Genomic DNA, 113,420 nt, shown 5'->3' with positions numbered 1-113,420 from the left:
ACAGCCTGGTCCCCATGGCGGCACGCGCCGCCGGCATCGATTTCCAGCAACTGGTGCTGGCGATCCTGGCCGACAGCGTAGAGGCTCGAGGGTAAACCCATGAACGGCGCGACGCTTCGTCATCAGCAACCCGTACCCGGCCGCAACAAGCCGGTGCCCCGTGGCGCCAGTCGCATGGTGGCGCAGGAGCCCATGGGGGCGCGGGTGCGCAAGGCCAATTTCAGCTTTCTCAAGAAGCTGTTCTGGCCCGTGCTGCTGGTGGTACTGGGCGTCGGCACTTACGAGGGCTCCATCTACCTGATGCCCTATGCCGATCGGCCGATCACCAAGATCAACGTGCAGGGCGACCTGAGCTACATCAGCCAGCAGGCGGTGCAGCAGCGTATCGCCCCGTACGTGGCGTCGACTTTCTTCACCATCGACCTGACCAGCATGCGCACCGAGCTTGAGCAGATGCCGTGGATCGCCCACGCTGAAGTTCGCCGCGTATGGCCCGACCAGGTGGTGATCCGGCTGGAAGAGCAACTGCCCGTGGCCCGTTGGGGGGACTCGGCGTTGCTCAACAACCAGGGCGAGGCGTTCGCGCCCCGCGAGCTGGCCAACTATGAGCACCTGCCGCAGTTGTTCGGGCCGCAGCGTGCGCAGCAGCAGGTCATGCAGCAGTACCAGGTGCTGAGCCAGATGCTGCGTCCGCTGGGCTTCTCCATTGCCCGGCTGGAATTGCGCGAACGTGGCAGCTGGTTCCTCACCACCGGCGCAGGAAGCGCAGGCCCCGGTATCGAGCTGTTGCTGGGGCGTGACCACCTCGTCGAGAAAATGCGCCGCTTCATTGCCATTTACGACAAAACACTGAAAGACCAGATCACGAATATTGCGCGCATCGACCTGCGCTATGCCAACGGCCTTGCCGTGGGCTGGCGGGAACCGAATGCGCAGCCGGCGGCCCAAGCGGCTGTCGCGAAGAATTAAGAAGAGGCAGGACCATGGCAAACGTGCAAAGCGGGAAAATGATCGTCGGTCTGGACATCGGTACCTCCAAGGTGGTGGCGCTGGTGTGCGAAGTCGCGGATGACGGTTCGCTGGATATCGTCGGGATCGGTACCCACCCCTCGCGTGGCCTGAAGAAGGGCGTGGTGGTGAACATCGAGTCGACCGTGCAGTCGATCCAGCGCGCGGTGGAAGAGGCGCAGCTGATGGCTGGGTGCCGTATCCACTCGGCGTTCGTCGGCATTGCTGGCAACCACATCCGCAGCCTCAACTCCCATGGCATCGTCGCCATCCGCGACCGCGAGGTCAGCAGCGCTGACCTGGAGCGCGTGCTGGACGCCGCGCAGGCCGTGGCCATTCCGGCTGACCAGCGGGTCTTGCACACCCTGCCGCAGGACTACTCCATCGACAACCAGGAGGGCGTGCGCGAGCCGCTGGGCATGTCGGGCGTGCGCCTGGAAGCCAAGGTCCATGTGGTCACCTGTGCGGTCAATGCTGCGCAGAACATCGAAAAATGCGTGCGCCGCTGCGGCCTGGAGATCGACGACATCATCCTCGAGCAACTGGCCTCGGCCTACTCGGTGCTGACTGACGACGAGAAAGAGCTGGGCGTGTGCCTGGTGGACATCGGTGGCGGTACCACTGACATCGCCATCTTCACCGAAGGCGCCATCCGCCACACTGCGGTGATCCCGATCGCTGGCGACCAGGTCACCAACGACATCGCCATGGCGCTGCGTACCCCGACCCAGTACGCCGAAGAGATCAAGATCCGCTACGCCTGCGCCCTGGCCAAGCTGGCCGGTGCCGGTGAGACCATCAAGGTCCCGAGCGTGGGTGATCGCCCACCGCGCGAGCTGTCGCGCCAGGCCCTGGCCGAAGTGGTCGAGCCGCGCTACGACGAGCTGTTCACCCTGATCCAGGCCGAACTGCGCCGCAGCGGCTACGAGGACCTGATCCCCGGTGGCATCGTGCTGACCGGCGGTACCTCGAAGATGGAAGGCGCGGTGGAACTGGCCGAAGAGATTTTCCACATGCCGGTACGCCTGGGCGTGCCGCATTCGGTACGCGGGCTGGCCGACGTGGTTCGCAACCCTATTTATTCCACCGGCGTGGGCTTGCTGATGTACGGGCTGCAAAAGCAGAACGATGGCACCACCCTGACCGGCCTCGGAAACAACAGCAGCAGCTATGGCGATGAACCCAAGGCACCTGTGCTGGAACGCTTCAAACGTTGGGTTCAAGGCAACTTCTAGGTTTCAGGTTTCAAAGGCAGTAGTAGGCGCTAAAACTAGAGAAATGAAAGGAGAGGGCACATGTTCGAACTTGTAGACAACATCCCGCAAAGCCCGGTAATCAAAGTTATCGGTGTCGGTGGCGGCGGCGGCAACGCTGTCAATCACATGGTCAAGAGCAACATCGAAGGCGTCGAGTTCATCTGCGCCAACACCGATGCTCAAGCCCTGAAGAACATTGGTGCGCGCACCATTCTGCAATTGGGCACCGGCGTGACCAAGGGCCTGGGCGCTGGCGCCAACCCTGAAGTGGGCCGCCAGGCAGCCCTGGAAGACCGCGAGCGTATCGCCGAAGTACTGGTCGGTACCAACATGGTCTTCATCACCACCGGCATGGGTGGCGGTACCGGTACCGGTGCGGCGCCGATCATTGCCGAAGTGGCCAAGGAGATGGGCATCCTGACCGTCGCGGTCGTGACCCGTCCGTTCCCGTTCGAAGGTCGCAAGCGCATGCAGATCGCCGATGAAGGCATCCGCGCGCTGTCGGAAAGCGTCGACTCGTTGATCACCATTCCCAACGAGAAGCTGCTGACCATCCTGGGCAAGGACGCCAGCCTGCTGTCGGCGTTCGCCAAGGCAGACGATGTACTGGCCGGTGCCGTTCGCGGTATCTCCGACATCATCAAGCGCCCGGGCATGATCAACGTCGACTTCGCCGACGTTCGCACTGTCATGAGCGAGATGGGCATGGCGATGATGGGCACCGGCTGCGCCAGTGGTCCGAACCGTGCGCGTGAAGCGACCGAGGCGGCCATCCGCAACCCGCTGCTCGAAGACGTCAACCTGCAGGGCGCCCGTGGCATCCTGGTGAACATCACCGCCGGCCCTGACCTGTCCCTGGGTGAGTACTCCGACGTGGGTAGCATCATCGAGGCGTTCGCGTCGGACCACGCCATGGTCAAGGTCGGTACCGTCATCGACCCGGACATGCGCGACGAGCTGCACGTGACCGTGGTCGCCACTGGCCTGGGTGCGAAGATCGAGAAACCCGTGAAGATCATCGACAACACCCTGCAGACAGCTGCCCAGCAGGCGCCGGCCCAGGCCCCCGCCCGTCAGGAACAGCCGTCGGTGAACTACCGCGACCTGGACCGTCCGACCGTCATGCGCAACCAGGCTCACGCCGGCGCTGCACAGGCGGCCAAGCTCAACCCGCAAGACGATCTGGACTACCTGGACATTCCAGCTTTCCTGCGTCGTCAGGCTGATTGATGGAATTTATCAGGGCTATGAAGGTGATTGGTGTTCAGCAAAGGCCGGGTCTGCTATTATCGCCAGCCTTTGTTGATACCAGTTCGCAATTTGCGCTGAAGCGGCCAATGCCATGATTAAACAACGCACCCTGAAGAATATTATCCGTGCCACCGGCGTCGGCCTGCACTCTGGGGAGAAGGTATACCTGACCCTCAAGCCGGCACCTGTGGATACAGGCATCGTTTTCTGTCGTGCCGACCTGGATCCAATGGTGCAGATTCCTGCGCGAGCGGAAAATGTCGGCGAGACCACGATGTCGACCACTCTGGTCAACGGCGATACCAAGGTAGACACGGTTGAGCACTTGCTCTCGGCCATGGCTGGCCTGGGCATCGATAACGCCTACGTCGAGCTCTCCGCGTCCGAAGTCCCGATCATGGATGGTAGTGCAGGACCCTTCGTATTCCTGATTCAATCTGCCGGCCTGGAAGAACAGGACGCAGCCAAGAAATTCATCCGCATCCTGCGCGAAGTGACAGTGGAAGACGGCGACAAGCGCGCCACTTTCGTGCCATTCGACGGGTTCAAGGTGAGCTTCGAGATCGATTTCGATCACCCGGTGTTCCGCAACCGCACCCAGAGCGCCAGCGTCGACTTTTCCAGCACGTCCTTCGTGAAGGAAGTCAGCCGCGCCCGCACTTTCGGGTTCATGAGCGATATCGAGTACCTGCGCAAGCACAACCTCGCGCTCGGCGGTAGCGTTGAAAACGCTATCGTGGTGGACAAGGATGGCGTGTTGAACGAAGACGGCCTTCGCTACGAAGACGAATTCGTCAAGCACAAGATCCTCGACGCCATCGGTGACCTCTACCTGCTGGGCAACAGCCTGATTGGTGAGTTCCGTGGTTTCAAGTCCGGCCACGCGCTGAACAACCAGCTCCTTCGCAAGCTCATCGAGCAGAAGGATGCCTGGGAAGTGGTGACCTTCGAAGATGCCAGTACGGCACCGATCTCTTACATGCGTCCCGTGGCGGCAGTGTAAGATCGAACACTCTCTTCTCTAGATGTCATTGAGGCCACCTTCGGGTGGCCTTTTTTATGTTCATGGGTGGCGGCCTTTTCCGAGCTTCGCCACTGAACTCAGGTTTTGGATCTGCCTGCGTGCGCCGCCAGGCGCTCCAGCGCCGCGCGCAGGTTCGGGTCGGTGATGCCTTCGGCCGTGGACTGCAAGGTCTCCGCCGCGCTGCTGGGCAGATCGACGTTGCGCTCCGCCGTGCGGTTCTGCACGGTGGGGGGCTGCACCTTGAACAGGATCCGCGTCAGGTTGTCGAATTCCGGCAAGGCCTGCAGGTCACGCTGCAGGCGCTTCTGCTGATAGCGCAAACGTGTAGCCCAATGGCCATCAGTGACAATCAGCAGCAGGCAGCCCTCGCGCCATGATGCCACGTAGCAATGTTCCCGCGCAGCCGGCTGCAACTGGCTTTCCAGCAGGCGTTGCAGGTGCGAAAGCCGCTGGGCGTGGCTGAACAGGGCCTTGAGGGGGCGGGCCTCGCGCAGCAGGACGGCGGGCGCCCGGGCCGGGAGGGGGCGGTAGGCCATAGTGGGAAACCTGAAGTTACAGAGCGCCCATGGTAGCAGAAACGCCTGATTTCCAGCCGGGCCCACCCGTTTGGTTACATAACTTCTTCACCTGATGGGTTGAAGTTGCGAAAAAAGCCCTTATTGTGAAAAGGCCCCGTCAAAGCGCCGTGCCAGCATCGTGGATACAACGCCACTTTCCTCCTCATCGTTTCCGGGTAGAATGCTCGTTCGCATGCGGCCATGAGGGCTGCACGGGCGACTCACGGGGCCGCCCTCCATCCCTATGTGTGGAAGAACCTGCCGATATGTTTGCGCCTTTGTTAAAGAAACTTTTTGGAAGCAAGAACGAGCGTGAAGTCAAACGCATGCTCAAGACGGTACAGATCGTCAATGCCTTCGAAGAGCAAATGGTGGCCCTCTCGGACGAGCAGCTGCGCGCCAAGACCGAAGAGTTCAAGGCCCGCCTGGCAAAAGGCGAGACCCTCGACAAGCTTCTGCCTGAGGCCTTCGCGGTATGCCGTGAAGCGGGCAAGCGTGTCATGGGCATGCGCCACTTCGACGTCCAGCTCATTGGTGGCATGACCCTGCATGAAGGCATGATCGCCGAAATGCGCACCGGTGAAGGCAAGACCCTGGTGGCCACCCTGGCCGTGTACCTCAACGCGTTGTCCGGCAAGGGCGTGCACGTGGTCACGGTCAACGACTACCTGGCTCGTCGAGATGCCAACTGGATGCGTCCGCTGTACGAATTCCTCGGCCTGACCGTGGGCGTCGTCACGCCTTTCGCGCCGCCAGAGGAAAAACGCGCCGCCTACGCCGCCGATATCACCTACGGTACCAACAACGAGTTCGGTTTCGACTACCTGCGCGACAACATGGCGTTCAGCCTGGATGAGAAATTCCAGCGCGAGCTGAATTTCGCCGTGATCGACGAAGTCGACTCCATCCTCATCGACGAAGCCCGTACCCCGCTGATCATCTCCGGCCAGGCCGAAGACAGCTCCAAGCTGTACACCGAGATCAACCGCCTGATCCCGCGCCTGGAGCAGCACATCGAAGAAGTGGAAGGCCAGGTCACCAAGGCCGGTCACTTCACCATCGACGAGAAGACTCGCCAGGTGGAGATGAACGAAGCCGGCCACCAGTTCGTCGAAGAAGTGCTGGCACAGGTAGGCCTGCTGGCCGAAGGCGAAAGCCTGTACTCGGCCCACAACCTGGGCCTGCTGACTCACGTGTACGCTGCCCTGCGTGCCCACAAGCTGTTCCACCGCAACGTGGAATACATCGTCCAGGACGGCCAGATCCTGCTGGTCGACGAGCACACCGGCCGCACCATGCCGGGCCGCCGCCTGTCCGAAGGCCTGCACCAGGCCATCGAGGCCAAGGAAAACCTGAACATCCAGGCCGAAAGCCAGACCCTGGCCTCGACCACGTTCCAGAACTACTTCCGCCTGTACAACAAGCTGTCCGGCATGACCGGTACCGCGGACACCGAGGCGTTCGAGTTCCACCAGATCTACAACCTGCAGGTCATGGTGATTCCGCCGAACAAGCCGCTGGCGCGCAAGGACTTCAACGACCTGGTCTACCTGACCGCGGACGAGAAGTACGCCGCCATCGTCGCCGACATCAAGGAAAGCATGGCCCAGGGCCGTCCGGTGCTGGTGGGTACCGCCACCATCGAGACCTCCGAGCACATGTCCAACCTGCTGCGCCAGGAAGGCATCGAGCACAAGGTGCTGAACGCCAAGTTCCACGAGAAGGAAGCGGAAATCATCGCCCAGGCCGGTCGCCCGGGTGCGCTGACCATCGCCACCAACATGGCGGGCCGTGGTACCGACATCCTGCTGGGCGGCAACTGGGAAGTGGAAGTCGCTTCCCTGGAAAACCCGACCCCCGAGCAGATCGCCCAGATCAAGGCCGACTGGCAGAAGCGCCACCAGCAAGTGCTGGAGTCCGGTGGCCTGCACGTGATCGCTTCCGAGCGTCACGAGTCGCGTCGTATCGACAACCAGCTGCGTGGCCGTGCCGGCCGTCAGGGTGACAACGGTTCCAGCCGTTTCTACCTGTCGCTGGAAGACAGCCTGATGCGTATTTTCGCCTCTGACCGGGTGAAGAACTTCATGAAGGCCCTGGGCATGCAGGCCGGCGAGGCCATCGAGCACCGCATGGTCACCAATGCCATCGAGAAGGCCCAGCGCAAGGTCGAAGGCCGCAACTTCGATATCCGCAAGCAATTGCTGGAGTTCGACGACGTTGCCAACGAACAGCGTAAAGTCATCTACCACATGCGTAACAGCCTGCTGGCCGCGCAGAACATTGGCGACACCATCGCCGAATTCCGCCAGGAAGTGCTGGACAGCACCGTCAGCGCCCACATCCCGCCACAGTCGCTGCCTGAGCAGTGGGACGTGGCCGGCCTGGAAGCTGCGCTGCTGAACGACTTCGGCGTGAAGCTGCCGATTCAGGCATGGTTGGACGAAGACGATCACCTGTACGAAGAAACCCTGCGTGAGAAGCTGCTGGCCGAGTTGCTGGCTGCCTACAACGACAAGGAAGAACAGGCCAGCGCGGATGCCCTGCGTACTTTCGAGAAGCAGATTCTGCTGCGCGTGCTCGACGACCTGTGGAAAGATCACCTGCAGACCATGGACCACCTGCGTCACGGTATCCACCTGCGTGGCTACGCCCAGAAGAACCCGAAGCAGGAATACAAGCGCGAGTCGTTCACCCTGTTCCAGGAACTGCTGGACTCGATCAAGCGCGATACCATCCGCGTGCTGTCGCACGTTCAGGTACGCCGCGAAGACCCGGCCGAGGAAGAAGCACGCCTGCGTCAGGAAGCCGAAGACCTGGCCGCGCGCATGCAGTTCGAACACGCTGAAGCCCCTGGCCTGGACGCACCGCAAGTGCTGCTGGAGGAGGGCGAGGATGTCGCCGTCGCCGCAGCCCCTGTGCGCAATGACCAGAAGCTGGGCCGCAACGAACTGTGCTGGTGTGGTTCGGGCAAGAAGTTCAAGCACTGTCACGGCCAGATCAACTGACGATCGGGCGTTGACCTGAAACATCCGCGCCGCGACCGGCTTCCAGCCGTCGCGGCGTTTTTCCATCGTTAACGCCGTGTGTTGGAATACGGCGTCTGTCTTTCCAGGAGTGTTCTCATGGCTGTTGGTCTGGGCCCTTTGCCGACGCTGCACCCGGTTGCAGGTTTCGAACTTGGCATCGCTTCGGCGGGCATCAAGCGCCCCGGGCGCAAGGATGTCGTTGTCATGCGCTGCGCCGAAGGCTCCAGCGTGGCTGGCGTGTTCACCCTCAACGCGTTCTGCGCCGCCCCGGTGATCATTGCCAAGCAGCGCGTGCAGGGCACCGTGCGTTACCTGCTGACCAACACGGGCAACGCCAACGCCGGTACCGGTGAACCCGGCCTGGCCGCCGCCGAGCGCACATGCGCCAGCCTGGCCAAGCTGGCCGGCGTGGACGCCAGCGCCGTGCTGCCGTTTTCCACCGGTGTGATCGGCGAGCCGCTGCCGGTCGAGAAGATCGAAGGCGCCTTGCAGGCTGCCCTGGACGATCTGTCGGTCGACAACTGGGCCGCTGCCGCCACCGGCATCATGACCACTGACACCCTGCCCAAGGGCGCCAGCCGCCAGTTCGTGATCGATGGCGTGACCGTCACGGTCACCGGCATCAGCAAAGGCGCCGGCATGATCCGCCCGAACATGGCCACCATGCTCGGCTACATCGCCACCGACGCCAAGGTCGCCCCGGCGGTGCTCAAGGACCTGATCCTGGACGGCGCCAACAAGTCGTTCAACCGCATCACCATCGACGGTGACACCTCCACCAACGACTGCTGCATGCTGATCGCCACCGGCCAGGCCAACCTGCCGCAAGTGACCGAAGCCAGCGGCCCACTGTTCGACGCGCTGAAGAAGGCGGTGTTCGAAGTGTGCATGGAAGTGGCCCAGGCCATCGTCCGTGATGGCGAAGGCGCTACCAAGTTCGTCACCGTGCAGGTCAACGGTGGCGGTAACCACCAGGAATGCCTGGACGTCGGTTATGCCGTGGCGCACTCGCCGCTGATCAAGACCGCGCTGTTCGCTTCCGACCCCAACTGGGGCCGTATCCTGGCGGCCGTGGGCCGGGCGGGCGTACCGAACCTGGATGTCAGCAAGATCGACGTGTACCTGGGCGAAGTATGCATCGCCAGCCGTGGCGGCCGCTCGGCCACCTACACCGAAGAGCAGGGCTCGGCGGTGATGGCGCGCGAGGAAATCACCATCCGTATCGAACTGGGACGTGGGGACTGCAGCGAGACCATCTGGACCACTGACTTGTCCCACGAGTATGTGAAGATCAACGCCGAATACCGTACGTAAGGCTTGAGATCCGCAGCGCGGCCTTCCCGAGCTTCGCCCGGTCCCACATGGGCAGCCCATACCCCCTGTGGGACCGGGCGAAGCTCGGGAAGGCCGCACTGCGATATTGGAGGGAATCGTGAAACGTATTCATGTAGCCGCCGCGGTCATCCGTGGTGCTGATAACCGTATTCTCATCGCCCGCCGCGCCGATACCCAGCACCAGGGCGGCCTCTGGGAGTTTCCCGGGGGCAAGGTGGAAGAGGGCGAGGGCGTGCGCGCGGCGCTGGCCCGGGAGCTGGCTGAAGAGCTGGGGATCCAGGTCACGGCCGCCCGGCCGTTGATCAAGGTGCAGCACGACTACCCCGACAAGCAGGTGCTGCTGGACGTCTGGGAGGTCACTGGTTTCACCGGTGAGCCTCACGGCGCCGAGGGCCAGCCACTGGCCTGGGTGACTGCCCGGGACCTGCCCAACTACGAATTCCCTGAGGCCAACCGGCCGATCGTGAAGGCAGCGGGGCTGGCCAGCGAGTACCTGATTACCCCGGACGGCCTGGAAACCCCGCAACTGCTGCGTGGCATTCAGAAGGCCATCGCCAACGGCACGCGTCTGGTGCAATTGCGCGCGCCCAATGGCTATGACCCCAAATACCGCGACCTGGCGGTGGATGCCGTGGGGCTGTGTGCCGGCAAGGCCCAACTGATGCTCAAGGGGCCGCTGGAGTGGCTGGGGGACTTTCCTTCGGCGGGCTGGCACCTGACAGCGGCGCAACTGCGCAAATACGCCAGCAAGGGGCGACCGTTCCCGCGTGAGCGGTTGCTGGCCGCCTCTTGCCACAACGCTGAGGAGCTGGCGCTGGCCCAGCAGATGGGCGCTGACTTCGTCACCCTGTCGCCGGTACAGCCGACCCAGACCCACCCCGACGCGCAGCCGTTGGGCTGGGACCAGGCCGCGCAATTGATCGCCGGGTTCAACTACCCGGTGTTCCTGCTGGGCGGTGTGGGGCCTGAAAACAAGCAGCGCGCCTGGGACATTGGCGCCCAGGGGGTGGCCGGTATCCGCGCCTTCTGGCCAGGTGCCTGACCTGTAGCGGCCGCGTTCAGGGGCGCGGCGCTGCCTGCCAGAGGATCTCGGCGATGCCCTGGCGACGGGCGATGATGCGTGCCGCCACGAACAGCAGGTCCGACAAGCGGTTGATATAGGCCAGCCCCACGCCTTCCAGGGGTTCCACCGCGTTCAGGTGCTGGCAGCGGCGCTCGGCGCTGCGCGCCAGGCTACGGCATACATGGGCCTGGGCAATGAGTGTCGAACCGCCCGGAAGAATGAAATTTTCCAGCGGCCCCAGCTCCTCGTTCCATTCATCGATCACCTGCTCCAACCGCTGCACTTCTGCAGCGTTCAACGCCTGGTAGGCCGGCATCGCCAGTTCGCCTCCCAGGTCGAACAAGCGGTGCTGGCAGGGGGCCAGGGCTTCCACCACTTCACTCAGGCGCCCATCCTCTGCGCAACCGGCCAGCAACAGGCCCAACTGACTGTTGAGGGTGTCAACTTCGCCAATGGCCTCTACCCGCGGGTGGTCCTTGCCCACGCGGCGGCCGTCGCCCAGGCCGGTTTCGCCTTTGTCGCCAGTGCGGGTGTAAATTTTCGACAGGCGAAAGCCCATGGTTCAAGTCTCCGAGGTTGCGCTGATGGCGGGCAAGGGGCTGGTCACCAGCGGCAGGCGCAAGGTGAAGCAGGTGCCCAGGCCAGGCGTGGACTGCACCTCCATCTGCCCTTTGTGGTTGTTGGTGATGATGAAGTAGGAAACCGAGAGCCCCAGGCCTGTGCCCTGGCCGATTTCCTTGGTGGTGAAAAAAGGCTCGAAGGTGCGCTTGCGCACCTGTTCAGGCATGCCGATGCCGTTGTCTTCCACCTGGATCTCGGCCCATGGTGGGTTCAGGCGCGTGCGCAGGGTGATACGCCCGGGCTCGCCCCCTTCGGGGCGCTGGTGAATGGCCTGGGCGGCGTTCTTGAGCAGGTTGAGCAGCACCTGTTCCAGTTCGTTGGCGGTACCGGGTACCGGGCCCAGGTGAGGGTCGAACTGGCGGATGATGTTCTGGCCCTTGAAGTCGAAGCCGATGGCCAGGTCGAAATCGTTGCCGGCGATGTCCACCGCTTGGTCGATCAGTGCCGGCAGGTCGCACGGCGCCAGTTGGCGGTTGCTGCGGCGGCTGAAACTGAGCATATGGGTGACGATCTTGGCGGCGCGGGCACCGGCCTGCTGGATGCCATCGAGCAGTTGCGGGATCTCGCGGGTGTGCAGGTAGCGGTTCACCGTGGCCAGGTCGATACCGGCCTCGCTGGCCGCCTCCAGGTTGCGCGGCAGGTCGGGCGACAGGCGCCGGCGCACATTCTGCACGTTGTGCAGGATGGCCCCCAGCGGGTTGTTGATCTCGTGGGCCATGCCGGCAGCCAGGCCGCCTACCGACAGCATTTTCTCGGACTGCACCATCATCTCTTCCAGGGACAGGCGCTGGCTGATGTCATCGATACGGATCACCACCCCTCGGCCAGCACCGCCCATCAAGGGGTAGAAGGTCAGGGCGTAGTGGTGGGCCACCTCGTCCTTGACCCAGGTGACGCGCTCGATCTTCGCCACGGTGTGCCGCTCCACGGTGTTCTTCAGTTCCGGGAGGAAGGGTTTGAGAGGCTCGAAGGCCAGGAAAATAGGCTGGTTGAGGGCTTCATCCAAGGGCGTGCCGGAAAGGGCACTGGCCTCCTGGTTCCACTGGGTCACATACAGCTGCTCGTCCAGGGCGATCAGTGCCGAGGGCATGGAGTCGATGATGCTGTTGAGGTAATTCTGGAAACCCGTGAGTTTTTTCTCGATCTTGCTGCGTACCTGCACTTCCAGCTCAAGCTTGCGGTTGGTATGGCGGGTTTCTTCAGCCAGGCCCTGGGCCTGGTCGTAAGCGGCCTGGGAATCGTCGCGGGCACGTTTGAGCTGTTGCTCACGTGCCTCGATGCGCGACAGCATGGTGTTGAACGCTTCGGCCAGGCTGCCGATTTCGTCGTGGTTGCCGGGCCCGGCACGCAGCGCGTAGTTCTCCTCGCGGGTCACTTGTCGTGACAGTTCTTCCAACTGATAGATGGGCTGGGTGATCAACCGTTTGATCTGCCGGGCGATGACCAGCCACAACAGCACGCTGAACACCAGGATCCCCAGGCTGGCAGTCAGTGTGCCGGTATAGAACGCCATGGGCAGTTCGCTGGTGGCTACCAGCAGCAGGTGGCCGGGCGGCTTGCCGCTGCGAGGCAGGTTGACCAGCTGGGTACTGCGAAACTCGGTCTGGCGCCATTTCTCCAGGTTGCGGTAGCGCTCGGGCAGTTTCAGTTGCTGGCCATGCTGCAGTTCGGCCAGCAACTTGCCGTCGGTGTCATAGACGGCGGCCGCGCGCAGGGGCGAGTAGCTGTTGAGTTCGTCCAGCAGTGCCTTGGCGCTTTCCGGGGAGTCCAGGGCTTCGATGGCCAGGGCCGGGTTGGTCACCAGTTTGCCGATGGTCTGCAGGGCTTGAGGCGCCATGCTTTCCTGGGAGATCCAGTAGGCAGCACTGATAAAGGTCAGGTTGGCCACCAGCAGTACAGTGGTCAGCAAGACCAGCAGGGCGGCGAGCAGTTTCTGCCCCACCGGCAGGTTTTCGAGGCGCTGGCGCAAAGGCATCGACGGTTCCGTTTTCCTGGAGAGGGCTCTGAGCCTTGAGTGTATCAAAGCGCGCGGCGGCCTCAGGTACTGGGCAGGCCGAGGGCCTGCAGGTGTTGGACCAGTTGGGTGTGCAGTTGTTGCAGGTGCGGCAGGCTGCGCTGGTGGCGCTGAGCCGCAGCGCAGGCGTAGCCCAGCAGGTAACTTATCTCGGTTCGTCGGCCCTGCCTCACGTCCTGGTGCATGGAAGAATAGTTGGCGGCGGTGGCGTGGATGACACGCTGCACTTCATCGTGCAGGTCGACGGCGGCTTCGGGCTGGCCGCAATGTTCCAGCAATTCGCCCAGCTCGGCGCACAAGGTTGCCACTTGGGCCGGGTGCTGCTGGAGGTCGCCGTTGCGGCAATCATGCAGCACGGTCAGGGGATTGATGGCGCAGTTGAGCGCCAGTTTGCGCCACAACCGGGTGAGGATATCCACGCTCCACTGGTGGGGAATGCCGCTGGCGCTCAAGTCGCCCAGCCAATCGGGCTCGGTGGGCCTCGCGGGGTCGCCCAGCCAGGTGAAACCGTGGCCGGCGAAGGTTACCTGCCAGTCGGCAGAGCGAAAGGCCCCTTCGGTGCTGGAGGCAAAGATGCAGCGGGCATGGGGTATTTTCGCGGCGACGGCGTCCTGGCTGCCCAGGCCGTTCTGCAGCAGGATCACCTCGGCGTCCGGCCCCAGGCGGGGTGCGAGGAGGCTCACCACCTGTTCGGCATCGTAGGCCTTGCAAGCCACCAGCAGGCGCTGGATGGGCGCGGTGCCATCGACGGTTTCGGCTGCCAGTGGGTAAAGATGACTGTGCTGCTGTTCCACCAGCGTCAGGCCCCCGACGGCCCGGTACTGGCGAAGCCGCTCGGCGTCGCGAAGCAGCAGCGTCACGGGCAGCCCGGCGCGGGCCAGGCGGCAAGCCCACAGGGTGCCCAGGCTACCGGCGCCCAGTACATGCCAGGCTATCGGGCTCATCAGCCGCGCACCGGCAGACGCTTGGCGCTGACCAGGCCGCTGTCGTAGGACTCGGCCAGCAGCGCTCGAGCCTCTTCGAACAACGCCTGGGGGGAGCCAGGCAGGCTGTGACTGTCGGCGCCGATCAGGCTGATGCCAGCCACGACCTCCACCGAGCCACTGGCGGTGATGAAGGCCTTAAGGTTCAGGCCATCGTGCAGGCGCTTGAAGCTGCTGGGCGCGCACTCCTGCAGGTCTGGCGGCAGGGTCAGCAGCACGAAGTGCTGGTCGTCCAGGCGACCCAGGATATCCAGTGGCCGCACCATTTGTTGCAGGCGGCGGGCCACGCCCTGCAACAGTTCGTCGTAGAAATCGCTGCCGAGTTCGCGCTGCAGGCTGTCAGCGTTTTGCAGGCCGATCAACAGGTAGCACAAGGCGCCGCCGCGGGCTTGCACCTGGCGCAAGCTGTCGGTGAGTTTCTGGCGCAGGTAGCGGGCGTTGCCAAGGCCGGTCAGCGAGTCCACCAGGTTGCGCTGTTCCAGGCTGGCGATGTTCTGGCGCAGCAGGCTGTTTTCCTGGCGCAGGCGCTGCACGGTGTTGTACAGGCGTTCGGCGGCCAGCAGCCGGGCCGGCAACTGATCCGCCAGGGCGTGGGGCGCCAGCACGTCATCGATGCCCAGGTCGGCGTTTTCGTCCAGCAACGCAGCTGCGGGCTGGTCGCTGATCAGCAGGATCCAGGTGTAATGCTCACCCATTTCGTCGAACTGCCGCACCCGCGACGCCAGGGCCAGGCCCTCAGGGCCTTCGAGCAGCAACAGGGCCGCAGGCTGCTTTTCCTGGTGCGCCAGGGCATCGGCGTGGCTGCAGTGGGCCACCTGTTGGCAACCGGCCTGCCGCAGCAGGGCCACCCGTTGTTCGGCCCTGGCGGGATCATCCTGCACCACTGCAACGCTCAGATTCGGGTTCGGCATGTGCGGCTCACTGGGGGAGGGCGACGAGTTGCCCGCTCGTGCGGCAAAGTTGGGGCACGAAGGGGCGCTGTGCAATGCTGGCAACCGTTATAATGATCCGGCATTTTAACCGTCAAGCCAGGCGTGCTCCATCTGTATCGAGCTGCGCCGTTTTTTTTTGGAGAATTTACATGCCCTCGTTCGACGTAGTGTCCGAGCTGGACAAACACGAAGTCACCAACGCCGTTGAGAACGCGGTCAAGGAGCTGGACCGCCGTTACGACCTCAAAGGCAAAGGCACCATCGAGTTCAAGGAACTGACGGTTACCCTGACCGCCGAGGCCGAGTTCCAGCTGGAAGCGATGGTCGAGATCCTGAAGCTGGCCCTGGTCAAGCGCAAGCTCGACGTCAAGTGCCTGGAAGTCAAGGACGCCTATGCCTCGGGCAAGGTGATGAAGCAGGAAGCCACCCTGCGCGAAGGGATCGACAAGGAACTGGCGAAGAAAATCGTCGCCCACATCAAGGACGCCAAGCTCAAGGTCCAGGCCGCCATTCAGGGCGAGCAGGTCCGTGTCACCGGCAAGAAACGCGATGATCTGCAGGAAGCCATCGCCGCCCTGCGTGCCAAGGAATTCGACATGCCGTTGCAGTTCAACAACTTCCGCGACTGATGCGCCCGGGGACGTCGAGGGGAACCTGAAGGGGCTTGCGGCGTCCCACACCCGTGGCGCGGGTGAAACGGTTGCGCCGACCGGCATTAGGAGAGCCTTATGGATGTGAACGCTGAAGTGGACCAACTCGTCCAGAAATCCCAGACCTGGATTCCCATGATCATGCAGTACAGCAGCCGCGTGCTGCTGGCGGTGGTTACCCTGGCCATCGGCTGGTGGTTGATCAACCAACTGACCCTGCGCGTGGGCAAATTGCTGGCCTTGCGCCACGCCGACCTGGCGCTGCAAGGCTTCATCAGCAGCCTGGCCAACATTGCCCTGAAGGTGATGCTGATTGTCAGCGTGGCGTCGATGATCGGCATCGAGACCACCTCATTCGTCGCCGCCATCGGTGCCGCTGGCCTGGCCGTGGGCCTGGCGTTGCAAGGCAGCCTGGCGAACTTCGCCGGCGGGGTCCTGATCCTCCTGTTCCGCCCTTTCCGCATTGGCGACTGGATCGAAGCCCAGGGCGTGCAGGGTACCGTGGACAACATCATGATCTTCCACACCGTGCTGCGTACCGGTGACAACAAGACCGTGATCATGCCCAACGGTCCGCTGTCCAACGGCATCATCACCAACACCAACCGCCAGCCCACCCGCAAGCTCACCTACGACATCGGTGTGGACTACGAGGCCGACCTGCAGAAGGCTCGGGAAATTCTCCTGGACCTGGCCAAGGACCCGCGGGTGCTGGAGTCGCCGGCGCCAGAAGCGGTCGTGTCCAACCTGGGTGACAGCGCGATCACGGTTTCGCTGCGCTTGTGGGTGAATACGTCGGACCTGGGGGGTGTGACCAACCTGATCAATGCCGAGATTCGCGACCGGCTGCGTGCGGCGGGGATCGATATTCCGTTTCCGCAGCGTGTGGTGCGGGTCGTGGCGGAAAACGCCTAGCCAACAAAAAGCCCCGTTCAGGGGCTTTTTTCTGACTATTGGCCGAGCTCTGTGATCGGCGCAACAGCACGATCAAACGCGACGGCCACAGCAGTATCCCAAGCCAACGCCAGGGAGGCGGGGGAGTCCCGCCAGCACCTTCATGGAAGGTATCGGTAAAGATCGACGAAGTAGTGACCTTGTCGGTCATCTTCCTCCCGGATCAAAAGCAGCTTGTTATCGGACTGCAAACGTATATTGATGATGTAAGCGCCTTCGGGGAAAATCAGCTGGCCGTTCTCACCGTAAAATTGCGCCGGCGCACCTTTTCGGGTGTACCTTGCCAGGCCGAACTGTCCAGAGAAGGAGGGCTTGAATAATACCGTCGTCTCCTCGGTAGTGCTGACGACGCAAGTTGCATATCCATCCGCGTTCTTCACGCTGAACCTGATCTTTCCTCCCGCAAACTCTGAAAGCGGAGTGCCATTGCTCTCCAACCCCACCAGCAGGGCTTGCTGAAAACCAGGGGAGCGGTCCCACGACGCGCCAACCCCAAAGGTTCGGTTGATATTGTCATTGGTCAGCCAGTCGATCTGGGCCCCGTAAAGCGCATTGTCCACCACGGTCCAACCGTTGATGCCATAGCTGGGGGAGGGAACGCCCTGTGGGTCGAGCCCACAGACGATCGCATCGCCCTTGATGTCGCCCGGGTCCAGGTCGCCGCCACCGACGATGATCTGTGAAGTGCTGGGGTTGTAGGTGATCGCAGAGAAGTAGGTGGGTCTGCCGTTATGAGCCAGGAAGGTATATCCCTTGGCGTCGAAATCGGTTTTCAAGCGACCAAACTCATTGAGGCAAATAACCAGGCCTGCATGGAAGGCATTGGAGACGTACAGGGTGCTGAAGGTCAGAAGCAGGTCGGTTTCGCGGGTGACGGCCTGAAAGGCCGGGGGCAATCGGAGCGAGCGGCTGGAACCCAGCAGCTTTTGCAGGTGCCTCAACGAGGGTGCGCGCGGGGCTGGATTGCTGGGTGCATGGGGGTTCTTAACAAGTCCGTGGGCACCACTTGAGTCAATCCAGGTTTTGTTTTTTTCAGCCGGGGGTTCGGTATCGGCAACCTCGAAGTGCACGATACCATTTCGGCTCGGGCCGAACTCCGTATCCAGGTCTCCATTCTCTTTCAGGCAGAAGACCACCGGGTTGACGGTGTCTTTCAAAAAGGAAGCGATGTACATCGTGCCGACCACGTAAATTTTCTGGCTATCGCCAGTGATGATCTGCGTGGGTGTGAATACCGAAGCGTTGTTCTCATCAGTGGGCTGCAGATCGACGTCGACCTTGGATTGCCCATTGGCGAAGTCGATGGGTTCGCCCTTGCTGTTGAACAGAGCAAGGCGAACCTTGGTCTGGTCAATGCTGTAGCAGACAACGATGGTCCCCCCTGCATCGATGCGTTGCCCCACCAGCGTCCCGGAGAGGTCTGGAGGAAGATTTACTATGCCGAGATTGCCGAAGTTTGTATCCAGTTGCGAGGAGCGTGAGTCAGTTGACGTGGTCATGGTAGTGCCTCTGCCCGTGGGAATGACATCGCCATCGTTCCCCGTGCGCTCAGAAGCGTCTACTGTCAAGTTTGACAGTAGACGGCTCCCTGTTCGCCTCACACGTTGGGTAATCCCTGCTATATCAGGGAGTTTCGCTCACAGGCTGTTCGTCTGAAGGCTCCATGCGCTTGCCTCGCCCTTCCTGATGCCAGTGCAAGGCAATCAGGAACAGCGTCGGTACGCCCAGCACCGCGGTGATCAGGAAGAAGTTGTGGTAACCGAACTTCTCCACCATTACCCCCGAATACCCGCCGATCAGGCGCGGCAGCAACAGCATGATCGAGCTGAGCAGCGCGTACTGGGTGGCCGAGAACTTCAGGTTGGTCAGGCTCGACAGGTACGCCACGAAGGCCGATGTGGCCATGCCCGAACTGAAGTTGTCCAGCGAGATGGTAACGATCAGCATGTTCAGGTTCGGGCCCATGTCGGCCAGCATCAGGAACAGCAGGTTGGTGGCCGCCGAGGCAACGCCGCCGACGAACAGAATCGGCAGGATGCCGAAGCGCACGATCAGCAGGCCACCGACACCGGCGCCCAGCAGGGTCATGACCAGGCCGAAGATCTTGCTGACGCTGGCGATCTGGTCCTTGGTGAAGCCCTGGTCGATGTAGAACACGTTGGCCATCACGCCCATCACCGTGTCCGACATGCGGTAGGTGGCGATCAGCCCCAGCAGCAGCAGCGCCTGCCAGCGGTAGCGCACCACGAAGTCGCTGACCGGGGTCAGCACCGGTGCCAGGCCACGACGGCCCATGGACGACAGGCACAGGGCGGTCAGGGTGATGTAGAGAATGGCACGCAGGAAGGCGCGGTCAGTCAGCAGCAGGTCCAGCAGGCTTTCGCCGTGGAACAGCACGCTGGCGAAATCGGTGTTGTAGAGCTGAGTGAACATGGCTGGCACGGAGATCAGCAAGATGATCAGCACGAACACCGACATCAGCTGGTGGCCGAATTTGTAGCGCCCGGCAGACAACTGGGTGCGCAGTGGCACGTCGGGCTCGCGCATCACCAGGGTGGTGATCAGCGCCGGTACCATCAGCACGCCGAAGAGCATGTAGGTGCCGGCCCAGGCCTTGTGCATGTAGGCGTAGCCCGTGGAACCGAATGCCTCGGCGAAGAACAACGCGCCCGCCGTGGCCAGCAGCGCGGCAATGCGGTAACCGGCCATGTAGCTGGCGGCCAGGGCGGCCTGGGTGTTGTCTTCGGCGATTTCCAGGCGGTAGGCGTCCACCGCGATGTCCTGGGTGGCCGAAGCAAAGGCGACCATCACCGCGATCGCGATCAGCCATGACAGGTGTTTTTGCGGGTCGCAGAAACTCATGCCGATCAGACCGATGATCACCAGCGACTGTGCCAGCACCAGCCAGGAGCGACGACGCCCCATGCGGGCGAGCACAGGCAGGCGCCATTGGTCCAGCAGCGGCGACCATACCCACTTGAACGCATAGGCCAGGCCGATCAGGCTGGCGTAGCCAATGGTTTCCCGGGCCACGCCGGCTTCACGCAGCCAGACGGAAAGGGTGGAGAACACCAGCATGTACGGCAGGCCGGCGGCGAAACCGAGCAACAACAGCACAAGGGTCGAAGGGCTGGCATAAGCGGCGAGCGCGGCGCGCCAGGTTTTACGGGGCATGGGCTGGAATCTGCCTCAGTTTACGAAAACAAAGCGCGCACTCTAACCGCTAGGGTCCATGGGGCGCCAGCCATGGCGACGTATATCCACGCGATTATTCATGAAAATAATCCCTTCGGCTCTCAAGCGCGCGCGTTGCTCCTCTCCGCCAGGTGTTCCAGAGGCCAGGCTTATCCGACCACCGGCACCTATCACCCGGTGCCATGGCAACTGGCTGCCCTCGGGCAGTTGACTCAAGGTGCGCCCCACCCACCGTGCGGCCCTGCCCAACCCTGCCATGTCGGCGAGTTGACCGTACGTGACGACCTTGCCCTGGGGTATTTGCGCCAGCACGACATACAGGGCCATGCGGCGCTCGGCGGCCGGATCGGCGGGGGAAATGTCACCAAATTGTTGCAATTGATTACTGAACTCATCGGTCATTTGTCGGTCAGTCCTTGCGCGAGGGCTCTCCATCCGGATGATGCCCGATTTCTTCCGAAACCTGAGCCCGAATCTGCTTATGCTGTCCAGAACCCTGATGTGCCTCGCCATCGCCAGTGCCTCAACCACCGCCCTTGCCGACACCGTCTGGATGAAGAACGGCGACCGTCTCACCGGCAAGATCACGGTGTTCGATGGCGGCAAGCTCATGCTCGACACGCCTTACGGCGGCTCCGTGGCCCTTGACTGGAAACAGGTCAAGACCCTGGAGAGTGACCAGGAACTGCTGGTCAAGCAGGACGCCTACACCGGCCAGAAAGCCAAATCGCTGAAGGCGTCTGACGACGGCAAGGTGATCATGCAGAACGGCGAGGCGCCCAAGACCGTGGAGCTGGCCAGCATCCAGCAGATCATCAAGCCCAAGCCCGTGGTGGGTGATCTGGTGTGGAAGGGCAACATCGATGCGGCCGTGGACTTCCAGCGCGCGGACAGCGACACCGACGATTACAACCTGGCCTTCAAGACCTCGGCGCGCAGCGGCCGCTGGCGGCACACGGCCGATGCCGAATACAACCGCGAAACCACTGACGAGGTGGTCGGCACCAACAATTGGAATGCCGAATACGCACTGGACCGTTTCATCACGGACAAGTGGTATTGGCAAGGCCGGGTCAACGTCAAGCGTGACTTCGTCGAAGACCTGTCCAAGCAGCGCACCGTCGGTACCGGCCCGGGTTACCAGTTCTGGGATGACGAACTGGGGGCGTTCTCCCTGGGCTCGCTGCTCAACCACAGCACCTACGAATACGCCGATGGCGATAAATCCGATTTCTACTCGGTGGGCGTGAAGTGGGCGTACAACCGCTTCCTGATCGGCAAGACCGTCGAGTTCTTCACCAACGGCGAAGTGGGCAAACCGCTCAGTGGCGTGGCGGACTACAGCCTGGACTCCGAAGTGGGCCTGCGCTACAAGGTCACCCAGTGGGCTTCGCTGAACCTCAAGTACGAGAAAGACATGGTCACCGGCTCCAGCAACGCCGACCTCAACACCAGCCGCTACACCGCCGGTTTCGGCGTGGCCTGGTAAAAAGCATGGCCACAGGCTGCAAGTGGTCGCGTCCGGCTTGCAGCTTGCGGCTTGCCGTTCAAAGCTTGTAACTTGAAGCTCCTTTAAATAGAAGGAGCTTCAGGTGAGCGCCCAAACCCTGCGTCAGGCCCGTGAACTGCTGCTCAAGGAATACCGCGGCGTTCTGTCCACCCATTCCAGGTCCATGCCCGGTTTCCCGTTCGGCTCGGTAGTGCCCTACTGCCTCGATGCCCAGGGCAACCCGCTGATCCTCATCAGCCGCATTGCGCAGCACACCCACAACCTGCAGAAAGACCCCAAGTGTTCCTTGCTGGTGGGTGAGCGTGAAGCCCAGGACGTGCAAGCCGTGGGGCGTCTGACCGTGCTGGCCGAGGCCCGCAGGCTGGACGACGAGGCGCAGATCGAAGCGGCGGCCCTGCGCTATTACCGTTACTTCCCGGATTCGGCCAACTACCACAGCGCTCACGATTTCGACTTCTGGGTACTGGAGCCAGTGCGCCACCGTTATATCGGGGGGTTCGGCGCCATCCACTGGCTGGATCACGTAACCCTGGCCAACCCGTTTGCCGGCACCGCAGAGACCGGCATGGTCGAGCACATGAATGCCGACCACGCCAAGGCCATCGCCCACTACGTGGCATTGGCAGGCCTGCCTGCTCAGGTACCCGCGCAATTGGTGGGTATCGACGGCGAAGGCATGCACCTGCGCATTGGCCAGGCGATCTACTGGCTGCCCTTTGAAAAACCTTGCAACAATCCTGTGGAAGTCCGCCAGGCACTGGTTTCACTGGCCCACGCCCAAGCCTGGCCGACCGTTGGACAGGTCGAGGCTTGAATTCACGAAATGTCGACGTCATCTAGGGTTTACTGGAAGTCGTTCTTCCGCAGAGGAAACCCTTGATGCGTGCTTTTCTATTTCTGCTCCTGCTCTTCCCGGTGCTCGAGCTCTTTGTCTTTTTCCAGGTCAGCGTGGCGATCGGGTTCTTCCCCGCGCTGGCGCTGATCATCGCCGGCTCCGCCATCGGCGTGCTGGTGGTGCGCGTGGCGGGTCTGGCCACGGCACTCAGTGCCCGGCAGAGCCTGCAACGCGGTGAGTTGCCGGCCGATACAGTCTTTCAAGGCCTGATGCTGGCCATTGGCGGTGGCCTGTTGCTGTTGCCCGGGTTCATCAGTGACGTGCTGGGCCTGCTGTGCCTGCTGCCGTTCACCCGCAAGCTGATTGGCAACAAGCTCAGCGCCAAAGCCCGTGAGCAAGCGTCGCGCCAGCGTTCTTTCGCCGAAGACCTGCAGCGTGGCCAGACCTATGAAGGTCATGCTCGCCCGGCGGCCAACCATGCGGTGGGCCGTGAGCCAACGGTGATCGAAGGCGAATTCGAAAAGCGCGACTCCTGAGCGGGTCGCTGTGGGAGCTGGCTTGCCAGCGAGTTTTTTGGGCCCTCCAAAAGCTCGCTGGCAAGGCAGCTCCCACTTTTTTTGCCCGGGCGAAAGTGAAAATTTTTTTGGCCAGCACTTGTAATCGTTCAACGCGACCTCATGTATGGGTCACCGCAAGGTTTCTGGCTTTGCCAGACAATATTCCGCGTCTCGCGCAGCGAGCCGCGACCGGCCCCGCCGGATGAACCACAACGCCGGTACAGACACCGGCCGCTGAAAACCATAATTAGGAGAGATCGACAATGAAGCTTCGTCCTCTGCATGACCGCGTCGTTATCCGTCGCAGCGAAGAAGAAAAGAAAACCGCTGGCGGTATCGTTCTGCCAGGTTCGGCTGCCGAGAAAGCCAACAATGGTGAAGTCATCGCGGTCGGTACCGGCCGAGTGCTGGACAACGGTGAAGTACGTGCTCTGGCCGTGAAAGTGGGCGACAAGGTCGTGTTCGGCCCTTACTCCGGCAGCAATACCGTGAAGGTTGACGGCGAAGACCTGCTGGTGATGAGCGAGAACGAAATTCTCGCCGTCATCGAAGGCTGATAAAACCGCTGCTCTCCCGTTACTACCCAGTATTCAAGGAAAACGATCATGGCTGCTAAAGAAGTTAAATTCGGCGACTCCGCCCGCAAGAAAATGCTGACTGGCGTTAACGTTCTGGCTGACGCGGTAAAAGCGACCCTGGGCCCGAAAGGCCGTAACGTGATCATCGAGAAGAGCTTCGGCGCTCCGACCATCACCAAGGACGGCGTTTCCGTCGCCAAGGAAATCGAGCTCAAGGACCGCTTCGAAAACATGGGCGCGCAGCTGGTCAAGGACGTTGCGTCCCGTGCCAACGATGACGCTGGCGACGGCACCACCACCGCCACCGTTCTGGCTCAGTCGATCGTCAACGAAGGCCTGAAAGCCGTCGCTGCCGGCATGAACCCGATGGACCTGAAGCGCGGCATCGACAAGGCGACCATCGCCATTGTCAAAGAGCTGAAAGCCATGTCCAAGCCATGCGCTGATTCCAAAGCCATCGCCCAGGTCGGTACCATTTCGGCCAACTCCGACTCCTCGATCGGCGACATCATTGCCGAAGCCATGGAAAAAGTCGGTAAAGAAGGCGTCATCACCGTTGAAGAAGGCTCGGGCCTGGAAAACGAACTGTCGGTTGTTGAAGGCATGCAGTTCGACCGCGGCTACCTGTCCCCTTACTTCGTCAACAAGCCAGACACCATGGTCGCCGAGCTCGACGGCCCGCTGATCCTGCTGGTTGACAAGAAGATCTCCAACATCCGCGAAATGCTGCCAGTGCTGGAAGCCGTTGCCAAAGCCGGCCGCCCACTGCTGATCGTGGCTGAAGACGTTGAAGGCGAAGCGCTGGCGACCCTGGTCGTGAACAACATGCGTGGCATCGTCAAGGTTGCTGCCGTCAAGGCGCCAGGCTTCGGCGACCGTCGCAAGGCCATGCTGCAGGACATCGCTGTTCTGACCGGCGGTACCGTTATCTCCGAAGAGATCGGCCTGAGCCTGGAAAGCACTACCCTGGAGCACCTGGGTAACGCCAAGCGCGTCGTTCTGTCGAAAGAAAACACCACCATCATCGACGGTGCTGGCGTCGAGGTTGACATCCAGGCTCGCGTTACCCAGATCCGTCAGCAAGTGGCCGACACTTCGTCCGACTACGACCGTGAAAAACTGCAAGAGCGCCTGGCCAAGCTGTCCGGCGGCGTTGCAGTGATCAAGGTTGGCGCTGGTTCCGAAGTTGAAATGAAAGAGAAGAAAGCCCGCGTTGAAGACGCCCTGCACGCTACCCGTGCTGCGGTCGAAGAAGGCGTGGTACCTGGCGGTGGCGTGGCCCTGGTTCGTGCACTGCTGGCCATCTCCGCGCTGGAAGGCGACAACGCCGACCAGAACGTAGGTATCGCTCTGCTGCGTCGCGCTGTTGAAGCGCCACTGCGCCAGATCGTCGCCAACTCCGGTGACGAGCCAAGCGTGGTTGTCGACAAGGTCAAGCAAGGCCGTGGCAACTACGGCTACAACGCTGCTAGCGGCGAATACGGCGACATGATCGAAATGGGTATCCTGGACCCAGCCAAAGTGACCCGTTCGGCACTGCAGGCTGCTTCCTCGATCGCCAGCCTGATGATCACCACCGAAGCCATGATCGCCGAGATCAAGGATGATGCTCCTGCGGCTGGCGGCATGCCAGACATGGGCGGCATGGGTGGCATGGGCGGCATGATGTAAGCCAGCCTTACCCATCGCTTCACAAGAAACCCCGCCTCGTGCGGGGTTTTTTCATGCAGCGTGGGAACTGGCTCGCCAGTGCGCTTCCTGGTCTCCACGTCGCGATGGTACGCCAGCTCCCCCAGTGACAAGCGTCAGCCGTCACTGGCCCTTGGGGCCCGAACGCCGTAAGCTGCCTGCGCCCAAGGGCAAACACACTGGACGGAGAACCTGCCCATGCGAATTCTATTGGTTGAAGACAACCGCGATATCCTCGCCAACCTGGCCGACTACCTGGGCTTGAAGGGCTATACGGTCGACTGCGCCCAGGACGGTCTGTCCGGTCTGCACCTGGCGGCCACCGAGCACTATGACCTGATCGTGCTGGACATCATGCTGCCTGGCATCGACGGCTATACCCTGTGCAAGCGGCTGCGCGAAGACGCCCGGCGCGAGACTCCGGTGATCATGCTGACCGCCCGCGACCAGTTGGACGACCGCCTGCAGGGTTTCCGCTCGGGTGCCGACGATTACCTGATCAAACCTTTCGCCCTCTCGGAGCTGGCCGCGCGCATCGAAGCCGTACTGCGCCGCGCACAGGGTGGCGGGCGCCGCAGCCTGCAGGTCGGTGACCTGAGCTACGACCTCGACACCCTGGAGGTGAGCCGCCAGGGGCGTGCCCTCAAGCTCAACCCGGTGGGCCTGAAACTGCTTGCCGTGCTGATGCAGAAGAGCCCGCATGTATTGCGGCGCGAGGTACTGGAAGAAGCCCTGTGGGGCGATGATTGCCCTGACAGCGACAGCCTGCGCAGCCACGTTCACCAGCTGCGCCAGGTCATCGACAAGCCGTTCGACAAACCATTGCTGCAAACGGTGCATGGCGTGGGGTATCGCCTGGCCGAGGGCAAAGATGGAGTTTAAGCAAAGCCTGGCACAACGCATCATCATTGCCTTTGCCTTGATGAGTGCCTTGGTGGCTGGCGCGTTTGCCGTGGGTATTGTCGCCACGGTGCACCTGGTTGAAGAAAAACTGATCTCGGCGGGGTTGGGGGGCGACCTGCAGCGCTTGCTGCTGATGGACAATGTCAGCGACTGGAACCATCGCCCTGAGCCGGACCAGCTGTTCTACTACAGCGGCGGGCGCGGCGATTACGCCCTGCCCAAAGACTTGCGGCACCTGGCACCGGGCTTTCACGAAGTGTTCCGCGGCGACCTGTCTTACCACGCCATGGTGGAGATCGTCGACGACCGCCGCTACGTGCTACTGCAGGACCAAAGTGATTTCGAAGAGCGCGAGCGCGTATTGTTCGCCGTGGTGCTGGTTGGGTTCGTCCTCAGCCTGGCGCTGGCGGTGTTCCTTGGCTGGGTGCTGGCCCGCCGGGTGATGGCACCGGTGGTGCGCCTGGCGCGCCAGGTACGTCACCGCGACCAGTTGCTGGGCCTGGCGCCGCCACTGGCGCCGGACTACGCCGCTGATGAAGTGGGTGAGTTGGCGGTGGCGTTCGATGCCACCCTGGGGCGCCTGCGCGATGCATTGAGCCGGGAGCGGTTGTTTACCAGTGACGTCAGCCATGAGCTGCGTACCCCCTTGATGGTACTGGCCACCTCCTGTGAGCTGTTGCTGGAGAACCCGGCCCTGGATGCCCGCGCCCGCGCCCAGGTGGAGCGTATTGCCCGCGCCTGCGTGGAAATGCGGGAGCTGGTGCAGACCTTCCTGATGCTGGCGCGAGCCCAGCGCAACGAAAGCGAGATGAGTGCCCAGCTGAGCCTGGACCAGGTGGCCGATAACCTGATCAACCTGTGGCGCGGACCTATCGAACACAAGGGCCTGGCGTTGACGGTGGTGCGGGGTGAGTTGCCGCCCACCCGGTACAACGCCACGTTCCTGTTGGCGGTGATGGGCAACTTGCTGCGCAACGCATTGCACTACACCGACACCGGTTTCATTCGCCTGACCCTGGAGCCATCGGGCTTCAAAGTGGAAGACACGGGTATCGGCATTCCCGAAGAAAAGCGCCTGGCCGTGTTCCAGCCCTTCGTGCGTGCCACCGAGCGCCGCGGGGAAGGCCTGGGGTTGGGCTTGTCGCTGGTACAACGCATTTGCGATGACCAGGGCTGGCAGGTCGAATTGACGGCGCGTGAGCCTAATGGCTGCTGCTTTCAGGTCACGTTGGCGACAGACGGTTGACTGACCATTGGGTCATTCAGCAGTTGTGGCCCTTGGCTATCATTAAGCTTCTGTAAAACCTTGCTCCTGTTTCGCAGTAGTCTTACATTTTTTTCACATTGGTATTACACGCACATGACGTATGACTGGCTATTTTTGCCGTCGCCGTGGCCCTTGACCACCGCCAGCGTGTAGTCAGTTTTCGCAAGGAGTAACGAATGGCCATCGACTACGCTACTGAAAACACGGCGGCGTCTGAAACGCGCTTCGATTATTTCTGGCGTCAACGGGGTGAGTGGGTTGAGGAGCCGAACGTACGACGCGGCGGTGAAAGCGGGGTTCAGCGGGTGTACGCCGATAACGGCCAGCTGCTGTACGTCAAACGTCAGACAGGGCACATTTACCGAAGCGTGCTGCACCCATTCGGCCGGCCGACGGTGCTGCGTGAGCGCGATGCCCTGCAAGGCTTGCATGCCCTGAACGTCAACGTGCCGAAATTGGTGTTCTGCGGCGCTCAGCGTGACCCACAGCATCAGTGGCGCGCGTTGTTGGTGACCGAGGCCCTGGACGGTTATGACGAGATCGAAAACTGGTATGCCGCCGGTGGTCGCGAGCGTCACGGGGAGGCTGTCCATGATGAAATGCTGCAAGTGTTGGCCCAAAGCCTGGCGCGCATGCACCGGGGTCGTTGGCAGCACAGTTGCCTGTACATCAAGCATGTGTTTGTGCGAGTAGTCGGCGAGGGCGCGGCGGCCAGACCTGAGGTTGCGTTGCTGGACCTGGAAAAATGCAGGCGTCGCTGGACCGCTTACGGGGCAGCCCAGCATGACCTGAAACAGTTGCGTCGCCATTCGTCGTTCAGCGACGCAGACTGGAAGAAACTGCTCTATTTTTATGAGACGGCGTTTGGCAGCGTAATCAAAGGTTTAGAGTGATGAAACGAGGAATTGCTCGAGGTTTTTTTCTGGTGGGCGCGCTGGCTGTCACTACGGCTGCCATGGCCGCGTGGGATCAGCCTCGGCCTGGCGTTCTCAGCGCTGCGCAGCAGTGCCCACTGCCCCGTACGCCCAAGGTGCAGGCTGACGCCAAGCCTGATCACGACCTGTTGCTGTTCATGTTCGGCCTGACCCAGGGTGTTCGCTCCCGCGGTTGACCAAGGCGCCTGCTTTTCGAGGGGGCAGGCGTTGCGCGTCGCGGTAAATGCGGTTTGCCTGGTACTGCGCGGCGTTTGTGACGCGGCCAGGTCCGCTGCTACGCGGCTCGGTCAGGTCTGGCCACCAGCGTGTACACGCAAGGCAGTACAAACAGGGTGAACAGCGTCCCCACCGACATCCCCGTCGCGATCACCATGCCAATGTCGAAGCGGCTCACTGCCCCCGCCCCCGTCGCCAGAATCAGTGGCACCATGCCAAAGACCATCGCCGCGGTGGTCATCAGCACTGGCCGCAAACGAATGGCCGCGGCTTCTTCCACCGCCTCCCGTACGCCAAGGCCTTTGTCGCGCCGCAACTGATTGGCGAATTCGACGATCAGGATACCGTGCTTGCTGATCAGCCCGATCAAGGTCACCAACCCTACCTGGGTGTAGATGTTCAAACTCGACCAGCCCAGAAACAGCGGGATCAGCGCACCGCAGATCGACAGGGGCACCGTGACCAGAATCACCAGCGGGTCGCGGAAACTTTCGAACTGCGCGGCCAGCACCAGGAAGATGATCGCCAGCGCCAGGCCGAAGGTTACCCATAGTGCATTACCTTCCTGCACATACTGGCGGGCGCTGCTGCCGTAGTCGAAGGCGAAGCCGGCGGGTGCTTCCTGGCTGGCGATATCGCGCACGGTCTGCACCGCGTCGCCCATGCTGACAATGGGGTAGCCCTGGATGATCGCCGAGTTCAGTTGCTGGAACTGGTTGAGCTGGCGCGGCCGGGCACGGTCGCTGACGGTGATCAGCGTCGACAGGGGCAGCAACTCGTTCTTGTTGTTGCGCACGTAGTACTGGTTGAGCCAGCCAGGGTTGTCGCGGTAGGCGCGCTCCACCTGGGCAATGACCTTGTAGCTGCGCCCGTCGAGGGTGAAGCGGTTTATCTCCGACTCGCCCAGCAGGGTGGCCAGGGTGCCCCCCAGCTCTTGCATGGACACACCCATCTGCGCCGCCTTGGCCCGGTCGATATCCACCACCACCTCGGGTTTGTCGAAGGCCAGGTCAATGTCCAGGAAGGCGAACTTGCCGCTGGCCTCGGCGCGATCCTTGACCCGCTGGGCCACGTCCAGCAGCGACTCGTAGTCGTTGGCGGTGTTGATCACGAACTCAAAGGGCAGGCCCTCACCGGTGCCCGGCAGGGCAGGCAGGTTGAAGCCGAATATCTGCAGCCCCGGAATTTGTGCCAGGCGCGCTTGCACCTCGGGCAGCAGCTCCATCTGGGTACGGCTGCGTTCATTCCAGGGTTTGAGCAGGAAGCCGCCGATGCCCGACTGCACGCCGTTGAAACCGTTGATCTGGAACGAGGAGTAGTACTCTGGAAAGTCCTTGAAGATGGTCAGGAACTGGTCGGTATAGGTGTTCAGGTAATCCAGGTTGGTAGGCTGCGGCGCCGTGGCCATCATGAAAATGATGCCCTGGTCCTCGTTGGGCGCCAGTTCCGACTGGGTGAACTTGAGGAACACGGGAATCAGGCCCAGCACGATGAAGGCGAACACCACCACCACCGGGCGGGTCTGCAGGGTGGCGTGAAGCATGCGCTGGTAACGTTGCTTGAGCCGTTCGAACAGATGGTCCAGGCGGTGTGCCAGGCCCCTGGGGTTGGTATTGGCACGCAGGAGCAGGGCGCACATCATGGGCGACAGCGTGAGTGCGACCACACCGGAAATCACCACCGCGCCTGCCAGGGTCAGGGCGAACTCCTTGAACAATGCACCCGTGAGCCCCTCCAGGAACCCGATGGGGGCGTACACGGCGGCCAGGGTGATGGTCATGGACACCACCGGCATGGCGATTTCCCGGGCACCTTGCAGTGCCGCGTCGAAGGGCGAGCGGCCTTCCTCGATATGGCGGTGGATGTTCTCCACCACCACGATCGCATCGTCCACCACCAGGCCGATGGCCAATACCATGGCCAGCAAGGTAAGCAAGTTGATGGAGTAGCCCATCAGTTGCATGAAGAAGAGCACGCCGATCATCGATAGCGGAATGGTTACCACCGGGATAATCACCGAGCGCAGAGCACCAAGAAACAGGAACACCACGACAACCACGATCAGCACCGCCTCGAACAGGGTCTTCACGACCTCGTCAATGGACGCCTGGATGAACAGCGTGGCGTCGTAGGCGATGGAGGCCTTGAGGTTGGGCGGCAGCTGCGCCTCGAGGTCAGGCATCAGCTTGCGCACCTCGCGGATCACATCCAGCGGGTTGGCGCCCGGGGTGGCCTTGATACCGATGTACACCGAGGGGGTGCCGTTGAACGAACTGACGGTATCGTAGTTCTCAGCGCCCATTTGCACCCGCGCCACATCGCCCAGCAGCACCCGGCTGTCGCCGTCGGTCTTGAGCGGAATGGCGGCGAAGCCTTCGGTGGATTTGAGGTCGGTGGCCGCGTTGATGCTGGTGACGATGTATTCGCCTTTCACTTCACCGGCTGCCGACAGGAAATTGTAACGGCGCACCGCATCAGTGACATCGTTGGCGCTCAGGCCGTAGCCGGCCAGTTTCACCGGGTCCAGCCACAGCCGCATGGCGAACACCTGGTTGCCGAGGATTTCGGCCTGGGCCATGCCCGGCAGCGTCGCCAGTTTGGGCTGGATCACCCGTGACAGGTAATCGGTGATTTGCGGGTTGTTCAGTTGGTCGCTGAAAAAGCTGATGTACATCAGCGCCGACGCGTCGGCGGCTTCCTTGCTCAGCACCGGGTCCTCGGCGTCCTGGGGCAGCTTGTTCTTGACCTCGTTGGCCTTGGCCAGCAGTTCGGTGAACAGGCGGTCGCTGTCGGCGCCAATGCGGGCGTAGATGGAGATCACCGAGAAATTCTGCCGGCTCACCGAGGTCATGTAGTCGATGCCCTCGGCGCTCGCCAGGCTCTGCTGCAATGGCTGGGTGATATAGCCCTGAATGGTCTCGGCATTGGCGCCGGGGTACGCAGTGGTCACGGTAATCAGCGCGTTTTCCATCTGCGGGTACTGGCGAATGGGTAGCTTGCTCCATGCCTGGAAGCCGAGCAAAACGATCAGCAGGCTGATGACGCTGGCCAGCACTGGCCGGCGGATGAACGGGTCGGTAAAGGCCATGGCCGTTCTCCTGGGTCAGTGGTTGGTCTGGGTCTGGTCGGGGCTGATGCTGACGGCCGCGCCGCTGGTGAGTTTCAGTTGGCCCCCGGTGACCACTTGCTCGCCGGCCTTGAGCCCCTTGCTGATGATGACCACCCCGTCGCGACGTTCGCCGGTATCGACGAAACGGCGTTCAGCGATCAGCACCGGTTTGCCCTGGGCATCCATGCTCGGCTTGCCATCGGCTTCGTGTTTCTCAGCGACCACATACAACGAGTTGCCGTACAGGGTGTAGGCCACGGCGCTTTCGGGCACCACGACTTCGTTTCTGGGTTGTGGCAGCACGATCTGCAGATTGGCGAACATACCTGGCAACAGTTTTCCCTGGGGGTTGGCGAGGGTGGCGCGGATGAGAATGTTGCGCGTGCTGTCCTCGACCTTGGGGTTCAAGGCGCTGATCCGGCCCTCGAACGTTTGCCCGGGCCAGGCGGCGACCGTTACCTGAACCGCCTGGTCCAGATGCACCTGGGGAATGACCTGCTCGGCCACGTAGAAGTCCACGTACAAACTGCTCAGGTCCTGCAGGGTCGCGATTACCGTACCGCTGGCCAGGTAGTCGCCCACGTCTACCCGGCGAATGCCGATGGTCCCCGTGAAGGGCGCGACGATGTTCTTCTTCGCCAGGCTGGCCTTGAGCTGCGCCACGGTGGCCTTGTTCTTGAGCAGCACGGCGTTGAGGCGGTCGAACTCGCCTCGGGAGATAGCGTGGCTGTCCACCAGTTGCGCGCCGCGGCCATAGTCCACCTGGGCCAGGCCAAGGTCTGCCTGGGCGGTGCCCAGCAGGGCTGCTTCCACGTCGCTGTCCAGTTGCAGCAATGGTTGGCCGGCCTTCACCTGCTGGCCGGAATCGAACTGGATGCTGCGCACCGTGCCAGCCACTTCCAGGCTGAGGTTGACGCCCTGCAGCGCCTTCAGGCTGCCCACGGCCGGCAACCGCGATTGCCAGGCGCGCTGGCTGGCGGTGGCCACGGCAACGGCCACGGGCGGTTTGGGCGCGGTGAACTGCTGGATCTGCCGGTACACGGAAAAGGCCTTGTAGCCACCCAGCACCAGCACCACGAGCAGCACGACGCCCAACATGATCAGCATGCGGCGACGCAGCATATTCCTGTTCCTTGGAGACGAGACGAAGAGTGCAGCACATTATTCCTGCACAGCGCTTTATGCCAACGCGCTGTGTTGCTGGATATTACCCCCTTTTTTTCCTGCTCATCGCACTTGTGGGAACGGGCTTGCCAGCGAGCTTCTCGGGCTGGCTCTCGTGCACAGGGAAGGTTTTACAATGCTCGGTGCAGGTGGTTGTCCCAATAGCCGGCGGGCAGGTTCAGCACGCGGGCCACGGGCGCAGGGCCGCGGCAATCGAACAGGCGGGCGCGGCCCTGGCCGGAGGTGACCACGAAGCCATCCGCTACCATCGCGACGCCCGCGCAGTCGGGCATCGAGACTTCCAGGCGCTCGGCACCGGTGTCCAGGTCCCAGACGAAGAACCGGTTGGCGCGCGGTGCGGTCAGCGCCACCAGGCGCAAGCCGTCATGCACGGCGACGCTGGCGGTGTAATGGGCCATCTGCCGCAGTTGCCGCTCGCTGACGGGGAACGGTTGCAATGGCTGCCCCGGACGTTTGATCGCCAGCAGCGGCGCGCAGTGTTCGGCCTCGCCCATGTATTGCTGGCAAGCCAGCACGGTGCCGTCGCCGGCCACAGCCAGGTGGCGCACGCTGTTCATCGGCTGTGCCAGGGTTTCCTGACTCAGCCGGGTGCCGTCGCGGCGCATCAGTACCAGGCTGGGCGCCATGGCATCGAGGTTCATCTCTACCCGGCTCTCGGCTTCGGTGCGAATGCCGCCGTTGGCTACCACCAGGGTTTCGCCGTCGGGCAGCCAGGCCAGTTCGTGGGGGCCGATGCCGTGGCTGGACAGTTCGCCGTGACGGGCCAGTTGCTGGCCGTCGAAACGGTACACGCCGATGACACCTCGGCCAGGTTCGCGGGTGTCGTTTTCCGTGGTGTACAACCATTCGCCAGCAGCGTGGACCACGGCATGCCCTTGAAAGTGCCGGTTCGGCGGGGCGGTCAGCGTCTGCAGCAGGCGGCCGTCGCGCAGGTCCAGGAGGTAGCATTCGGTACCGGGCCGTCGGGCCACGAACAATACCAGGGGGCGCGTCGGGTGCTGGACGATGGCGTGGCAGCGCTGGCTGACGCGGGTGGCGAACACCTGGCGCCCGTCCAGGCGGTAGCCCACTGCATGGTGACGGCCTTCGCCATCGTCGCGCGCCGACAGCAACAGGTTGCTGCCCTGGGGGGCGAGCAGTGTCTTGAACCAGTGCGCCAGGCCCATGGTCAGTCCCCGTCGTTGGCGTTGAAGCCCAGGGCGATGCCCAGCGCCTTGGCCAGTTCACCCTCGTGCAGCCGGTGCAGGGTGTTGAGGCCGTCGTAAAGGATGTCCAATTGCTGACGGCCCTGCGGGTCGCCCAGCAGTTCGGCCAAGGGCCTCTGGTTGTCGGCTAGCAGCGCCTGCGCGGCGGCGTACGCGGCATCCAGGCGCCCGGCCAGGTTTTTCTGGTCCTTGCCCAGCAGGCCACGCAGGCCTTTGCCGTCCACGCCTTCCCATACCGCCTGGGCCGCATCCAGGCTGGCCGCCAGGCTCGCCAGCGAAGCCTGGCTGCGCCACGCTTCGGCCTGCAGCGGTTGCGCAATGCCCTTGCTCTGCCTGCCCATGGGGGTACCGAGTTTTTTCTTCAGGGTATCCAGGGCGTTGACCTGGGCGCGCAGCAGGTCGGCGATGGCTTCGTGGGCGTCGGCGTAGCGCGGGTTGGGGAAGTGGCTCAGCTCCCAGAGCATGCCCTCAGGGGTGTTCCACTGCGCCAGGATGGTTTCGGCAAGGGTTTTCTGATGCTCGCCGATGGCGACCAGCAATGGGCAGTAGCGGGCTTTCTGATTGGCATCGGCGAGGTCCAGGCGAGCATCGAACAGGATGTATTCGTACGCCGACAGGCCCTGTACCACCACACTGGCATTCGCCAGGTGGCTGGCATCCACGGGCGTGGGGGCGTTGACCAACTGGTCCACCTGGCGCCCCACGAGGTTTTTCTTGTCGGGCCAGAACTGCACCTGCCATGCCCGGTTGCCTTCGGCCAGCGGGCCGATCAGCAGCGGCTGCAATTGCGCCCAGGCTCGTTGTGCATGGAGGAAGTCCGCGCGGGCGGTACCCAGGCTGGCGGTGCCCTGGCAGTAGGCCAGGGCGCTGACCGCCAGTTGCCGGTCTGCATCGGCCCAGCGGTTGTAGGTGGGCAGTATCACCTGCCGGGCAATGGCGGCGCTGGTGACGGCCTGTTGGTCCTGGGGGCTACAGGCCCCCAGCACCAGAGCGGCGAGGCTGGTGAACAACAGCGTGGGACGAAACATGTGGGGCTCCCGGCAGGCTTACAGTGAATTCAGAAACGCCAGCAACGCCGCGCGCTGCCCGGCATTGAACGACAGCACATGGCGGCGTGAGGCCGCGGCCTCGCCGTCATGCCAGAGAATGGCTTCCATGGCATCGCGGGCGCGCCCGTCATGCAGGTATTGGGTGTGGCCGCTGACCGTCTCGCTCAGGCCCATGCCCCACAAGGCCGGCGTGCGCCAGTGCTGGCCGCTGGCAGCGAACTCGCTGCGCTGGTCGGCCAGGCCCGGGCCCATGTCGTGCAGCAGCAGGTCCGTGTAGGGGCGGATGTGCTGGTTGGCCAGTTCCGGCTCCGCAGCGTCCGCCGCCGTCGTGTAGTTCGGAACATGGCAGGTCTGGCAACCCGCCTGGTGAAACAGCAACTTGCCGGCCAGTACCTGGGGTGTACTGACGTCGCGCCGGGCGGGAACTGCCAGGTGGCGGGTATAGAACAGCACCAGGCGCTCGATGTTCTCACTGACCTCCGGTTCACCACCGTTGGCGGCCGCCAGGCAATCGAGCTGCGCGGCTGTGCACGTGGCGTTGGGCAGTTGGCGGGACGTCAGACCCAAGTCATTGGCGAAGGCATGGGCATTCTGCTGAGCCAGCGACGGCTGGCCGGCTTTCCAGCCGAAGCGGCCGATCACGACTTTGCCCTGGGCGTCATCCCAGACCCGGTTTGGCCGGCCCTCGACGCCATCGGGTTTGGCCGCTTGCGCTTGGGCGTTGGCCAGTATCGCTTCCTCGGGGATGGCCTCCAGCAACCCCAGGCCGACCATGGGCGGCGCGACCCGTGCGGAAAGGCGGGTCTGGGGGTGCAGCGGCCCGTAGCCAAGCTGGCTGAGCACCAGGCGTGGCTTGCGCAGTTCGGTGCGGGTGCCGTCGTCGAAGGCCATGGTCACCAGGTCGTACTCGACCCGCACCTTGGCCTCTGGCGCTACCCCGGGAATCGCCATGTCCTGCAATTGTGTGCCGTATACCGGTTCGGGGTTGACGCCCAGGCGCTGGATGATTTGTGCCTGGGCCGCGGTGTCTGGAATGGAGACGCGCACCAGCATCGACACCGCGCTACTGGCGTCGGTTTCGGGGGGGTGGCCGCGGCCGTCCTTGATGTGGCAGTTCTGGCAGGCGTTGGTGTTGAACAGCGGCCCCAGGCCGTCGCGGGCGGTGGTGGTGGCTGGCGCGATGACCCACGGGCTGCGGAAGAAGCTGTTGCCGGCGCTGAAGTCCACCCGGCCTTCAGGCGACAGGTTCGCCGACGGCTGGGCGAAGGCGTTCAAGTCACTGCGCCACACGGTGGCTGCCCCGCCTGACAGCGCTTCGCCGCGTTCCGTTTCACCCAGGCGCACGGCATCCCCGCAGCCGCTCAGGCACAGGGTCAGTAGCGCGGTACTGAGGCGAGGGGCAGGTGATGGCATCGGCAATCCGTGGCAGAAGGGCTGGGGCTGGCAAGCTTAGCAGGGGGGCGGTGGGCAAAATGGCAGGGTCAACCTTTGAAACAAAATACTGGCTGGCGTGTTGCGATGGTCATGCAGGGCCGAGCATCGCCAGGCCCTGCACGTGCCGCCCAAGGGCTAGAAGGTATGGTCAGCTGTTTCCGGGTTCAGGTCATTGATGCCCAGCGTGCCCGCTGCCTTTTCAATGGAGCCGGTCTGCTTGACCAGCGCGCTGATGGCATCGCGCACCCGTTGCTGGCCCGCCTCATTGCCCGCAGCGATCAACTGATCGTAATGCTCGCCCTGCCTGGCCCGGTCGACGATGGTCTGCAGTCGCGCCTGGGTAGCGTCGAGGTCGGTGCGAAGCACTGCGTCGTGGGCCGGGTCGACCTTGGCTACCAGTGCGGACAGGCTCGGGCCGCTCACGCCGGTGCCATCCAGACGGGTGTATTCGCCCAGGTACACGTTGCGGATGCCCAGCGCGTCGTAATAGTGGGAGTAGTGGGTGTTGTCGCTGAAGCAGTCGTGCTCGTCTTCCGGCGAGTTGGCCTCCAGCGACACCTTCATGCGCTCACCGGCCAGCTCGCCCAGGGACAGGCTGCCCATGCCGAACAGCATCTTGCGCAGGCCGTTGCGGGCAGGCTCGGCTTCCAGGCTGGCGCGGTAGTTGTCGGCGACCCCGGCTTTCCACTGGCCGGCCATTTCCTCCAGGTCGGAAACCAGCAGGCGCGTCACGGCGCTCAGGTAGGCGCGACGGCGGTCGTTGTGGCCGCCGGTGGCATCCGGCCCCTGCAGGTAATCGGAAGCGGGGCGGTCGCCGGCACCAGGGCCGGTGCCGTTCAGGTCCTGGCCCCACAGCAGAAACTCGATGGCGTGGTAACCGGTGGCCACGTTGGCCTCCGAGCCGCCCAGCTCGTTGAGACTGGCCAGCGCTTCGGGGGTGATTTCGGTGATGTCGACCTTGTCTTCGCCGATCTGGATATGTTCATTGGCAATGATGTTGGCCTTGGCCGCCGGGTTGCCCAGGGCCGACTCATAGTTGGCGTCGACATAGTCGATCAGCCCTTCGTCCAGCGGCCAGGCATTAACCTGCCCTTCCCAGTCGTCGACGATGTGGTTGCCAAAGCGGAACACTTCACTTTGCAGGTAGGGCACGCGCGCGGCTACCCAGGCGTGGCGGGCGGCCTTGAGCGTACTGTCATCAGGCTTGGCGAGGAAGGCGTCGACCTTGTCCTGCAGGTCAAGGGCGCAGCGGTGGGCGTCCGTGTAGATGAACCAGGCCATGTCGGTGTAATGCTTCACCACCGCCTGTGCCGCGGCTTCGTCAACCTCGCCCTTGCCCGTGGCGGCGCCACTGCTGGCGGCTGCCTGGGCGGCGGGAGCCTGGTCTGGCTTGCTCTCGCCGCAACCGGCGAGCGAGACGGCGATGGCCAGCAGACCGGCGGTGGCCAGGGGCATGTGAGTCATGGCGATATCCTGCGTCGAGAGAGGAGGCGGGCCGACGGCCACGCAAAATCGGCGCAATCATGCGAAGGATATGCATTCTCTGTAAACAATGAAGATGTAAGCAAATTCATCAGGCCCGTGGGTGGCCTTCAGAGGCTGACTGCCTGGCTACGCTGAGCCTGTTTGAGAAAGGCCGTGAGTTCGCGGGCCGGCAGCGGCTTGCTGTACAGGTAGCCCTGCCCCTCGTGGCAGCCTTCGGAAATGATGTAACGCTCCTGCTCCAAAGTCTCGACGCCCTCGGCGATCACTTGCATGCCCAGGCTTTTACCCAATTGGATGATGGCGCGCACGATGGTGGCGTCATCGTCGTCCTCCAGCAGGTCCTGGACGAAGCTTTTGTCGATCTTGATCTTGTCCAGCGGCAGCGATTTCAGGTAACTGAGCGAGGAATACCCGGTGCCGAAGTCATCGATGGCAATCAGCGCGCCCGAGCGGCGCAGGCTCAACAAGTGCTGCGCGGCGGTGCTGATATCTTCCATCAGACCGGTTTCGGTGACTTCCAGTTCCAGGCTGCGCGGCGGCAGGCGGTAGATCTGCAGGAAATTGCTGACCACCCGGGGCAGTTCGGCGTGGTGCAACTGCACGGTAGAGAGGTTGACCGCCATGCGCAGGTCGTTGAAACCCTGGTCCAGCCACTCGCGCAGTTGCCGGCAGGCCTGGTCCATGACCCATTCGCCGATGGCGATGATGCTGCCGTTCTGCTCGGCCAACGGGATGAACTGGTCGGGCGGCACCAGGCCGTGCTCGGGGTGCTGCCAGCGCAGCAAGGCCTCGACCCCGACCACGCGGTGGTCGCGGTAGCTGATCTGGGGCTGATAGGCGAGAAACAGCTGGCCCCGTGCGATGGCTTCGCGCAGGTCCTTCTCCAGCTCGCGGCGCCGGCGCATTTCGCTGTCCACGCTGGCGATGTAGAACTGGTAGCGGTTGCGTGAGCGCGACTTGGCCAGGGTCATGGTTTGCTCGGCTTTCTGCAGCAGCTTTTCAGTGCTGTCGCCGTCTTCCGGGAACAGGGTGATGCCGATGGTGGCGCGCAGGCGAATCTCCTGCAGGTCGGGGCCGAATGGCGCCTCCAGGTCATCGAGGATGCTCTGCGCCAGTTCCGCGGCCTGGTAGGGCTGGTCGATGTCGGCCTGCACCAGGGCGAACTGGTCGCCCCCCAGGCGCGCCAGCGCGCCAAGGCGCCCACTGTGTGCGCGCAGGCGGTCGGCCAGGGCCAGCAGCAGTTGGTCGCCGGTCTGGTAGGTGAACTGTTCGTTGATGCTTTTGAAATCGTCCAGGCCCACGCACAGCACGGCAACCCGGCGTTGAAGCCGGCCGGCGTCGATCAGGATCTTGTCCAGCTGCGATTGCAGTTGCTGGCGGTTTGGTAGCCCGGTCAGGAAGTCGTACTGCGCCATGCGCAGCAGGGTGTTTTCGGCTTCATGGCGCAGGTGGGTGTTGCGTTCAATGGATTCGAGCAACTGGTTGGCCGTGTTGATCCACATGCCCAGTTCGTTCTTCTCGTGGCCCTTGAGGGCCGGCAGTTTGTGCTCGCTAGGGCGGTCGGGGTTGATCTGGGTCAGGTGTTCGATGATCTGTTTCAGTGGCCGTGTCAGCAGCCAGTGGTAGACCAGGTACAGGGCCAGGCCCAGGGCCATGGCCCGCAGCACGCCGGAAATGAAGATGATCACCGAGCTCATGATGAAGCCCTGGCCGTAGGGCGCGGTGTCCAGGGTGATGCTCAAGTCGCCGTAGTATTCACTGTAGGGCCCGCGGCCGACCAGTTGCGTGGTGAACGTGCGTTCCTGGCCCAGGATAGGGTCGGTGAGCCAGCGGGTGGCGGTCTGCAGCGGCGGGCGGGTCTTGTCGGCCAGCATGGGTTCGTTGGGGTGGCCGATGGAGGCAATGCGCACGGCGGTGTCCTGGAACAGGCCTTCGATGACCTGCATGCCCATTTCCCGGTCGAGGCTGTAGACCGCCTGCGTGGAAGGGTCGCGGAACATATCGAGGATACGCGCGGCGTCGTTTGCCACGGCCTGACGGGTCTTGTAGGCATCGAACACGATTTGGGCGCAACTGAGCACTACCCCTACGATCAGCGCAGAGAGCAGCACAACGCGTAGCAACTTCACCGACAAGCTGTTCTTGAGTTCCAGCTTCAAAGGGCCATTCCTTGTTGCATGCAGGTGGCATCAATATGCCATTATCAGTGGCAATCCCGGTGGGCAGTCAAGGGGGTGAGCCTTTGTAGATCTTAGCTGTATCGCAGATCGAGGCAAGGGGTTTGCGTTGCACGCTGCGAGGCGTGAAGAAACGCGCTGTAGTGGGGCACCCACAATGCTTGGGGCAGCACCTGATTCGCCGTGTTGGTTCACTGCAGATCTGTGTGGGTGCCAGCAAGGCAGCCAAGGTGATCTCACAGACGAATTGGCCCGAAACAGATGTGGGACCGGGTTTACCCGGGAAGCGCCGCGCGGGCGGCGCTCGATCTTGAGAACGGCCCAACACCATCGCCTGGCACCTGGAGGCCTTGATGCAATCGCTGGCGAGGAATATTGAAGAGCCCCTCATTGGCCCGTCTAGCAACCGGGTTGGGGCTGAAAGGCGCATGGCTTGGGTTTTGTAGCGCCCTTGAGACCGAGCGCCGCCCGCGCGGCGCTTCCCGGGCAAGCCCGGTCCCACATCTGTTTCGGGCCAGTTATGCCTGTGGCATCACCTGGTCCGCTTTGCAGGTCCACTGCAGATCCATGGCAGTGCCACGACTTTCCCGTCAATCCGTGAAGAACCATAAAAAAACCCGGCCGAGGCCGGGTTTTTCAGCAAGCTGGCAGCTTAGGCAGTGAAGGCTTTACCTTCGAACTGCTCGGCCACGAACTTCCAGTTGACCAGGTTCCAGAACGCCTCTACATATTTCGGGCGTACGTTACGGTAGTCGATGTAGTAAGCGTGTTCCCAGACGTCGCAGGTCAGCAGCGGGGTGTCGCCGCTGGTCAGCGGGTTGCCGGCGCCGATGGTGCTGGCCAGGGCCAGGGAACCGTCAGCTTTCTTCACCAGCCAGCCCCAGCCGGAGCCGAAGGTGCCGATGGAGGTCTTGCTGAACTCTTCCTTGAACTTGTCGAAGGAGCCGAATGCAGCGTTGATAGCGTCAGCCAGGGCGCCAGTAGGCTGGCCGCCGGCGTTTGGCGCCAGGCAGTTCCAGTAGAAGGTGTGGTTCCAGACCTGGGCGGCGTTGTTGAAGATGCCACCGGAGGAAGACTTGACGATTTCTTCCAGGGTCTTGCCTTCGAACTCGGTGCCTGGCACCAGGTTGTTCAGGTTCACGACGTAGGTGTTGTGGTGCTTGTCGTGGTGGTATTCCAGAGTCTCTTTGGAGATGTGCGGCTGCAGCGCATCGTGAGCGTAGGGCAGCGGCGGCAATTCGAAAGCCATGGTGATTCTCCTAATCAGGTCTGTTGCGGTGAGCGCAAGGCCGATCACGGGCGGCCAGAGATACGCCGGCGAGTTTTTACTCTTTGCGGCGCAAGCTTGGGATCATAGCACCGGGACTGCGGCATAACCACGCAACAACTGTGTGGGATAGAGGTTCCAGAGCGGCTGCGGCCCGCGGACCAGCGGCTCAGGCAAAAATCAGCTGAGCCGCCACGGCGAACATCATCACCGCCACCATCAGGTCCAGCACCCGCCAGGTGGCGGGGCGCGCGAGCCAGGGTGCCAGCCAGGCCGCGCCCAGCGCCAGGGTGAAGAACCACAGCAACGAGGCACTGGCGGCGCCGGCCACGTAGGCGCCGGGCTCGGCCTGCTGGGCGCCCAGGGAGCCAATCAGCAGCACGGTGTCCAGGTAAACGTGGGGGTTGAGCAAGGTCACCGCCAGGGCGCTGAGCAATACGGCCCGGCGCGAGCGCTGGCCGCTGTGCCGACCTTGTTGCAGGCTCTGCCGGGAGCAGGCGCGGCGCAATGCCTGGGCGCCGTACCAGAGCAGGAACAACGCGCCGCCCCAGCGCGCGACGTTCAGTAGCAAGGGGCTGTGGACCAGCACATTGGCCAGGCCGAACACCCCCAGTGTCACCAGTACCGCGTCGCAGAGCACGCACAGGGCGGCGACCGGCAGGTGATGCTCCCGGCGCAGGCTCTGGGCCAGAACAAAGGCATTCTGAGTGCCGATTGCCATGATCAGGCCTGCCGCCACCATCAGACCGTTTACGTAACTGTGCCACATGCCTGCCATTCTCCTGTTCAAGTGGTAGGAGTGTGGGGGGCTTTGGTGTATAAGAAAAACAAATAACGCTCATCGCTCATTAGGAAAAGTGATGTTTGATTACAAGTTGCTTTCCGCGCTGGCCGCCGTTACCGAGCAGGCCGGCTTCGAGCGCGCCGCGCAGGTGCTGGGGCTGTCCCAGTCAGCGGTGTCCCAGCGCATCAAGTTGCTGGAGGCACGGGTGGGCCAACCGGTGCTGGTGCGGGCTACCCCCCCAGTGCCCACGGAGATCGGGCGGCGCCTGCTGAACCATGTTCAGCAAGTGCGCTTGCTTGAACGTGACCTGCAAGGGCAGGTGCCAGCGCTGGACGAGGAGGGTATGCCGCAACGCTTGCGCATTGCCCTCAACGCCGACAGCCTGGCGACCTGGTGGGCCGCGGCGGTTGGCGATTTCTGTACCGCACGTGGCGTGCTGCTGGATTTGGTAGTCGAAGATCAGGACGTGGGCCTCAAGCGCATGCGCGCCGGTGAAGTCGCGGCCTGTGTCTGTGCAAGCGAGCGGCCGGTGGCAGGCGCGCGCAGTTTGCCCCTGGGTGCGATGCGCTACCTGGCGTTGGCCAGCCCCGGGTTTGTCGCCAGGCATTTCCCCGACGGCTTCGTTGCGGGACAATTGGCCCACACCCCGGCGCTGGTCTACGGCCCGGATGACTTGCTGCAGCACCGCTACCTGGCCGAACTGGGCATCGACGGTGGTTTTCTCCACCACCTGTGCCCTTCTTCCGAAGGCTTCCTGCGCATGGCCGAATTCGGCCTGGGCTGGGGGCTGGTGCCTGAGTTGCAGGCGCGGGGACAGCTGGCCAGCGGGGCGCTGGTGCAGTTGTTGCCCGAGCGCTGGATCGATGTACCGCTGTATTGGCACCACTGGCGTCATGGCGGGCAATTGCTCAGCGACCTTACGGACCACCTGGCACGTCAGGCAGCCCGCTGGTTGGTGGCATGAGCCTGTCCGAGCCCTTATTCAAGCTGAACCCGATGCGGAGCGTTTCATGAAAATTCTGGTGACCGGCGCAAGCGGTTTCATTGGCGGCCGTTTTGCCCGCCACGCGCTGGAACAGGGCCTGGAGGTGCGCGTCAGCGGCCGCCGGGCCGAAGGGGTGGAGCACCTGGTGCGCCGCGGTGCGCAGTTCGTGCAGGGCGACCTGACCGACCCGGACCTGGTACGCCGCCTGTGCATCGGTGTCGAGGCCGTGGTGCACTGTGCGGGCGCGGTGGGCAATTGGGGGCGCTACCAGGACTTTCACCGTGGCAACGTCGAGGTCACCGAGAACGTCGTCGAGTCATGCCTCAAGGAGCAGGTACGCCGCCTGGTGCACCTCTCGTCGCCGTCCATCTATTTCGATGGCCGCTCGCACCTGGCCCTGCGTGAAGAACAGGTGCCCCGGCGGTTCCATGACCACTATGGCAAGACCAAATACCTGGCGGAGCAGAAAGTCTTCGGCGCGGCGGAGTTCGGCCTCGAAGTGCTGGCCCTGCGCCCGCGCTTCGTTACTGGCGCCGGTGATGTCAGTATTTTCCCGCGGTTGCTGCAGATGCAGAAGAAAAACCGCCTGAAGATCATTGGCAACGGCTTGAACAAGGTCGACTTCACCAGCGTGCAGAACCTCAACGAGGCGCTGATGAGCGCGCTGCTGGCCGACGATTCGGCGCTGGGCAAGGCCTATAACATCAGCAACGGCGCGCCGGTGCCGATCTGGGACGTGGTCAATTACGTGATGCGCCAGATGAACCTGCCCCAGGCCACTCGTTACCGCTCCTACGGCCTGGCCTACACGGCCGCCGCGCTCAACGAGGGCGCGTGCCTGCTGTGGCCCGGGCGGCCACAACCGACGCTGTCGCGCCTGGGCATGCAGGTCATGCACAAGGATTTCACCCTGGATATCAGCCGCGCCAGGCATTATCTGAAGTACGAGCCCCAGGTCAGCCTGTGGGCAGCGCTGGACGAGTTCTGCGGCTGGTGGAGAGCCCAGGACCGAACCGGCAGCCGCTGAACCGGTATACTCGCAGCCATTTCAGGCCATCACTGTGCTTTTGCAGAAGGTTTTTCCATGCGTAACGACGCCCGTGACGACGATTTCGACAATGTCCCTCGCCTGAGCGCCAAGGAGGGGGATGACGACGATTTTGCCCCGGCTACCCCGGCCGAGCGCGGGCGCACCACGGTGTATTCGCGCACCACGCCGGTGGTCAAGGTGAAGGGTGCCAGTACCGGCCCGCTATGGGCGCTGGTCGGTGCCCTGGGCATTGCCCTGGTGGGGCTGGGCTGGTGGAGCTTTCAGCAGATTTCGCTGATGGAGCAGCAACTGGTCGCCACCCAGGAAAGCTTCGCGCGCATCAGTGAAGAAGCGGCGGGCCGGCTGCGGGATATCAGCGGCAAGGTCGTGGCTACCGAGTCCAGCGCCACCAGTGGCAGCGAGCAATTGAAACTGGAAATCAAGCAGCTGCAGGCGCAGTTGCTGGACCAGGGCCGTGCGCAGCAGGGCGTGGCTGGCCAGCAGGGCGACCTGGGCAAGCGTATCGATCAGGCGCTGGCGGTGGCCACCGCACAGCAGGCTGCCAATGATCAGGTGCAAGCCCAGCTCAAGAGCCTGAGCGCAGACGTGGCGACCCTCAAGGGCGGCCAGGCTGATGCGGGCAAGCTGGATACGCAGATCAAGGCTGTGGCGGCCGATGTGGCCGCGCTGAAGAAGCAAGGCAATGTGACCGGCCGGCTGGACAGCGTCGAGCAGGACCTGGTGGTGCTCAAAAGCGAAGTGGAGAACCGCCCGGCCCCGGCGGCCGCAACCAACACTGCCGAATTCGACTCGTTCCGTGGCCAGACCACGCGCAACATCACCACGTTGCAGAGCCAGATTCAGAACCTGCAGCAGCAGATCAATACCCGGCAGTGACGCGCACCAACCAATTGTCTTACCGCTGCAGGACCGGGCAAAGCTCGGCAATGGCACACCGCGCAGTGTCGGTGTGACGGCGCAGAGGCCTTCCCGGGTTTCGCCCGGTCCTGCAGGAGGCAGACAGTCGCTTTACAGCGTCGGGTAGTCCAGGTAACCCTCGGCCCCTTTGGCGTAGAACAGTTCCGGCCGGGCCTCGTTCAACGGTGCATCCGCCGCCAGGCGCGCCACCAGGTCGGGGTTGGCGATGAACGGCACGCCAAAGGCCACGGCATCGGCGGTACCGGCCGCCAGTGCGGCATTGGCGGTGGCCTTGGTGAAGCGCTCGTTGGCAATGTACGGGCCACCGAACGCGTCTTTCAGGGCAGCACCGATGCTGTCGTCGGCCTCCTTCTCGCGGGCGCAGATGAACGCCACACCGCGCTTGCCCAGTTCACGGGCCACGTAGCTGAAGGTTTCCAGGCGGTTGGCGTCGCCCATGTCATGGGAGTCGGCACGCGGTGCCAGGTGCACGCCCACCCGGCCTGCGCCCCAGATCTCGATGCAGGCATCGGTGACTTCCAACAGCAGGCGGGCACGGTTCTCCAGCGAGCCGCCGTACTGGTCGGTGCGCTGGTTGGTGCTGCTCTGCAGGAACTGATCGAGCAGGTAGCCGTTGGCACCGTGCACTTCCACGCCGTCGAAACCGGCGGCCTTGGCGTTTTCCGCGCCTTGGCGGTAGGCCTCGACGACGTCGGCGATTTCTGCGGTTTCCAGCGCGCGCGGGGTGGAGAATTCGGTGATCGGCCGTACCAGGCTGACGTGCCCGGCCGGTTTGATGGCGCTAGGGGCCACCGGTGTTTCGCCGTTCAGGTAGCTTTCATGGGAGATGCGGCCCACGTGCCACAGTTGCAGGAAGATGCGCCCACCGGCGCCATGCACGGCTTTGGTGATGTTGGTCCAGCCACGCACCTGGTCGTTGGACCAGATGCCGGGGGTGTCCGGGTAGCCCACGCCCATTGGCGTTACTGAGGTGGCCTCGGTGAGGATCAGGCCGGCGCTGGCGCGCTGCACGTAGTACTCGGACATCATCGCGTTCGGCACGCGGCCTTCGTCGGCGCGGCAGCGGGTCAGCGGTGCCATGATGATGCGGTTCGGCAGCTCGAGGTCACCCAGCTTGATCGGGTCGAAAATAGTGGTCATGGAACATGCCTCACAGGGGGTTGAAAAGGGCTCAGAGCTCGTGGCTCATCTGCTTGAGGAAGGCCTGAATGGTTTCCTCGTTGCGTTGGAAAAAGTGCCATTGGCCGACCTTGCGGCTGCTCACCAGCCCGGCGCGTTGCAGGGTCGCCAGGTGCGCCGAAACCGTGGACTGCGACAGGCCGCAACGCTGGTCGATCTGCCCGGCGCACACGCCCAGGTCGGTGCTGTGGTGCACCTGGTCGGGAAACTCGGTTTCGGGGTTTTTCAGCCAGTTGAGGATCTCTCGTCGAACCGGGTGGGCCAGGGCTTTGATGATTTCGTCGAGGTCGAGTGGCATGGCGGCAGGGCTCGTCAGGTGCAGTGCTATATCGCGATAAATCGAAATATATATCTGTAAATCGCGATATACAAATATGATCGCGTGCTAAGCAAATGATCTTCCGCTATATCGGGTTATAACGATACGGCTGTGGAGGTGGTACGCTCCAACCATGAACTATCTCGCACACCTGCACCTGGGCGGCCAGGAACCTGAACAACTGCTGGGCAGCCTGTACGGCGATTTCGTCAAGGGCAGCCTGCAAGGGCGCTATGCGCCTGCGCTGGTGCAGGCCATCCAGTTGCACCGCCGCATTGACGCCTTCACCGACAGCCACCCCATCGTGCTCGGCGCACTGGCGCGGTTCCCGGCGCAGCGGCGGCGGTACGCGGGCATCATCGTCGACGTGTTTTTCGACCATTGCCTCGCGTTGCATTGGCACGACTATAGCGATGTGCCGCTCAAGGACTACACCCGGAGCGTCTATCGGGTATTGGCGGCTGAGCCCGAGTTGCCGGGGCGGCTGGCGCGGATGGCGCCCTTCATGATCGCGGATGACTGGCTGGGTTCCTACCGGGAGTTCGCGGTGGTGGGGCAGGTGCTGCAAGGGATTTCGCGGCGCTTGTCGAAGCCGGAGGGGTTGTTGGGGGCGATGGAGGAGGTTCGGGAGTTGTACGAGCCGCTGACTCAGGACTTCAAGGATTTCTACCCCATTCTTCAAGCGTTCGCAGCGCGATGATCGCGGTGTGTGATTCCCGAGCTTCGCCCCGTCCTGCACTTAAATCGCATCTGTCTCTGTGATACCTGGCGAGGCTCGGGAACCAGACACGTCCAACCCTCAGGCCGCCGCCGACTCAGGTACCGGCTCCGCCACGCCGAACAACGCCTTGCGCACCGCTTCCTGTGCCTGGAACGCCAAGGCTGCCCGCTCCATCCCGGCACTCGGGATAGGCGTGAGCACGTGAATCTCCACTTCCCCCACGTCATGACTGAACAGCCGCATCAGGTGCGACAGCAGGTCGTCCTCGCCAATGAACGGCGCCAGCGGATCGATCTCGCCGTTACGCAGGTAACGGATGGCCACCGGCTGCAGGGGTATTTCGGTCTCCACGGCACTGGCCAGCAAGCGGCCGTGGAAAGTGCGCAGGCCACGTCCATCCGTGGTGGTGCCTTCGGGGAAGATCATCAGGGAGCTGTTGCCACGCAGGTGCTGGGTCATTTGCCGGCGAATCAACTGGCTGTCGCCCGAGCCCCGGCGGATGAACAGGGTGCCGGCCTTCAGCGCCAGCCAGCCGGCGATGGGCCAGGTGCGCACCTCGGCCTTGGACAGGAACGACAACGGCGCCAATTGGCCCAGCAGGGCGATGTCGGTCCAGGACACATGGTTGCTGACCCACAGCGTCGGTTGGGTAGGCAGGGTGCCGTGCACCGTGACCCGAAAGGGCAGGGCATTGCTCAGGCGTTGCATGAAAAAACGCGACCAGCGCTGGCGCCTGACCATCGAGTGGCGAATGCGCAGGCGCTCGTACAAGGTGAAGATCGCCGCCATGCTCAGGCCCAAAGCCACCACCAGCAGCACCCGGGCGACGCGCGCGTAGACGCGCCCGCGCGCCATCACACGGCCGCCTTGAAGTGGCGGGCGTAGCGTGGGCAGAGATTCTCGCGCTTGAGCAGGATGAACACATCGGCCACCTGGAATTCTTCGTCCCAGCACGGTTCGCCGCACACCTTGGCGCCCAGGCGCATATAGGCCTTGAGCAGCGGCGGCATCTCGGCGATCACGTTGGCCGGCACGTCCAGCTCCGGCAACGGTTTTTTCGGCTCGGCGCGCAGGTGTTCAGTGCACAGGTAGCGTTCGCGCAGGCGCTGCATGATCGCCCGCGCTTGCACGCCGCCGTCCAGCATGGGGATGCTGGCGCAGCCCATCAGGTAGCTGTAGCCACCTTCATTGAGCACTTCGGCCAGCTCGCCCCAGAGCACGGCGATGGTACCGCCATTGCGGTAATCGGGTGCCACGCAGGTACGGCCTATCTCCAGGATGGGGCCTTGCAGGCCGCCCAGCCCGTGCAGACTGAATTCTTCCTCGCTGTAAAAGCGCCCCAGGCCATGGGCGGCCTTGTGGTCGAGCAGGCGGGTGGTGGCCACCAGCGCCCCGGTGCTCAGGTCGCGCACACCGATGTGGCGGCAGTGGGCGTCATAGTCGTCCATGTCCAACCCCAGCTCGGCGCCTTTGAGCTTGGCATTGAACTCGCCACTGAAGACATTGAAGCGCAGGCTCTGGGCTTCGCGCAGGGCGTCTGCACCCGTCAGGCGTTCGGCTTGCAGGCGACGTTCGGTGCGTGTAACGCCAGATAGAGCGATCTGAGTCATTGCGAGTCTCCAAAAGCCAGCCATGGGGTTGCGGCCGGTCGACTTTGTTGTGCAAGCTCAGCCTAGGTAGGCCCAGTGTCATCACCGTTAAGCTTTGGTGATGCTTGTATGACAGCCCCAAGGAGCGCCCATGTCCTGGCTCAAGTTGCTTACAGCGCGTGAACGGTTGCCTTCGCTGGCCACCCTGACTGATACCTATGCAGCGCTGCTGGAGCGCCTGGGCCCGGTGTCGCCGTTCGATCTGGCGGTGCTGGGGGGCCAGGCGCTGCCCAGTCCCGGCCTGGCCTTCCTGGTGGGCTACCAGGCGGCGCTTCGGGTGCTGTGGCCCAGTGCGCCGCCCAGCCTGGGCGCCATCTGCGCCACCGAACAGCACAGCCTGCGCCCGGCTGACCTGCAGACCCGCCTGACCGACTTGCGCCTCAATGGCCGCAAAGACTTCGTTACCGCCGGCGACGCCGCTGACTGGCTGCTGGTAGCCGCGCGCAACGAGCCGCACGGGCAGGCACCACGTCTGAGCCTGGTGGTGGTCTACCCGGGTGAGCCGGGGGTTCGCCTTGAAGCGCTGCCGGCCTTGCCGTTCATGCCGGAGATCAGCCACAGCCGCCTGCACCTGGACAACGCCCTGTGCGAGCGCCTGGCCGGGGACGGCTGGGATGCCTACGTCAAGCCATTCCGCAGCCTGGAAGACCTGTATGTGCTCAGCGCCATGTTGGGGTGGTTGTATGGCTGCGGGCAAGACCACGACTGGCCGCAAGCATTGCAGTTGCGGCTGACAGGGCTGTTGGGCAGTTGCGCCGAAGCCACGCGTCAGAGCCCGGTGGCGGCCACCAGCCATGTGTTGCTAGCGGGGGTGTTCGAGCAGTTCGCGGCGTTGACGCCGCAGTTGGACGAAGCCTTCGCCGGCAGCCCCGCGGCGCTGGCCGAGGTGTGGATGCGTGATCGGGGGCTGCTGACCCTGGCAAGTGGGGCGCGGCAGAAACGGTTGGAAAAGGCCATCGAGACGTTGGGGTTGTAAGCCAGCATCACAGAGGACGCTGGATTGCGCTTTCGGGGCCGGGCGAAGCTCGGGAAGCAGCCAGCGCCGATCAACTGTCATGAACCTTGATTACCCTCACGGCTGCCCACCCCAAGGCCTGGCCATGATCAAACGCTGCCTCCTGCTGCTGCTTTGCTGGACCACCACCGCCCTGGCCGAAGACTGGCCCACCCGGCAATGGCTTGAAGACCTGCAGCCGCCCGGCCCGGCGGTGCAAGCCCTGACCGACTACGCCTTTGCACCCAGAAACGATGACACACGCCAAGGCATCCGTACTGATGCCCTGGTGGTGATCCGCGACGGCCGCCTGGTGTACGAACACTACGCCCCGCCCTTCACCGCCGACTCACTGCACACCACCTGGTCGGTCAGCAAAAGCCTGATGGCGTGTGTGCTGGGTGTTGCATTCGGCGAGGGCCGTTTTCGCCTGGAAGATTCGGCGGCGCAGTACTACTCGCCCTTGGCCCGCCATCCCGATATTCGCCTGGTGGACCTGCTGCATTGGGCTTCCGGGCTGGCCTGGCAGGAGGACTACGAATACGCGCCGCTCAACTCCTCCGTGGTCGCCATGCTCTATACCCGCGGGCGCGATGACATGGCCGCCTTTACCGCCAGCCTGGGCAGCTTCGCCGCGCCCGGGCAGGTGTTTCGCTACTCCAGTGGCGACAGCAACCTGCTGTCGGCGGCACTGGAACAGATGGTCGGTGCCCACGACTATCAGGACTACCCCTGGCGCGCTCTGTTTCAGCCTCTGGGCATTGAGCAGGCAGTATGGGAGACCGACGTCCATGGTACGTTCGTGGCCTCTTCCTACGCTTACCTGCGCGCCCGCGACCTGGCGCGCGTCGGCCTGTTGATGCTGCGCGACGGTCGCTGGCGAGATCGCCAATTGCTGCCCGCTGCGTGGGTAGCCTTTAACCGCCGGCCTTTCGAACACGCTGTGGCCGAACCTGGCGAAGCCACTGGTGGCGGCCAGTGGTGGCTCAACCAAGCGGTGGGCGGTGGCCCGCGGCCATGGCCTGATGCCCCGGCCCAGACCTTCGCGGCCCTCGGGCACTGGGGGCAGGCCCTGTATGTGCTGCCCGAGCAGAAACTGGTGATCGTGCGCTACGGTGACGACCGTGATGCCAGCTACCAGCACAACGAACTCCTCAAACGCGCCTTGGCGGCCTTTGCTCCGGGGAGCGCACCATGAAGCGTGGCATTGCGGTGATCATCGTGCTGGCGCTGGGCCTTGCGGTATGGCATGAGCGTGTTTCGCTCGCGGCGTTTCCCGGCATTCTCAGCGCGTACAGCGCCAAGGAATACTGTTCGTGCCGCTACGTGATGGGGCTGACGGCGTCGTACTGTCAAGGCTATGTGAAACAGTACCTGCCCTTGAGTGGGCTGGAGGATGACCCCGTGCATGCCCGGGTTTCGGCGCGGGGGCTGGGGCAGGGCGCCACGGCCCAATGGACCGGCGCGCGGCAGGGGTGCCGGTTGGTGCGGTGATGGGGCAGCAAGGTTGCCAACGCCGATCTCCCCGCTTTCCGCGCTCGACGCCAGGTTGGCAGAGGTGCTCCATTTGCCACGCCGCCCATTCCCCAGCTAAGGTTGCGAGGTAATGTAACGGGAGTTTTCATGTACCTCATGGCGCGCTCTACGCGAACCCTTTCCGCCCTGCCGGTGCGTTGAAGTGGCCGGCCCGATTTTCCCTTGGCGCCCCGACAACCACTTCGAGTTGCTGGTCGACGGTCCTGTATTCTTTCCGCGCATGCTCGCCGCCATCGCCGGCGCGCAGGAGCATATCGACCTCGAACTCTATCTCGTGGAGTCCGGGCGCTGCGCCGAGGTGGTCATCCAGGCGCTGGCCGAGGCCGCACAGCGCGGGGTGATGGTGCGTTGCCTGTTCGACCATTACGGCTCCCTGGCCCTGGGCGCCGAGCATAGGCAGCGCCTGATCGATGCGGGGGTGGTGTTGCGCTGGTACAACCCCATGAGCCTGCGCCGGGGGACTCGCAATCTGTTTCGCGACCATCGCAAACTGTTGATCGTCGACCAGCAGTGGGCCGCCGTGGGCGGCACGGGCCTTACTGACCAGTTCTGGCACCCCGACCAGGACAGCAGTGAATGGCACGAGGTGATGGTACAGATGGAAGGGCCACTGGTGGCCGACTGGCAGATGCTGTTTGACCGCCAATGGCGCGCCAACCTGCGCCGCACGGCGTGGCGGCCAGCCATGCACTTCGGTTTGCCGCGCCTGCCCAGGGTGCCGGCCACCGGGGACGGCCTGGGCCGGGTGGCCTATGCCGATGCCCGCCAGCACCGCGACATCCTGCGGGCCCTGGTGCGGGCCATCAACAGTGGCCAGCGGCGCATCTGGTTGGCCACACCCTATTTCCTGCCGACGTGGAAAGTGCGCCGCTCGTTGCGGCGCGCGGCTCAGCGTGGGGTCGATGTGCGCCTGCTGTTGACCGGGCCGCGTACCGACCACCCCTCGGTGCGTTATGCCGGGCACAATTATTACCCGCGGCTGCTCAAGGCCGGCGTGACGATCTTCGAGTACCAGCCATGTTTCTCGCACCTGAAAATGGTGCTGGTGGACGACTGGGTCAGCATAGGTTCATGCAACTTCGACCACTGGAACCTGCGCTTCAACCTGGAAGCCAATGTCGAAGTGCTGGACCCTTCGATGACCCTGGCCGTGGAACGCAGCTTCGAGCGTGATTTCGCCGCCAGCCTGGAGATCGACATTGCCCGCTGGCGCCGCAGGCCATTGTGGGGGCGGGTACAGCAGCGCCTGTTTGGCTGGCTGGACCGGCTGACCATCGCCGTGTTCGGGCGCCGGCAATAAGCTATCCGATGAGTAGTAACCGCGTATTACCCGCGGCAGTGCCCAGAGGACTACCTTGGTAGGAGAAAGGTAATTCACCTTGTTCAGAGGAGTACTGCAGCATGGCCGCGAAAAAGATTCTGATGCTGGTGGGCGACTACGTCGAAGACTACGAAGTGATGGTGCCGTTTCAGGCCTTGCAGATGGTCGGCCATGTGGTGCATGCCGTGTGCCCCGACAAGAAAGCCGGGCAAAGCGTGCGCACCGCCATTCACGATTTCGAGGGCGACCAGACCTACAGTGAAAAGCCAGGCCACAACTTTGCCTTGAACTTCGACTTTGCCCAGGTGCAGGCCGCTGACTACGATGCCTTGGTGATTCCAGGTGGGCGGGCGCCAGAATACCTGCGCCTGAATGCGAAAGTGCTGGAACTGGTGCAGGCCTTCGACCAGAGCGGCAAACCTATCGCGGCAGTGTGCCACGGTGCGCAACTGCTGGCTGCCGCTGGCGTGCTGGAAGGCCGCGAGTGCAGCGCCTACCCCGCCTGTGCCCCGGAGGTGAAACTGGCCGGTGGCCGCTACATAGACATTGAAGTCAACCAGGCCCACGTGCAGGGCAACCTTGCCAGCGCCCCGGCCTGGCCAGCGCACCCGGCCTGGCTGGCGGGCTTTCTGGGGTTGCTGGGCACCCAGATCATTCTGTGAGGAATTGAACATGTGCGAGCTCTACGTCAAGGCTGATCCCATTCTCTACGAGTCCCGCTCGCGCTCGCTGCGCATCCGCGGGGTGGTCACTACCCTGCGCCTGGAGAACCAGTTCTGGGACGTACTCAGCGAAATCGCCGAGGCAGATGGCATGAGCACCAACCAGCTGATCACCAAGCTGTATGAAGAGGTGATGGATTACCGGGGGGAGGTGGTCAATTTCGCCTCGTTCTTGCGGGTCAGCTGCATGCGCTACCTGAGCCTGGGGCGCCCGGCCGCGGTGGCGCGGGAGGCTGGGCGGGGCGGCGTGGTGGCGTTGGCGGCTCGGCATTCCGCTTCGCTCTGACGGTGGGGCTGCGTCGGGGCATTCCCCCTGGCCTTCCAGACATTGCCCTCTTCCTGGATCTGCAACTAAAATCAGTTGCAGAAATAGTGGGGGCTCGATGTCTAAACAAGAGCAGCTTCTGGCCAAACTGCTCAATAAGCAGGGTAGTTTTACCTGGCAGGAGCTTGTCACGCTCCTGCGAGGGCTAGGGTACGATCAGGTGGAGGGGGTGGGCAGTCGCGTGAAGTTTGATAACGGCAATCCCATGGCCATGATCAACCTGCATAAGCCGCACCCTGGCAATGAGTTGAAGGCTTACCTCAAGCGGCAGGTTATCGAGCATCTGAAGGCAGGAGGGGTCATTTGATGAGCAAACTGCTTCAACATCGTGGTTACTTCGGTTCCATCGAGGCAAGTCCTGAAGACAATTGTCTATTCGGCAAGCTCCAGTTCATTCGGGCGCTGGTCAGTTATGAAGGGGAGACAGTTGCAGAGCTCAGCCAGGCTTTCCGTGACGCTGTCGATGATTATCTTGCGACCTGTGACTCCCTGAATCAAAACCCTGAAATTCCCTGCAAGGGATCCTTCAATGTCCGGGTGGGCCACGATCTTCACTTGGCGGCTACTGTAGCGGCGCTCAAGCAGAGCATCTCCTTGAACGACCTGACCCGTCAGGCCCTGAGTGAGTACTTGGGCAACCATGCTTGACCGCTGTGCGGCAAGGCCTGCGAGTATCGGGCCGCATCCAGGCACCGCTCGCACGGAGCTTTCCGAACTACAGCGAATCCCACATCTGTTTCTGCCGGTCATGACTGTGCCGCCAAGTGGTACGCGCTGGTTTTTCGCTCAAGTTCGTTGTTCCCCCACAAAAAAGCCCGGCACACAGGCCGGGCTTTCTCATCGCAAGGTCACCGACCTTACTTCACTTCCACCGCCAGGCTCTCGCTGATCTTCTTCTGCCAGATCGCAGGCCCGGTGATGTGTACCGACTCACCTTTGCTATCTACCGCGACGGTGACCGGCATGTCCTTGACGTCGAACTCGTAGATCGCTTCCATGCCCAGCTCTTCGAAGGCCACCACGCGCGACTTCTTGATGGCTTGCGCCACCAGGTAGGCAGCGCCGCCGACGGCCATCAGGTACACCGCCTTGTAGTCCTTGATAGCCTCGATGGCCACCGGGCCACGTTCGGACTTGCCGATCATGCCCAGCAGGCCGGTCTGGTCGAGGATCTGGCGGGTGAACTTGTCCATGCGGGTGGCGGTGGTCGGGCCGGCTGGGCCTACCACTTCTTCACGCACCGGGTCTACCGGGCCCACGTAGTAGATGAAGCGGCCTTTCAGATCAACCGGCAGGGTTTCGCCACGGTTGAGCATTTCCACCATGCGCTTGTGCGCGGCGTCGCGGCCAGTGAGCATCTTGCCGTTGAGCAGGATAGTCTCGCCCGGCTGCCAGCTCTGCACTTCTTCCGGCGTCAGGGTGTCGAGGTTCACGCGGCGCGCCGATGGCCCGGCTTCCCAGACGATTTCCGGGTAGGCGTCCAGGTCCGGCGCTTCCAGCTCGGCCGGGCCAGAGCCGTCCAGCACGAAGTGGGCGTGACGGGTGGCGGCGCAGTTGGGGATCATGCACACCGGCAGCGAGGCGGCGTGGGTCGGGTAGTCCATGATCTTCACGTCGAGCACGGTGGTCAGGCCACCCAGGCCCTGGGCGCCGATGCCCAGTTGGTTGACCTTCTCGAACAGCTCCAGGCGAATCTCTTCCAGGCGGTTCTGCGGGCCACGGGCCTTGAGCTCGTGGATGTCGATGGACTCCATCAACACTTCCTTGGCCATCACTGCGGCTTTCTCGGCGGTACCGCCGATGCCGATGCCCAGCATGCCCGGTGGGCACCAGCCGGCGCCCATGGTCGGCACGGTTTTCAGTACCCAGTCGACGATCGAGTCGGACGGGTTGAGCATGGCCATCTTCGACTTGTTCTCGGAGCCGCCGCCCTTGGCCGCCACGTCCACTTCCACGGTATTGCCCGGGACAATGGAGTAGTGGATGACCGCCGGAGTGTTGTCCTTGGTGTTCTTGCGTGCACCTGCCGGGTCGGCCAGGATCGAGGCGCGCAGCACGTTCTCGGGCAGGTTGTAGGCGCGGCGCACGCCCTCGTTGATCATGTCGTCCAGGCTCAGGGTGGCGCCATCCCAGCGCACGTCCATGCCGACGCGCACGAACACGGTGACGATGCCGGTATCCTGGCAGATCGGGCGGTGGCCGGTGGCGCACATGCGCGAGTTGATCAGGATCTGGGCGATGGAGTCACGGGCCGCCGGCGACTCTTCGCGCAGGTAGGCTTCGTGCATGGCCTGAATGAAATCTACCGGGTGGTAGTAGGAAATGAACTGTAGGGCGTCAGCGACGCTCTGAATCAGGTCGTCTTGCTTGATCACGGTCATGCGGCGCGCTCCTCTTAAAGACGGGAACATTCGTTAAGGTATTTCGACGCGTCGGGCGACCATCGAAACGACCTTTCAAGGCGCGCCGGCGAGCTGCTGCCGACGCAAAAAAGGCGCGGCAGTATACCGCACCTGCAGGCCGCCGACACACGCCGATAGTCAAAGGTGGGGCGGTAATCGACATGGCCATGTGCTCAAAAGCTGTACAGAAGTGTTGTACAGCTGTAGCAAAATTGATTAGTTATTTTTGACGCGTAGCACTAAAGTGGCATCTGGCCATAGCGCCTTTCGGTGCCAGGACGGGAAGGAATCCCATTGAGCACGGTGAGTCAACGAGTGACCGACAAACTCTTACAGAAACTGCTGATCAAGCGCTTTCTTCTGGCGGCCAGCACCTACGTGCTGGTGCTGCTCCTGACCTGGGTGGTAACACTCAGCGACTACTTTCGCGCGCCGATTGCTACCGTGGTGGCCACTACCTTGCTGGTCGTCGCCAGCCAGGCGGTGCTGGCGCTGGTGTTTTTCAAGGGCTGGAACCAGCGGTTGCGCGACCCCAGCCTCACCGAGTTGCAGATACTGCTGGCGCTGGTCTGGCAAACCTGGCTGATGGCCAACCTGGACGGTGCCCGTGGCACGTTTCTGGTGGTGTACCCGTTATTGCTGCTGTTTGGCCTGTTTCACCTCAGCCGTCGGGTGTTCGTGCGCTGTGCGGTGCTGGTGTTCTTCAGCTTCGCCGGGCTGAACCTGTACGAAGGCTACCAGATGACGTTGGCCGAGCCAGGCCTGGCGGCCGTGCAGGTGTGTGTGCTGTTCGTGGTGCTGGTGTGGCTGTGCCTGTACGCCAGTTACGTGCAGGCCTCGCGCCAGCGGATGCGCCAGCGCCGTTACGCCCTGCAGGCGCACCAGGACACCTTGCGCGGCATGATGCGCCAGCTCGAAGACCTGGTCGCCACCGACGAACTCACCGGGCTGTATAACCGCCGGCACTTTCTCAGCCTGGCGGGCCGCGAGCTGCTGGCCATGACCGAAGGCAGTGTGCATGGCCTGGCGCTGATCGACCTCGACCATTTCAAGCGCATCAACGACATGCATGGCCATGCCGCGGGTGACCAGGTGCTGCAGGTGTTCGCCCAGGTGGCGGCGGCGTGCTTGCGCGACGGTGACGTGCTGGCCCGCTACGGCGGCGAGGAATTCGTGTTGCTGTTGCCCGACTCCAATACCGAACGCCTGCAGGTGTGCTGTGAACGCCTGCGCCTGGCGTTTGCCGCCGCCGAGCCGCAGGGCCTGGCGTTGCACGAGCTGAGCCTGTCGGTGGGCATGACCCTGCTGCTGGAAGGCGATGACCTGGATGATGCCCTGCATCGTGCCGACCAGGCGCTGTACCGGGCCAAGCGCAATGGCCGCAACCAGTGCGCCGCGGCGTGGGAAATGGCCGATGCCTGATATTACCGTGGGCCAGCGGCGTTGGCCGGTGGCCATGGGCACCAACCTGCTGGACGCCCTCAACGCCCAGGGCTTGAACGTGCCTTACAGTTGCCGGGCGGGCAGCTGCCATGCCTGCCTGGTGCATTGCCTGCGCGGTGAACCCCGTGACAACCAGCCGGAGGCACTGGAGGCCGGCAAGCGCGCCGAAGGCTGGCGGCTGGCGTGCCAGTGCCAGGTGGTCGATGACCTTTGCGTGGCGGTGTTCGACCCCGCCACCGACGGCTTGCCCGCGCACGTCGAGGCCTGCGATTGGCTCAGCCCCGATGTCCTCAGGCTGCGCTTGCAACCCAGCCGCCCCCTGCGCTATCACGCTGGCCAACACATGGTGCTGTGGACCGAATCAGGCGTGGCGCGCCCCTATTCGCTGGCTAGCCTGCCCCAGGAAGATCGGTTTCTGGAGTTTCATATTGATTGCCGTCAACCCGGTGCCTTCGTCGATATCGCCACGGGCTTGAAGGCAGGGGCTGTTTTGCGCCTTGGTGAGCTGCGAGGCGGTGCGTTGCGCTATGACCCCGGCTGGCAGGACTCGGCCCTTTGGCTACTGGCGGCGGGAACCGGGTTGGCACCGCTTTACGGCATTTTGCGCGAGGCATTGCGGCAGGGGCACAGCGGCGAGATTCGCCTCGTGCACTTGGCGCGCGAGCAAGCGCAGCACTATCTGGCGAGTGAACTGAAAGCGCTGGCGGTCCATCATCCGTCAGTGCGGATTGAGCTGGTATTGCCTGAGGCATTTTCGCAGGCGCTGGCGGCATTGCGCCCCAGTTCCCGGCAGGTGCATGCGCTGGTGTGCGGCAGCCCAGCCAGCGTCGAGGCGTACAGCAAGCGCCTGTTCCTGGCCGGGGTACCGCGTAATCAGGTATTGGCCGATGTGTTCACCGGCCGTGAGGCCGGTGTGTTTCACTCCTGAGCGGCGTTACTTTATGCCGATGACCCGTTGGTGGGACTGAGCGGCGCGCGCAGGCAGGCCATCTACTGAAAAATGCCGCAGCCAGGGGTATTCATCCGGGAAACCATCGAATTCGTCGTTGACGTATCCGCCCACCACAATGCCGGGGTAGGAAGTAAGGTCGATCGCCAGGTACTCGGAGCGTCGATCGGCAATGTGATATCCCGAGCCATCACCGAAACCACCATCAAGCTCACCCTCGTGAGTCAGGCGGATCAGTGCGCCCCGGGGTTGGTCATCGATGTCGGCGGTGGCCGCCACCAGAATCGTGTGTCCCTGGCCCTGCGGCTGAAGAACGGTAGCGTTGACGGTGCAAACCGGGAACGGCAACTCCACGGATAGCGCCGCGCCCTCGTTGAAGGTTGGGTCGGCATAGCCATCCGCCAGCAGGCGGGCGACGAACAGGCGTGGTGACGCGGTTGGCTCCCCAGGTTCCTCGAAGGTGCCCGATACGATAATTCGATCTTGGTCGTCGTAGGCAAAGCTGCCAATGGTCGTGATATAGCGGTCGTCGTCGCCTATCGCGATAAAGCCAGTGCCATTGAAGCTTTGGTCCACCGTCCCATTGCGGTTGTACCGGGCAATGACCGCCAGCGACGTTTCATTACCCCTGGACTGGGTGGTACCAAAGGCCAGGGTTTTATCCCCTTGCGCCAACAGCCCTTTGGGGGTGAGATCACGGCCATAGTAGTGCACCGGCGCAATGCCCGTGCCGTTGAAACTTGGGTCCAGGTCCCCTTGGGGGGTAAGCCTGACCAGTATGGCGCGGCCGTCCAGGTCATCGGCGGTAATCTGCAGAAAGAAAAATACCATGCTGCCGTCCGGCAACAATGAGGGCGGCGCAGCCGGCAGATGCGTTGCCGTATGAATCACACCACTACGCGAAACCGGTGCTTTTCGCTGATTGGGCAGGTCGACGATCAGCCGACCGTGGTGGGCGAAGGTGTCATCAATCAGGCCGTTCAGGTGGTATCGCGCAATGGCGATATGGTCGGAGAAATCCCCGAAGTCGAAGTACAAGCCGAAAACCCACAGTTTATTGTCGGCCATCATCATGTGATGAATGGCCTCGAAGCCGATGGCCCCTGGGTTGAATGAGTCCCGGAAGTGGGCTTCACCGGGTATGTGGCCAAATTGCGGGGCCAGCGTGAGGTCGGGATTTACGCGGCCCAGGCCGATGGTTGTCCAGGCGTCCAGGCCAAAAAACCAGTGGTCGTGGCCAGGGCCGGGAATGACCGACTTGATATGGCCGCCCAACGGGAGGATTAGGTCGAACGGTGCGTTTGCGATAGTTTCGTTTTTCTTCAGAATGTTCATGCCGCATCACCTCTGGTTGGTAAGTGGCTTGATTACATACCGGGGTGACAGTCGCCGATACTGTCAGAATTGACAGGTGGGCACGCACCGCAGTGGTCGTCCCGATGCACGCCAGGGTGGTCGAACCGCCTGAACCAGGCGTAGTAACCTTGTTGGTAGAGGTAACCCGCCACAACGATGGCGCCGTCGCTTTCAATCGCCAGCGCCAGGTATTCGGATTCATGCTCCGCCATGAGGTATCCCGCGCCGGCGGCAAACCCCGTGTCTGGGGTACCGTCGCTGCGCAAGCAGATCAGCGTGCCCCGGCTGCTCTGGAGTGCGCTGCTGGCCGCCAGCAACACGCACTCGCCCCAGGCCACCAGCGCCTTGACCGCACTGACCTCGAACGGCAGCGCCGCCAGCAGCGGCATGCCTTCATTGAAGTGCGGGGCAGGGCTGCCGTCTCGTTGACGGCGGGTCATCAACACGTTGCTGCCGAAGGTACCCACGGCAAGGAACTCGCCGCCCTCAAGCACCTGCACCTGGCTGATAACCGCTGCCGTACCGGGGTCGCCGATGACCACGAAACCACTGCCGTTGAAGGCCGTGTCACGATGCCCCTGGGCGCTGAAGCGGGCGACAAGACCCAGGCGGGTGCCGTCTTCGTCGGCGCAGGTGGCGCCGAACACCAGCAGGTCGCTGCCTTGGCGGGCCACCCCGTGCGGCACTATATCCCGCCCTTCGAACTGCACCTGGGCAAAGCCCTGCTGGTTGAAGTCCGGCTGCAGCTGGCCATGGGCGTCCAGGCATACCAGGAAGGCGCGGCTGCCTGGGTGGCGGGTATCGGTTTCCTGGAAAAACACTACGATGCCCCCGTCGGCCATCACCATGGGAACTTGAGGGGTGAAGATCGTCGAGTTCAGCGCCCCACGACGCTGCTGGCGCGGCAAGCGCTGGGAGTGGGGCAGCTCGACGATCTGTTTTCCAGTGCCATTGAACGAGCGGTCCGGGCGGCCATCGGCGTGGTAGCGCGCCAGGGCGATACGGTCCACGTCCAGGTCGCAGGTGGCGCCAATCACCAACACCTTGCCGTCTACCCAGGCAACCTGGTGCACGGCGGTGAGGTGGAAACCGGCAGTGTCGAAGTAGTCGTATACCAGCCCGTCCTCGCGAGCCCCGAAGGTCTCATCCACGCTGAGGTCGGCGTTCAGGCGCGTCAGGCAAAATCCGTAGCCGGAGTCGATGGCCACCATCCACTGGCTGGATCCGGGCACCTGGGCGATGGCCTTGATGTCACCGTCGATATCCAGCACCTGGTCTTCCAGGGCCTGGGCGAGGACGGGGGAAATGGTTATCGGCGATTCACGGTGGGGCATGGGGCGTGAGTGCATGGGCATCTCCCTGTCAGGCTGAATAGAGTCGAGCGGACCATTTCAACCCAGACCGGGCACGGGCGAACCTGCGGGTTTCCACAGGCAGGGAACCGCTTCGCAGGCACAAAAAAGCCCCGGCGCTTTCACGCCGGGGCTCTTGTTGAAACGCTCGCCTGAATCAGACCAGCGGATCACCGACATGCAGGATCTTCATGCCGTTGGTACCACCGATGGTGTGGTAGCTGTCGCCTTTGGTCAGAATGACCCAGTCGCCCTGCTCGACCACGCCCAGTTTCAGCAGCTCGTCCACCGCAGCCTGGCTGACCTTGTCGGCCGGCAGCGAAGCCGGGTCGAAGGCAACCGGTACCACGCCACGGAACATCGCGGCGCGGGCCTGGGTTTCGCGGTGCGGGGAGAACGCGAAGATCGGCACCGAGGAACGCAGGCGCGACATGATCAGCGGGGTGTAGCCGCTTTCAGTCAGGGCGATGATCGCCTTCACACCTGGGAAGTGGTTGGCGGTGTACATCGCTGCCAACGCGATGCTTTCGTCGCAACGCTCGAACTGGGTGTGCAGGCGGTGGCTGGACTTCATGCTCATCGGGTGCTTTTCGGCGCCCTTGCAGATGCGGTCCATGGCCTGCACGGCCTCGATCGGGTAGGCGCCGGCGGCGCTCTCGGCCGACAGCATCACCGCGTCGGTGTAGTCCAGCACGGCGTTCGCCACGTCGGATACTTCGGCACGGGTAGGCATCGGGTTCTGGATCATCGACTCCATCATCTGGGTCGCCACGATCACCGCCTTGTTGTTGCGGCGGGCGTGCTGGATGATCTTCTTCTGGATGGCGATCAGCTCGGCGTCGCCGATTTCCACGCCCAGGTCACCACGGGCGACCATGACGGCGTCGCTGGCGCGGATCAGACCGTCCAGGGTCTCGTCGTCGGCTACCGCTTCGGCGCGTTCGATCTTGGCCACCAGCCAGGCAGTGCCGCCCGACTCGTCACGCAGGCGACGGGCGTATTCCATGTCCGACGCATCGCGAGGGAAGGAGACGGCCAGGTAGTCCAGGTCCATTTCCGCGGCCAGCTTGATGTCGGCCTTGTCTTTCTCGGTTAGGGCCGGGGCGGTCAGGCCGCCACCGCGACGGTTGATACCCTTGTGGTCCGACAGCGGGCCACCGATCAGCACCGAGCAGTGCAGCGAGTCGGCCGTGGCGGTTTCCACGCGCATGACCACGCGGCCGTCGTCGAGCAGCAGCTCGTCGCCGACGCCACAGTCCTTGACCAGGTCGGGGTAGTCGATGCCGACGATTTCCTGGTTGCCTTCGGTCAGCGGGTGGCTGGTGGAGAAGGTGAAGGCATCACCGACTTTCAGTTCGATTCGCTTGTTGGCGAATTTGGCGATACGGATCTTGGGACCTTGCAGGTCGCCCAACAGCGCGACATGGCGGCCTAGCTTGGCAGCGATCTCGCGAATCAGGCGGGCGCGAGCCTTGTGCTCGTCCGGTGTGCCGTGGGAGAAGTTCAGGCGGGCAACATCCAGGCCGGCCTTGATCAATTGTTCGATCACTTCCGGCGAGTTGCTGGCAGGGCCCAGGGTAGCAACGATTTTGGTACGGCGAACGGTCATGCATTGACTCCTTTATTGAAGCGCAGCGAAAGGCTACTCCTCTAACGGGCTGTAGTCATTGTTCCTCTGCACTACCTTGAGGGGTTGGCGCTGGGCGATACTCAAGTGTGGACGTGCGTCGGTTGCCACTGAAGAATTCTGACGCCTGGTCGATAACCCGCTCAGGACAGGAGATACCCATGCGAATCCTCATCGTTTTAGCCTTGGCGGCCAGTGTCGTCGGTTGTACCCGCTGGTCCATGGACCACCATTTGAACGAAGCGTACCGCCAATATAACTACGGCAACTGTGACAAGGTGATGCTGGAGTTGTCCCAGGTCGATCGCACCAGCCGCACGCGCCAGTATGTGCAGCCTGAGGTGTCGATGTTGCGTGCCCAGTGCCTGGAGCGCCAGAACCTGTTCCTGGATGCCGGCCAGACCTACGAATTCATCATCACCCAGTACCCCTACAGCGAATACGCCTACCGCGCCCGCGCGCGGCTGGACACCTTGCAGCAACTGGGCCATTACCGCAGCAGCGCCGCCGCCCAGCCAATCCCTGCCTCCCGGTAGGGTGTGGACGCCCTGGTGGGGCTGGGCCGCTATTCGTCGGCTGCCCTCACGGTTGGTCGTTCTTCACTTTGAGCTGCGCCGCGTGGGTGCGACCATGGGCGATGGTCTATCAATCGCGAAGGGAACATGTTTACCGAACGCCGCATCGAGCGTCACCAACTGCCGTGCTATCTGAAAGTCTTCAACCGTTATACGGGTCAGCCCATCGGATTCCTGGGTAATGTCGACGAAGAAGGAATGATGCTGATCAGCAACCTGCCATTGCTGGTCGGCCCGGATTTCGAGCTGCAGATCAAACTGCCCGACCAGGTCATCAACCTGAGCGCCGCGTGCCTGTGGTGCCACGAAGACGTGACGCCGGGCCACTACGATTCCGGTTTTCAGCTGCTGCATGCCAATGCCGAATACGAGCAGTTGGTGGTCGCGCTGCGGGACTACTTCAGCTTCCCGATGAACGAATCTGCCTGACCCGATCCCTGCCTGGTGCGGTGCACCAGAGCGGGCGCGGCCTTGCGGCCACTGCTACAAGGTTCGCGTTCAAAGTGTTCCCGCTTTTTTCCAGCTCAGGTAGCGGGTCACCAGTTGCGCGCCCAACTCCCCCGGCCGTGCGTCGAGCACGGGTACGCCATGGGCGCTCAAGCGTTCGTGCAGTTGCGCGCGGGCGTTGAGGTAGTCGATGGTGCCGCAGTAGCTCAGGGCCTGCTGCCAGGTTTGCACCGGGCTTTGGCGCAGTTCATCCAGCACTTCTTCGCGCAGGCTGGCGATCAGCACCCGGTGGCGACGGCTGATGCGCTTGATCGCCCCCAGCAGTTGGTCGTCATCCTCATCCCGCAGGTTGGTGACCAGCACCACCAGGGCACGGCGGTTCTGGCGTGCCAACAGGTGCTCGGCCGCCGCCGCGTAGTCGGCCGGGCGTTGGCTGCTTTCCAGGTCGTAGACCGCATTGAGCAGAACGTTCAGTTGGGCCGGGCCTTTCACTGGGGGCAGGTAGCGCGCCTGGTTGCTGGCGAAGGTGGCCAGCCCCACCGCGTCACCCTGGCGCAACGCTACGTAGCTCAGCAGCAGGCAGGCGTTGAGCGCATGGTCCAGGTGCGCCAGGTCGCCATCCTGGCTGCGCATGCTGCGGCCACAGTCGAGCAGAAAGATGATCTGCTGGTCGCGTTCTTCCTGGTATTCCCGGGTAATGGGCATGCGCTGGCGGGCCGTGGCTTTCCAGTCGATCTGGCGCAGGCTGTCGCCCTCGCGAAACTCGCGCAACTGGTTGAATTCCAGCCCCTGGCCCCGGCGGGGGCGCTGGCGCACACCCATCTGGCTCAGCCAGCTATCCACCGCCAGCAGGCGCGCGCCATATAGCCGGGCGAAGTCCGGGTACACCCGGGCGCTGTCCTCCAGTTCACTGAAGCGGCGCTGGCGCCATAACCCCATGGGGCTGGGCACCAGCCATTCCAACCGCTGCCATTGGAAGAGGCCCCGGCGCAGCGGGCGCAGGCGGTACCCCAGTTGGCTGTCCTGGCCCGGTTGCAGCTCGATGCTTTGCGGCAGGTCGTCAAACCCCAGGCCGTCTGGCACATGGTCGAACAGTTGCAGGTTGAGGGGGCGAGGGTAGCGGTGGGTGATGTCCAGCCGGACCTCACTCCAGCGCCCCAGCGGCAGGCTCCCGGGCACGTGGCGGCGCACGTGCGGGGACGGCAGGCGATAGACGCGCCAGGCGTCGAGCATTCCCAGCAGTACCAATGCCAGCAGCATGCCCCAGGCGATGGCATGCAGGGCCGGCGGCAGGGCGATGCCCAAGGCATCGGCGCTGCCCAGCAGCAGGTTGCTGGCCAACAGCGCGCCAAGCCAGCCCAGCATCAACCGCGACGGTTTGATCACAGGCGCGGCGCCGGGACCTGGTCGAGTACCTGGCGCAACACCTGGTCCACGGACAGCCCTTCGATATCCAGCTCCGGCGCCAGGCGCACGCGGTGGCGCAGCACGGCCAGCGCGCAGCCCTTGATGTCATCGGGAACCACGAACTCGCCGCCCCGCAGCAATGCCCGGGCCCGGCCACCGCGTACCAGGGCAATGGACGCCCGTGGCCCGGCGCCCACCGACAGGCCCGGCCAGGTGCGGGTCGCGCGGGCCAGGCGCACGGCATAGTCCAGCACCTGGTCGTCAGCGGGCAGCTCACCGGCAATGCGCTGCAGGGCGACCACGTCCTTGGCCTGCAAGAGGGTGCGAAGCGGTTGCACGTCGAGCATGTCGGCGCGCACCGAGCGGCTCACCTGGCGCACCATCTCCAGTTCCTGTTCGGCTTCGGGGTAGTCCAGGCGCAGCTTGAGCATGAAGCGGTCCAGCTCGGCCTCGGGCAGCGGGTAGGTACCTTCCTGTTCCAGCGGGTTCTGGGTGGCCAGTACCATGAACGGTTGTCCGATGGGCAGGGCACGGCCCTCCAGGGTGACCTGGCGCTCCTGCATGGCTTCCAGCAGTGCGGCCTGGGTCTTGGCCGGGGCGCGGTTGATCTCGTCGGCCAGCAGCAGGTGGGTGAACAGCGGGCCCTTGCGCAGCTTGAACTGCTCGGTCTGCATGTCATACACGGCATGGCCGGTGACGTCGCTGGGCATCAGGTCAGGGGTAAACTGGATGCGTGTGAAGTCGCCCCCGAAGCAGCGCGCCAGGGCGCGCACCAACAGGGTCTTGCCCAGCCCGGGCACGCCCTCGAGCAGCACATGGCCACCGGCGATGAGCGCGGTGAGCACGTCCTCGATCACCGCCGCCTGGCCGATCACAGCCTTGCCCAGTTCGTTGCGCAGGGCCTGGGCCAGGAGGCTGGCGCGGTGTCGCTGCTGCGCCAGGTGTGCCGGGCTCGGGCTGGCCGCTGGCGCGGCAGCGGCACCGGATTCGTCGGGCACTTCGTGGGTCGGGTCGCTCATAGGGCATTCCTGAGAGTTTGCAGGTGGGCCACCTGGCGGCTGAATTCGGCCGCGCCGAGGCGTTGTTTCAGCGGCGGGCGCAAGGCCTGGCCGATGGCGGCGGTGGGCTGGCGAGTCAGGCGCGACAGCACCTGCCACTGTTCAGCCACGGCCAGGCGTTCGAAACCGGGATGGCGCCGGCGGGCGCGGCGCAGGATGTCCTGTTGCAGGCCGCGCAGCAGGGTAGCCTGGCCAGCGTTGCGCAGCAGGAAGGCGGCGGTGGCGCGCAGGTGCTCGCGCAACTGCCGGCGGGCCAGCGAAGGCGGCGCTTGCAGCGGCCCCTGGCGGACTGCCAGGTGCCACACACCAAGTGCCAACAGCAGGGCCAGGCAGACCAGGGCTTGCGGATAATGGCGCCACAGCAAAGTGGCCAGGCTGTCGCGGTCTTGGCGGAACACCAGGCTGACGTCGGTGCCCTGGTTCAGGTACCACAGCAGCCAGGCATTGTCGTAGCGGCGGATGGCAGCGTTGGTCCACAGGTCGGCATCGGTGACCACGGTGATCAGGCCGGCGCCGTACTTGAGCTGCATCAGGTGCGTGGCATTGCTGCTGTTGGCCCAGGACTGGGCCTTGTTGGCCGGGTCTTCGAGGTGGAAGTCCGGGGCAAAGCTGAAATAGGCCGGCGCCGTCTCGTTTTCCAGGTAGAGCTTGGTCAATTGCGGGTACTTGTCAGGCTGGTTCTCGGGCAGCGGCGGCAGGTCCTTGGCCAGAAACTGGTGCAGTTGCAGGCGGTCGAGCAAGAGGTCGCCGCTCATGGCCTTGTCCTCGTTCCACAAGGCCTGGGCCACGAACAGCAGGCGCCCGCCGGCGCGTACCCATGCCAGCAACTCTTCGGTCTGGCGCGCCCCCATTCTCTGACGGTCGCCCAGCAGCAAAAGACTGTGCCCCTGCGGCGGCAGCTGCGCGAGGCTGTCCAGGCTGTTGAGGGTGCCGACCTTCAGGCCGCGGTGGCGCAGGAAGATCTCGGCCGCCAGCCATGGGTTGCCGCGGGCTTCGGGCGACGGGCCATGCTCGATCACTTCGTCATAGGGGTGCAGATGGCGCGCAACATAAAAGCCACCGGCACCCAACAGGAGCACCAGCACGATGCCGATCAGCCAGTAACCGCTACGGTTCATGGCCGGCTCCCCGGTACGCCGAACAACGTGCGCCAGTCATTGCACAATTGCATGGCCAGTGCCTGGGCCGGTAGTTGGTGGCCGTAGGCAAGGGCCTGCCAGTGGCGGGTCAACACCTGGCTGAAGGCTTCCAGTGCCGGGTCGTGCAGCGCCGCGACCTTGGCCAGTACCTGGCCTTCGGTGTCCGATTCCTGAAGGGGCAGGCGGTAGTCGTTCAGCAAGCGGCTGAGCAGGCCACGGTAGAGCAGGCCCAACGCCTCGCGCGGGTTGTCGGCCCAGAGCTGCTGGGCGTGGCTGGCGATATCATCGGGCAAGCTGTGGGCGCTGACCGCCAGGCCCCAGAGCTGCACCGGCGCCTCGGGGCGGTAAGCGGGGGGGCGGGCGCGGCGGTTGACGAAGGTGCGCAGCCAACTGCGGTAGCGCCAGATGACCAGGGCGACCAACGCCAGTACCGCGCCCCACAGCAGCGCCTCCATGCCACGGGCCAGGGCCTTGAGCCAGGGTTGTTCCAGAAGAGCAGTGAGGTTGGCGGGCTTGGCGGGTTTGTCCTCGGGCTGGTCCAGGCGCCAGCGGTGCAGGGTTTCCTTGTTGCTGAAGGGCGGCTGTTCGAGGATGGCCTTGATGTCCTGGCGTGATGCCTGGCTGGTCAGCGGCTGGTGGACCAGGCGCGCGCCGTCGAATGGTGCGGCGGTCTCGGCGGCCTTGCTGTCCGGCGCCAGGCCTGTCAGCCCGATCGCCACGACCAGTAAAAGCGGTGCGGCGCCGCTCAGGCGCTGGCGCAGGCTACGCAGCACCAGTTCCAGGTCCCAGGCTTCCAGCTCGGTACGGCGGTTCAGGTACAGGGTGAAGCCGCAGGCCACATAGAGGGGTTCCCAGAACACCAGCACCAGGGCGTAGAAGGCGTTGGTCAGGTGCTCAACCCATAGCCACTGGCCGTTGGCCGCCTCAATCAGTCGACGCCAGCTCCAGTCCACTTCCAGTTGGTGCGGCACCATCAGGTAGAACAGGGTCGTGGCACCTATCCACAGCGCGCCCTCCAGGTGCACGCCCGCCAGGGTCAGCCAGCGCGCCGTGGTGCCGCTGCCCTGGCGCAGCATGGCCAGGCGGCGCTGGCGGTCGGGGCCGGCCAGGCCTTCCAACTGTTGCACGGGCAGGTTGAAGCTGCGGCTCAGGCTCAACCGGCGCCACAGCAGGCTGGGCAGCAGTTGCACCCGCAGCAGCCGGGGCCATTGGCGCAGGGCCTGGCCAAGGCTGGGTGGCTCGTCGAACACGGCCTGGGAAAGAATGTACAGGGGTAGCCGCTCGAACGCCGGCTTCAGCCACCAGAACAGGAACATCGCGAGGGACGGCGAGTGCCAGCACAGCCAGGTCAGCAGGGCGAACACCGGCAGGGTCAGCGCTGCCCAACTGAGCATCAACAGGCGCTGGTGTCGGCGTGCCAGCAAGACGCCCAGGTCCAGGGCCTCCCAGGGCGAACGTGGGCGGATGGCAATACTGGCATCAGTCAGGCGCATGCTGGCGTCCGGCAAGAATCAGGTAGGCCGCCACCAATGCCCACAGTGCGCCGCCCACCAGGTACTTGGCCTGGGGGCTGAATGCTGTCTTGGACGACCAGTAGGCTTCGATGAAGGCGGCGATCAACAGCATGGCGATGACCCCGTAGACCAGTTGGATGGCAATATTCGCCGCTTCGCGCAGCGCCTGGCCACGGCTTTGCCTGCCGGGTGCGACCAAGGCCCAGCCAAGCTTCAACCCGGCGGCGCCAGACAAGGCAATGGCCGTCAACTCGAACGCCCCGTGGCCGATGACGAAGGGCCAGAAGGTCTGCACATAGCCGATCTGGGTCAGATGGCCGGCCACGGCACCGATCATGAGGCCGTTGAACAGCAGGAAGAACAGGCTGCCCACGCCCAGCAGCAAGCCACTGGCGAAGGTCTGGAAGGCAATACCGATATTGTTCATGATGTAGTAGCCGAACATCATCCAGTCCTGGCTTGCCAGGCGTTCGCCGCCGGGCCCCAGGCGGCTCTGGTCGGGGTCGTACATGGCCTCTGCCTGCGCGACCTGGTGGGGGTCCATGATGCTGTAGACAAGGTCCGGAAAGCCGTATACCAGCAAGCCGGTTAGCAGCAGGCTGCCAAACAGCAGCAGACCGGCCAGGGCGACGAACCGCCACTGCTGGCGTACCAGCCGGGGAAAACCGGCGAGCACGAACACCAGGATACTGGCGCCCACCGGCTGGCGGCGCCGGTACAGTTGCTGGTGGCCGCGCAGAGCCAGCTGCTGGAGGCTGTCCACCAGGTGGCTGCTGTAGCCGCGCGCCTGGGCCAGGGCCAGGTGCTGGCAGAGCCGACGGTAGTCATGGGCGAAGGTTTCACTGGCCTCGGGGCGCGACTTGCCGTTCTCCAGAAGCACCACCAGGTGCTCGAACGACAGCCATTGGGGTTGATGCAGGCGCTCGAACTGACTCTGTTTCATGCAGGCCCCAGCAGCCCGCGGGCTATACCATTGATGCGCGCCATGGCCATGCCCCGGGTTACCCCCAGTGCCGGGGCGGCGATGCCGGCCAGCTCCGCCAGGCGTTCGGCGGACAGTTCGTCCTGGCGTTCGGCCAGGCTCAGCAGGGCGCGCTGTTCCACCAGGGTCAGGGCAAAGGGCGGGTCGATGGGCTCGGCCGCTGGCAGCCGTGGGCGTTGATGCGGCAAGTCTCGGTAGACCACCAGGGTACCGGCCGCCAGGTCACCCAGACGCTTGAACGCCGGGTGTTGCAGGCAACTGATGGCGCCCAGGCAGTAGCCGAAGGGCAGCATGTCGGCGAACCGCAGCAGGTTGCGCAGCAGGGAGGAGGACCAGCCTACCGGTGTGCCGTCGTCGGCCACCACGCGCAGGCCCATGGCCTGTTTACCCGGCGAGCGCCCCTGGTTGAGTACCTCGAACAGCACCATGTACCACCAGTTCACCAGGAACAGCAGGATCGCCGCCAGGCCCATGCCCAGGCGGCCCAGCCACACCAGCAGCATGAACAGGCCGCCCAGCAGCAGCCCGCGCAGGCCAAGGTCGATAGCGAAGGCCAGGCTGCGCACCACCAGGCCTGCGGGGCGCAGGTTCAGGTCGATGCCTTCGGGGGTTTCGATCTGGTAGCGGGTGTCCACTGGCGGGACCAGCACTGCATTCCGTCGCGTCGCTGAGGTCTGGGGCATGGATGCCTTGGTGGGGGCTGAAAGATAAAAGCTGTCTGGCGATCCTAGCCACCCCAGGGGCTTGAAGCAACCTGACATTAATCTGCTGTTCCGCAACGGCGCTCATGGCTGGTCGTGGAAGCATACAACGCCTAGACTTTGCCGACTTTGTACACAGGACCACCCCGTGACTTCCAGCATCTTCTGGTACGACTACGAAACCACCGGCATCAACCCGCGCAATGACCGGGCCTTGCAGGTCGCCGGTATTCGCACCGATGCCAACCTCAATGAAATCGAAGAACCCATCAACCTGTATTGCCAGCCCAGCGACGATATCCTGCCGCACCCGGCAGCGTGCGTGATCACTGGTATAACCCCCCAGCGCCTGGCCGAACGTGGCCTGTGCGAGGCCGAATTCATGACGCGGGTAAACGCCCAGATGGCGCGTCCCGAAACATGCAGTGCCGGGTATAACACCCTGCGCTTTGACGACGAAGTCACGCGCTACAGCCTGTATCGCAACTTTTTCGACCCCTATGCCCGGGAATGGCAGGGTGGCAACAGCCGCTGGGACTTGATCGACGTGGTCCGTGCTGCCTATGCCCTGCGCCCTGATGGCATTGTCTGGCCGCAAGTGGATGGCCGGGTCAGCATGAAGCTTGAATTGTTGACGGCGGCCAACGGCATTGATCACGGCCAGGCCCACGATGCACTGTCTGATGTGCGTGCCACCATTGCCCTTGCACGGCTGATTCGTGAACGCCAGCCCAAACTGTATAACTGGTTATACCAGGCACGCAGCAAGCAGAAAGTAATGGATCAGATCCGCTTATTGCAGCCGCTGGTGCATATCTCCGGGCGCTTTTCTGCCGAACGCAATTACCTGGGTGTGGTATTGCCATTGGCCTGGCACCCGCGTAATCGAAACGCACTGATTGTGTGCGACCTGCATGGCGACCCTCAGCCCCTGCTGGACGAAAATGCAGAAGTGTTGCGTCAGCGTTTGTATTGCCGCCGTGATGAGTTGCCCGATGGGCAATTACCGGTGCCATTGAAGCTGATTCACGTCAACCGCTGTCCGGTGCTCGCACCGCTTGGCGTAGTCCGTGATGAGGATCGCGAACGTTTACAGTTGGACATGAATCTTTATCGGCAGCGGGCGGAGCAGCTGAGCCAGGCGCAGCATGTATGGCAGGATAAATTGCCTTTGCTCTACGCTGAGGAGGCCTTTGCCGAGGTGAGTGACCCTGAACAACAGTTATACGGCGGCTTTATCGGCGACCGTGATCGTCGGTTGTGTGAGCAGGTTCGCACTCTGGACCCACAACAGTTGGCCACGCAGACGTGGATGTTCGATGACGAGCGTTTGCCTGAGTTATTGTTTCGCTATCGCGCACGTAACTTTCCGGATACGTTGAACGATGAGGAGCGCGCAGCCTGGCTGCACTTCTGCCAGCAACGCCTGACGGACGAGGCGTGGGGTGCCCCGAATACGCTGGCCGGTTTCGCCGAGGCATTGTTGCCCTGGCAGGCCAACGCGACGCCTGCGCAGCTGCAAGTACTGGCACAGTGGCAGGCCCATGTGGAGCAACTGCGCCAGCGGTTGGCTATATAACGTTTCCCGCGCGCATAAAAAAACGCCGGCATCACGCCGGCGTTTTTCTTGATGGGTTGACAGGGCCGGGGCCGAATCAATCAGCCCAGCAGAGTTGCCCAACCTTCAACCACATCGCCGCCCCACTTGGCTTTCCACTCTTTCAGGGTCTTGTGGTTGCCGCCTTTGGTTTCGATGACTTCACCGTTGTGCGGGTTTTTGTACTGCTTAACTTTACGAGCACGCTTGGTGCCGGTGGTTTTTACAGCGCCACCGCGTGGGGCTTTGTTCAGCTTGGCTTCAGGATCCAGCAGGGCGATGATGTCGCGCAGGGATTTCTGGTATTCACCCATCAGGGCGCGCAGTTTGCCTTCGAATTCCAGCTCGGTTTGCAGTTTGTCGTCTTGCGACAGGTTCTTCAAACGGGCTTGCAGTTCTTTGATGGCTTCTTCTGTAGCGCGGTATTCGTTGATCAGGGACATGTGCAGGACCTTATGAATGCGGTGTGTCAGGGATACAGTTGGCTCAATAATAGTCATAGCGCTTGTTCAAGTAAACATTAAACCGCCGCACACTGTGTAAATGACGTTAATTTAATCACGAGGGTCGGCCGTGCAGTTAAGTTTGAACGGCGGCGCAGTTGCCCGGTCGGGGATAATGGCACCGCTGCGTAGAGTAGCCATGAGCCATTACCCCTGATCGCGGTAGGGGATTGAAGCGTGGGGCCCGCGCAGCGCGCAAGGAATACTGCAGTTTTGCTGAACAAACGCTAGAATAGCCGCCTTTGCGAAGTCTTGGAGTTTCCCCACATGCGCACTTTTCGGCTGGTTATCGCTTGCCCGGACCGCGTTGGCATTGTCGCCAAAGTCAGTAATTTCCTGGCTTCCCATAACGGCTGGATCAATGAGGCCAGTCACCACTCCGATGACCAGAGTGGCTGGTTCTTCATGCGCCATGAAATCCGCGCCGACACCCTGCCATTTGGTATCGAAGCATTTCGCGAGGCCTTCGCGCCCATCGCCGAAGAGTTTTCCATGGTGTGGCGCATTACCGACACGGAACAGAAGAAACGCGTGGTGCTGATGGCCAGCCGCGAGTCTCATTGCCTGGCTGACTTGTTGCACCGCTGGCACAGCGACGAGCTGGACTGCGAGATCGCCTGCGTGATCTCCAACCATGATGACCTGCGCAGCATGGTCGAGTGGCATGGCATTCCCTATTTCCATGTGCCCGTTGACCCGAAGGACAAGCAGCCGGCGTTCGCCGAAGTGTCGCGCCTGGTCGACCAGCATCAGGCTGACGTGGTGGTGCTGGCACGCTACATGCAGATCCTGCCGCCGCAGATCTGCCAGGCTTACGCGGGCAAGGTCATCAACATTCACCACAGCTTCCTGCCTTCGTTCGTGGGGGCCAAGCCGTACCACCAGGCGTCCATGCGCGGCGTGAAGCTCATCGGCGCCACGTGTCACTACGTGACCGAAGAACTCGATGCCGGGCCTATCATCGAACAGGACGTGGTGCGCGTGAGCCACAGCGACAGCATCGAAGACATGGTGCGCTTCGGCCGCGACGTGGAAAAAATGGTGCTGGCCCGCGGGTTGCGCTACCACCTGGAAGACCGCGTGCTGGTGCACGGCAACAAGACTGTCGTGTTCAACTGACCCATGGAGCGGCGGGTGATGAGCGATCCACGCGACAAAGCCGCCGTCACCCCGCCGCCCACGGTGGGCGAGGGCTGCCTGAGCCGGTATGACCCGGATGCGCTCAGCGACGAGGATGGGACGGATTTTCCCGGGGCTGAGCAGTTGTGGGAAGAAACCCACCCGCAGGATCCGCAGGCTTGATTCACGCAGCGCCCTTCCCGAGCTTCGCCCGGCCCCTCGCGTCGGCGAAGGCCATCGCTGGACCGGGCGAAGCTTGGGAACGGCGTCCTACAGCGCACCCTTGAGCTTGTGCAACAGAGGCCGGCCCAGCATCAGCACGAATACCGGCCCCCCCGCCACCAGGTAGAAGTAGTAAGTCACTACCCGCCAGATCAGAATCGCCGCGGCCGCCGTCGATTTGCCCACCATGGGCGCCAGCAGCGCCGCAGAAGTCAATTCCGCCGCGCCCGCGCCGCCAGGCAACAGGCTGAACTGCCCTGCACTGAGCGACAGCATCTGGATCAGAAACGTCCATGCCCAGTCCACTTGCGCGCCCAGCCCGAGCAACGCCAGGTACAGCACGCTGTAACGCACGGCCCAGTGCAGGCACGTGAGGGCGAATACCTTGACCAGCGTCGGCCGGGGCAGCTTGAATGTGTCGCTGAAGGCTTCGAGAAAATGCAGCAGCTTGCGCGCCCAGCGTCGCCGCTTGCCCGCATTCACCCCCACAAGCCGCAGTAACCGGCCATTGAAGCGCAACACCTGCCGGTGCCAACGCACCACTGCCACCCCCAGGGCCAGGCCCCCGAACATCAGCAGGGCGCTGAGGGTCAGCAGCCATTGAAGGCTGTGGTTGAGGTGGTGAAAGAGTGCGTAGAAGAATATCGCGCCCAAGGCACAGAGAAAAAACGCCAGGTCGCTCAACTGGTCCATGGCAAACACCGCGCTGGCCTGTGCCGGCCTGAGCCCATGGCGGCCCAGCAATGCCAGTAGCGTCAGTGGCCCACCGCTGCCGCCCGGCGTGGCGCAGATAGCGAACTCGGTGGCCATCACGGTACCCAGGCAGCGTCGGCCTGTCAGCCGGCCGGCCAGGGCGCCCAGCAACAGGCGCAAGCGCAAGGCGTTGATGCACCAGCACAGGCCAATCATGGCCAGCATCACTGGCCACAAGGGAGCGGGGAAGCGTTGCAGGCGAGCCAGCATCTCGGGACCCCCCAGCCACAGCGGGATCAGCACCGCCAACAGCAGCGCTGCCGCCAGCCACAGCCAGCGCTTCATGCAGCCCGGCGCTGTTGAGCCTGATGCTGCAGCCAGGCGAACTTGGTCATGGGCACGCGCCCTTGTTCCAACAGGCTAACGAGGGTCTGCAACCAGTAATCGCGGGAGTAGCCATGGCGCATGTCCACCGGGTGCAACCCCAGGCGAATGCACGGGGCCTGCTGCCATTGTTGCTGGCGCCAGTCGCTGATGACTTTGGACAGGCCTCGGCGCCACGCGCTGCGGGCGCTCCAGACTAGGCCCGGGGCCGATACCTGGGCAAAGTCCGGTAGCCGGTACAGGTGCTGAGGGTCGCTGGTGTAGGCCAGGGGCAAGCGTTTCAAAGCCTGGCGAGTGCCTTCGCTCATCAGCCAGGCAGGGGCCACGAACCCGTGCACCGGCCAGTCGTTGCGGGCGAACACATCAAGGCCCGCTTCCAGGCGGGTCTGCGCGTCAGCTTCCGACAAACCGTAGAATTCGCCTTCCCAGGTGTACACCCGGCGCATGAAGTAGTCCCGCGGGGTGTGGGGTATCGGGCCGTCATCGGCGTGGTAAAAACCATGCAGGGCCAGTTCGTCGCCGCGCGCCAGGCGCAGGTCCATCATGCGCCGGAAGGCCGGAAAGTTGTGCACATGGTTGTGGTGGTGGAAGTCCGGAACCACCAATAACGTCATGGGCACATCGCCCAGTGCGTCCACGGCATCGACGAAGGGTTTGTAGTCTTCCCAGCTCTGTGGGGACACGTCATGCAGTACCAGCATCACTTCAGCCATGGCGGGCCACCTTGTGGGCGCTGGTGCCAAGCACCGCGCGGTAGTGTTCCAGCAAACCGGTGACCACGGTGTCCCAGGCGTAATGCTGCTCAGCGTGCAAGCGGGCGCGGACGCCAAGGTCGGCGGGGGCCTGGGTGAACAGTTCGCGCACCGCATCGGCCATGGCCACGGGGTCGTTGGGGCGGCACAGCAGGCCGCAGTCCGGGTGCACGATTTCGCTGAAAGCCCCGGCGTTGACGGCCACCACCGGGATACCGCTGGCCATGGCTTCCAGAATCACCAGGCCGAAGGTTTCCTGGTCGCCGGCATGCACCAGGGCATCGGCGCTGGCCAGCAGCCTTGCCAGCTCGTGAGCTGGGCGGAACTGCTCGTATACGCTGACGTTGCGCGGCACATTGGCCGGCATGTGCGAACCTACCAGCAGCAAATGGTATTTGGGCCCCAGGCGCTTCATGCACTGCAACAGCACCGGTAGGTTTTTCTCCTTGGAGCCGCGGCCAGCGAAGATCAGTAGCCGGGTTTCTTCGGGGATGCCCAGCTCCGCCTTGAGCCTGGCGTCCCGCAGGCTGGGGTTGAAAGTCGCCAGGTCCACGCCCAGCCGCTGGACGTGCACATTACCCACGCCCAGGCTGCACAGTTTGTCAGCCATGACCTGGCTGGGGGCCAACACCCGGTCGAAATTGCCGTAGAGCTTGCTCACATAGGCTTCGACATTGGGGGTAAACCAGTTGCCCATGCGGTTGCTGACCAGCAGCGGCAGGTCGGAGTGATAAAAACCAATCACCGGTACATCCAGCTGCCGGCGTGCATCCAGTGCGGCCCAGGCGGTGAGGTAGGGGTCGCCGACTTCGATCAGGTCGGGCTGCAGGTCCTTGAGCACATTGCGCCAGGGAGCCAGGCGCAGCGGGAAGCGGTAACCGTTGCCAAAGGGCAGGGCCGGGGCTGGAACCTGGTAGACGCCGTTGTCTTCGTTCAGCGCCGGCCCGGGAATCAAGAGGCTGTGGCGTACACCGGGCGTCAGCTTCAGGCGCCGGTGTTTGGCATCAAGATAGGTTCTCACGCCACCACTGGCTGGGGCGTAGAACATGGTGATGTCAGCGATATGCACGATCGGTATCCCTGCGCAGTGTCATTCCCTAAGGTTGACCGCTGCCAGGGACAGTTGTTCGATCCAATCGCGCCCGGTGGGCAAGGGCGCGGTTGGCGGGGGTCAGATGCGGAAGCTGCCTACCAGTTGCTTGAGGCGCGCGGCCTGCTGTTCCAGGTCGGAGCAGGCCCGCAGGGTGGACTGCAGGTTCTCGATACCTTCCTGGTTCAGGGTGTTGATCTCGTTGATGTCCATGTTGATCGATTCGACCACGGCAGTCTGCTCCTCGGTGGCGGTGGCCACCGACTGGTTCATGCCGTCGATTTCGCCAATGCGCACGGTGACGCTGCCAAGGCGCTCGCCGGCCTGGTTGGCGATCGAAACGCTGTCTTGGCTGTGGCGCTGGCTTTCACCCATGGTACTGACCGACGCACGGGCGCCTACCTGCAGTTCCTCGATCATGTTCTGCACTTGCTGTGCCGACTCCTGGGTCCGGTGGGCCAGGTTGCGCACTTCGTCAGCCACCACCGCAAAGCCGCGGCCGGCTTCGCCGGCGCGGGCTGCTTCAATGGCCGCGTTCAGCGCCAGCAGGTTGGTCTGCTGGGAAATGCTGGTGATCACCTCGAGAATCTGACCGATGTTCACCGTCTTGTTGTTGAGGGTCTCGATATGGCCGCTGGAGGTGCTGATCAGGTCTGACAGGCGGTTCATGGCCTGAATACTGTTATCCACCACTTGCTGGCCTTCCTCGGCCAGGCGCCGGGCGCTGGTGGCCTGTTGCGAAGCCTGCGCCGCGTTGTGGGCGATTTCCTGGGCGGCGGCGCCCAGCTGGTTGATGGCCGCGGCCACGCTGTTGGTGCGGTTGGCCTGTTCGTCGGAGTTGAGCATCGATGAATTGGAGGCTGCCACCACGCGCAGGGCCACTTCGTTGACCTGTTCGGTGGCCGAAGACACTTCGCGGATCGAGCCGTGGACACGCTCTACGAAGCGGTTGAAGGCTCGGCCCAGCAGGCCGAACTCGTCGTGGCTGTGGATCTGCAGGCGGCGGGTCAGGTCGCCTTCACCTTCGGCGATATTTTCCATGGCCCGGATCATGGTGTTCAGCGGGCCCATCAGCACGCGCATCAGCATGCCCAGCAAGGCGATGATGATGACCACGGCAACGACAGTGGCGATGAAGGCCGAGGCGCGGAATTGGCTGAGGGCAGCGTAGGCTTTTTCCCGGTCCACGGAGAGCCCGATGTACCAGTTCACCGAAGGCAGGCCTTTGACCTGGGCGAACGTGACAATGCGGGTCTTGCCGCCGATCTGCACTTCATGCAGCTTGTCATCGATCACCAGGTTGGCGTCGGGTGCCATGTCCTTGAGGGTTTTCATGACCAGGTCGCGGTCAGGATGGACCAGGATCTTGCCGTCGGCGCTGACCAGGAAGGCGTGGCCCATGCCGCCGAAGTCCAGCGAGCGGATGATCTTGTCCATGGTGTCCAGGCTCAGGTCGCCCCCCACCACGCCCAGGTTGGTGTTGCCTTTATTGGCCGCCTGCACGATGGAAATCACCAGCTTGCCGGTGCTCATGTCGATGTAGGGCTCGGTCAGGAAGGCACCGTTGGTCGCCAGGCCACTTTTGTACCAAGGGCGCACGCGTGGGTCATAACCTGCCGGCATGGTGGTCACCGGCTTGTTGTAGAAGTGCCCTTCGGGGTCGCCCAGGTAGATATTCAGGAAGTTGTTGAGCAGCGTCGGCTGTTCCAGCACATGGTAGACATTGGCAGGGTCCGGGTTGAGCTGGATGTTTTCAACGACGTTCTGCACCAGCAGGATACGCCCGCCCAGCCACGTACTGATGTTGGTCGACGTCACGTCGCCCATTTCGTGGAGGTAACTCTCCAGGTTCTGGCGAATGGCATTGCGCTGAAGGTAATCGTTGTACAGGGTGAACAGCGCAAAAGCGGCCATCACGATCAGGGAGGCCGCGATGAGAATCTTGTGGCTGAATCTCAGGTTTTTAGTCATGAGGCATACGATCCGCTAAGGTCTAAATCAGGGCAGGGAGAGTTGAGCAAAGCCTTCATCCCTTAAAGGCGGGGGCGAGCTGTTTTTCGATTTGTTGGGACTTGCCTACACGCTATCGACCGGGGCTGGGTAAAACTTGAGCGGGGTGATGAAATGGCGGACATCGCGCAATTGCTTGTCGGGGCTGACCTGGCGGGGCTGCCCGTGGGCCAGCAACTGCGCCTGGCCAACCGTCACGGGCTGATCGCCGGCGCCACCGGTACCGGCAAGACGGTCACTTTGCAGCGGCTGGCCGAGGCGTTCAGCGATGCTGGCGTGGCAGTGTTTGCCGCTGATATCAAGGGTGACCTGTGTGGCCTGGGCGCTGCGGGTGCCCCCAGTGGCAAGGTGGCCGAGCGTATCGCCGGCATGCCCTGGCTGGGCCACCGCCCACAGGCCTTCCCGGTGACGTTGTGGGATGTGCAGGGGCACAGTGGCCACCCGTTGCGCACCACGCTCAGCGAAATGGGCCCGCTGTTGCTTGGCAGCCTGCTTGAGTTGACCGATAGCCAGCAAGCGGCCCTTTACGCCGCGTTCAAGGTGGCTGACCGCGAAGGGTTGCTGCTGCTTGACCTCAAAGACCTCAAGGCGTTGCTGGGCTACTTGCGTGACAACCCCGCCGTGCTGGGTGATGACAGCGCGCTGATGACCACCGGTTCCACCCAGGCGCTCCTGCGGCGCCTGGCGACCCTGGAGCAACAGGGCGCCGACGCCTTGTTCGGGGAGCCCGCGTTGCAGTTGGCTGACCTGCTGGCGCCGGCCGCGGATGGGCGCGGCCGCATCCACTTGCTCGACGCCAGCCGCCTGGTGCATGAGGCACCCAAGGTCTATGCCACCTTTCTGTTGTGGTTGCTGGCCGAATTGTTCGAGCAGTTGCCCGAGCGTGGCGACGCCGACAAGCCGTTGCTGGCATTGTTCTTCGACGAAGCGCACCTGTTGTTCGCCGGTACACCCAAAGCCCTGCAAGAGCGCCTTGAACAGGTGGTGCGGCTGATTCGATCCAAGGGCGTCGGGGTGTATTTCGTCACGCAGTCGCCCACGGACCTGCCGGACAACGTGCTGGCGCAACTGGGGTTGCGGGTGCAGCACGGCCTGCGGGCGTTCACCGCCAAAGAGCAGAAAGCCTTGAAGGCGGTGGCCGAGGGTTTCCGGGCCAACCCGGCTTTCGACACCCTGGCGGTATTGACCGAGCTGGGTATTGGCGAAGCGTTGGTGGGGACCTTGCAGGACAAGGGTACCCCGGCCATGGTCCAGCGGGTATTGGTGGCGCCACCGCAATCGCGGATCGGCCCGCTGAGCGAGGCCGAGCGCCAGGCCATCATCGCCGCCTCGCCGCTGGCCGGGCGCTATGACCAGCCCATCGACCGGGAGTCGGCCTACGAAATACTGTTGGCCCGCAAAGCACCGCCCGCTGAGGAAAGCACCGAGCCCGCGCCGGCCGGCACCAGCCTGGCCGACAGGGCCGGCGAACTGCTGGGTGGGGTAGCGGGGCAGGCCATCAAATCGGCCATGCGCCAGGCGGCGAACCAGTTGGGGCGCGAGTTGGTGCGCGGCTTGATGGGGTCGTTGCTGGGGGGCAAGAAGCGGCGTTAGGTCTGGACGCCTTGCGGGGCGCTTTTGGGCTGGAGGTAGGGACAGGCATGAAAAAGGCGCCCGCAGGCGCCTTTTCCGTTGCGGCGGGTATTAACCCACCACTTTCGAGGACAACCAGAACAGCCCGGCCGCCAGCGCCATCGATGCGGGCAGGGTCAGTACCCAGGCCAGCATGATGGTCTTGATGGTGCCGCCCTGCAGGCCGCTCTTGTTCGCGACCATGGTGCCGGCCACGCCCGACGACAGCACGTGCGTGGTCGAAACCGGCAGGCTGAAGACGTTGGCCAGGCCGATGGACAGGGCCGCGGTGATCTGCGCCGACATGCCCTGGGCATAGGTCATGCCCTGCTTGCCGATTTTCTCGCCGATGGTCAGTACCACACGCTTCCAGCCGATCATGGTGCCAAGACCCAACGCCAGCGCCACTGCCACCACGACCCAGAAAGGCGCGTACTCGGTGGTAACGGTCAGGTCCTTGCGTAGTTTCTCCAGGTCGGACTTTTCACGCGAGTCCAGCGCTGGCAACTTGCCTACCTGACGCGCGGTGTCGTCCAGGCACAGCAGGTAGCGGCGCACTTCAATGCGCTTTTCCGGTGCCAGCGAGTGGTAATCCGACACGCCTTGCAAGGTGCCCTGCAAGGCGGCGATGGTCGGTTCGGTCTGCTGTGGTTCACAGCGGAACTGGTCGGGCAGGTCGCCGCTGCGGGCTTTGCCCAGGGCCAGGTATTCGCCCAGGCTGGCTTCGTTGCGCTGGTAGAACTGGCTCAGGTGCAAGGTGGCGTCACGGGTACGCTCGATCTGGTAGGTGGTGCTGCTCAGGTCCAGTACGAACTGCGCCGGGACGATGCCGATCAACACCAGCATGATCAGGCCGATGCCCTTCTGACCGTCGTTGGAGCCGTGCACGAAGCTCACGGCCATGGCCGAGACCACCAGTACCAGGCGGTTCCAGAACGGCGGGTGCTTCTTGGAGTCGGTCTTTTTGCGCTGTTCAGGGGTCTTGTGCATGTTGGACAGCGGCCGCCACCACTTCAGGCCCACGAGGATGAGGCCCGCCAACACAAAACCGACGATGGGGGAGACCACCAGCGACGCGCCGATATCGATCGCTTTCTGCCAGTTGATGCCGTTGGCCAGGGGAATGTGGTTGAGCAGGGCATTGGCCAGGCCCACGCCCAGGATCGAACCGATCAGGGTGTGCGAGCTGGACGACGGAATGCCGAAGTACCAGGTGCCCAGGTTCCACGCGATGGCCGCGGCCAGCAGCGAGAACACCATGGCCAGGCCCTTGCCTGTGTTGACGTTGATCAGCAGCTCGACCGGCAGCAGGTGAACGATGGCATAAGCGACGCCCACACCGCCAAACAGCACGCCCAGGAAGTTGAAGGCACCGGAGAAGAACACGGCCAGGTGAGGCGGCATGGCTTTGGTATAAATGACTGTGGCGACCGCGTTGGCGGTGTCATGAAAGCCATTGATGAACTCGAAAGCCAGGACAAAAGCGAGCGCCAGGAAAAGGCTCACCAGTACCCAGGCGTCGACTCCGTGGAATAAATCAATCATGAAGGTTTTCTGACCCGGTCATAAGGGGGCGCGATTATGCCAGAAAACCCCGGAAATCGATGCCCCGGCAGCCGATCGGTAACAATTTTCAACTATTTGGTCAGGTCGGTCAGGTACTGCCCGCCTGGTGGTTCAGGCGGGTGAAAGCCGCAGAATATCGGGCTTTGGCAGCAAAAACGAAGGTCCGGTGGCCGGTTTTCACCCCCTCAAACGGGCGTATGAAATTTTCCGTCACACCGCTGTCATCAGTCGGCAATGATCGGTTTGACCCTCGGCCACGCCATCAGAGTGCCTTCAGCCCCCTAAGGTTCCTCGCTGTGGAGATCCTTTTCGATTTTCTGCAGTTCCTGGGCAAATGCCTGGTCAAGGAGGCTGGCGCGTTTGCGCCAAGGTTTGCGTTCAGGTTCCGGTTGGGCGGCGTAAGTGGTGACTTCTCCGCCGTAAACTTCCTTGTAACGTTGTTCCTGGCGCTCAAGTTCCACGCGCAGTTCATCTTTCGTCACATTGTTACCTAATGGTTCTTGATCAGTCCGGTGTTGCGCACTGCCAGGCTGGCAGGCGGCCACGTCACCGGAACAGGGGCTGTCGTAGCAACAGTCTGGTTATTGTTCAGCAGAGGCCGGGGCTCGGACGCCCGGCGGGCCGTGCGGCGCAAAACAGGTTGGCCGTGACGGAGTCATGCTCGCCAGTGAACTAAACTGTCACAAGCGTCACGGCTTTTATTATAGCAACCCGTGCGCATAACACTATTGATGCGCGGGGCTGTCCGGGCAACTTTAAGTGTGCATTTTGTTACTGGCCGCGAGCCGTTGCCCGCCGGCGGAAAATCAAAACGGCCTCACCCCGGGGCAAGGCCGTGCCTGAGACTTCTTTGGTGGGTACCTGACCAGTCTCTCCAAGAAGCCACATTGGTGGCAGTAGAAAGGTATAAGCAACCTACCAAATGGTCAATTGCGATTATCGGTCGATGGTTCGATAATCGCCCCTGAGGAAAGCCTCGTCGTACAGATTGACCATGCAAAGGACCCGGAATGAACGATCAACTGCGCAATTCATTCACCTCGTTGGCCCCGCCGATCGTGGCGTCACCGGCCAAGCGAATCCAGGCGTTCGCCGGCGATCCCGATTTCATGACCTCGCTGGCCCGCGGGCTTGCCGTGGTGCAGGCGTTTCAGGAGCGCAAGCGCCACCTGACCATCGCCCAGATCAGCCACCGTACCGAAATCCCCCGCGCTGCCGTGCGCCGCTGCCTGCACACCCTTATCAAGCTGGGTTATGCCACCACCGATGGCCGTACCTACTCGCTGTTGCCCAAGGTGCTGACCCTGGGGCACGCCTACTTGTCGTCCACGCCGCTGGCGGTGACGGCCCAGCCGTACCTGGACCGCATGAGCGAGCAACTGCACGAGGCCTGCAACATGGCCACCCTGGAAGGCGACGACATTCTCTACATCGCGCGTTCGGCCACCACCCAGCGCCTGATCTCCGTGGACCTGGCCGTGGGCGGGCGGTTGCCGGCCTATTGCACGTCCATGGGCCGTATCCTGCTGGCGGCGCTGGACGATGTGTCGCTCAAGGATTACCTGGAGCATGTCGAACTGCAGCCCAAGACCAGCCGTACGTTGACCACTACCGAAGCGCTGCTCGAGTGCCTGCAACTGGTTCGCCAGCAGGGCTGGTGCATTGTCGACCAGGAGCTGGAGCAGGGGCTGCGGTCCATCGCGGTGCCGGTCTACGACGCCTCGGGCCAGGTACTTGCCGCCTTGAACGTCAGCACCCATGCGGGGCGCGCCAGCCGCACCGAGCTTGAACAGCGCATCCTGCCGATCATGCTCAACGCCAGCCGCGACCTCAGTGCGCAATTGTTCTCCTGACCAACCAGCCGTTGCTGTTCGATAAACGCACAGATATGCGTTTGTCGAATTGCGCCGGTTCGCGGCGCTGATTAATGTCGCCCGCACAGGCCGAACCCCGTTCGGCCTTTTCCAATAATAAAGTGCGAGAGGTTAACCTCATGACCCCCTACCGTCCCGCGTGCTGCCCGCACGTCTGCCCGCAGCGAAACCGCGGAGCCTGACCCCCGTTCCACCGCTATCTTGTTGAGTATGCAGGTCCAGAGCCGGCATACGTGCTCCTGCGCGTCTTTTGCGGAATAAGAATAATGAATCGTCCACAAGCTGCTGTAGGGAACTGCCTCGATGTGCAGTCCTTCATCAACGCCCAACCCCTGTCCCGTTACCAGTGGCGGGTGGTGATCCTGTGTTTCCTGATTGTCTTCCTGGACGGCCTGGACACGGCCGCCATGGGCTTCATTGCCCCGGCACTGTCCCAGGATTGGGGCATCGACCGCGCCAGCCTCGGCCCCGTGATGAGCGCCGCGCTGATAGGCATGGTGTTCGGTGCCCTGGGTTCCGGGCCGCTGGCCGACCGGTTTGGCCGCAAAGTAGTGCTGGTGGGCGCGGTGCTGTTGTTCGGTGCCTTCAGCCTGGCCTCGGCCTACAGCGGCAACGTCGACCAACTGCTGGTACTGCGGTTCCTGACCGGGCTGGGCCTGGGTGCGGGCATGCCCAATGCCACCACGCTGTTGTCCGAGTACACCCCGGAGCGTTTCCGTTCGCTGTTGGTCACCAGCATGTTCTGCGGTTTCAACCTGGGCATGGCCGGTGGTGGTTTCATTTCCGCCAAGCTGATCCCGGCTTATGGCTGGCATAGCCTGCTGCTGGTGGGCGGCCTGCTGCCGATCGTGCTGGGCGTGGTGCTGCTGGTGTGGCTGCCGGAATCGGCGCGCTTCCTGGTGGTGCGCAACCGGGGCACTGACCGTATTCGCCGGACCCTGGCGCCCATTGCCCCGGCGGTGGTGGCCGAAGCGGGCAGTTTCAGCGTGCCGGAACAGAAGACCGTCAAGGGCCGCAACGTGCTGGCGGTGATTTTCTCGGGTACCTACAGCGTTGGCACCCTGTTGCTGTGGCTGACCTATTTCATGGGCCTGGTGATCGTCTACCTGCTGACCAGCTGGTTGCCTACGCTGATGCGTGACAGCGGCGCGAGCATGGAGCAGGCCGCCTTCATCGGCGCGCTGTTCCAGTTCGGCGGTGTATTGAGCGCGGTGGGCGTGGGCTGGGCCATGGACCGGTTCAACCCGCACAAGGTCATTGGCACCTTCTACCTGCTGGCGGGTGTGTTCGCCTACGCCGTGGGCCAGAGCCTGGGCCATATCACGGTGCTGGCGACCCTGGTACTGGTGGCCGGCATGTGCGTGAACGGCGCGCAATCGGCGATGCCGTCCCTGGCCGCGCGTTTCTACCCCACCCAGGGCCGCGCCACCGGCGTATCGTGGATGCTGGGCATCGGTCGCTTCGGGGCTATTCTGGGTGCCTGGATGGGCGCGACCCTGCTGGGCCTGGGCTGGAACTTCGAGCAGGTGCTGACGGCGTTGGTGGTTCCGGCGGCGCTGGCTACCGCGGCGGTCATCATCAAAGGCATGGTCAGCCACGCTGACGCTACGTAAAGATTGCCTGCGGGGCAGGGGAAAGCCCGGGAAAAGGGCGCCGCGCCAGTGTTGCTGGGGCGCGGCGTTCGCTTCCGGAGCTGCGCTCGGTCCCACAGCGAAAAAGAGATGCATAGCAGGGTAAGGATTGGTTCGCTGATCGCACAAAAGGTCGATTATCGGATTGTTTAGCGAAATTCGGGAGCTTAATCTGCTACCCATTCTGGCGTGCCCCTCGCGCCTTTTTTATTTTTGAGCTGTCACCGCTCACGGCCAGATACCAGGAGAAGCTTGATGCGTGAAGTATTCATCTGCGACGCGATTCGCACCCCCATTGGCCGTTTTGGTGGTGGCTTGTCCACTGTCCGTGCGGACGACCTGGCGGCAGCGCCCATCAAGGCGCTGATCGAACGCAACCCGCAAGTCGACTGGAGCGCCGTGGACGAAGTATTCCTGGGCTGCGCCAACCAGGCCGGTGAAGACAACCGTAACGTTGCCCGCATGGCCCTGCTGCTGGCCGGCCTGCCGGAGACTATCCCCGGCGTGACCCTCAACCGCCTGTGCGCCTCGGGCATGGACGCCATCGGGACTGCGTTCCGCGCCATCGCCAGTGGCGAAATGGAGCTGGCCATCGCCGGTGGCGTGGAGTCCATGTCCCGCGCCCCGTTCGTGATGGGCAAGGCCGACGCTGCGTTCTCGCGTAACATGAAGCTGGAAGACACCACCATCGGCTGGCGCTTCATCAACCCGCTGATGAAGGCCCAGTATGGCGTCGACGCCATGCCACAGACCGCCGATAACGTCGCCGATGACTACAAGGTCTCCCGCGCCGACCAGGACGCCTTCGCCGTGCGCAGCCAGCAGCGCACCGCCGCCGCCCAGGCCGCCGGTTACTTTGCCGAAGAGATCGTGCCGGTGCGCGTCGCCCACAAAAAGGGTGAAACCATCGTCGATACCGACGAGCACCCCCGCGCCGATACCACTATCGAAACCCTGGCCAAGCTCAAGCCGGTCAATGGCCCTGACAAGACCGTCACCGCCGGCAATGCTTCGGGCGTCAACGACGGCGCGGCAGCGCTGATCCTGGCGTCGGCCGAGGCCGTGAAAAAACACGGCCTCAAGCCACGTGCCCGGGTACTGGGCATGGCCAGCGCCGGCGTCGCCCCGCGCGTCATGGGTATTGGCCCGGTGCCGGCGGTGCGCAAGCTGACCGAGCGCCTGGGCGTTGCCGTCAGCGATTTCGACGTTATTGAACTCAACGAAGCCTTCGCCAGCCAGGGTCTTGCCGTGCTGCGCGAACTGGGCATCGCCGACGACGCCCCGCAGGTCAACCCCAACGGCGGCGCCATTGCCCTGGGCCACCCGCTGGGCATGAGTGGCGCGCGTATCGTGTTGACCGCCTTGCACCAGCTGGAAAAAACCGGCGGCAAGAAAGGCCTGGCAACCATGTGCGTGGGTGTCGGCCAAGGCCTGGCACTGGCCATCGAACGCGTCTGATACAGAGCAGTCCGGTTACCCGAAATGCCCAGGAGCCTCCACGCAAGGCCCTTGGGCTTTCGGGTAATTGTTTTGTTGCAGGGGGTTGTTACGGTATATGTCTAGGCTGTACCAACCTTAACGAGTGATAAGAAGATGACAACAACTCACTACACCGGCGAAGAGCGGAGCAAACGCATCTTTGCAATCGTCGGCGCTTCCTCGGGCAACCTGGTCGAATGGTTCGACTTCTATGTGTATGCCTTCTGCGCGATCTACTTCGCGCCGCATTTCTTCCCGTCCGCCGATGCCACCGTGCAGTTGCTCAACACGGCTGGTGTGTTCGCGGCCGGTTTTCTGATGCGCCCCATCGGCGGCTGGATCTTCGGCCGCGTGGCCGACCGCCACGGCCGCAAGAACTCCATGATGATCTCGGTGCTGATGATGTGTGCCGGCTCGCTGGTGATCGCCTGCCTGCCGGGCTATGAAAGCATTGGCCTGTGGGCACCGGCCCTGCTGTTGCTGGCCCGGCTGTTCCAGGGCCTGTCGGTGGGCGGCGAGTACGGCACCACCGCCACCTACATGAGTGAAGTGGCCCTGCGCGGCCAGCGCGGTTTCTTTGCTTCCTTCCAGTACGTGACCCTGATCGGCGGCCAGTTGCTGGCCGTGCTGGTAGTGGTGATTTTGCAACAGCTGCTCAGTGAAGACGAACTGCGCGCCTGGGGCTGGCGCATCCCGTTCGTGGTGGGCGCCATCGCCGCGGTGATCTCCCTGCTGCTGCGTCGCTCGCTGAAGGAAACCACCAGCGCCGAGACTCGCCAGGACAAGGACGCCGGCAGCATCGTCGGGTTGTTCAGAAACCATACCCCGGCGTTTATTACCGTGCTGGGGTACACCGCCGGCGGCTCGCTGATTTTCTACACCTTCACCACCTACATGCAGAAGTACCTGGTGAACACCGCGGGCATGACCGCCAAGACCTCCAGTTTCGTCATGACCGGCGCACTGTTCCTGTATATGTGCATGCAGCCGCTGTTCGGCATGCTGGCGGACAAGATCGGCCGTCGCGCCTCGATGCTGTGGTTTGGCGCCCTGGGCACGCTGTTTACCCTGCCGATCCTGCTGGTACTGAAAACCGTGACCAGTCCGTTCCTGGCGTTTGTGCTGATTACCCTGGCCCTGGCCATCGTCAGCTTCTACACCTCGATCAGCGGCCTGGTGAAAGCCGAGATGTTCCCGCCGCAGGTGCGCGCCCTGGGTGTGGGCCTGGCCTATGCCGTGGCCAACGCCATTTTCGGTGGCTCGGCGGAGTTCGTGGCCCTGAGCTTCAAGAGCGGGGGTAACGAGAATGCGTTCTACTGGTACGTGACCATCATGATGGCCATCGCGTTCCTGTTCAGCCTGCGCCTGCCCAAGCAGCCGTCTTACCTGCATCACGATCACTGATCCAGATAGCGCGCCCCTGCTTGGGGGCGCGCCCTTAAGGAAGGTTTATGAGCGAGAGACCGAGCAACCAATTGTTCGATGCCTACTTCAGCGCCGATGCCATGCGCGACATCTTCTGCGACCGCGGACGGGTACAGGGCATGCTCGACTTCGAGGCGGGCCTGGCCCGTGCCGAAGCCAGGGCAGGGGTGATCCCCGCCGAAGCGGTGGCCCCGATCGAAGCGGCCTGCCAGGCCTCTCGCTACGATTATCAGGCGCTGGGCGAGGCTATCTGCAGCGCCGGCAACTCGGCGATCCCGCTGGTGAAAATGCTGGGCAAACAGATCGCCAGCCACGCGCCGGAAGCCGAGCGCTACGTGCACCTGGGCGCCACCAGCCAAGACGTGATGGACACTGGCCTGGTGCTGCAGCTGCGCGATGCCGTGCACCTGCTGGAGGAGCGCCTGGTGAAGCTGGGCGATTCGCTGGCCCGCCAGGCCGAGCGCTACAAGGCCACGCCCCTGGCCGGCCGTACGTGGTTGCAACACGCCACGCCCGTGACCCTGGGCATGAAGATCGCCGGTTGGCTGGGGGCCGTCACCCGCAGCCGCCAGCGTCTGCAGGAACTCAAGCCGCGCTTGCTGGTGCTGCAGTTCGGTGGCGCGTCTGGCTCCCTGGCCGCCCTGGGCGACCACGCCATGCCGGTGGCCGAAGCGCTTGCGCAAGAGCTGCGACTGACCCTGCCTGAACAACCCTGGCACACCCAGCGCGACCGCCTGGTGGAGTTCGGTTCGGTGCTGGGCCTGATCGCCGGCAGCCTGGGCAAGCTGGGCCGCGATGTCAGCCTGCTGATGCAGACCGAAGCCGCCGAGGTGTTCGAGCCGTCGGCTCCGGGCAAGGGCGGCTCTTCGACCATGCCGCACAAGCGCAACCCGGTAGGCGCGGCCGTACTGATCGGCGCCGCTACCCGTGTGCCGGGCCTGGTGTCGACCCTGTTCGCCGCCATGCCTCAGGAGCACGAGCGCAGCCTGGGCCTGTGGCATGCCGAATGGGACACCCTGCCGGAGATATGCTGCCTGGTGGCCGGTGCCCTGGAGCAGGCGCAGTTGTTCGCCGACGGCCTGGAGGTGGACGCCGCGCGCATGCTCAAGAACCTGGACCTGACCCAAGGCCTGGTGCTGGCCGAAGCGGTCAGCATTGTTCTGGCCCAGCGCCTGGGCCGCGACACTGCCCACCATTTGCTGGAACAGTGCTGCAAGCGCGCCGTGGCCGAAAAGCGCCACCTGCGGGCGGTGCTCGGTGATGAGCCGAAGGTGACCGCCGAACTTTCCGCGGACGAGCTTGATCGTCTGCTCGACCCCGCGCACTACCTGGGCCAGGCGACTGTCTGGGTCGAGCGTGCCGTGGCAGAACATTCCCGTTTTAGTGCCTGAGGAGAACCTGTTGTGGGCAAGATCCAACTCGCTGATGGTGAACTGAATTACCAACTTGATGGCCCGGCTGACGCGCCGGTGCTGGTGATGTCCAACTCCCTGGGCACCTCCCTGGGCATGTGGGACACGCAGATCGCCGGCCTGACCCAGCACTTTCGCGTGCTGCGTTACGACACCCGTGGCCATGGCCAATCGCTGGTCACCGAAGGCCCTTACAGCATCGAGCAACTGGGCGGTGACGTGATCGCCCTGCTGGACGCCTTGCACATTGACCGCGCGCACTTCTGCGGCCTGTCCATGGGTGGCCTGATCGGCCAATGGCTGGGCATCAACGCGGGCGAGCGCCTGAACCGGTTGATCGTCTGCAACACCGCGGCGAAAATCGGCAATCCTGATGTGTGGAACCCACGCATCGAGACCGTGCTGCGCGACGGCCAGGCTGCCATGGTGGCCCTGCGCGATGCCTCCATCGCCCGCTGGTTCACCCCCGACTACGCCGAGGCGAACCCGGCTGAAGCCAAGCGCATCACCGACATGCTGGCCGCTACGTCGCCCCAGGGTTATGCCGCCAACTGCGCCGCCGTGCGCGACGCCGATTACCGCGAGCAACTGGGCAGCATCAAGGTGCCGACCCTGGTCATCGCCGGTACCGGTGATGCGGTCACCACGCCGGCGGACGGGCGCTTCCTGCAAGAACATATCAAAGGTGCCGAGTACGCCGAGTTCTACGCGGCGCACCTGTCCAACGTGCAGGTAGGCGAAGCCTTCACCCAGCGCGTGCTGGATTTCCTGCTGGCCAAACACTGATTTCGAGGAGCCGTCCGTGGACGAGAAAGAACGCTACAACGAAGGCATGAAAGTTCGCCGCGCCGTGCTGGGCGATGCCCACGTGGATCGCAGCCTGACCAACATCACCGAGTTCAACGGTGAGTTCCAGGAAATGATCACCCGTCACGCCTGGGGTGACATCTGGACCCGCCCAGGCCTGCCGCGTCACACCCGCAGCCTGATCACCATTGCCATGCTGATCGGCATGAACCGCAACGACGAGCTCAAGTTGCACCTGCGCGCCGCCGCCAACAATGGCGTCACCCGTGCCGAGATCAAGGAGGTGCTGATGCAGAGCGCCATCTATTGCGGCATTCCGGCCGCCAACGCCACCTTCCACCTGGCCGAGTCGGTGTGGGACGAGTTGGGCGTCGAGTCCCGCGAGTAATCGCAAAAGGCTGAAACGCAAAAAGGGCGATGAGGAATCATCGCCCTTTTTGCGTTTTGTGCGAGCCGTATTCCGAGCTTCGCCTGGTCCCTGCCGGAATCAGAGGATGCTGATCGGGTACGAAACGATCACGCGGTTCTCGTTGAACTGGCTGGTGCCGTAGTCACGGCGCATGCTCGAGTTGCGCCACCGCAGGTTCAGGTCCTTGAGGGTGCCGTCCTGGAAGGTGTAGGCAATTTCCGATTCGCGACCCCACTCACTGCCACCGTCGATGGTCGCGGTGTGGATGTTGTCACCGTGGATATAGCGGTTCATCAGGGTCAGGCCGGGAATGCCCACGGCGGCGAAGTTGTAGTCATGACGCAGCTGCCAGGAGCGCTCCTGGGCGTTGTCGTAGCTGGAGTTGTAGCTGTCGTTGGCCAGGGTGCCGCCGCTGGTGCCGTTGACGCGCATCCAGTTGCTGTCGCCGGTCAGCTTCTGCAAGCCCACGTAGAACGTGCTGCCGCCATACTTGGCCGAGAGCAGGGCCGAGTAGGTGTTGTTGTCCAGCTTGCCGTCCAGCGCGCTGCCGTCGTCGCTGCCGTGGAAGTAACCCAGGTTGGCCCCCAGTACCCAGGCGCCGACCGGTTGCGAATGCACCAGTTGCACATATTGCTGGTGGTAGATGTCTTCGAGTTGCGCGTACCACACGCCGACCAGGGTGCGCTTGTCGTTGAAGGTGTACTCGGCGCCGGCGAAGTTGAAGCGGTCCGACTCGTGGCTGGTGTTGCCGGTCAACTGCATGGGGTTCATGCTGCCGTCGTTGCGCGGGCTGTTGTCGCGGAACTGGCCGCCGTACAGGGTCAGGTTAGTGATTTCCTTGGAGGTAAGCTGCGCGCCGCGGAAGGTCTGCGGCAGCGAACGGCCGTCGTCCGAACGCAGGATAGGCAGCACCGGCATCCACTCGCCGATTTTCAGTTCAGTGTTGGACACCTTGGCTTTCAGGGCCACGCCAAGGCGGCCGAAGTTGTCAGCCGGGTTGCCATCGCTGTCCAGGGGCAGCAGCTGGGTACCGCCGGTGCCGCCACCACCGTCGAGTTTCTGCGAGTACAGGCCCAGCACGTCGACACCGAAGCCCACCACGCCCTGGGTGAAGCCCGACTTGGCATCGAGGATGAAGTTCTGCGTCCATTCGGCCTGGGTGCCTTGTGGCGCCTGGCTGTCGGTGAAGTTGCGGCCGAAGTAGAAGTTGCGCAGGGTCAGGTTGACCTTGGCGTCTTCCAGGAAGCCATGGGCGTCGTCTGCCAGCACGGGCAGGGAAGAGCCAGCGATGGCCAGGGCGATGAGACTGCGGGTGTAGGACGAGCGAGTGATGGCTTTCATTATTGTTGTGGTCTCTCTAATTATTGGCAACAGGATGCCGTCGCGACGATTGTTCAGTTCGTCGTGATTCATGCAGCGTTCGCGAATGCGGGGTAAATCAGAGGCGCAGCGGGGCTTGAATAAGCATGGTGGCGTTTCCTGTTGTTATTGTCTTTGTGTGTACGGGATCGGGTGAATCCTTCACTGTCCTGTTGAGCGGATGGTGCTTGCTCGCCGGGGGTGAATCAATCTGTCGCACCGCAAACAGGGCGATAAACGAACACTAACTAACTCGTTAGTTTCAATCAAGACGTTTCAATATGTTAACAGGTGTGTTTATAGCATCGTTTCTGACAGAAATGTCATAAATTCATCAGTTGTCGTACCTCTTTTTTGGGCCTTGGTTTGAGTTTCCATCAAGCCATGCACCTTGCAGCCCCACCCAGAAAGCGAACCAAAAAAAACCCGCCAACTAAGGCGGGCTTTTCTTCACACAGCTGAATCAGCCCTTCGGCGTCTGCGCTTGCGCCTGCTCTTGCTGAGCTTGCGCCTGCCCGGTCTGCTGGTACCAGCCACCGCCCAGCGCCTTGTACAGGTTGACCTCGCTGGTCAACTGCGAAAGGCGGTCGCTGATGGCCGACTGCTGGGCGCTGAACAGCGAGCGCTGGGCGTCCAGGAAGGTCAGGTTGCTGTCGACACCGATGCGGTAGCGACGCTCGGCCAGGCGGTAGTAGTCCTGGTTGGCTTGCACCAGGTCTTTCTGTGCCTGCAACTGCTCTTTGTAGGTCTTGCGTGCCGCCAGGCCGTCGGAGACTTCCTGGAAAGCCGTCTGGATGGCTTTCTCGTAGTTGGCGACGTTGATGTCCTTCTGGATCTTCGCGTAGTCCAGGCTGGCTCGCAGGCTGCCGGCGTTGAAGATCGGCAGGTTGATGGCCGGTGCGAAGGTCCACGCGCCCTGGCCACCCTTGAACAGGTTGCCCAGGTCGGAGCTGGCGCTGCCCGCCGAAGCGGTCAGTGTGATGCTCGGGAAGAATGCTGCCCGCGCCGCGCCGATGTTGGCGTTGGCTGCCTTGAGGGCATGTTCGGCTTCAAGAATATCCGGACGACGCTGCAGCAGGTCCGACGGCAGGCCGGCCGGTACTTCGGTCAGCAGGTTGCCATCGAGCGGCTGCGGCTTGGCCAGGTTGGCCGGCAGCGGGCCGCCGAGCAACAGCACCAGGGCGTTTTCGTCCTGGGCTACCTGGCGCTGGTATTTGGACAGGCTGACGCGCGCGGTTTCCACCGACGTGCGAGCCTGGGCCAGGTCCAGCGCCGAGGACACGCCGACTTCGCTGCTGCGCGCTGTCAGACGGTAGCTTTCTTCGAACGCCTTGAGGGTGTCTTCGGTCAGCTTCAGCAGGCTCTGGTCGGCCTGCCAGGTGTAATAGGCGTTGGCAACGCTGGCCACCAGGCTGATCTGCGTGGAGCGCCGGGCTTCCTCGCTCGACAGGTAGGTTTCCAGGGCTTGCTGGCTGAGGCTGCGCACACGGCCCCACAGGTCCAGCTCGTAGGAGCTGATACCCAGGTTGGCGGTGTACTCGCCACCCACCGCGACCTGGCCGGTGGAGCTCAGGTCGGCCGGTGTGCGGGCACGGGTGCCGGTGACGTTGGCGCTGACCGCCGGGAACAGGTCCGCACGCTGGATGCGGTACTGCGCCTGGTAGGCCTGCACGTTGAGGATCGCCACTTTCAGGTCGCGGTTGTTCACCAGCGACGCCTGGATCAGTTGCTGCAACGCCTGGTCATGGAAGAACTGCTGCCAGCCTTGTTCGGCGGCGGCCATGCTCGCCGCCTGGGCCGGCGAATACGCCGGGCCCTGCGGGTACTGCGCCGCCACCGGGGCGGCGGGCTGCTTGTAATCCGGGATCAGCGAGCAGCCACTGAGGATGGCCGCGGCGACCGCGATAGACACTAGGGACTTGCTCATTGCCCAGCCTCGTTACGTGGAGTTTCAGTCGACCCGATCGCTTCATGCGATGCGTGCTCGTCCTTCTTGCGCTTGTCACCGAACAGCGTCGAGACCGAGACGAAGAACAGCGGTACCCAGAACAGTGCCAGGGACGTGGCTGTCAGCATACCGCCGATCACACCGGTACCGATGGCATGTTGGCTACCAGAGCCGGCGCCATGGGAGATGGCCAGTGGCACTACGCCCAGAATGAACGCCAGGGAGGTCATGATGATCGGACGCAGACGCATCCGGCAAGCCTCGATAGCCGCCTCGGTGTAGGTGCGGCCCTGCTCGTGCAACTCCTTGGCGAACTCGACGATCAGAATGGCGTTCTTCGCCGCCAGGCCCACCGTCGTCAACAGACCCACCTGGAAGTACACGTCGTTGGACAGCCCACGCAGGCTGGTGGCCAGCAGCGCACCAATGATACCCAGCGGTACCACCAGGATGACCGCGATCGGGATCGACCAGCTTTCATACAGGGCAGCCAGGCAGAGGAACACCATCAACATCGAAATGGCGTACAGCGCGGGCGCCTGGGAGCCAGACAGGCGTTCTTCATAGCTCAGGCCCGTCCAGGCCAGGCCAACGCCCTTGGGCAGTTTGGCGGCAATACGCTCCACTTCAGCCATGGCTTCACCGGAGCTGTAGCCTGGGGCAGGGGCGCCGAGAATCTCGACACCTTCCACACCGTTGTAGCGGGCCAGTTTGGGCGAGCCGTAGATCCACTTGCCGCTGGCGAAGGCCGAGAACGGAACCATGGTGCCGGCGCTGTTGCGCACATACCACTTGTTCAGGTCTTCAGGGGTCATGCGCGAATTGGCCTGGCCCTGCACATACACCTTCTTCACCCGACCGCGGTCGATGAAGTCGTTGACGTAGCTGCCGCCCAACGCCACCGACAGGGTGGTGTTGATGTCAGCGATGGTCACGCCCTGGGCGCTGGCACGCTCGTCGTCGATTTCCAGCTGGAACTGCGGTTCGTCGTTCAGGCCGTTCGGACGGGTCTGGGTGAGGATCTTGCTTTGCGCGGCCATGCCCAGGAACTGGTTGCGAGCTTCCATCAGCTTGTCGTGGCCGATACCGGCGCGGTCCTGCAGGTAGATGTCGAAACCGGTGGCGTTACCCAGTTCCAGTACCGCAGGTGGCACGAAGGCGAACACCATGGCGTCGCGCAGGCTGAAGAAGTGCTGTTGCGCACGCGCGGCCAGGGCAGCGGCGGTATTGTCGGCGTTACGCTCATCCCAGGGTTTGAGCATGATGAAGGCCATGCCGGAGCTCTGGCCGCGCCCGGCGAAGTTGAAGCCGTTCACGGTGAACACCGAGTTGACCGCACCTTTCTCGTCATCGAGCAGGTACTTGCGCATGTCATCGATAACGGTCTGCGTACGTTGGGCGGTAGAGCCTGGCGGAGTTTGTACCTGGGCGAAAATAACCCCTTGGTCTTCCTCGGGCAGGAACGAGGTAGGGATGCGTGTGAACAGCCACGCCATGCCCACCACGATCAGCACATAGGCCAGCAGGTAGGGAATCTTGCGACGCAGCACGTGGCCCACGCCCGCTTCATATTTCCGCACGCCGCTGTCGAAGGTGCGGTTGAACCAGTTGAAGAAACGGCCGTGTTTGTGGTGGTCTTCGCCTTTCTTGATCGGCGCCAGCATGGTGGAACACAACGCTGGGGTGAAGATCAGGGCGACCAGTACCGACAAGGCCATGGCCGAGACGATCGTGATCGAGAACTGGCGGTAGATCACACCGGTGGAACCACCGAAAAACGCCATCGGCAACAGCACGGCCGACAGCACCATGGCGATACCTACCAGCGCGCCCTGGATCTGACCCATGGACTTCTTGGTGGCTTCCTTGGGTGACAGGCCCTCTTCGGCCATTACCCGTTCGACGTTCTCCACCACGACGATGGCGTCGTCCACCAATAGACCGATGGCCAGCACCATGCCGAACATGGTCAGGGTGTTGATGGTGAAGCCTGCGGCCGCCAGGATACCGAAGGTACCCAGCAACACCACCGGTACAGTCATGGTGGTGATGATGGTGGCGCGGAAGTTCTGCAGGAACAGGTACATCACCAGGAACACAAGGATGATCGCCTCGACCAGGGTTTCCACCACGTTATGGATCGAGGTGGTGACCACTGGCGTGGTGTCATACGGGAACACGGCCTTCACGCCAGGCGGGAAGAACGGTTCCAGGTCGGCGATGGTCTGGCGGATCGCCTTGGCGGTGTCCAGCGCGTTGGCGCCGGTGGCCAGTTTGATCGCCAGGCCCGATGCCGGCGCACCGTTGAACTGTGCGTCGATACTGTAGTTTTCGCCGCCCAGACCGACCTCGGCGACGTCGCCCACGCGCACCTGGGAGCCATCGGTGTTGACCTTGAGGAAGATGTTGCGGAACTGCTCGGCGGTCTGCAGACGCGTCTTGCCAATGATCGTGGCGTTCAGTTCCTGGCCCGCAACGGCTGGCAAACCGCCGAGCTGACCGGACGACACCTGGACGTTCTGCGCCGAAATGGCGGTGGAAACGTCACCCGGCGTCAGCTGGTACTTGTTGAGCTTGGCCGGATCCAGCCAGATACGCATGGCGTACTGGGCACCGAACACCTGGAAGTCACCCACACCGGAGGTGCGGGAGATCGGGTCCTGCATGTTGGACACGATGTAGTTGCTCAGGTCGTCCTTGCCCATGCTGCCATCGGTGGACACCAGGCCCACCACCATCAGGAAGTTCTTCACCGCCTTGGTCACACGGATACCCTGTTGCTGCACTTCTTGGGGCAGCAGCGGGGTCGCCAGGTTCAGCTTGTTCTGCACCTGTACCTGGGCGATGTCAGGGTTGGTGCCCTGGTTGAAGGTGGCGGTAATGGTCATGCTGCCGTCGGAGTTACTTTCCGAGGCCACATAGCGCAGGTTGTCGATACCGTTGAGCTGTTGCTCGATCACCTGGACCACGGTGTCCTGCACGGTCTGTGCGGACGCGCCCGGGTAGGTCACCTGGATGGCGATGGCAGGTGGCGCGATCGCCGGATACTGGTTGATCGGCAGTTTGAGAACCGACAAGGCACCGACCAGCATGATCACCAGGGCAATCACCCAGGCGAAAATCGGACGGTCGATAAAGAATTTCGACATGGTTTACTCCCCTTTGCCGCCGGTGGACGCTTGGTTGGCGGCGGCAGGGTCAGCAGGTTTGACGTTGGTCGCTTCGGTTGCCTTGACCTCATCGCCAGGCTTGACGTACTGCAGGCCTTCGGTGATCAGGCGGTCGCCGGCCTTCAGGCCATCTTCCACAAGCCACTGAGTACCGACGGTGTGGCTGGCCTTGAGCTCGCGCAGTTCCACTTTGTTCTGAGCATTGACAACCAGCGCGGTCGGGACGCCCTTGAGGTCACGTGTCACGCCCTGTTGCGGGGCCAGGATAGCCTGGGCGGCGACGCCGGCTTCCAGCTTCGCATGTACGAACATGCCAGGCAGCAGGGTGTGGTCCGGGTTCGGGAACACAGCGCGCAAGGTCACGGAACCGGTCGTCTCATCAACCGACACTTCCGAAAACTCCAGCTTGCCTTCGACGCCGTAATTGCTGCCGTCCTCAAGCTTGAGCTGCACCTTGGCGGCATTGTCGCCGGCTTTCTTCAGGGCACCGCTGGCCAGTTCACGACGCAGCTTGAGGATTTCCGCCGAGGACTGGGTCACGTCGACGTAGATCGGGTCCAGTTGCTGGATGGTTGCCATGGCGTCGGTCTGGCCGCTGGTCACCAGGGCGCCTTCGGTCACGCCGGAACGGCCGATGCGGCCGGTGATCGGCGCCAGCACCTTGGTGTAGCGCATGTTGATCTGCGCAGTCATCAGCGTAGCTTCGTTCTGCAGCTGGGTGGAACGGGCGTTGTCGTATTCCTGACGGCTGACGGCCTGTTCATTGATCAACTGCTTGTAGCGGTCTGCCAGGGCCTTGGAAGACTGCACACTGGCCTGGGCGCTGGCCAGGGTGGCCTCGTACACCGACGGGTCGATCTGGTACAGCTGCTGGCCGGCCTTGACGTCCGTACCTTCAGTGAACATGCGCTTGAGGATGATGCCATTGACCTGAGGACGGACTTCAGCCACACGGAATGCGGTGGTGCGGCCCGGCAGTTCGTTGGTCAGTGTGTAGGCTTGTGGTTGCAGGGTCACGACGCCGACCTGGGGAGTCTGCGGGGCAGGGGCCGCTTCTTCCTTTTTACAGCCGCTGAGCAAGGAGGCCAGGGCGACGGCGGAAACCAGAGCGGTAACAGCTGGCTTGAATTGCATGAAGATCCTCGGGTCAGGAGCGCAGGGAGCGCTCAAGCATAGTGGAAAAGACAAAAAATCGTTGCGACTAGATAAGTAGCTTACTAACGAATATACTTACATTCATGGTTGTTTGTAAACACCCGAAACATCCGCAAACGGATCGCCGGGCCACGATTAGCTAGCGCGGGAGCAGGCATTACAAGCGCCGCCCCGACTCGACCCCGTCTGCCTACCCGCAGCGCGGCCCCAGAAAGAGGTTTTTACTGCCATGGTCCGTCGTACCAAAGAGGAAGCCCAGGAGACCCGGAACCAGATTCTCGAAGCTGCCCAGAAGGCGTTTTACGAGCGTGGCGTTTCGCGCACCACCCTGGCGGACATCGCCGCGTTGGCGGGCGTGACCCGCGGGGCGATCTATTGGCACTTCAGCAACAAGGCTGACCTGGTGCAGGCGATGCTCGATTCGCTTCACGAGCCGTTGGACGAGTTGGCGCGGGCCAGCGAAAGCGAGCAGGAGGTTGATCCATTGGGCTGCCTTCGCACGTTGCTGGTGCATTTGTTCCAGCAGGTGGCGCTGGACCCGACGACTCGGCGCATCAACGAAATCATGTTTCATAAGTGCGAGTTCACCGACGAAATGTGTGACATTCGGCGCCAGCGGCAAGCCGCCAGCCTGGACTGCAACGTTCGCATCGAGCTGTCCCTGCGCAATGCCGTCAACCGTGGCCAATTGCCCGTAAACCTGGATACCGCCCGCGGCGCGGTGGTCTTGCATGCGTATATTGATGGCATGCTGGGGCAGTGGTTGCTGGTGCCCGAGAGTTTCGAGCTGCACCAGCAGGCCGAAAAGTGGGTTGACGCATGTTTCGACATGCTGCGCTTGAGCCCAGCGCTGCGCAAATGAAAGTGTGATTCGAGTTGTATCAACGTATAAGCTGATAGCAGAATTACTGTATATGGGCTGTGTGCCATTATCCACGGGCCGACGCCATTTGAATAGTTAGCGGGCTATGTATTTTCCCGCCGTTGCCGCCGAGCGTGTGAATGACGTCGCAGAACAGCCTGCTCACTGGAAACGACCAGCCCCTCAAAGGCATCGGCTTGATCTGCCTGGCGGTGCTGTTGTTCGCCAGCCATGATGCCTTGTCCAAGTTCCTGTCCGGCATTTACCCCATTGTCCTGGTGGTATGGGCGCGCTATGTCGTGCATACCCTGTTGATGCTGGTGGTGTTCGTGCCCCGCAGCGGGTTTTCCAGCATTGTGCGTACCCGGCGCCCGGGCCTTCAACTGTTGCGGGCGGTCTGCCTGATCGGCACCAGCCTGCTGTTTACTACCGGCCTGCGCTATATCCCGCTGGCCGAGGCGACTTCGGTCAACTTCCTGGCGCCCTTGCTGGTAACGGCGTTATCCGTGGTGGTACTGGGCGAGAAGGTCACCCGCAGCCAGTGGCTGGCGGTACTGGGTGGGTTTGTCGGGGTGTTGATCGTAGTGCGCCCCGGTGGTGACCTGTTTACCCCGGCGATTCTGTTTCCCCTGGGGTCGGCGTTGTGCTTCGGCATTTACCAGCTGATCACCCGCAAGCTCAGCGACATCGACAGCCCCACCACCAGCAACTTCCTTGCTGGCATATTCAACAGCCTGATCATGACGGCGTTGTTACCGTTTTTCTGGGTGACCCCGGATTGGTTGCATGCCTTGTTCATGATCGGCCTCGGTACCTGCGGCATGCTGGGCCACCTCTTGCTGACCAAGGCCTTCCTGCATGCCGCGCCCGCCATGCTGGCGCCGTTCAGTTATGGGCAGATCCTGTTTGCCGGGATATACGGCTACCTGATCTTCGATCACACCCCGGATACCTGGGCGCTGAGCGGGATCGGGGTGATTTGCCTGAGTGGGTTGGCCGTGGCGTGGGGCCAACGGCGACGGTGATGCCGCAGGCCTCGCTGCCCCGCGCGCCTGCAGGAGAAGCGCTCAACGCCCCCGCAACACCCGGTTCGGCATCGCCACCGCCGCCGCCAACCCCAGCAGCGATACCGCCGCGCTGGCCAGCAACAGGTGCCGGAAGGTGGCCAGCAGTTCCCCGCGCAGTGCGTTCTGCGCCGCACCGCTGGCCGCATTGAGGCTGGACAGCAAGGCATTGCCCGTTGCCCCTTCCGGCCCCAGTTCCAGGCCATGCAACAGCCCCAGCAGCAACGCCGACATGCAGGCCACACCCACGGCCCCACCCAGCGAGCGGAACAGGTTGGTAGTGCTGGTGCCCACGCCGATGTCCTGCTGTTGCACCGCGTTCTGCGCGCCTACCAGTGAGGTGGGGAATTGCAAGCCCGCGGCGAAGCCGGTCAGCAGCATGAACGCCCCACTCAGCCACAGCCACTGGGGCGGGGTGAAGGCCAGGCCGAGGATGCCCAGGGGCATCAGCACGGCACCGGTCAGGATCACCGGTTTGTAATGCCCGGTACTCGCCGTCCTGCGCCCGCCCAGGAAGGCACCGATGGGCAGGCCGATGGCCAGCGGCAACACGTCCAGGGCGGCGCTGTCGGCGCCCGCGCCGGTCACGGTCTGAAAGCGCAGGGGAATCAGCACCGACAGGGAGATGGCCTGGAAGGCGGTGAAAAAAACCGTGCACCAGCACAACACGGCCGGGCGGATGCTGAACAGGTGCATCGGCAGCAACGGCTCCGGGGCTCGGCGTTCATGGACCACGAACAGGCTCAAGGCCGCCAGTGCCACCAGCAGTGGCCCCCACACCGGCGAAGCACTGAAGGTGCGCCCCTGGCCAAGTTCGGTGATGCCCAGCAGCAAGGCCGTCAGGCCGATGATCATCAGCGCGGTGCCCAGGTAATCGATGATCGGCTGGCGGCGCTTCACCGCCAGGCCCACCAGGGTGTGCCGTGCATACAGCCATGCGCCCAGGCCCAGCGGCAGGTTGAGCAGGAAGATCCAGCGCCATGACAGGTATTCGGTCATGTAGCCGCCCAGTACTGGGCCGGCGACGCTTGCCGCGGCATACATGCTGCTGAAATAGCCCTGGTAGCGCCCGCGTTCACGGGGCGGCACGAAGTCGCCGATGATTGCCTGGCTGACCGAGACCATGCCCCCGGCACCGATGCCCTGGACAATGCGCGCCAGCACCAGTTGTTCCATGCTCTGGGCCATGGCGCAGAACAGCGAGGCCAGGGTGAAAAGCGCCAGACCGGTGAGGATCATCAACCGGCGGCCATACAGGTCACCGAACTTGCCATAGATAGGCACGGCCACGGTCATGGCTACCATGTAGCCGGAGATCACCCAGGCCAGCAGGTTGACGTCGTTGAACTGCGCGGAAATCGCCGGCATCGAGACGGCGACGATGGTCTGGTCCAGGGCGCCAAGGAAGATCGACAGCATCAGCGCAGTCAGTACGCTGCGCAAGGCCGGTTGCGGGTGGTTGAGGTTGGTCACGGGAGCAGGCCTGCAAGGCAGAGAAACCCCCGGCGGTACCGAGGGGAAAGTCCCCCCAGTCTACTAGATAGCTAGCTATGTGTTCTATTCGATTGTTTCATAGGGCAAACCGACGTAATTCTCGGCGATGGTCTTGCGCCCGGCTTCGGAGCCCACGTAATAGTCCAGTTCGGTTTGCTGGATGCGCTGGCTGAAGTCATCGGTGTCGGGGAATTTGTGCAGCACCGACGTCATCCACCACGAGAATCGCTCGGCTTTCCACACCCGCCGCAGGCACACTTCCGAATAGCGGGCGAGCAGCTCGGTGCGGCCTTCCCCGTAGACCTTGCAGAGAATATCGAACAACGTGCTGACATCGCTGGCCGCCAGGTTCAGGCCCTTGGCGCCGGTAGGGGGCACGATATGCGCGGCATCGCCCACCAGGAACAGCCGGCCGTACTGCATCGGCTCGACCACGAAGCTGCGCAACGGCGCGATGCTTTTCTCGATGGACGGGCCGGTCACCAGGCGCTGTGCAAGGTCTTCGGGCAGGCGGGCCTTGAGCTCATTCCAGAAGCGTTCGTCGGACCAGTCCTCTACCTTTTCCTCGGCGCTGACCTGCACGTAATAGCGGGTGCGGGTTTCCGAGCGCATGCTGCACAGGGCAAAGCCGCGTTCATGGTTGGCGTACACCAGCTCTTCGTTGACCGGTGGGGTGTCGGCGAGAATGCCCAGCCAGCCGAAGGGGTACACACGCTCGAAAGCTTTGATCGAGTCGGCCGGGATCGACTGGCGCGCCACCCCGTGGAAGCCATCGCAACCGGCGATGTAGTCGCAGTCCAGGCGGTGGGTCTGGCCGTCTTTTTCGAAGGTCAGGTAAGGTTGTTCGCCTCTCATGTCGTGGGGGCGCACGTTGGCGGCTTCATAGATCGTCTGAGCGCCACAGGCGTCACGGGCGGCCATCAGGTCCCGGGTCACTTCGGTCTGGCCGTAGATCATCACCGTCTTGCCGCCGGTCAGGGTCTTGAGATCGATGTGCGCGCGGCGGCCATTGAAGGCCAGTTCGAAGCCGGTGTGCACCAAACCTTCGGCGTCCATGCGGGCACTGACGCCGGCTTTGCGCAACAGGTCGACCATGCCTTGTTCCAGCACGCCAGCACGGATGCGGCTGAGCACATAGTCTGGGGTTTGGCGTTCGAGGATGACGTTATCGATACCGGCCTTGTGCAGCAGTTGGCCGAGCAGGAGGCCGGACGGACCGGCACCGATGATGGCGACTTGAGTCTTCATGGTTGTTATCCCAGGCAAGTTCCGCAGGGGCTGTGGGCACACGGCGGATAATTTTTATGATTGGAGTGCCTGCATTTTTCGCTTGAAGAGAGGGTGTCGGAAGGTGAAAAACAGCGCTTTTTTTGTACTTTTCGCCAATTGGTGCGATTATCGAGCGATATTGTGCTTGCCGAGTGCGTCATGATGTCACGCCCTGTTTCCAGCCCTGTTCCGGTGTTCAAGCTGTATGGCGAAGGTCAGGAATGGCTGACCCCCGACCTGCTGCACTGCGAAACCATCCCCAAGCGCAGCCGCGTGTACCACTGGGAAATCCAGCCGCACCGCCATGCAGATCTTTCCCAGTTGCTGTACGTGCATGCCGGTCAGGCCGAGATCGAGGTGGAAGGCCAACGGCGGTTGTTCAGCGAGGCGATGGTGCAGGTGGTGCCGCCTTTATATGTGCACGGTTTCCGCTTTTCGGAAGATATCGAGGGGTATGTGATCACCCTCGCGGCCCCCCTGGTCAGTGAATTGAAGGCATTATTGGGCCCTGCGGGGGAGGTGTTGGCGGTGCCTGCCAATTTCCTCGCCGGCGCCGACCGCGCGTACCTCAATAGCCTGGTGTCGGCGTTGCAGCGCGAGTACAACGCCGACCAACCCGCGCGCGACCTGGCCTTGCATTCGTTGATCAACCTGCTGGTGGTGTGGGTCAGCCGCCAGATGATCCAGCGCCACAGCGCTGGCCAAAGCCAGGAGCGTGGGCGCGAATACCTCAGCGACTTCACGCGCCTGGTCGAGGCACGGTTCCGCCAACAGCCCAGTGTCGAGGTGCTGGCCCATGCCACAGGCATTTCGGTGGCGCACCTGAACAACGTCTGTCGTGACCTGGCCGGGCAGACGGCGCTGCAGATCCTCCACCAGCGGTTGTTGCTGGAGGCCAAGCGAGCCCTCATTTACACCAGCATGACGGTCAGCCAGGTGTCGGACAGCCTCGGCTTTACCGACCCTGCCTATTTCTCGCGTTTCTTTCGGCGCATGACCGGCGGTTCGCCCCGGGCATTCCGCCAGGCTGGCAGCCTGCACCCTGCACTCAACGAAGGGCGTTGAACGTACCCGAGTGGGGAATGCACAGGGTGGTGCTGCAACTGATGTCCGTGCGCGGCTGGTTGCGCGCCTGTTCAACGCGCCAGGCGGCGGTAGCGTAGAGGGCTGCTACGCTAATGATCAGGAAGGTCATCAGGTATTTTCTTGTTGTGATGATCATGATGCTCACCTTGAGCCAGGCAGAAGTTTCTCTGACAAGTCTAGATCAGGCCTGGCAAGGCGGCGTCACGTAGCGGGATGTAGTGGGCGTATTTCTCATTTGATACGAAATGTTTCATGCTCAATCGCTACGTTTATACTTCGAAATGGAATTTAGATTTATAAATGCTTTAAAAATCAGCCAGTTGAATGGATAGGTTGATAGCGCTCCGGCAGGTTACTTTAATTTGACGCCGATGGCCTTTCTCTGGAACTATCCACTCATGGCTATGGGCCTTCTCCACTGGCCATTCGTGTCCCCTTGATCTTGCTTGCCTGCGTCAAACCTCGATTCCAGAGCGCTTACGTGCGGTAGCTTTGGCTTCAGGCCCCCAGCGTCCCAGGCATCTGTCGTTGTAACCGACCCACCCCTTTCAAACACTACGTTTGCTCCGGCCTCGCTGCCGGCTCAGCGGCGTTCGTTCCTTTTCCAAGAAGAGCGTTCAAGCTCGGACAGATGCATGTGCGCGCCATGCGCCGCCCCATGCAGGGAGTGATTTATGTACGGAAAATTTCTCGAGACCTCCACGGGTTGCGTGATTGGTGGCGCCGGGCCCGCCGGCATGGGGCTGCTCTTCAATGCCTTGCGCACCGGTGCCATCGCGGAGATGGCGCAGTATGGGCTGATCATCGTGGATGCCAGTGTTTCGCCCGGGGTGGGGCGGCTGGGTGAATACCAGATCACCGCCAACTCGGTCGGTGATGTGTTCCTTGATTGCCTGCGAGACCCGGCCATGGCCGACGTCTTCGCGCCGTTACAGCAAGCGCCGGCCTATTGGCGCATTGCCCATCAGGCCCAACAGGCGCCTTTGCTGTCTGAGGTCGGCGAGCTGTTGCTGCTGGCCTCGCAGTTGGTGCTGGACCACATCGTCGCCCGTTACAACGTGCAGTTATGGAGCGAAACGCTGATCACCGAGGTGATTCGCGACAACGACGAATACCATGTGTGGGTGGAGCATCGTGGCCAGGTGCAGCGTATTCGCACCGGTTCCCTGGTGCTCAACATGGGGGGGCGGCAAGACCCCCGCTGCCTGATCGACGGCCTCAGGGCGCAAGGGCTGCAAGCCCCGGCGTTGGCGGCCGTGCGCAGTGCCGACAGCCTGCTGCGCATGCCCGCGGCGGCATTGCGCGAGTGCTTCGCCCCGGTGGTGGCACGGGGCGGCCAGTTTGTTGTGGTGGGCGGCTCGCACAGTGCCTTCTCGATGCTGGAAAACATCTGCGTGGCGTTGGCACCAGCGGGGCTGAAATCCATCAGCCTGGTTCACCGGTCGCCCATTCGCCTGTTCTATGAAAGCGTCGAGCAGGCCCATGCCAACGGTTATGCATTTGACCCTGTGGCCGATGTCTGCCCGATCTCAGGTCGGGTCAACCGCTCTGGCGGCTTGCGTTACCGAGCGCTAGAGGTCGGGCGTCAGGTGCTGGAGCGGGGCCATGTAGGCGCTACGTCGGTACGGGCGCGGCTGCTGCTGACCGATGGCAGCGACCCGGCGCAAACGCGCGCCGCGAGCGAGGTGTTGAGCACGGCTGCGGTGGTGATGCAGTGCACGGGCTATCAACCGTTGCTGCCGGTACTGCGCCGTGGCGATGGCACCATGATTACCTTGAAGCAGGTGACCGGTGGCCTGGACTCGGACGCCAGTGGCTGCCCTTGTGACGAACAGGGCCGGCGCTTGCATGGCCTGCATCTGTTCGGGCTGGGGTCTGGGCTGGGCGTGGACCCATTGCTGGGTAGCGAGCCATCGTTCAGCGGGCGCATCTACGGGGTGTGGCAGTTCCACCACGACGCCAGTCGGGTGGTGATCGATGCGGTGCTGCAGCGTCTGGCCGACCTGGCCAGCCCACGGCCGGCCATCGTGCACATGGAGGTGGGCATGACCCACGGGTGGCCGCAGGAACTGCCAGACCCGGCGTGGGGCAAGGCAGTCATACGGTGAAGTGAATAAGGCGAACCCAGTGGGTTCGCCTTTTTTTTGCTTCGTGGCGGGTGCAGGCGCTGGCTTGCCAGCGAGCTTTTGAGGCCAGGAACAACTTGCCGGCAAGGATTTTTTACCGCTGCCTTGCCTCATGCGCCATCCAGTCGATGAACGCCGCCGTGCCTTCGCTGGCGGTGGTGCGTGGCGGTTGCACCAGGTAATACGCCAGCCCCGTGCGCACCTTGAGCTCAAACGGCATCGCCAGCCTGTGCTGCGCCAGGTCATCGGCAATCAGCGCCCAGTCACCAATCGCAACCCCCGTGCCCTGGGTGGCCACGGACATGGCCAGGTCCAGGGTTTCAAAATGCTGACCCTGGCCCAGGTTCGGCAGGCTTACACCCGCGGCTGCCAGCCAGGTTTCCCAGTCCTGTTCGTCGCGCGTGGGGTGCAGCAGCATGTGCTGGCGCAGGTCGTAGGCGGTCTGCAGGGGCTGTGGCCCCTGGATCAGGGCGGGTGCGCACACCGGGGTCAGCTGCTCGTCGAACAGGTGGCGCGGCCGTTGGCCGGCGGCAGGCTCGGGGCCGTAGACGATGGCCGCGTCGAAGGCTTCGTGGCGGAAGTCCACGCCGTGCTGCACGGTCGTGGTCAGTTCCACGGGAATGTCCGGCCGTTCTGCCTGCCAGCGCATCAGCCGCGGCCACAGCCAGCGCATCACGCAGGTCGGCGCCTTGAGTTGCAGTGCCTGGCGCTGGCCGCCCGCCACCTGCACCGCTTCCTCGATCAGGCCGAACACCTGCTGGATCCGCGGAAACAGCTCGCGGCCTTGCTGGGTCAGGCTCAGGCCACGAGCCTGGCGCATGAACAGGGCAAACCCGAGGTGGCTTTCCAGCCCGGCGATCTGCCGGCTCACGGCCCCTTGGGTAACGTGCAATTGCTCGGCGGCACGGGTGAAGTTGCAGCATTGGGCGACCACCAGGAAGGTGTGCAGGGCCGGCAGCGGGGGGAGGCGTTTCATCGGTATTAAGCCATGATCTGAAGACATGGCTAGTATGACTTTATTTGCCTTGTGCCGACCAGCGCCGAACCGGTGAAATGGCCCCTGTTTACAGAATATTCAGCAGGCGGTAGGGCAATGGCGACGTGTGGCGAAGTGTTGGTCAAACTCCTTGAAGGTTATGGGGTGGAACAGGTATTTGGCATTCCCGGTGTGCATACCGTGGAGCTGTATCGCGGCCTGGCCGATTCCCCCTTGCGCCACGTGACCCCGCGGCATGAGCAGGGGGCGGGGTTCATGGCCGACGGCTATGCGCGTACCCGCGGCAAGCCTGGGGTGTGTTTCATCATCACCGGGCCGGGCATGACCAACATCACCACCGCCATGGGGCAGGCCTACGCCGACTCTATTCCCATGCTGGTGATTTCCAGCGTGCAATCGCGCAACCAATTGGGGGGCGGGCGCGGCAAGCTGCACGAGCTGCCGAACCAGAGTGCCCTGGTAGCGGGTGTGTGTGCGTTTTCCCATACCTTGATGAGCGCCGCCGACCTGCCGGCCGTGCTGGCGCGCGCCTTCGCCGTGTTCGATGGTGCCCGGCCACGGCCGGTACACATCGAAATTCCCCTGGACGTGCTGGTAGAAGACGCCGATGCCTTGCTGGGCAGCGCGCCGGTGCGTGTCCAGCGCGCCGGTGCCGCGCCGGCGGCGGTGGCGCAGATGGCCGAACAGTTGCGGGCCGCGCGCCGGCCATTGATCCTTGCGGGTGGCGGTGCCATCGGCGCTGCCGCGGCCTTGGCCCGCCTGGCCGAGCATTTGCAGGCCCCCGTGGCCTTGACCATCAATGCCAAAGGGCTGTTGCCGGCGGCGCACCCGCTTTTGATCGGTTCCACCCAGGCCCTGGACGCCACCCGTGCGCTTATCGAGGCCGCGGACGTGGTGCTGGCGATCGGCACCGAGTTGGCGGAAACCGACTACGACATCACCTTCAAGGGCCTTTTGCGCATTCCCGGCAGCCTGCTGCGGGTCGACATCGACCCCGACCAGACCGTGCGCAATTTCCTCCCCACCGTCGCCCTGGTGGCCGACGCTGATAGCGCCGCGCAGGCATTGCTGGCCGCGCTTGAGCAGCAAACGGCCCCGGCGCGCGATGTGCAGTGGGGCGCCGCGCGGGTCAGCTTGTTGCGCCGCCAGCTCGAGGCCGAATGGGACGCCCCCACCCGCGCCCAGACGCTGATGCTGGATACGTTGCGCCAGGCGCTGCCCGGCGTCGTGCTGGTGGGCGATTCGACCCAGCCGGTGTACACCGGCAACCTGACCCTGGACATGGACCAACCGCGCCGCTGGTTCAACGCCAGCACTGGCTACGGCACCCTGGGTTATGCGTTGCCCGCGGCCATGGGCGCCTGGCTGGGCGGTGGCGCGGCCGCCAGCGAACGGCCACCGGTGGTGTGCCTGATTGGCGATGGTGGCCTGCAATTCACCCTGCCGGAACTGGCCAGCGCAGTGGAGGCAGGCATTCCGGTGATCGTGGTGCTGTGGAATAACCAGGGCTACGAGGAGATCAAGAAGTACATGGTCAACCGTGCCATTACCCCCGTGGGGGTCGATATCCACACCCCGGACTTCATCGCCATTGCCCGGGCCATGGGCTGCCACGCCGAAGCCGCCAACACCGTCGGGCGCCTGCGCGAGGCCGCGCAGGCTGCGGCGCTGCGGGTGCTGCCCACCCTGATCGAAATCGACCAAGCCACCTGGATGAGCGAGTGCCACCCATGCTGAAGTTTCCCCACACCCTGCCCGGGCTCTACATCGATGGCCAATGGCGCCACGGTCCTGACACGCTGACAGTGATCAACCCGGCGAACGAGCAGGTGCTGGCGCACGTGGACGGCGCCGACGGTGGTGCCGTTGACCTGGCGGTGGCCGCTGCCCAGCGCGCCTTCGCCGGCTGGTCGCGGACACCCTCCCGCGCGCGCGCGGCCTGCCTGCGTGCCATCGCGGACGGCGTCGAGGCCCGGCGCGAGCGCCTGATGCAGTTGCAGGCGAGCAACAATGGCAAGCCGCTGTTCGAAGCGGGCATTGATGTCGATGACGTGATTGCCACGTTCAACTATTACGCCAGCCTGGCAGATGAGCTGGACGCCAACCGCGACCTTGATGTGCCGCTGCCCACGGATGAATTCACCGCTCGCGTACGCCGCGAACCCTGTGGCGTGGTAGGGCTGATCGTGCCGTGGAATTTCCCCATGGTGACCACCGCCTGGAAGCTGGCCCCGGCGTTGGCAGCCGGTTGCTGCGTAGTGCTCAAACCCTCGGAAGTGACGCCGCTGGCCGAGCTTGAGCTGGCCGCTATCGTCGCCGAAAGCGGCCTGCCAGCCGGGGTGTTCAACCTGGTATGTGGCACCGGCCTGGCAGTGGGCGCGCCCATGGCCGCTCACCGCGCCATCGCCAAGCTTTCCTTCACCGGCAGCAATGCCGTGGGCGTTCAGGTGATGCAGCGCGCCGCCGAAACCGTCAAGGGCGTGAGCCTGGAACTGGGCGGCAAGTCGGCGCTGCTGGTGCTGGAAGACGCCGATCTCGACCTGGCGGTGGAACTGGCCAGCGGCGGTGGGTATTTCAATGCCGGCCAGATGTGCTCGGCCACCAGCAGGGTATTGGTAGCTGATGCGCTGTACGCACCGTTCCTGCAACGCCTGAAGGCGCGTGCCGAAGCCATCGTTCAGGGTGACCCGTTCGAACCGGGTACCGAAATGGGCGCGCTGGTCAACCGCACGCAGTACCAGCGGGTGCTGGGGCATATTCAGGCTGGCATCCAGGCGGGTGCGACACTGGTGACCGGTGGCGGCCGGCCGGCGGCACTGCCGGTCGGCTTTTTCGTGGCGCCCACGGTGTTCACCGATGTGCCTCTGGAGAGTGCCCTGTGGAACGAAGAAATTTTCGGGCCAGTGCTCTGTGTGCGCCGCTTCCATGATGAGGCCGAGGCCATCGAGCGGGCCAACGACAGTGATTTCGGCCTGGTGGCCAGTGTGGTCAGTGCCGACGTGGCGCGTGCCGAGCAGGTGGCCAACGCCTTGCAGGCCGGGCTGGTCTGGATCAACGCGCCGCAAGTGATTTTCCCGCAGGCCGCGTGGGGCGGTTACAAACAGAGCAGCCTGGGGCGTGAACTGGGGCCGTGGGGCTTGCAGGCGTTCCAGGAGATCAAGCATGTGGTGAGGGGCGCGTAGGGTCTGTATGAAATGTATTCCAGCGAAGGCCAGGCAAGGCGAAAACAGGCGAGGAAGCGGAGTTTACGTGTTGTAAATGAGCATTCCGAGCCTGTTTTCAACGCAGCATGGCCGAGTTGGGATGCATTTCGTAGAGTGCCTGGCCCCCACGGCCCCTCAGGGCGTCACACACTCAGGCGCAAGCGCTGCAGGTCTCGCCCGGGCGGCTCGCCGAACAGCCGGCTGTACTCGCGGCTGAACTGCGAAGCGCTTTCATACCCCACCCGGTATCCAGCGGCGCAAGCGTCCAGGCCATCGCTGAGCATCAGCCGTCGGGCCTCCTGCAGGCGCAACTGCTTCTGGTACTGCAAGGGGCTCATGGACGTCATGGCCTTGAAGCGGTGGTGCAGGGTCGACACGCTGAGGTTGACCTCGCGCGCCAGGTCTTCCATGCGCAGGGGGTGGTCGAAATGGCCATTGAGCCATTCGATGGCCTGGCTGACCCGGTGCATCTGGCTGTTGCCCACGGCGATCTCGTACAGCCGATGGCCCTGGGGGCTGCGCAGCAGGCGGTAGAGAATTTCCCGGCGTACCAGCGGCGCCAGCATGGCAATGTCCTTGGGCGTGTCCAGCAAACGCACCAGGCGCACCACGGCGTCCAGCAGCGACGGGTCCAGTTGCTCCACGTACACGCCGCGCTCGGTGGGCCGCGCGGGCACACCCAGAGGCCCGGCGGCGGCGATCAGGGCGTTGATCTCCGCGGGGTCGATGTCCAGCCGCAGCGACAGGCACGGGCTGGCGGGGCTGGCTTCGAGGATGGCGCCGCTCAGCGGCATGGCCACCGACACCACCATGTAGTTCAGTGGATCGTAGAGGTAGTCCTCGTCGCCCAGGCGGATACGCTTGCTGCCGTTGGCCAGGATGCACAGGGCCGGGCGCACCATGGTGGGGAACGACTGGCTGCACTGGTCATGGTTGCTGAGAAACAGCGCGGGCACCTTGGATTCGAACGTGCCATTGCCACCGGTATGGCGGCTGATCAGTTCGGCCAGGGTTGCCCGCTGGCTTTCCATGAAGGGGTCCAGCTGGGCGTGAAGACGCTCGAAATCGGTCATGGGAAGGCCTCGGGGGGCAAGTGCGCTGAGAATAGTTTTGTGCAAGGGAATGGGCCAGTCCAATCCTGTCGAATGCTTGCCTGATCCTGCATGGTTGTCCGGACGGTCCCTTGCTTGCCGGGGATTCATGTTGCTGCTTGTTTCTACAGGAAGTTGCCAGCGTGGCGCCCACGGACAAACGCCGCTGCAGGATCGGGCAAGCCGGGCGCAGGAATCGACTACCTCCCGGTTGTTACCACCCCTTACTCTCTGTTGCCGTACCACCCGTTTCAGTCGACTACGGAGAAGCATCCATGTCTTTATCCACCACGGTCAGCCACAGTGCTTTCATTCGCGCCCGGGCCGGGCATTCCGCGCAACTGGGCCAGCGCCTCGAGCGCTTGCTGGAGCCTTCCCGGCACACGCCGGGTTGCCTGCATTTTGCCTTGCAGCATTCCCAGTGTGACGAAGACCTGTGGCTGGTCAGCGGCTTCTGGGCCAGCCAGCAGGCCATGGCCGCCTGGTTCAATTCACCGGTGATGCAGGTGTTCGATGCCCTGGTCAACGACCTGCTCGTCACCAGCCTGGAGTTCCACACGTTCAGCGACGTGCAACCGCGCCGCTGTTCTTTGCACAAGCTGGCCAGTTGAAAGGCTAGAATGCTCGGCTTTGATCAACCGCTGGGGCAAGTGACGATGGCACGCAGGGAATTCGAACATTTCGAGGCCGTTTCGGCCGCGGTACCGGGTGAAGGCAGCTACCGTGCGGCCATTGCCGTCAAGGCACTGGGCGCCGCGGGCGCGCCGCGTTTTCACAAGGTGTTGCCTGACACCACGTTCAAGACCGCGCTCAGCGCCGACCAAGCCGCCTGCCACGAGCTTGCCCGGCTGGTAGCGGTAGACGGCGACGGTGAGCTGGTCTGGTGAGCCGCTATCGGGGGCGGAATATCTTGAACAGGGCCTCGGGGCCGATTTCGAAATAGTCGGCCGGGCCGCCGCCGCGCAGGATCGGCTGGGCGGCAGCGGTATCGTATATGCCGTCCTTGAGTAGGCCCTTGGCGATGTGCACGGCCACCACCTCGCCCAGTATCAGCCAGCTGGGCACCACTTGCTTATCAGCCCTTTGCAGCTGGATGATCTGTGTGACCTTGCATTCGAAGGACACCGGGCTTTCCTGTACCCGTGGCACGGCGATCACCCGCGAAGCCACGGGGGTCAGGCCGCTGAGGACGAACTCATCGACTTCGGGCGCTACGGCGGCGCAGCTCTGGTTCATTTGCTCGGCCAGCGGGCGGGTGGCCAGGTTCCAGGCGAACTCCCCGGTCT

102 protein-coding genes (2 of these 102 only partly in view) are annotated in these 113,420 nt (G+C 63.2%); 54 read left to right on the top strand and 48 right to left on the bottom strand.

Annotated features, from left to right (window positions below):
* The 5 genes from QBK88_RS02975 to lpxC all read left to right on the top strand — a co-directional run.
* Positions 1–95 carry the end of a D-alanine--D-alanine ligase gene (locus QBK88_RS02975; protein ID WP_277960853.1) on the top strand. It extends 865 nt beyond the left edge of the window, so 95 of the gene's 960 nt are visible here — the last part of the coding sequence; its start codon lies off the left edge, out of view; the stop codon is at positions 93–95.
* Positions 96–99: 4 nt separating this feature from the next.
* The gene (locus QBK88_RS02970; protein ID WP_268148528.1) at positions 100–969 is read left to right on the top strand and encodes a cell division protein FtsQ/DivIB; all 870 of its coding nucleotides are present in this window, start codon (positions 100–102) and stop codon (positions 967–969) included.
* 14 nt (positions 970–983) lie between these two features.
* Positions 984–2,243, top strand: a complete 1,260-nt coding sequence (gene ftsA / locus QBK88_RS02965) for a cell division protein FtsA (RefSeq protein WP_158155294.1) — start codon at positions 984–986, stop codon at positions 2,241–2,243.
* A gap of 60 nt (positions 2,244–2,303) precedes the next feature.
* Positions 2,304–3,494 (top strand): cell division protein FtsZ, encoded by a 1,191-nt coding sequence (gene ftsZ / locus QBK88_RS02960; RefSeq protein ID WP_158155296.1) that lies wholly within the window; start codon positions 2,304–2,306, stop codon positions 3,492–3,494.
* A 112-nt stretch (positions 3,495–3,606) separates the two neighbouring features.
* Positions 3,607–4,518, top strand: a complete 912-nt coding sequence (gene lpxC / locus QBK88_RS02955; RefSeq protein ID WP_008365412.1) for a UDP-3-O-acyl-N-acetylglucosamine deacetylase — start codon at positions 3,607–3,609, stop codon at positions 4,516–4,518.
* A 98-nt stretch (positions 4,519–4,616) separates the two neighbouring features.
* Here the strand turns inward: lpxC and QBK88_RS02950 are convergent, their stop codons facing one another.
* A complete protein-coding gene (locus QBK88_RS02950; protein ID WP_277960852.1) occupies positions 4,617–5,075 on the bottom strand; it encodes a DciA family protein in 459 nt (152 codons plus the stop codon).
* Between the two features lie 287 nt (positions 5,076–5,362).
* Between QBK88_RS02950 and secA the strand changes: the two genes are divergently transcribed.
* From secA to QBK88_RS02935, 3 genes are all read left to right on the top strand, one after another.
* Positions 5,363–8,101 (top strand): preprotein translocase subunit SecA, encoded by a 2,739-nt coding sequence (gene secA / locus QBK88_RS02945; protein ID WP_277960851.1) that lies wholly within the window; start codon positions 5,363–5,365, stop codon positions 8,099–8,101.
* A 117-nt stretch (positions 8,102–8,218) separates the two neighbouring features.
* Positions 8,219–9,436: a bifunctional glutamate N-acetyltransferase/amino-acid acetyltransferase ArgJ gene (argJ, locus tag QBK88_RS02940; RefSeq protein ID WP_277960850.1), complete on the top strand. Its 1,218-nt coding sequence runs from the start codon at positions 8,219–8,221 to the stop codon at positions 9,434–9,436.
* A 118-nt stretch (positions 9,437–9,554) separates the two neighbouring features.
* The gene (locus QBK88_RS02935; RefSeq protein WP_277960849.1) at positions 9,555–10,499 is read left to right on the top strand and encodes a Nudix family hydrolase; all 945 of its coding nucleotides are present in this window, start codon (positions 9,555–9,557) and stop codon (positions 10,497–10,499) included.
* Positions 10,500–10,515: 16 nt separating this feature from the next.
* Here QBK88_RS02935 and QBK88_RS02930 read toward each other — a convergent pair whose 3' ends face one another.
* The 4 genes from QBK88_RS02930 to QBK88_RS02915 all read right to left on the bottom strand — a co-directional run bounded on the left by QBK88_RS02930 (position 10,516) and on the right by QBK88_RS02915 (position 15,049).
* Positions 10,516–11,079, bottom strand: a complete 564-nt coding sequence (locus QBK88_RS02930) for a cob(I)yrinic acid a,c-diamide adenosyltransferase (RefSeq protein ID WP_277960848.1) — start codon at positions 11,077–11,079, stop codon at positions 10,516–10,518.
* Positions 11,080–11,082: 3 nt separating this feature from the next.
* Positions 11,083–13,116 carry an ATP-binding protein gene (locus QBK88_RS02925; RefSeq protein WP_277960847.1) on the bottom strand — a complete coding sequence of 678 codons (2,034 nt, stop codon included), beginning with the start codon at positions 13,114–13,116 and terminating at the stop codon, positions 11,083–11,085.
* A 62-nt stretch (positions 13,117–13,178) separates the two neighbouring features.
* Entirely contained in the window at positions 13,179–14,099 is a 921-nt protein-coding gene (locus QBK88_RS02920; RefSeq protein ID WP_277960846.1) for a putative 2-dehydropantoate 2-reductase, read from the bottom strand.
* Complete coding sequence (locus QBK88_RS02915; RefSeq protein WP_277960845.1) at positions 14,099–15,049, bottom strand: diguanylate cyclase domain-containing protein; 951 nt, start codon at positions 15,047–15,049, stop codon at positions 14,099–14,101. The genes QBK88_RS02920 and QBK88_RS02915 overlap by 1 nt, the downstream gene beginning before the upstream one ends.
* A 170-nt stretch (positions 15,050–15,219) precedes the next feature.
* Here QBK88_RS02915 and QBK88_RS02910 point away from each other — a divergent pair, with 170 nt between their 5' ends.
* Together QBK88_RS02910 and QBK88_RS02905 are read left to right on the top strand one after the other, a co-directional pair.
* Positions 15,220–15,699 carry a YajQ family cyclic di-GMP-binding protein gene (locus QBK88_RS02910; RefSeq protein ID WP_158155313.1) on the top strand — a complete coding sequence of 160 codons (480 nt, stop codon included), beginning with the start codon at positions 15,220–15,222 and terminating at the stop codon, positions 15,697–15,699.
* Positions 15,700–15,798: 99 nt separating this feature from the next.
* The gene (locus QBK88_RS02905) at positions 15,799–16,635 is read left to right on the top strand and encodes a mechanosensitive ion channel domain-containing protein (protein WP_277960844.1); all 837 of its coding nucleotides are present in this window, start codon (positions 15,799–15,801) and stop codon (positions 16,633–16,635) included.
* A gap of 140 nt (positions 16,636–16,775) precedes the next feature.
* Here the strand turns inward: QBK88_RS02905 and QBK88_RS02900 are convergent, their stop codons facing one another.
* The 3 genes from QBK88_RS02900 to QBK88_RS02890 all read right to left on the bottom strand — a co-directional run bounded on the left by QBK88_RS02900 (position 16,776) and on the right by QBK88_RS02890 (position 20,271).
* A complete protein-coding gene (locus QBK88_RS02900; RefSeq protein ID WP_277960843.1) occupies positions 16,776–18,173 on the bottom strand; it encodes a hypothetical protein in 1,398 nt (465 codons plus the stop codon).
* A 124-nt stretch (positions 18,174–18,297) separates the two neighbouring features.
* A complete protein-coding gene (locus QBK88_RS02895) occupies positions 18,298–19,848 on the bottom strand; it encodes an AmpG family muropeptide MFS transporter (protein ID WP_277960842.1) in 1,551 nt (516 codons plus the stop codon).
* A gap of 42 nt (positions 19,849–19,890) precedes the next feature.
* Positions 19,891–20,271 carry an MGMT family protein gene (locus QBK88_RS02890; RefSeq protein ID WP_445764883.1) on the bottom strand — a complete coding sequence of 127 codons (381 nt, stop codon included), beginning with the start codon at positions 20,269–20,271 and terminating at the stop codon, positions 19,891–19,893.
* Between the two features lie 79 nt (positions 20,272–20,350).
* Here QBK88_RS02890 and QBK88_RS02885 point away from each other — a divergent pair, with 79 nt between their 5' ends.
* The 9 genes from QBK88_RS02885 to QBK88_RS02845 all read left to right on the top strand — a co-directional run bounded on the left by QBK88_RS02885 (position 20,351) and on the right by QBK88_RS02845 (position 28,319).
* Positions 20,351–21,358 carry a DUF481 domain-containing protein gene (locus QBK88_RS02885; RefSeq protein ID WP_268148551.1) on the top strand — a complete coding sequence of 336 codons (1,008 nt, stop codon included), beginning with the start codon at positions 20,351–20,353 and terminating at the stop codon, positions 21,356–21,358.
* A gap of 103 nt (positions 21,359–21,461) precedes the next feature.
* Positions 21,462–22,193 (top strand): HugZ family pyridoxamine 5'-phosphate oxidase, encoded by a 732-nt coding sequence (locus QBK88_RS02880; protein WP_277960841.1) that lies wholly within the window; start codon positions 21,462–21,464, stop codon positions 22,191–22,193.
* A 65-nt stretch (positions 22,194–22,258) separates the two neighbouring features.
* Entirely contained in the window at positions 22,259–22,750 is a 492-nt protein-coding gene (locus tag QBK88_RS02875; RefSeq protein ID WP_277960840.1) for an FxsA family protein, read from the top strand.
* Between the two features lie 284 nt (positions 22,751–23,034).
* Positions 23,035–23,328: a co-chaperone GroES gene (locus tag QBK88_RS02870; protein WP_158155612.1), complete on the top strand. Its 294-nt coding sequence runs from the start codon at positions 23,035–23,037 to the stop codon at positions 23,326–23,328.
* 48 nt (positions 23,329–23,376) lie between these two features.
* Complete coding sequence (gene groL / locus QBK88_RS02865; RefSeq protein ID WP_277960839.1) at positions 23,377–25,020, top strand: chaperonin GroEL; 1,644 nt, start codon at positions 23,377–23,379, stop codon at positions 25,018–25,020.
* 216 nt (positions 25,021–25,236) lie between these two features.
* On the top strand, positions 25,237–25,920 hold the full coding sequence (gene colR / locus QBK88_RS02860) for a two-component system response regulator ColR (protein ID WP_268148558.1): 684 nt from the start codon (positions 25,237–25,239) through the stop codon (positions 25,918–25,920).
* Positions 25,910–27,187, top strand: a complete 1,278-nt coding sequence (locus QBK88_RS02855) for a sensor histidine kinase (protein WP_277960838.1) — start codon at positions 25,910–25,912, stop codon at positions 27,185–27,187. The genes colR and QBK88_RS02855 overlap by 11 nt, the downstream gene beginning before the upstream one ends.
* Before the next feature lie 197 nt (positions 27,188–27,384).
* Positions 27,385–28,101 carry a lipopolysaccharide kinase InaA family protein gene (locus QBK88_RS02850; RefSeq protein ID WP_277960837.1) on the top strand — a complete coding sequence of 239 codons (717 nt, stop codon included), beginning with the start codon at positions 27,385–27,387 and terminating at the stop codon, positions 28,099–28,101.
* Complete coding sequence (locus tag QBK88_RS02845) at positions 28,101–28,319, top strand: hypothetical protein (RefSeq protein WP_277960836.1); 219 nt, start codon at positions 28,101–28,103, stop codon at positions 28,317–28,319. The genes QBK88_RS02850 and QBK88_RS02845 overlap by 1 nt, the downstream gene beginning before the upstream one ends.
* Positions 28,320–28,417: 98 nt before the next feature.
* Here the strand turns inward: QBK88_RS02845 and QBK88_RS02840 are convergent, their stop codons facing one another.
* From QBK88_RS02840 to QBK88_RS02800, 9 genes are all read right to left on the bottom strand, one after another.
* Positions 28,418–31,447 (bottom strand): multidrug efflux RND transporter permease subunit, encoded by a 3,030-nt coding sequence (locus tag QBK88_RS02840; protein ID WP_277960835.1) that lies wholly within the window; start codon positions 31,445–31,447, stop codon positions 28,418–28,420.
* A 15-nt stretch (positions 31,448–31,462) separates the two neighbouring features.
* The gene (locus tag QBK88_RS02835; protein ID WP_277960834.1) at positions 31,463–32,590 is read right to left on the bottom strand and encodes an efflux RND transporter periplasmic adaptor subunit; all 1,128 of its coding nucleotides are present in this window, start codon (positions 32,588–32,590) and stop codon (positions 31,463–31,465) included.
* Between the two features lie 173 nt (positions 32,591–32,763).
* Positions 32,764–33,819: a DUF1513 domain-containing protein gene (locus QBK88_RS02830; RefSeq protein ID WP_277960833.1), complete on the bottom strand. Its 1,056-nt coding sequence runs from the start codon at positions 33,817–33,819 to the stop codon at positions 32,764–32,766.
* 2 nt (positions 33,820–33,821) lie between these two features.
* Complete coding sequence (locus QBK88_RS02825; RefSeq protein ID WP_277960832.1) at positions 33,822–34,886, bottom strand: imelysin family protein; 1,065 nt, start codon at positions 34,884–34,886, stop codon at positions 33,822–33,824.
* Between the two features lie 18 nt (positions 34,887–34,904).
* A complete protein-coding gene (locus QBK88_RS02820) occupies positions 34,905–36,320 on the bottom strand; it encodes a di-heme oxidoredictase family protein (RefSeq protein WP_277960831.1) in 1,416 nt (471 codons plus the stop codon).
* A 156-nt stretch (positions 36,321–36,476) separates the two neighbouring features.
* Positions 36,477–37,805 carry an imelysin family protein gene (locus tag QBK88_RS02815; protein ID WP_277960830.1) on the bottom strand — a complete coding sequence of 443 codons (1,329 nt, stop codon included), beginning with the start codon at positions 37,803–37,805 and terminating at the stop codon, positions 36,477–36,479.
* 128 nt (positions 37,806–37,933) lie between these two features.
* Positions 37,934–39,985 (bottom strand): putative bifunctional diguanylate cyclase/phosphodiesterase, encoded by a 2,052-nt coding sequence (locus QBK88_RS02810; protein ID WP_268148574.1) that lies wholly within the window; start codon positions 39,983–39,985, stop codon positions 37,934–37,936.
* Positions 39,986–40,655: 670 nt separating this feature from the next.
* Positions 40,656–41,252, bottom strand: coding sequence for a superoxide dismutase (locus QBK88_RS02805; RefSeq protein WP_268148576.1), 597 nt, complete (start codon positions 41,250–41,252; stop codon positions 40,656–40,658).
* Positions 41,253–41,439: 187 nt separating this feature from the next.
* A complete protein-coding gene (locus QBK88_RS02800) occupies positions 41,440–42,039 on the bottom strand; it encodes a LysE/ArgO family amino acid transporter (protein WP_277960829.1) in 600 nt (199 codons plus the stop codon).
* A gap of 91 nt (positions 42,040–42,130) precedes the next feature.
* On the opposite strand from QBK88_RS02800, the gene QBK88_RS02795 reads away from it, so the two are divergent.
* From QBK88_RS02795 to QBK88_RS02785, 3 genes are read left to right on the top strand one after another with little or no spacing between them, the layout of a single operon-like run.
* The gene (locus QBK88_RS02795; RefSeq protein WP_277960828.1) at positions 42,131–43,018 is read left to right on the top strand and encodes a LysR family transcriptional regulator ArgP; all 888 of its coding nucleotides are present in this window, start codon (positions 42,131–42,133) and stop codon (positions 43,016–43,018) included.
* A 46-nt stretch (positions 43,019–43,064) separates the two neighbouring features.
* Complete coding sequence (locus tag QBK88_RS02790) at positions 43,065–44,066, top strand: NAD-dependent epimerase/dehydratase family protein (RefSeq protein WP_277960827.1); 1,002 nt, start codon at positions 43,065–43,067, stop codon at positions 44,064–44,066.
* A gap of 57 nt (positions 44,067–44,123) precedes the next feature.
* The gene (locus QBK88_RS02785; RefSeq protein ID WP_277960826.1) at positions 44,124–44,966 is read left to right on the top strand and encodes an ATPase; all 843 of its coding nucleotides are present in this window, start codon (positions 44,124–44,126) and stop codon (positions 44,964–44,966) included.
* Between the two features lie 132 nt (positions 44,967–45,098).
* On the opposite strand, the gene QBK88_RS02780 is transcribed toward QBK88_RS02785, so the two are convergent.
* On the bottom strand, positions 45,099–46,148 hold the full coding sequence (locus tag QBK88_RS02780; RefSeq protein ID WP_277960825.1) for an alkene reductase: 1,050 nt from the start codon (positions 46,146–46,148) through the stop codon (positions 45,099–45,101).
* Positions 46,149–46,179: 31 nt separating this feature from the next.
* Positions 46,180–46,485: an ArsR/SmtB family transcription factor gene (locus QBK88_RS02775; RefSeq protein ID WP_268148589.1), complete on the bottom strand. Its 306-nt coding sequence runs from the start codon at positions 46,483–46,485 to the stop codon at positions 46,180–46,182.
* A gap of 154 nt (positions 46,486–46,639) precedes the next feature.
* Here QBK88_RS02775 and QBK88_RS02770 point away from each other — a divergent pair, with 154 nt between their 5' ends.
* Positions 46,640–47,206 (top strand): ACP phosphodiesterase, encoded by a 567-nt coding sequence (locus QBK88_RS02770; protein ID WP_277960824.1) that lies wholly within the window; start codon positions 46,640–46,642, stop codon positions 47,204–47,206.
* 99 nt (positions 47,207–47,305) lie between these two features.
* Here QBK88_RS02770 and QBK88_RS02765 read toward each other — a convergent pair whose 3' ends face one another.
* Together QBK88_RS02765 and olsB are read right to left on the bottom strand one after the other, a co-directional pair.
* Entirely contained in the window at positions 47,306–48,082 is a 777-nt protein-coding gene (locus tag QBK88_RS02765) for a lysophospholipid acyltransferase family protein (RefSeq protein ID WP_277960823.1), read from the bottom strand.
* Positions 48,082–48,837 carry an L-ornithine N(alpha)-acyltransferase gene (gene olsB / locus QBK88_RS02760; RefSeq protein WP_268148595.1) on the bottom strand — a complete coding sequence of 252 codons (756 nt, stop codon included), beginning with the start codon at positions 48,835–48,837 and terminating at the stop codon, positions 48,082–48,084. The genes QBK88_RS02765 and olsB overlap by 1 nt, the downstream gene beginning before the upstream one ends.
* A gap of 130 nt (positions 48,838–48,967) precedes the next feature.
* Here olsB and QBK88_RS02755 point away from each other — a divergent pair, with 130 nt between their 5' ends.
* The 8 genes from QBK88_RS02755 (at position 48,968) to QBK88_RS02720 (ending at position 54,422) form a co-directional block, all read left to right on the top strand.
* Complete coding sequence (locus tag QBK88_RS02755; RefSeq protein ID WP_277960822.1) at positions 48,968–49,852, top strand: acyl-CoA dehydrogenase family protein; 885 nt, start codon at positions 48,968–48,970, stop codon at positions 49,850–49,852.
* A 124-nt stretch (positions 49,853–49,976) separates the two neighbouring features.
* On the top strand, positions 49,977–51,068 hold the full coding sequence (locus QBK88_RS02750) for a serine hydrolase domain-containing protein (protein WP_277960821.1): 1,092 nt from the start codon (positions 49,977–49,979) through the stop codon (positions 51,066–51,068).
* Positions 51,065–51,364 carry an amidase gene (locus tag QBK88_RS02745; RefSeq protein WP_277960820.1) on the top strand — a complete coding sequence of 100 codons (300 nt, stop codon included), beginning with the start codon at positions 51,065–51,067 and terminating at the stop codon, positions 51,362–51,364. The genes QBK88_RS02750 and QBK88_RS02745 overlap by 4 nt, the downstream gene beginning before the upstream one ends.
* Before the next feature lie 184 nt (positions 51,365–51,548).
* Entirely contained in the window at positions 51,549–52,706 is a 1,158-nt protein-coding gene (locus QBK88_RS02740; RefSeq protein ID WP_277960819.1) for a phospholipase D-like domain-containing protein, read from the top strand.
* Between the two features lie 101 nt (positions 52,707–52,807).
* Positions 52,808–53,389: a DJ-1/PfpI family protein gene (locus QBK88_RS02735; RefSeq protein ID WP_268148605.1), complete on the top strand. Its 582-nt coding sequence runs from the start codon at positions 52,808–52,810 to the stop codon at positions 53,387–53,389.
* A 10-nt stretch (positions 53,390–53,399) separates the two neighbouring features.
* On the top strand, positions 53,400–53,735 hold the full coding sequence (locus tag QBK88_RS02730) for a ribbon-helix-helix domain-containing protein (RefSeq protein WP_268148607.1): 336 nt from the start codon (positions 53,400–53,402) through the stop codon (positions 53,733–53,735).
* Between the two features lie 97 nt (positions 53,736–53,832).
* On the top strand, positions 53,833–54,081 hold the full coding sequence (locus QBK88_RS02725) for a type II toxin-antitoxin system HicA family toxin (protein WP_277960818.1): 249 nt from the start codon (positions 53,833–53,835) through the stop codon (positions 54,079–54,081).
* Positions 54,081–54,422 (top strand): type II toxin-antitoxin system HicB family antitoxin, encoded by a 342-nt coding sequence (locus tag QBK88_RS02720; RefSeq protein ID WP_277960817.1) that lies wholly within the window; start codon positions 54,081–54,083, stop codon positions 54,420–54,422. Before QBK88_RS02725 ends, QBK88_RS02720 begins: the two co-directional genes overlap by 1 nt.
* A gap of 209 nt (positions 54,423–54,631) precedes the next feature.
* Here QBK88_RS02720 and QBK88_RS02715 read toward each other — a convergent pair whose 3' ends face one another.
* Positions 54,632–56,155, bottom strand: coding sequence for a fumarate hydratase (locus tag QBK88_RS02715; RefSeq protein ID WP_268148613.1), 1,524 nt, complete (start codon positions 56,153–56,155; stop codon positions 54,632–54,634).
* 336 nt (positions 56,156–56,491) lie between these two features.
* On the opposite strand from QBK88_RS02715, the gene QBK88_RS02710 reads away from it, so the two are divergent.
* Positions 56,492–57,598: a GGDEF domain-containing protein gene (locus QBK88_RS02710; RefSeq protein ID WP_277960816.1), complete on the top strand. Its 1,107-nt coding sequence runs from the start codon at positions 56,492–56,494 to the stop codon at positions 57,596–57,598.
* Complete coding sequence (locus QBK88_RS02705) at positions 57,591–58,547, top strand: iron-sulfur-binding ferredoxin reductase (RefSeq protein WP_277960815.1); 957 nt, start codon at positions 57,591–57,593, stop codon at positions 58,545–58,547. Before QBK88_RS02710 ends, QBK88_RS02705 begins: the two co-directional genes overlap by 8 nt.
* Before the next feature lie 6 nt (positions 58,548–58,553).
* On the opposite strand, the gene QBK88_RS02700 is transcribed toward QBK88_RS02705, so the two are convergent.
* The 3 genes from QBK88_RS02700 to pyk form a co-directional block, all read right to left on the bottom strand.
* Positions 58,554–59,903 carry a hypothetical protein gene (locus QBK88_RS02700; RefSeq protein WP_277960814.1) on the bottom strand — a complete coding sequence of 450 codons (1,350 nt, stop codon included), beginning with the start codon at positions 59,901–59,903 and terminating at the stop codon, positions 58,554–58,556.
* Positions 59,904–59,935: 32 nt separating this feature from the next.
* Entirely contained in the window at positions 59,936–61,273 is a 1,338-nt protein-coding gene (locus QBK88_RS02695; RefSeq protein ID WP_277960813.1) for a hypothetical protein, read from the bottom strand.
* Positions 61,274–61,433: 160 nt separating this feature from the next.
* Positions 61,434–62,885, bottom strand: coding sequence for a pyruvate kinase (gene pyk / locus QBK88_RS02690; protein WP_268148621.1), 1,452 nt, complete (start codon positions 62,883–62,885; stop codon positions 61,434–61,436).
* A gap of 179 nt (positions 62,886–63,064) precedes the next feature.
* Between pyk and QBK88_RS02685 the strand changes: the two genes are divergently transcribed.
* Both QBK88_RS02685 and QBK88_RS02680 read left to right on the top strand, forming a co-directional pair.
* Positions 63,065–63,439 (top strand): tetratricopeptide repeat protein, encoded by a 375-nt coding sequence (locus QBK88_RS02685; protein WP_268148623.1) that lies wholly within the window; start codon positions 63,065–63,067, stop codon positions 63,437–63,439.
* 126 nt (positions 63,440–63,565) lie between these two features.
* Complete coding sequence (locus QBK88_RS02680) at positions 63,566–63,907, top strand: PilZ domain-containing protein (RefSeq protein WP_268148625.1); 342 nt, start codon at positions 63,566–63,568, stop codon at positions 63,905–63,907.
* Positions 63,908–63,976: 69 nt separating this feature from the next.
* On the opposite strand, the gene QBK88_RS02675 is transcribed toward QBK88_RS02680, so the two are convergent.
* From QBK88_RS02675 to QBK88_RS02650, 6 genes are read right to left on the bottom strand one after another with little or no spacing between them, the layout of a single operon-like run.
* Positions 63,977–65,308: a DUF58 domain-containing protein gene (locus QBK88_RS02675; RefSeq protein WP_277960909.1), complete on the bottom strand. Its 1,332-nt coding sequence runs from the start codon at positions 65,306–65,308 to the stop codon at positions 63,977–63,979.
* Positions 65,308–66,351, bottom strand: coding sequence for an AAA family ATPase (locus QBK88_RS02670; RefSeq protein WP_277960812.1), 1,044 nt, complete (start codon positions 66,349–66,351; stop codon positions 65,308–65,310). Before QBK88_RS02670 ends, QBK88_RS02675 begins: the two co-directional genes overlap by 1 nt.
* Complete coding sequence (locus tag QBK88_RS02665; RefSeq protein ID WP_277960811.1) at positions 66,348–67,508, bottom strand: DUF4350 domain-containing protein; 1,161 nt, start codon at positions 67,506–67,508, stop codon at positions 66,348–66,350. Before QBK88_RS02665 ends, QBK88_RS02670 begins: the two co-directional genes overlap by 4 nt.
* Positions 67,505–69,022: a DUF4129 domain-containing protein gene (locus tag QBK88_RS02660; protein ID WP_277960810.1), complete on the bottom strand. Its 1,518-nt coding sequence runs from the start codon at positions 69,020–69,022 to the stop codon at positions 67,505–67,507. The genes QBK88_RS02665 and QBK88_RS02660 overlap by 4 nt, the downstream gene beginning before the upstream one ends.
* On the bottom strand, positions 69,009–69,986 hold the full coding sequence (locus QBK88_RS02655) for a stage II sporulation protein M (RefSeq protein ID WP_277960809.1): 978 nt from the start codon (positions 69,984–69,986) through the stop codon (positions 69,009–69,011). The genes QBK88_RS02660 and QBK88_RS02655 overlap by 14 nt, the downstream gene beginning before the upstream one ends.
* Positions 69,983–70,708 carry an RDD family protein gene (locus tag QBK88_RS02650; protein WP_277960808.1) on the bottom strand — a complete coding sequence of 242 codons (726 nt, stop codon included), beginning with the start codon at positions 70,706–70,708 and terminating at the stop codon, positions 69,983–69,985. The genes QBK88_RS02655 and QBK88_RS02650 overlap by 4 nt, the downstream gene beginning before the upstream one ends.
* A 166-nt stretch (positions 70,709–70,874) precedes the next feature.
* Between QBK88_RS02650 and sbcB the strand changes: the two genes are divergently transcribed.
* Complete coding sequence (gene sbcB, locus QBK88_RS02645; protein ID WP_277960807.1) at positions 70,875–72,305, top strand: exodeoxyribonuclease I; 1,431 nt, start codon at positions 70,875–70,877, stop codon at positions 72,303–72,305.
* A gap of 80 nt (positions 72,306–72,385) precedes the next feature.
* On the opposite strand, the gene mvaT is transcribed toward sbcB, so the two are convergent.
* Positions 72,386–72,766: a histone-like nucleoid-structuring protein MvaT gene (mvaT, locus tag QBK88_RS02640; protein WP_268148639.1), complete on the bottom strand. Its 381-nt coding sequence runs from the start codon at positions 72,764–72,766 to the stop codon at positions 72,386–72,388.
* A gap of 327 nt (positions 72,767–73,093) precedes the next feature.
* Here mvaT and purU point away from each other — a divergent pair, with 327 nt between their 5' ends.
* Both purU and QBK88_RS02630 read left to right on the top strand, forming a co-directional pair.
* Complete coding sequence (gene purU, locus QBK88_RS02635; protein ID WP_268148641.1) at positions 73,094–73,945, top strand: formyltetrahydrofolate deformylase; 852 nt, start codon at positions 73,094–73,096, stop codon at positions 73,943–73,945.
* A gap of 18 nt (positions 73,946–73,963) precedes the next feature.
* Positions 73,964–74,128 carry a hypothetical protein gene (locus QBK88_RS02630; protein ID WP_277960806.1) on the top strand — a complete coding sequence of 55 codons (165 nt, stop codon included), beginning with the start codon at positions 73,964–73,966 and terminating at the stop codon, positions 74,126–74,128.
* Between the two features lie 87 nt (positions 74,129–74,215).
* Here the strand turns inward: QBK88_RS02630 and QBK88_RS02625 are convergent, their stop codons facing one another.
* The 4 genes from QBK88_RS02625 to QBK88_RS02610 form a co-directional block, all read right to left on the bottom strand.
* A complete protein-coding gene (locus QBK88_RS02625; protein WP_277960805.1) occupies positions 74,216–75,205 on the bottom strand; it encodes a lysylphosphatidylglycerol synthase transmembrane domain-containing protein in 990 nt (329 codons plus the stop codon).
* Positions 75,202–75,957, bottom strand: a complete 756-nt coding sequence (locus QBK88_RS02620) for a polysaccharide deacetylase family protein (RefSeq protein WP_277960804.1) — start codon at positions 75,955–75,957, stop codon at positions 75,202–75,204. Before QBK88_RS02620 ends, QBK88_RS02625 begins: the two co-directional genes overlap by 4 nt.
* Positions 75,950–77,065 (bottom strand): glycosyltransferase family 4 protein, encoded by a 1,116-nt coding sequence (locus QBK88_RS02615; RefSeq protein WP_445764882.1) that lies wholly within the window; start codon positions 77,063–77,065, stop codon positions 75,950–75,952. The genes QBK88_RS02620 and QBK88_RS02615 overlap by 8 nt, the downstream gene beginning before the upstream one ends.
* A gap of 102 nt (positions 77,066–77,167) precedes the next feature.
* On the bottom strand, positions 77,168–79,057 hold the full coding sequence (locus QBK88_RS02610; RefSeq protein ID WP_277960803.1) for a methyl-accepting chemotaxis protein: 1,890 nt from the start codon (positions 79,055–79,057) through the stop codon (positions 77,168–77,170).
* Positions 79,058–79,210: 153 nt separating this feature from the next.
* On the opposite strand from QBK88_RS02610, the gene QBK88_RS02605 reads away from it, so the two are divergent.
* Positions 79,211–80,689, top strand: coding sequence for a helicase HerA-like domain-containing protein (locus QBK88_RS02605; protein WP_277960802.1), 1,479 nt, complete (start codon positions 79,211–79,213; stop codon positions 80,687–80,689).
* Between the two features lie 90 nt (positions 80,690–80,779).
* On the opposite strand, the gene QBK88_RS02600 is transcribed toward QBK88_RS02605, so the two are convergent.
* Positions 80,780–82,252 (bottom strand): inorganic phosphate transporter, encoded by a 1,473-nt coding sequence (locus QBK88_RS02600; protein WP_277960801.1) that lies wholly within the window; start codon positions 82,250–82,252, stop codon positions 80,780–80,782.
* A 302-nt stretch (positions 82,253–82,554) separates the two neighbouring features.
* A complete protein-coding gene (locus QBK88_RS02595) occupies positions 82,555–82,755 on the bottom strand; it encodes a hypothetical protein (protein ID WP_268148652.1) in 201 nt (66 codons plus the stop codon).
* 528 nt (positions 82,756–83,283) lie between these two features.
* On the opposite strand from QBK88_RS02595, the gene pcaR reads away from it, so the two are divergent.
* The 7 genes from pcaR (at position 83,284) to pcaC (ending at position 91,289) form a co-directional block, all read left to right on the top strand.
* The gene (gene pcaR, locus QBK88_RS02590) at positions 83,284–84,126 is read left to right on the top strand and encodes a pca regulon transcriptional regulator PcaR (RefSeq protein ID WP_268148654.1); all 843 of its coding nucleotides are present in this window, start codon (positions 83,284–83,286) and stop codon (positions 84,124–84,126) included.
* A gap of 287 nt (positions 84,127–84,413) precedes the next feature.
* The gene (locus QBK88_RS02585) at positions 84,414–85,760 is read left to right on the top strand and encodes an MFS transporter (RefSeq protein ID WP_277960800.1); all 1,347 of its coding nucleotides are present in this window, start codon (positions 84,414–84,416) and stop codon (positions 85,758–85,760) included.
* A gap of 270 nt (positions 85,761–86,030) precedes the next feature.
* Positions 86,031–87,236: a 3-oxoadipyl-CoA thiolase gene (gene pcaF / locus QBK88_RS02580; RefSeq protein WP_268148658.1), complete on the top strand. Its 1,206-nt coding sequence runs from the start codon at positions 86,031–86,033 to the stop codon at positions 87,234–87,236.
* Positions 87,237–87,371: 135 nt separating this feature from the next.
* On the top strand, positions 87,372–88,661 hold the full coding sequence (locus tag QBK88_RS02575; protein ID WP_277960799.1) for an MFS family transporter: 1,290 nt from the start codon (positions 87,372–87,374) through the stop codon (positions 88,659–88,661).
* Positions 88,662–88,708: 47 nt separating this feature from the next.
* On the top strand, positions 88,709–90,073 hold the full coding sequence (locus QBK88_RS02570) for a 3-carboxy-cis,cis-muconate cycloisomerase (RefSeq protein ID WP_277960798.1): 1,365 nt from the start codon (positions 88,709–88,711) through the stop codon (positions 90,071–90,073).
* A 12-nt stretch (positions 90,074–90,085) separates the two neighbouring features.
* Complete coding sequence (pcaD, locus tag QBK88_RS02565; RefSeq protein WP_277960797.1) at positions 90,086–90,880, top strand: 3-oxoadipate enol-lactonase; 795 nt, start codon at positions 90,086–90,088, stop codon at positions 90,878–90,880.
* 16 nt (positions 90,881–90,896) lie between these two features.
* Positions 90,897–91,289: a 4-carboxymuconolactone decarboxylase gene (pcaC, locus tag QBK88_RS02560; protein ID WP_008365528.1), complete on the top strand. Its 393-nt coding sequence runs from the start codon at positions 90,897–90,899 to the stop codon at positions 91,287–91,289.
* Between the two features lie 99 nt (positions 91,290–91,388).
* On the opposite strand, the gene QBK88_RS02555 is transcribed toward pcaC, so the two are convergent.
* The 4 genes from QBK88_RS02555 to QBK88_RS02540 all read right to left on the bottom strand — a co-directional run bounded on the left by QBK88_RS02555 (position 91,389) and on the right by QBK88_RS02540 (position 98,921).
* Positions 91,389–92,651, bottom strand: a complete 1,263-nt coding sequence (locus QBK88_RS02555) for an OprD family porin (RefSeq protein ID WP_277960796.1) — start codon at positions 92,649–92,651, stop codon at positions 91,389–91,391.
* A 481-nt stretch (positions 92,652–93,132) separates the two neighbouring features.
* Positions 93,133–94,596, bottom strand: a complete 1,464-nt coding sequence (gene adeC, locus QBK88_RS02550; protein ID WP_277960795.1) for an AdeC/AdeK/OprM family multidrug efflux complex outer membrane factor — start codon at positions 94,594–94,596, stop codon at positions 93,133–93,135.
* Entirely contained in the window at positions 94,593–97,766 is a 3,174-nt protein-coding gene (locus tag QBK88_RS02545; RefSeq protein ID WP_277960794.1) for an efflux RND transporter permease subunit, read from the bottom strand. The genes adeC and QBK88_RS02545 overlap by 4 nt, the downstream gene beginning before the upstream one ends.
* A gap of 3 nt (positions 97,767–97,769) precedes the next feature.
* The gene (locus QBK88_RS02540) at positions 97,770–98,921 is read right to left on the bottom strand and encodes an efflux RND transporter periplasmic adaptor subunit (protein WP_277960793.1); all 1,152 of its coding nucleotides are present in this window, start codon (positions 98,919–98,921) and stop codon (positions 97,770–97,772) included.
* Positions 98,922–99,171: 250 nt separating this feature from the next.
* Between QBK88_RS02540 and QBK88_RS02535 the strand changes: the two genes are divergently transcribed.
* Together QBK88_RS02535 and QBK88_RS02530 are read left to right on the top strand one after the other, a co-directional pair.
* The gene (locus QBK88_RS02535) at positions 99,172–99,804 is read left to right on the top strand and encodes a TetR family transcriptional regulator (RefSeq protein WP_277960792.1); all 633 of its coding nucleotides are present in this window, start codon (positions 99,172–99,174) and stop codon (positions 99,802–99,804) included.
* A 140-nt stretch (positions 99,805–99,944) separates the two neighbouring features.
* On the top strand, positions 99,945–100,829 hold the full coding sequence (locus QBK88_RS02530) for a DMT family transporter (RefSeq protein WP_277960791.1): 885 nt from the start codon (positions 99,945–99,947) through the stop codon (positions 100,827–100,829).
* Between the two features lie 42 nt (positions 100,830–100,871).
* On the opposite strand, the gene QBK88_RS02525 is transcribed toward QBK88_RS02530, so the two are convergent.
* Together QBK88_RS02525 and pobA are read right to left on the bottom strand one after the other, a co-directional pair.
* The gene (locus QBK88_RS02525; protein WP_277960790.1) at positions 100,872–102,341 is read right to left on the bottom strand and encodes an MDR family MFS transporter; all 1,470 of its coding nucleotides are present in this window, start codon (positions 102,339–102,341) and stop codon (positions 100,872–100,874) included.
* An 84-nt stretch (positions 102,342–102,425) separates the two neighbouring features.
* Entirely contained in the window at positions 102,426–103,610 is a 1,185-nt protein-coding gene (pobA, locus tag QBK88_RS02520; protein WP_277960789.1) for a 4-hydroxybenzoate 3-monooxygenase, read from the bottom strand.
* Positions 103,611–103,793: 183 nt separating this feature from the next.
* Here pobA and QBK88_RS02515 point away from each other — a divergent pair, with 183 nt between their 5' ends.
* A complete protein-coding gene (locus tag QBK88_RS02515) occupies positions 103,794–104,696 on the top strand; it encodes a helix-turn-helix domain-containing protein (RefSeq protein WP_277960907.1) in 903 nt (300 codons plus the stop codon).
* On the opposite strand, the gene QBK88_RS02510 is transcribed toward QBK88_RS02515, so the two are convergent.
* Positions 104,680–104,853, bottom strand: a complete 174-nt coding sequence (locus QBK88_RS02510; protein WP_277960788.1) for a hypothetical protein — start codon at positions 104,851–104,853, stop codon at positions 104,680–104,682. The genes QBK88_RS02515 and QBK88_RS02510 overlap by 17 nt on opposite strands.
* Before the next feature lie 538 nt (positions 104,854–105,391).
* Here QBK88_RS02510 and QBK88_RS02505 point away from each other — a divergent pair.
* Positions 105,392–106,825, top strand: coding sequence for a pyridine nucleotide-disulfide oxidoreductase (locus QBK88_RS02505; protein WP_277960787.1), 1,434 nt, complete (start codon positions 105,392–105,394; stop codon positions 106,823–106,825).
* Between the two features lie 112 nt (positions 106,826–106,937).
* Here QBK88_RS02505 and QBK88_RS02500 read toward each other — a convergent pair whose 3' ends face one another.
* The gene (locus QBK88_RS02500) at positions 106,938–107,819 is read right to left on the bottom strand and encodes a LysR substrate-binding domain-containing protein (RefSeq protein ID WP_277960786.1); all 882 of its coding nucleotides are present in this window, start codon (positions 107,817–107,819) and stop codon (positions 106,938–106,940) included.
* Between the two features lie 117 nt (positions 107,820–107,936).
* Here QBK88_RS02500 and QBK88_RS02495 point away from each other — a divergent pair, with 117 nt between their 5' ends.
* A complete protein-coding gene (locus QBK88_RS02495; protein WP_277960785.1) occupies positions 107,937–109,577 on the top strand; it encodes a 5-guanidino-2-oxopentanoate decarboxylase in 1,641 nt (546 codons plus the stop codon).
* Entirely contained in the window at positions 109,571–111,022 is a 1,452-nt protein-coding gene (locus tag QBK88_RS02490) for an aldehyde dehydrogenase family protein (RefSeq protein ID WP_277960784.1), read from the top strand. Before QBK88_RS02495 ends, QBK88_RS02490 begins: the two co-directional genes overlap by 7 nt.
* A gap of 164 nt (positions 111,023–111,186) precedes the next feature.
* Here the strand turns inward: QBK88_RS02490 and QBK88_RS02485 are convergent, their stop codons facing one another.
* A complete protein-coding gene (locus QBK88_RS02485; protein ID WP_268148693.1) occupies positions 111,187–112,116 on the bottom strand; it encodes an AraC family transcriptional regulator in 930 nt (309 codons plus the stop codon).
* Between the two features lie 293 nt (positions 112,117–112,409).
* Between QBK88_RS02485 and QBK88_RS02480 the strand changes: the two genes are divergently transcribed.
* Both QBK88_RS02480 and QBK88_RS02475 read left to right on the top strand, forming a co-directional pair.
* Positions 112,410–112,745, top strand: a complete 336-nt coding sequence (locus tag QBK88_RS02480; RefSeq protein ID WP_277960783.1) for an antibiotic biosynthesis monooxygenase family protein — start codon at positions 112,410–112,412, stop codon at positions 112,743–112,745.
* A gap of 45 nt (positions 112,746–112,790) precedes the next feature.
* A complete protein-coding gene (locus tag QBK88_RS02475; protein WP_277960906.1) occupies positions 112,791–113,021 on the top strand; it encodes a hypothetical protein in 231 nt (76 codons plus the stop codon).
* A gap of 4 nt (positions 113,022–113,025) precedes the next feature.
* Here the strand turns inward: QBK88_RS02475 and QBK88_RS02470 are convergent, their stop codons facing one another.
* Positions 113,026–113,420, bottom strand: partial view of a flavin reductase family protein gene (locus tag QBK88_RS02470; RefSeq protein WP_277960782.1) — the 3' portion only. Its footprint extends 226 nt past the window's final position; only the last 395 of its 621 coding nucleotides appear in the window; its start codon lies beyond the right edge, outside the window — the gene reads right to left on this strand; the stop codon is at positions 113,026–113,028.

Source organism: Pseudomonas sp. RIT-To-2 (genome assembly GCF_029623465.1).
GTDB lineage: Bacteria > Pseudomonadota > Gammaproteobacteria > Pseudomonadales > Pseudomonadaceae > Aquipseudomonas > Aquipseudomonas silvicola.
The sequence above is the reverse complement of the archived record's forward strand: the minus strand, read 5'-3'. Positions and strand labels throughout refer to the sequence as shown.

What these genes read in the sequence shown, in the direction of transcription:
- QBK88_RS02970 (WP_268148528.1), top strand. Translation starts at nt 100, where the DNA reads ATGAACGGCGCGACGCTTCGTCATCAGCAACCCGTACCCGGCCGCAAC.
- ftsA (WP_158155294.1), top strand. Translation starts at nt 984, where the DNA reads ATGGCAAACGTGCAAAGCGGGAAAATGATCGTCGGTCTGGACATCGGT.
- ftsZ (WP_158155296.1), top strand. Translation starts at nt 2,304, where the DNA reads ATGTTCGAACTTGTAGACAACATCCCGCAAAGCCCGGTAATCAAAGTT.
- lpxC (WP_008365412.1), top strand. Translation starts at nt 3,607, where the DNA reads ATGATTAAACAACGCACCCTGAAGAATATTATCCGTGCCACCGGCGTC.
- QBK88_RS02950 (WP_277960852.1), bottom strand. Translation starts at nt 5,075, where the DNA reads ATGGCCTACCGCCCCCTCCCGGCCCGGGCGCCCGCCGTCCTGCTGCGC.
- secA (WP_277960851.1), top strand. Translation starts at nt 5,363, where the DNA reads ATGTTTGCGCCTTTGTTAAAGAAACTTTTTGGAAGCAAGAACGAGCGT.
- argJ (WP_277960850.1), top strand. Translation starts at nt 8,219, where the DNA reads ATGGCTGTTGGTCTGGGCCCTTTGCCGACGCTGCACCCGGTTGCAGGT.
- QBK88_RS02930 (WP_277960848.1), bottom strand. Translation starts at nt 11,079, where the DNA reads ATGGGCTTTCGCCTGTCGAAAATTTACACCCGCACTGGCGACAAAGGC.
- QBK88_RS02925 (WP_277960847.1), bottom strand. Translation starts at nt 13,116, where the DNA reads ATGCCTTTGCGCCAGCGCCTCGAAAACCTGCCGGTGGGGCAGAAACTG.
- QBK88_RS02920 (WP_277960846.1), bottom strand. Translation starts at nt 14,099, where the DNA reads ATGAGCCCGATAGCCTGGCATGTACTGGGCGCCGGTAGCCTGGGCACC.
- QBK88_RS02915 (WP_277960845.1), bottom strand. Translation starts at nt 15,049, where the DNA reads ATGCCGAACCCGAATCTGAGCGTTGCAGTGGTGCAGGATGATCCCGCC.
- QBK88_RS02910 (WP_158155313.1), top strand. Translation starts at nt 15,220, where the DNA reads ATGCCCTCGTTCGACGTAGTGTCCGAGCTGGACAAACACGAAGTCACC.
- QBK88_RS02905 (WP_277960844.1), top strand. Translation starts at nt 15,799, where the DNA reads ATGGATGTGAACGCTGAAGTGGACCAACTCGTCCAGAAATCCCAGACC.
- QBK88_RS02900 (WP_277960843.1), bottom strand. Translation starts at nt 18,173, where the DNA reads ATGACCACGTCAACTGACTCACGCTCCTCGCAACTGGATACAAACTTC.
- QBK88_RS02895 (WP_277960842.1), bottom strand. Translation starts at nt 19,848, where the DNA reads ATGCCCCGTAAAACCTGGCGCGCCGCGCTCGCCGCTTATGCCAGCCCT.
- QBK88_RS02890 (WP_445764883.1), bottom strand. Translation starts at nt 20,271, where the DNA reads ATGACCGATGAGTTCAGTAATCAATTGCAACAATTTGGTGACATTTCC.
- QBK88_RS02885 (WP_268148551.1), top strand. Translation starts at nt 20,351, where the DNA reads ATGCTGTCCAGAACCCTGATGTGCCTCGCCATCGCCAGTGCCTCAACC.
- QBK88_RS02875 (WP_277960840.1), top strand. Translation starts at nt 22,259, where the DNA reads ATGCGTGCTTTTCTATTTCTGCTCCTGCTCTTCCCGGTGCTCGAGCTC.
- QBK88_RS02870 (WP_158155612.1), top strand. Translation starts at nt 23,035, where the DNA reads ATGAAGCTTCGTCCTCTGCATGACCGCGTCGTTATCCGTCGCAGCGAA.
- groL (WP_277960839.1), top strand. Translation starts at nt 23,377, where the DNA reads ATGGCTGCTAAAGAAGTTAAATTCGGCGACTCCGCCCGCAAGAAAATG.
- colR (WP_268148558.1), top strand. Translation starts at nt 25,237, where the DNA reads ATGCGAATTCTATTGGTTGAAGACAACCGCGATATCCTCGCCAACCTG.
- QBK88_RS02855 (WP_277960838.1), top strand. Translation starts at nt 25,910, where the DNA reads ATGGAGTTTAAGCAAAGCCTGGCACAACGCATCATCATTGCCTTTGCC.
- QBK88_RS02850 (WP_277960837.1), top strand. Translation starts at nt 27,385, where the DNA reads ATGGCCATCGACTACGCTACTGAAAACACGGCGGCGTCTGAAACGCGC.
- QBK88_RS02845 (WP_277960836.1), top strand. Translation starts at nt 28,101, where the DNA reads ATGAAACGAGGAATTGCTCGAGGTTTTTTTCTGGTGGGCGCGCTGGCT.
- QBK88_RS02840 (WP_277960835.1), bottom strand. Translation starts at nt 31,447, where the DNA reads ATGGCCTTTACCGACCCGTTCATCCGCCGGCCAGTGCTGGCCAGCGTC.
- QBK88_RS02835 (WP_277960834.1), bottom strand. Translation starts at nt 32,590, where the DNA reads ATGCTGCGTCGCCGCATGCTGATCATGTTGGGCGTCGTGCTGCTCGTG.
- QBK88_RS02830 (WP_277960833.1), bottom strand. Translation starts at nt 33,819, where the DNA reads ATGGGCCTGGCGCACTGGTTCAAGACACTGCTCGCCCCCCAGGGCAGC.
- QBK88_RS02825 (WP_277960832.1), bottom strand. Translation starts at nt 34,886, where the DNA reads ATGTTTCGTCCCACGCTGTTGTTCACCAGCCTCGCCGCTCTGGTGCTG.
- QBK88_RS02820 (WP_277960831.1), bottom strand. Translation starts at nt 36,320, where the DNA reads ATGCCATCACCTGCCCCTCGCCTCAGTACCGCGCTACTGACCCTGTGC.
- QBK88_RS02815 (WP_277960830.1), bottom strand. Translation starts at nt 37,805, where the DNA reads ATGACTCACATGCCCCTGGCCACCGCCGGTCTGCTGGCCATCGCCGTC.
- QBK88_RS02805 (WP_268148576.1), bottom strand. Translation starts at nt 41,252, where the DNA reads ATGGCTTTCGAATTGCCGCCGCTGCCCTACGCTCACGATGCGCTGCAG.
- QBK88_RS02800 (WP_277960829.1), bottom strand. Translation starts at nt 42,039, where the DNA reads ATGTGGCACAGTTACGTAAACGGTCTGATGGTGGCGGCAGGCCTGATC.
- QBK88_RS02795 (WP_277960828.1), top strand. Translation starts at nt 42,131, where the DNA reads ATGTTTGATTACAAGTTGCTTTCCGCGCTGGCCGCCGTTACCGAGCAG.
- QBK88_RS02790 (WP_277960827.1), top strand. Translation starts at nt 43,065, where the DNA reads ATGAAAATTCTGGTGACCGGCGCAAGCGGTTTCATTGGCGGCCGTTTT.
- QBK88_RS02785 (WP_277960826.1), top strand. Translation starts at nt 44,124, where the DNA reads ATGCGTAACGACGCCCGTGACGACGATTTCGACAATGTCCCTCGCCTG.
- QBK88_RS02780 (WP_277960825.1), bottom strand. Translation starts at nt 46,148, where the DNA reads ATGACCACTATTTTCGACCCGATCAAGCTGGGTGACCTCGAGCTGCCG.
- QBK88_RS02775 (WP_268148589.1), bottom strand. Translation starts at nt 46,485, where the DNA reads ATGCCACTCGACCTCGACGAAATCATCAAAGCCCTGGCCCACCCGGTT.
- QBK88_RS02770 (WP_277960824.1), top strand. Translation starts at nt 46,640, where the DNA reads ATGAACTATCTCGCACACCTGCACCTGGGCGGCCAGGAACCTGAACAA.
- QBK88_RS02765 (WP_277960823.1), bottom strand. Translation starts at nt 48,082, where the DNA reads ATGGCGCGCGGGCGCGTCTACGCGCGCGTCGCCCGGGTGCTGCTGGTG.
- olsB (WP_268148595.1), bottom strand. Translation starts at nt 48,837, where the DNA reads ATGACTCAGATCGCTCTATCTGGCGTTACACGCACCGAACGTCGCCTG.
- QBK88_RS02755 (WP_277960822.1), top strand. Translation starts at nt 48,968, where the DNA reads ATGTCCTGGCTCAAGTTGCTTACAGCGCGTGAACGGTTGCCTTCGCTG.
- QBK88_RS02750 (WP_277960821.1), top strand. Translation starts at nt 49,977, where the DNA reads ATGATCAAACGCTGCCTCCTGCTGCTGCTTTGCTGGACCACCACCGCC.
- QBK88_RS02745 (WP_277960820.1), top strand. Translation starts at nt 51,065, where the DNA reads ATGAAGCGTGGCATTGCGGTGATCATCGTGCTGGCGCTGGGCCTTGCG.
- QBK88_RS02735 (WP_268148605.1), top strand. Translation starts at nt 52,808, where the DNA reads ATGGCCGCGAAAAAGATTCTGATGCTGGTGGGCGACTACGTCGAAGAC.
- QBK88_RS02730 (WP_268148607.1), top strand. Translation starts at nt 53,400, where the DNA reads ATGTGCGAGCTCTACGTCAAGGCTGATCCCATTCTCTACGAGTCCCGC.
- QBK88_RS02725 (WP_277960818.1), top strand. Translation starts at nt 53,833, where the DNA reads ATGTCTAAACAAGAGCAGCTTCTGGCCAAACTGCTCAATAAGCAGGGT.
- QBK88_RS02720 (WP_277960817.1), top strand. Translation starts at nt 54,081, where the DNA reads ATGAGCAAACTGCTTCAACATCGTGGTTACTTCGGTTCCATCGAGGCA.
- QBK88_RS02715 (WP_268148613.1), bottom strand. Translation starts at nt 56,155, where the DNA reads ATGACCGTGATCAAGCAAGACGACCTGATTCAGAGCGTCGCTGACGCC.
- QBK88_RS02705 (WP_277960815.1), top strand. Translation starts at nt 57,591, where the DNA reads ATGCCTGATATTACCGTGGGCCAGCGGCGTTGGCCGGTGGCCATGGGC.
- QBK88_RS02700 (WP_277960814.1), bottom strand. Translation starts at nt 59,903, where the DNA reads ATGAACATTCTGAAGAAAAACGAAACTATCGCAAACGCACCGTTCGAC.
- QBK88_RS02695 (WP_277960813.1), bottom strand. Translation starts at nt 61,273, where the DNA reads ATGCACTCACGCCCCATGCCCCACCGTGAATCGCCGATAACCATTTCC.
- pyk (WP_268148621.1), bottom strand. Translation starts at nt 62,885, where the DNA reads ATGACCGTTCGCCGTACCAAAATCGTTGCTACCCTGGGCCCTGCCAGC.
- QBK88_RS02685 (WP_268148623.1), top strand. Translation starts at nt 63,065, where the DNA reads ATGCGAATCCTCATCGTTTTAGCCTTGGCGGCCAGTGTCGTCGGTTGT.
- QBK88_RS02680 (WP_268148625.1), top strand. Translation starts at nt 63,566, where the DNA reads ATGTTTACCGAACGCCGCATCGAGCGTCACCAACTGCCGTGCTATCTG.
- QBK88_RS02670 (WP_277960812.1), bottom strand. Translation starts at nt 66,351, where the DNA reads ATGAGCGACCCGACCCACGAAGTGCCCGACGAATCCGGTGCCGCTGCC.
- QBK88_RS02665 (WP_277960811.1), bottom strand. Translation starts at nt 67,508, where the DNA reads ATGAACCGTAGCGGTTACTGGCTGATCGGCATCGTGCTGGTGCTCCTG.
- QBK88_RS02660 (WP_277960810.1), bottom strand. Translation starts at nt 69,022, where the DNA reads ATGCGCCTGACTGATGCCAGTATTGCCATCCGCCCACGTTCGCCCTGG.
- QBK88_RS02655 (WP_277960809.1), bottom strand. Translation starts at nt 69,986, where the DNA reads ATGAAACAGAGTCAGTTCGAGCGCCTGCATCAACCCCAATGGCTGTCG.
- QBK88_RS02650 (WP_277960808.1), bottom strand. Translation starts at nt 70,708, where the DNA reads ATGCCCCAGACCTCAGCGACGCGACGGAATGCAGTGCTGGTCCCGCCA.
- mvaT (WP_268148639.1), bottom strand. Translation starts at nt 72,766, where the DNA reads ATGTCCCTGATCAACGAATACCGCGCTACAGAAGAAGCCATCAAAGAA.
- purU (WP_268148641.1), top strand. Translation starts at nt 73,094, where the DNA reads ATGCGCACTTTTCGGCTGGTTATCGCTTGCCCGGACCGCGTTGGCATT.
- QBK88_RS02630 (WP_277960806.1), top strand. Translation starts at nt 73,964, where the DNA reads ATGAGCGATCCACGCGACAAAGCCGCCGTCACCCCGCCGCCCACGGTG.
- QBK88_RS02625 (WP_277960805.1), bottom strand. Translation starts at nt 75,205, where the DNA reads ATGAAGCGCTGGCTGTGGCTGGCGGCAGCGCTGCTGTTGGCGGTGCTG.
- QBK88_RS02620 (WP_277960804.1), bottom strand. Translation starts at nt 75,957, where the DNA reads ATGGCTGAAGTGATGCTGGTACTGCATGACGTGTCCCCACAGAGCTGG.
- QBK88_RS02610 (WP_277960803.1), bottom strand. Translation starts at nt 79,057, where the DNA reads ATGACTAAAAACCTGAGATTCAGCCACAAGATTCTCATCGCGGCCTCC.
- QBK88_RS02605 (WP_277960802.1), top strand. Translation starts at nt 79,211, where the DNA reads ATGGCGGACATCGCGCAATTGCTTGTCGGGGCTGACCTGGCGGGGCTG.
- QBK88_RS02600 (WP_277960801.1), bottom strand. Translation starts at nt 82,252, where the DNA reads ATGATTGATTTATTCCACGGAGTCGACGCCTGGGTACTGGTGAGCCTT.
- pcaR (WP_268148654.1), top strand. Translation starts at nt 83,284, where the DNA reads ATGAACGATCAACTGCGCAATTCATTCACCTCGTTGGCCCCGCCGATC.
- QBK88_RS02585 (WP_277960800.1), top strand. Translation starts at nt 84,414, where the DNA reads ATGAATCGTCCACAAGCTGCTGTAGGGAACTGCCTCGATGTGCAGTCC.
- QBK88_RS02575 (WP_277960799.1), top strand. Translation starts at nt 87,372, where the DNA reads ATGACAACAACTCACTACACCGGCGAAGAGCGGAGCAAACGCATCTTT.
- QBK88_RS02570 (WP_277960798.1), top strand. Translation starts at nt 88,709, where the DNA reads ATGAGCGAGAGACCGAGCAACCAATTGTTCGATGCCTACTTCAGCGCC.
- QBK88_RS02555 (WP_277960796.1), bottom strand. Translation starts at nt 92,651, where the DNA reads ATGAAAGCCATCACTCGCTCGTCCTACACCCGCAGTCTCATCGCCCTG.
- adeC (WP_277960795.1), bottom strand. Translation starts at nt 94,596, where the DNA reads ATGAGCAAGTCCCTAGTGTCTATCGCGGTCGCCGCGGCCATCCTCAGT.
- QBK88_RS02545 (WP_277960794.1), bottom strand. Translation starts at nt 97,766, where the DNA reads ATGTCGAAATTCTTTATCGACCGTCCGATTTTCGCCTGGGTGATTGCC.
- QBK88_RS02540 (WP_277960793.1), bottom strand. Translation starts at nt 98,921, where the DNA reads ATGCAATTCAAGCCAGCTGTTACCGCTCTGGTTTCCGCCGTCGCCCTG.
- QBK88_RS02535 (WP_277960792.1), top strand. Translation starts at nt 99,172, where the DNA reads ATGGTCCGTCGTACCAAAGAGGAAGCCCAGGAGACCCGGAACCAGATT.
- QBK88_RS02530 (WP_277960791.1), top strand. Translation starts at nt 99,945, where the DNA reads ATGACGTCGCAGAACAGCCTGCTCACTGGAAACGACCAGCCCCTCAAA.
- pobA (WP_277960789.1), bottom strand. Translation starts at nt 103,610, where the DNA reads ATGAAGACTCAAGTCGCCATCATCGGTGCCGGTCCGTCCGGCCTCCTG.
- QBK88_RS02515 (WP_277960907.1), top strand. Translation starts at nt 103,794, where the DNA reads ATGTCACGCCCTGTTTCCAGCCCTGTTCCGGTGTTCAAGCTGTATGGC.
- QBK88_RS02510 (WP_277960788.1), bottom strand. Translation starts at nt 104,853, where the DNA reads ATGATCATCACAACAAGAAAATACCTGATGACCTTCCTGATCATTAGC.
- QBK88_RS02505 (WP_277960787.1), top strand. Translation starts at nt 105,392, where the DNA reads ATGTACGGAAAATTTCTCGAGACCTCCACGGGTTGCGTGATTGGTGGC.
- QBK88_RS02500 (WP_277960786.1), bottom strand. Translation starts at nt 107,819, where the DNA reads ATGAAACGCCTCCCCCCGCTGCCGGCCCTGCACACCTTCCTGGTGGTC.
- QBK88_RS02495 (WP_277960785.1), top strand. Translation starts at nt 107,937, where the DNA reads ATGGCGACGTGTGGCGAAGTGTTGGTCAAACTCCTTGAAGGTTATGGG.
- QBK88_RS02490 (WP_277960784.1), top strand. Translation starts at nt 109,571, where the DNA reads ATGCTGAAGTTTCCCCACACCCTGCCCGGGCTCTACATCGATGGCCAA.
- QBK88_RS02485 (WP_268148693.1), bottom strand. Translation starts at nt 112,116, where the DNA reads ATGACCGATTTCGAGCGTCTTCACGCCCAGCTGGACCCCTTCATGGAA.
- QBK88_RS02480 (WP_277960783.1), top strand. Translation starts at nt 112,410, where the DNA reads ATGTCTTTATCCACCACGGTCAGCCACAGTGCTTTCATTCGCGCCCGG.
- QBK88_RS02475 (WP_277960906.1), top strand. Translation starts at nt 112,791, where the DNA reads ATGGCACGCAGGGAATTCGAACATTTCGAGGCCGTTTCGGCCGCGGTA.